This window comes from uncultured Allobosea sp. (genome assembly GCF_945956895.1).
Lineage (GTDB): Bacteria > Pseudomonadota > Alphaproteobacteria > Rhizobiales > Beijerinckiaceae > Allobosea.
Genome location: NZ_CAMFJF010000001.1, coordinates 166,358 through 276,327, shown reverse-complemented (window position 1 = coordinate 276,327; position 109,970 = coordinate 166,358). Strand labels below are relative to the sequence as shown.

Sequence of the window (109,970 nt, the reverse complement as noted above, 5' to 3'; positions counted from 1 at the left end):
CTGATCACGGGCAATCCGATGATGAAGCGGCTGGCGATCGCGGCTCTGGCGCTGTTCGGCTTCGCGGGAGCCGGCCACGCGCAGGGCTTTGGCCAGCGTAGCAGTGCGCCGGGCGATTTCGACTTTTATGTCCTGGCGCTCTCCTGGTCGCCGGGCTTCTGCGAGCTCGACGGCGATCGCACGCGCAATCGCGAGCAGTGCGGCGAAGGCGCCGGCCTGCGCTTCGTCGTGCACGGTCTCTGGCCGCAGAACGAACGCGGCTATCCCAGCGAATGCGGCCCGGCTGGCCGCTCGCCCTCGCGGATCGCGATGGAGCAGGCCGAGGGCCTGTTCCCGAGCGAGGGCCTCGCCCGTTATCAGTGGCGCAAGCACGGCACCTGCACCGGCTCCAGCCCGAGCGACTATTTCCGCGATGTCCGCCGCGCCCGTGAGAAGGTGGTCATCCCGCCGACGCTCGCCAAGGCAGAGCGCGACCAGAGCTGGACTGCGATCGATCTCGAGCGCGCCTTCGCCGCCGCCAACCCCGGCCTGCGCCCGGACATGATGTCGGTCGCCTGCAAGCGCGGCGCGCTGCAGGAAGTGAAGATCTGCTTCACGCGGGATCTGCGCGATTTCCGCTCCTGCCAGCAGGTCGACCGCTCCGGCTGCCGCTCCCGCGAGTTCACGGTCGTCGCGCCGCGCTGAAAGCCGGACACGGCCAGACTTTGCCGCTTCCGGTGAGGAGCGGCTTCCTCTACCAACGGCAGCATGAACTATCGTCATGGCTTCCACGCCGGAAACTTCGCCGATGTGCTGAAGCATGTCGTGCTGACGCGCATCCTGCTGCATCTCAACGCCAAGCCGACGCCCTACCGCATCATCGATACCCATGCCGGCAGCGGCCGCTACGATCTCGATTCGGAAGAGGCGCTGAGAACGCATGAATGGAAGGACGGCGTGGCGCGGATCGACCGCTCACCACTGTCCCCTGCCGTCGAGGCGCTGCTCGCTCCCTATCGTGCCGCCCTGGAAGGCGCCCGCGCGCTCCATGGCGCTGGCGCCTATCCCGGCTCGCCCTGGCTCTGCCGTCATGCGATGCGGCCGGACGACCGGCTGATCGCGGCCGAACTCCATCCGCCAACCTACAGGAAGCTCGCCGAATCGATCGGCCGCGACAAGCGCTGCAAGCCACTCGCCATCGACGGTTGGACGGCGCTCCGCGCCAATGTCCCTCCGAAGGAACGCCGTGGCCTCGTCCTGATCGACCCACCCTTCGAGGAGAAGGACGAGTTCGCCACGCTCGCGGCCCAGTTCATCGCGGCGTACCGCAAGTGGCCGACCGGAATCTATGCGCTCTGGTATCCGATCAAGGGCAGCAGCGGCGTCGTGTCCCTGATGGACGCGGTGCTCGACGCCGGCATCGGCCGGCTGCTGCGTCTGGAGATCGATGTCGACCGGCCGGAAGCTGCCGGCGGGCTCAGCGCCACCGGTCTGCTGATCGTCAACCCGCCCTGGCGTCTGACCGAGGAAGCGGAAACCTTGCTGCCAGCCTTGACTGAACGGCTCGCCCAGGGGCCGCGCCCGCGCTATCACTGCGAGGCGATCCGCCCCGACGGCTGATCGATCGCTCTCCGTTCCGCATCAAGGATACCGCCGATGCTCGTCCTGCGCTCCTCTCCCGCCTCTCCGTTCGGCCGCAAGGTCAAGATGGCGGCCATCGAACTCGGGCTGATGGACAGGATCGAGATCGTCGCCGCCGATACGAACGACCCGTCCGAGGTCCTGCGCCAGCAGAATCCACTCGGCAAGATCCCGACGCTGGTGCTGGAGGACGGCACGACGCTGTTCGATTCTCGCGTGATCGTCGATTATCTCGACCATCTGAGCGGCGGGAAGCTCATTCCGGCCGGAGAAGCACGCTTCACCCAGTTGCGACTGCAGGCGCTGGCCGACGGCATCTGCGACGCCGCCTTGCTCAAGGTCTATGAAGGGCGCTTCCGCCCCGAGGAAGGCCGCAACGCCAACTGGGTCGCGCATCAGGATGGCAAGGTCGCACGCGGCCTGGAAGCGCTCGAAGCCGCGCCGCCCGCCTTCACGGACCGCCCGCGCATCGGCGAGCTCGCCCTTGCCTGCGCCCTCGGCTATCTCGATCTGCGCTTCGCAGGACAATGGCGGGCCGGCCATCCGAAGCTCGTCGCCTGGCTCGATGATTTCGCCGCCCGCGTGCCGGCTTTCGAACAGACCCGCTTCAAGGGCTGATCGAAACACCCCAACCAGGCGCCCCTGACGAAAACGCCGGCGACCTCGGTCGCCGGCGTTTTCGTATCTGCGTTCGCAGAAGTCGTCGCCGTCCAGACCAGAAAAAACCCGGTGGCCGAAGCCACCGGGTCCGTTCTGTCTCCGGAGGGAGAGGATCAGAACTTGTAGCTGAGGCGGGCGCGGACGACCGAGAAGTCGGTGCCGATCTTGGTGCCGGTGTTCAGGATGCGCTTGTCGCCCAGGTCGACGTAGAGGTACTCGACGCCGGCGATGATGTTGTTGGTGAAGGCATACTCAAGACCGCCGCCGAGAGCCCAGCCGCCGGTGTGGCTGTTATCCGACGAGACGGCGAAGACGCCCGGGAACGAGGTCTTCACGTTGCCGTAAGCCCAACCACCGGTGATGTAGGGCATGAACCGGTCGAAGGCGACGCCGACGCGGCCACGAACCGTGCCGAAATAGTCGGTCTTGACGCGCAGGCCAGCGAAGGTGTTGCCGGTGCTGAGGTCAGCACCCTGGATATCGGCTTCGAGACCGACGACGAACTGGCCCATCTGATAGTTGTAGCCAACCTGACCACCGCCGACGAAGCCGTTGAGGTCACCGGTGTTGGTGATGGCGAAGCCACCGTTGGTGTTCACGTTGCCCCAGCCGTAGCCGGCGTTGGCACCGACGTAGAAGCCGGTCCAGGTGAAGGCCGGAACGTAAACCGGAGCCGCGACCGGGCCCTTGCGGGACGGCAGGTCAGCGGCCGAAGCGGCGCCAGCGGCGACGAGACCGAGCGCGGCAACGCTCGCAAGCAGATACTTCTTCATGACAAACTCCTTAGTCGTCGCTATCGCCGGAAAACCCGGCGGTTGATTTCGATGGACCCGTTATAAGACCGGGAGCCGGCTTTGTCTGTTGCATCGGAAGCACATCTGCCTTGCAGACCGCGGCAGAAATGCGGCACGAATGCGATAACTGAACGCAAACAGGTAAAATTGAGTTAACCAAACTGCGGTTAGCCAATACGGTAAATTGAATACTAACAGCATCTCCGCAGCCTACGAACGCAAGAACGCGTGCCCGCCTGAAAACGCCGGAGCTTTCCCAAGGTTCCCGAGCAGATTGCGGCTTTTTTGACCTGCCTTGCCGCTCCGGCGCGACCGTGCTTAAGCCTTGAGGCAAGCAGGAATCCAAGAAGACAGTGCCACCTCTTTCGATTTTCATCATCGCCCAGAATGAGGCGGACCGGATCGGCCGGACCATCGAAGCCGCGCGCGGGCTGAGCGATGACGTCGTGGTCGTCGATTCCGGTTCGACCGACGGCACGCAAGCCTTGGCCGAATCGCTCGGTGCCCGCGTCATTTTCAATGCCTGGCCGGGCTATGGCCAGCAGAAGCGCTTCGCCGAGGAGCAATGCCGCCATGACTGGCTGCTCAACCTCGATGCCGACGAAGTGATTCCGCCCGATCTTGCCGCGGAAATCGCCGCGCTTTTCTCCGCCTGCGCCCCCGCGAAGGACGCCTACAGGGTGAGAATCGCCGAGATCTTTCCCGGCGAAGGCGCACCACATCGATTTGCCTACGCGCTCGCGCCCGTGCGGCTCTATCGCAAGAGCAAGGGCCGCTATTCGCCCTCCCCGGTGCATGATCGTGTCGATCTAGCTCCCGATGCCAGCGTCGGCCGCCTGCGTGGAACAGTACATCACTTCTCTGTGCGTTCGCTCGGAGAACAGATGGACAAGCTCAATGCCTATAGCGACGCGCAGGCCGATGATCTCGACGCTCGCGGTGGCACGCTCTCGGTCTTTCGGCTGGTCGCCGAGTTTCCCGCCAATTTTATCAAGGCTTATATCGGGCGTCGCCACGCGCTGCGTGGCATCTATGGCTTCATGACCGCGATGAACTACGCCTTCTACCGTTATCTGCGGGTCGCCAAGCATTGGGAACGCCGCCTGCAACGGCGCGCCTCGTCCCAGGCCGCCACGCCTCCCGCGAATCGCGATGGCCGCAATGACTGAGGTCGCGCTGGTCACGGGCGGCGCCAGGCGAATCGGCCGCGCCATCGTCGAGAAGCTCGCGGATGCCGGCTATGCGGTCGCGATCCATCACGGCGGCAGCCGCGAAGACGCCGAGGCCTTATCCAGGAAACTCGAAGCAGCCGGCGCCAGGGCCTGTCTGCTCGGCGCCGACCTCGTCGACCCGGCCGAGGTGGCGACCCTGATTCCGGCAGCGGAGGAAGCGCTCGGCCCGGTCACGCTTCTGGTCAACAATGCGGCAAGCTTCGTTGCCGACGACGTCCGCTCGCTCGACATCGCCACCTGGAACCGTCAGTTCTCGATCAACCTGCGCGCGCCGTCCCAACTGATCGGCATCATGGCCGAACGGCTCCCCGCCGATGCGAAAGGCGCCGTCGTCAACATAGTCGACCAGCGCGTGTGGAAGCTGACGCCGCAATATTACTCCTACACCCTGACCAAGGCGGCCCTGCTCACGGCGACCCGAACGCTGGCGCAGGCGCTGGCCCCGCGCATCCGCGTCAACGCCGTCGGCCCCGGCCCGACCTTTCCCAACAGTTATGACGGCGTGGACCGGTTGGAGCAGGAAGCCGCAGGGACCCTGCTCGGGCACAGGGTCGTGCCGGAAGAAATTGCCGAAGCGGTACTCTACCTTGCTCGCGCCAACTCCGTGACCGGCCAGATGATCGCCGTCGATGCCGGCCAGCATCTCGGCTGGCGCACGCCCGACATCATCGGCTGATCGTCAGACGGCGCCTTCTGCGCGATAGGGCCCACGGCCGCTGGCAAGCGCCGAATCCAGCAGGTCAAGCCGATCCTGCCCCCAGAACACCTCACCATCGAGCACATAGCTCGGTGCCCCGAAGACGCCGGCCTTTACGGCCTCGCCGAGCGCCTCCTCATATCGGAGCCTGACCGAAGAACCTTCGGCCGCATCGAGCAGCGCCGCCCCGTCGAAGCCCGCCCGCGCCGCACAAGCCAGCAATGCCTCGGGCCGACTCATGTCCTCGTCGCGCGCCCACAAGCCGGCCATCACGTCACTGATGAAGGCGAAGGGATCGCCGCCCCGGGCGAGGATCGCGATCGTCATCCGATCGGCCAGCGACGGATCGAAGGGAAAATGCTTCGGCTGCAGCACGAGCGGCAGGCCGCGCGCCGCCCGCCAGCGCTGGAGATCGAGCAGCCGATAGCGCTGCCTCACCGGATGGCGCTTCGGCAGCGGCAAGCCGCCCGTCTCGTCGAAGACGGACCGCAACGGCATCGGCCGGTAGTCGATCCCGCAGCCGTGGCGGCGGGCGATCTCGTGAAAGGCCGCATTGCCGAGATAGGTCCAGGGCGAATGCAGTGAGAAGTAATAGGTGATCGAGCGGGACAAGGCTTCCTCGCGGTGTTTTCCGGCAGGGCGAGCATCGCCGCCACCGAAGCCATCGCGCAAGATCGCGGCCCTGCATCGTACACAGCCCGGCTCCGCAAGGAGCCGGGGCTTTCATGGAACCGGGGACGACTGGTTCAGGCCGCCTTGTTCTTCACCGCCCCGATGATCGCGGTCAGGATCGCGCCGCCGGCACCGCCCGCGATCAGGTTGGTCAGGATGCCGCCGACGCTGAGATTGCCGCCCTGCGCCGCCGCGCTGATCGCCGGCAGCAGGATCGGGATCAGTTGCCCGAGCACGCCGCCGCCGACGAGACCGGAGATCGTGTTGCCTATCGTACCGAGATCGAAGCTCGGGCTGGCCTTGCCGGCCGCATTGCCGCCGATCGCCCCGGCGATCAGGTTCATCAGGATCTGTTCCATCTCGGCTCCCGCATCTCAATGCATCGCCTGAGGACGAGCGCCCGCGAGGAAGCGATGCATTCCCCCGGCAAACGGGACGATGCATCGGCAGGGGCAGTGCGACAAGCCGCCGCACCACTCCATCAACCGCTATTCGTTCAGTCGAGCACGATCGCCGCGATCAGGCGGCCGTAATCGGGCTCGCCGCGATGCGTGGTGCGCCGATAGCTGAAGAAGCGCTTTTCGTCGCCATAAGTGCACAGGCCCATGTCGACGAAGCGGCCGATTCCCGCCTCCTGCGCCTTGAGCCCGATAAAGGCCGGCAGGTCGAACATCGCGCGTGCCGGGCGCTCGGAGGGGACGAAGAAGCGCGAATAGGTCCGGTTCTCGGCCTTGAAGCGCTCGATGAATTCCGGCCCGACCTCATAGGCCTTGGCGCTGATCGTCGGGCCGAGCACCGCGGTGATGCGTTCCCGGCGAGCGCCGAGCTTCTCCATCGCCGTCACCGTCGCGCCGACGATGCCGGTGAAGGCGCCCTTCCAGCCGGAATGGGCGGCGCCGATCACGCGCGCCTCGCCATCAGCGAAGAGAATCGGTCCGCAATCGGCGGTGGAGACGCCGAGCGCGACATGCGAGGCGGTGGTGACCATCGCGTCGGCCTTGGGCCGCTCGCCCGGCCAGGGACCGGTCACGACTTCCACATCGGCGGAATGGACCTGATAGAGGCTGATCAGCTTCTCGGGATCGACGGAGAGATGGCGCGCCATCCGGGCCCGGTTCTCGGTGATCGCCGCTGGATCGTCGGAGGAGCCGAGCCCGCCGTTCAGCGAAGCGTAGATGCCGGTCGAGACGCCGCCCTCGCGGGTGAAGAAGGCGTGACGGATGCCGGCTTCTCCGGCGAGTTCGCGGGCGGTAATGAACATGGGCGTCGTCCGGCTGGAGCATTTTCGAGCGAAGTGGACACCGGTTCGCGTAAAGAAAATGCGATGAAATAATAGTGGCACAAGGCCGCGAACGGCTCCGCTCGCGTTCAGCCCTGATCTGGCAGCCGATGAAGGTCAAATCCGGGCAGGGGCGGCAGGCTCCGCTGCGATAGCGCGATAACCTTGAACAAATCCCCCATGCCGGTCTCGCCCGTTGCGATCAAGCGGTCGAAGGCGGCGGAAATCGCGGCGCGCTGATCTGGCTTCGCCTTGAGGGACAAGGCCTGCGCCCGCTGCGGCAGCCCCAGCGCCAGCAGGAAATCCCGCTGTGTCGCCGGCCCGTACACAGCCGCGCCCGCCTTGAGCGCCGCCTCGCCCATCCTTTCGAAATCGACATGGACGGTCAGGTCCGCCTCGCCGGGCTCAGCCAGCGGCGCGACGAAGTCATGCCGCTTCATCGCCTGCAGCGTGTCGCCAAAGCCCGAACGCACCGATCCGTAATCGATGAACAGCGCCGCCCCGCCCGCCGAAGAAATGTGGCCGGCGAGTTGCGCGACGATGTCGAGGGCGATCGATGGCTGCTCGAACACATGGCCGACAGGCGCGACGATCTTCAGCTCGTTCTCGCCCGCAGCGGACAAACCGAAGGCGAGATCGCCGTTGTCGCCAAGCCCGACCAATCGCTCACGCCAGCCCTCCGGCGTCATCACGAACTGGTCGAGCGGCAGGGCGTCGAGGAACTCGTTGGCGATTGCGATCACAGGGCCGTCGAGCGCACCCGCGACGGTGTCATGCCAGACTGGCTCGAAACCCTTCAGCGCCGCCGCCTGCCGCGCACGCAGCACCGGGCTAGTCTCGACGAGATGCACCGAAAGGGCGTGCTGGAATCCCGGCACGATCCGCGTCGCCCTGAGCATGTCGGCCATCAGCGTGCCGCGCCCCGGCCCAAGCTCGACAAGCCGGAAACGCGCCGGCGCCCCCATCGCCTGCCAGGCATGGGCCGCCCAGAGCCCGATCAGTTCGCCGAACATCTGGCTGATCTCGGGCGCCGTGGTGAAATCGCCCTCGGCCCCCAGGGGATCGCGCGTCATGTAGTAGCCATGGCGGGGATGGCCGAGCGCCAGCGCCATGTAGCGGCCGATCCCGATCGGGCCTTCCAGCCGGATCAGATCGATGATCTCGGCCTTGAGCTTGGTCACACCCGCGCCCCGCCGGGCATCCCGCGCCGGCTGCGCAGCACCAGCCAGAGACCGGCGAAGAACACCGGCAGCGAGAGCAGCATGCCCATGGTGATGCCGCCCGAGAGCGCGTCGACCGATGTGCCGAACAGAAAGCCGAGCTGCGGATCAGGCTCGCGGAAGAATTCGCAAACCGTGCGGGCGACCGCATAGCCCATGCCGAAGACGCCCGCGACAAGGCCCGGTCGCCGGAAGCCGCCGAAACGGACCAGCAGGTTCACCAGCACGAAGAGCAGGAGCCCCTCAGTGAAGGCCTCGTAGAGCTGGCTCGGATGGCGCGGCAGCGGCCCGCCATTCGGGAACACCATGGCATAGGGGAAGTCGGGCGCCGGCCGGCCCCAGAGCTCGCCATTGATGAAATTGGCGATGCGCCCGAGCATGAGCCCGATCGGCACCACCGCGGCAGCGAGATCGAACACCGACAGCGCCGGCAGCTTCAGCCGCCTCGCGAAGAGCCACAGGCCCAGCGTCGCGCCGATCAGCCCGCCATGAAACGACATGCCGCCCTGCCAGATCGCCAGGATATCCTGGGGCCGCGCCAGATAGCGCGGCAGGTCGTAGAACAGCACGAAGCCGATCCGCCCGCCCAGCACGACGCCGAAGGCGACGAAGAGCAGCATGTCGTCGAGCTCGGCCGGCTGCGGCCGCGGCCGACCGCCCCACAGCTTGTCGGAGGCGACGAGGCGGCGTGCATACCACCAGCCGCCGAGCAGCCCGACGACATAGGCCAGCCCGTACCATTTGATCGCCAAGGGCCCGAGCTGCACCGCAACAGGGTCGATCATCGGGAAGGGAATGGCGAATACGGGCATGGGAATTTCCGATGGCGGGCGCATGGTGATGGCCGCGCGCCCGCTCAATGGTCAAGAAAAAAGGCTGGCGCGTGGCGCGTCGGGCTCAGAGCCTGACGATCAGCTTGCCGAAATTCTTGCCCTCCAGCAGGCCGATGAAGGCCTCCGGCGCGTTCTCCAGCCCCGCGACGATGTCCTCCTTGTACCTGACCGCGCCTTCCGCGATCCAGCGCGCCATCTCCTCCCGGAACGTCGGTCCCTGAACGGCCGCGAATTCGCGCTGGATGAAGCCGCGGATCGTCAGGCTCTTCGACAGCACCTGCCGCATCATGCCCGGCAGCCGGTCCGGCCCCGGAAACTCGCCACTGGCATTGTATTGCGCGACGAGCCCGCAGACCGGGATGCGCGCGAAGGTGTTGAGCAGCGGGAAGACCGCATCCCAGACATGGCCGCCGACATTCTCGAAATAGACGTCGATGCCATCCGGGCAGGCGGCGGAGAGCTTGGCCGCCATATCGGGATCGCGATGGTCGATCACCGCGTCGAAGCCGAAGGCGTCGCGCACAAAAGCGCATTTCTCGGGGCCGCCGGCAATGCCCACGGCCCGTGCGCCCTGGATTCGTGCGATCTGGCCCACGGCCGAACCGACTGGTCCGCTCGCCGCCGCGACCACGACCGTCTCGCCCGGCTTGGGCTGGCCGATAGTGAGCAGACCGGCATAGGCGGTGAAGCCGGGCATGCCGAGCACGCCGAGCGCCGTGGTGACGGGCGCGCTTTTCGGGTCGAGCTTCCGCAACTGTGCGGCATTCGCCACCGCGTGCGACTGCCAGCCCGAATGGGAGAGGACGATATCGCCCGGCTTGAAGGCCGGATCGCGGCTCTCGATAACCTCGCCGACGGTCCCGCCCTCCATGGGCTGCCCGATCTCGGTCGCGGCCGCATAGGATTTCGCCGCGCTCATCCGCCCGCGCATATAGGGATCGAGCGAGAGATAGAGGATCTTGAGCAGCACTTGCCCCTCGGCGGGCGCCGGGATGGCGGCGTGCTCCAGCCGGAAATTCTGCGGGCTCGGGCGCCCTTCCGGACGGGAGGCGAGAACGATGCGAACGCTGTCGGACTGGGACATGGGTTTCGATCCTCGGGTGATGAGTGGCGCGGGCCTATGCCTTTCATATTGGCGTGGCCTGGCGAGGACGGCAGTCCCCTCGCTCTGCATTTGAAGGCAGAGCCCGCGCACCGGCGACATGGCGGAGCTTTTTGGACAGCGGCGCTCAGCTCCGATCGCGCCGCTCACGCAGCCGTTCGAAAGCCGAAGGCCGCGAGCGATCCCGCCACGCGGAGATGACAGCGTCGGCATTGGCCTCCCGGTCCTGCATCGCATCGATCTCGATATCGTAAAGGCAATAGGAATGAATGCGGTGGAAGTCGCGTCGGGCATCGCCGATCGGCCTGTCGCCACGCTCGCGCTCGCGCCGCTCGAGCTCTTCCAGCGCGCAATGGACGCCGACGAAGAACACGTCATGGCCGGCAAGCGTATCGGCGAGCCGGAGCAGCCAGGCCTCACTTTCCATGATGTGTTCGACAATGAGGTCGTTGCCAGCCTCGACATAGGCGAGCAGCGAGCGTTCGAAGCCGAGGAAGAAGGCTTCCCGCATGGCTCGCCAGTCGAACTTGCCGCTCCTGATCCGCGCCGTGGGAAGCACGCCGGAATCGCGGAGATGGTCGATCGAGATGTGCCAGAACGGCGGATTGATCCGCGCCTGGATCGCGCGAGCCAACGCGGATTTGCCGCTGCTCGACGCACCGTTGAGCAGGATGATGCAGCCTGATGTCGGAAACAGCCTGTTCATCGAACGCGTGCTCCCGTCTCCGAACGCGCGCCAACCCGGCCGAAACGCCGACAGGCGGCCCGTGGTGATGGCCGCCTGTCCGAAGCATCGTCAATAGGGAAATGTCAGAGCGATTTTGCCGCAACCCGTCGTGGACGCTTTGCCGGCGGGGCAGTGCTGGCGGCAGCCTCCTTGGCAGCAGCCTCCTCGGCATCTCGGGCGAGACGCAGGGCCCGCAGCTTTTCGGTCTTGAGCCGGGCCGCGCTCGCTTCGTCCTCGACCGCCTGCCACGCGACAAGGGCTTCCTGCCGACGTTGCTCGGTCTTCTCGAACGCCGCCTGCGCTCGCGCCTTGATCTCGTCCAGCTTCATGTTGCGGCTCGACATCGGAAACTCCTACTTAACAGGCGCGGGATCGACCGTCGTCGATCAGACGGCGGCCGGACGTGGCGCACCGGCTCCTGCTCCGGGGCGGCCCCTTCCAACAGGCACCTTGCGCTTCGGAGCCGGCAGCAAACCCTCGCGCTGCGCCTGCTTGCGGGCAGCTTTCTTGGCGCGCCGGACCGCCTCGGCCTTCTCCCGGGCACGGCGCTCAGACGGCTTCTCGAATTCGCGGCGCTGCTTCATCTCGCGAAACACGCCTTCGCGCTGCAGCTTCTTCTTCAGGACGCGCAGCGCCTGCTCGACATTGTTGTCCCGGACGAGAACTTGCATGGTTATCCTTTCCAGAAAGCACAAAGGGCCGGGCTTGTTGGTCCCGACCCTTCACTCACCGCTTGGTGCGAAACTTCGTGTCGTGGCGCCGGTACATCCGTGGTCGCCTCAAAGCGTCGTCGTTCCGCTCCGGAACGGTTACTCAGCCCGCAGGTTGTCGGCCGAGCTCTTGCCGGACCGCTTATCCTGAACGATCTCGTAGGAAATCTTCTGGCCATCGCGCAGATCGCGCAGACCGGCGCGCTCGACAGCGCTGATATGGACGAAAACGTCCTGCCCGCCATCGTCAGGCTGAATGAAACCGAAACCCTTGGTGGCGTTGAACCACTTGACAGAACCAGAAGCCATATGAGCCTCCCGCAAACATGCTTATCCAAGCCCCATGGAAAACATGCGGCGGCGAATTCGATCAGAGGAAGAAAATCATCAGCATGTCGCGCTCAAAGGGCGCGAATGGCCAAGTCATCAGGCCTAAATCGAATTTAACAGATAGGCGCTCATCGGCCTGATGTCAAATCGAAAACAGAAAGACGATTTCAGGAAAACGAAAATGAGCGGCGCCAAAGACAAAAAACAACCTCGAAAAACCATCGTGGCTTCTTCTCGAAATCGCCCTCACCGAGAAGCACACGGCTGTTGATTCAGCGTTGAATCGCCGCCGCTCCTGACATGACGAAGCCGTTCCGGCATCCTACATGCAGACCATGAGTCGCGAACGCCAGGACGATCTTCCGCAGGACGAGTTCGAGGACGAGGAGGACGCCCTCCCCGCCGAACCGACGCTCGATCTCGGCGAGACGGCGCCCGGCGCGCTCAAGGCCGGCATCGAAATCATCCAGCAATTCGCCAAGCACCTGCCGAACAAGCCGGGCGTCTACCGGATGTTCGATCGCGCCGGCGAGGTGCTCTATGTCGGCAAGGCCAAGAGCCTGAAGAACCGCGTGACCTCCTATGCGCGCGGCATGGCGCATACCAACGCCGTCGCCCGGATGATCGCCGAGACGGCGAACATGGAGTTCGTCACCACGGGTACCGAGACCGAGGCGCTGCTGCTCGAGTCGAACCTGATCAAGCAGCTCCGGCCGCGCTACAACGTGCTGCTGCGCGACGACAAGTCGTTCCCCTACATCCTGCTGACCGGCGACCATGACGCGCCGGCGATCCTGAAGCATCGCGGCTCACGCCATCGCAAGGGCGATTATTTCGGCCCCTTCGCCTCGGTCTGGGCAGTGACGCGCACCATCGACGCGTTGCAGAAGGCCTTCCTGATCCGCACCTGCTCGGATTCTTTCTACGAGAACCGCACGCGCCCCTGCCTGCTCTTCCAGATCAAGCGCTGCTCCGGCCCCTGCACGGGCGAGGTCTCGATCCCCGAATACCAGGCGCTCGCCGGCCAGGCTCGCGACTTCCTCTCCGGCCGCTCCTCGGCGGTGAAGCAACTGCTGTCCGCCCGGATGCAGGAAGCGGCGGAGGAGCTCGAATTCGAGAAGGCGGCGCGCTACCGCGACCGGCTCGCCGCGCTCTCGGCCGTGCAGGCGGGGCAGGACATCAATACGCAAGGCGTTGAGGAAGCCGACGTCTTCGCCATCGACGAGCAGGCCGGGCATTTCTGCGTCGAGATCTTCTTCTTCCGCAACCACCAGAACTGGGGCAACCGCGCCCTCTTCCCAAGGGCCGACCGTTCGCTGACGCCGGCCGAAGTGCTCGCCTCCGTCGTCGCCCAGTTCTACGACGACAAGCCGCCGCCGCGCCTCGTATTGCTCTCGCACCCGGTCGAGGAGATCGAACTGATCGGCCAGGCGCTTTCGGCCCGCGCCGGGCGCAAGGTCGAGGTCGCCCATCCCAAGCGCGGCGAACGCGCCGACCTGATGGCCCATGCCGTCAAGAACGCCCGCGAAGCGCTCTCGCGCAAGCTCGCCGAGAATGCCGGGCAGCAATCGCTGCTCGCCGCGCTCGGCGCCGCCTTCGGCATGGAGACCGCCCCACGCCGGGTCGAGGTCTACGACAACTCCCACATCATGGGCACGAACGCCGTCGGCGGCATGATCGTCGCCGGGCCGGAAGGCTTCGTGAAGAACCAGTACCGCACCTTCAACATCTCGACCGACACCATCGCCGGCGACGATTTCGGCATGATGCGCGAGGTGCTGACGCGCCGTTTCGCGAAGCTTGCGAAGGAGGAAGGCATTTTCCTCGCCCCTCATCCCGAGGAGGCCGTCGACGCGGCCACCTCGAAGGATGCTCCGGAGGGCAACGTAGCCTCGACGATCATCCTTCAAGACGCGCCTGACGGCACTCCCCAGAACGAAGCCCCGCAGAAGAAGCCGCGCAAGGCAGCGAAGCCCCGCAAGGACGAGGACGGCTTCCCGTCCCGTCCGGATCTCGTCATCGTCGACGGCGGCAAGGGCCAGTTCACCGCCGCGCTCAAGATCATGAAGGAACTCGGCGCGGCCGATATCCCGCTCGTCGCCATCGCCAAAGGGGAAGACCGCAATGCCATGCGCGAGACCTTCCACATGGAGGGCCGCGAGCCCTTCAAGCTGCAGCCGCGCGACCCGGCCCTCTATTTCATCCAGCGCCTGCGCGACGAGGCTCATCGCTTCGCCATCGGCACCCACCGCGCCAAGCGCAAGCGCGAGACGATGAAGAACCCGCTCGACGAGATCCCCGGCATCGGGCCGTCACGCAAGCGGGCGCTTCTCCTGCATTTCGGGACGGTGAAGGCGATCCAGCGCGCCAAGCTCGACGATCTCATGCGGACCCCCGGCGTCAATGCGGCAACGGCGAAGGCCGTACATGATTTCTTTCACGATGCTTGAAAGTTCTGCCACATTCACGCTGTTGCGTGTTGACGCTGCGACGGCCGGCTTGCTTTGGTGCATCTCGTGACGATTCTTCCTGACGCCATCAGGCGGCGCGGCCCCTGGTCGCTGCCCAACCTCCTCACCTACGGGCGGATCCTGGCGATCCCGGCCCTGGTGGCGATTCTGTTCTGGCCCCGCGACGATTGGATGCGCTGGATCGCGCTGGCGATCTACACGCTCGCCGCCATCACCGATTATCTCGACGGCTACATCGCCCGCGCCTGGAGCCAGCAATCCGCGATCGGCCGCATGCTCGACCCGATCGCCGACAAATTGCTTGTCGCCGCCCTGCTGCTGATGCTGGTCTATACCGGCCAGATCCAGGGCTGGACGCTCTGGGCCGCGATCGTGATCCTCTGCCGCGAGATCCTGGTCTCGGGCCTGCGTGAATTCCTCGCCGACCTCAAGGTCAGCGTCCCCGTCAGCAGGGTCGCCAAATGGAAGACGACGGCGCAGCTCTTCGCGCTCGGCTTCCTCATCGCCGGCCCGGCAGGCGACAAGGTCCTGCCCGGCAACACCATGATCGGCATCGTGCTGCTCTGGGCGGCCGCGGGCCTGACGATCTATACCGGCTGGGACTATTTCAACGCCGGCATCCGCTACCTCGTCGAAGAGGACGAGCGCACGCCATGAGCACCGCGACAGCCACGGCAGCCACAGGCACGCGGCCCGTCCGCATCGTCTATTTCGCCTGGGTGCGCGAGCGCGTCGGTCTGCCCGAGGAAACGCTCGACATCCCCGCCGACCTCGGCACGGTTGCCGATCTCGTGCGCTGGCTGAAAGCGCGCGGCGAAGGCTACGAGGCCGCCTTCGTCGATGAGACAATCGTGCGGGCAGCGCTCGACCATGTCCATGCCAAACCGCAGGCCCCGCTGGGCCAGGCCCGCGAGATCGCCTTCTTCCCGCCGATGACGGGCGGCTGAGGCCGTGATCTCTCCCCTCGTCCGCATCCAGCGGGAAGACTTTGCGCTTCAGGACGAGATCGACGCGCTCTCGGTCGGCCGCGCCGATATCGGCGCCATCGTCTCCTTCACGGGGCTGTGCCGCGACGAAGCTGGCACGCTCGCCGCGCTGGAGCTCGAGCACTACCCCGGCATGGCCGAGGCCGAGATCGCCCGCGTCGCGGCTGAAGCCGCCAACCGCTGGCCATTGCTCGGCCTCGTCGCGATCCATCGTTTCGGACTGGTCAAGCCGGGCGAGCAGATCGTGCTGGTTCTGGCGGCCTCCTCCCATCGCCGCGCCGCCTTCGAGGCCGCCGATTTCATGATGGATTACCTCAAGACCCGTGCCCCGTTCTGGAAGCGCGAGCACCGCGCCGACGGCACGTTCGGCGGCTGGGTCGAAGCCAAGGCGGATGACGACGATGCGACGAAACGCTGGGAACAGGCTCCCTGACAGCCTGAGGGGAGCGGCTCTCGTCGCCGGCCTCGCCACGATCCCGGCGCTTGCCTTGGCAGCGGCGCCGGAGCCGAAGACCTTTCGCGACTGGATGGCCGGCTGCGACAACGTCAAGACCTGCACGGCCCTGTCGCTGCCGGCGGAAACGGCCGATCCGATCGCCTATCTGCGCCTCGAACGTCCCGCCGGCCCCGCAGGGACGGCCAGCCTCGTGCTCAGGCTGCGCGGTGAGTGGAAGACACCGCCTCGGACGGTTCAAATCAAGCTCGACGGCGCCGACTTCCCAGCGAACGGCAAGCCGCTTCCCGTCACCGCCGATGCCGACCTCGCCAAGCTGACCTTCTCGCCCGATGACATGGCAGCCTTGATCGAGGCCGCGCGCAAGGCGACGAAGCTGACCGTCACCGCGCCCGGCTTGACCGGCAGCATCTCGCTCGCCGGCTCGGTTGCGGCGATGCTCTGGATCGACGAGCAGCAGGGCCGGCTTGGCACCACCTCGGCGCTGGTTCGCAAAGGCACGAGCACGGCGGTGCCAGCCGCCCCGGCCCTTCCGGTGATCGCGGCGGTCCCGGCGCCGCCCATGCTCGACATGAAGGCGGGCAAGCAGCAGGCGGCGAGCCTGCGTGCCGAACTGAAGAAGAAGGATCCCGATTCCTGCGAGGACGATACCGCTCTCGTCGAACAAGATGAGGCCTGGGCTCTCGGGAACAAGCGAGTATTGGTCGCGCTTGCCTGCTCGCGCGGCGCCTACAACCTGTCGTCGTCGTTCTTCATCATGCCTGAGAACGAGCCCGCCAAGGCCGCGCCCCTCAGTTTCGCCGATGGCGGCAACGACTTGACCAATGCGAGCTTCGATCCGCGCACCGGCCACATCGCCTTCTTCGACAAGGGGCGCGGCATCGGCGATTGCGGCGCGGCCGGCGGCTATGCCTGGACCGGCAATGCCTTCGTCCAAACCGAGTTCAGCATGATGGGCGAATGCCGCGGCATCTCGCCCGAGGACTGGATCACGCTGTATCGCAGCAAGGGGAAGTAGGTTCCTTCTCCCCTTGCGGGAGAAGGTGGCAGCGCGTCAGCGCTGACGGATGAGGGGTCTCGCAACGCTTCCGGTGAGGCTGGCGCGCCCCCTCACCCCAACCCTCTCCCGCAAGGGGAGAGGGAGAAGCGTGGTTTACGCAGCCTTCGACTGCGCGCGCACCGCCGCCGAATAGTCTTCCATGATCACCTTGCCCATGTTGCCGGTGATGAAGTTGTAGGGGCCGATCTCCGAGACCAGCGTCACTTCGGCGGCGGAGCCGGTGATAAAGCACTCGTTGAAGCCTTCGAGCTCTTCCGGTCGGATGCGGCGCTCCACCACCTCGAAGCCGCGCTGGCGACACAGATCGATCACCGACTGGCGGGTCAGGCCGTTCAGGAAGCGATCGGCCAGCGGGGTATGGATGACGCCGTCCTTGATGAAGAAGATGTTGGCGCCGGTGCATTCGGCGACATTGCCCTCGTAGTCGAGCATCATCGCGTCGGCATAGCCGGCGCGCTCGGCCTTATGCTTCGACAGCGAGCAGATCATGTAGAGGCCCGCAGCCTTGGCATGGACCGGCGCGCAGGCTGGATCGGGCCGGCGATAATCGGCGACGTCGAGGCGGATGCCCTTCAGCTTCGCCGCCATGTCGAACATGCTCGGCCATTCCCACACGGCGATCGCGGTGTGGATGGTGTTGTTGATGCCGGACACCGCCATCATTTCCGAGCCACGCCAGGCGACCGGGCGCAGATAGGCGTCCTTCAGGCCGTTCTCCTTGAGGCAGAGATATTTGGCGGCATCGAGCTCGGCGACCGAATAGGGGATCGTGAAATCCATGATCTCGGCCGACTTGTGGAAGCGCTGCGAATGCTCGGTGCTCTTGTAGATCACGCCGTCATAGGAGCGCTCGCCCTCGAAGATGCACGAGCCATAATGGAGCCCATGGGTCAGTACGTGAATCTTCGCGTCCTTCCACGGCACGAGCTTGCCGTCGAACCAGATGACGCCGTCGCGCTGGTCGAAAGGAATGACTGACATGGACCTTCTCCTGGGGGCTTGTTTCCGAAACTCCGGCACAGCCGTTTCCGGAACGCAAGCTCAAGTCTAAAGCTGCGCTGCAGCGGCACGTTTTGAAATAATCGTTCGCTCAGCGCCCTTGACCGGTAATCTTCCGTCTGAGATATGTCAATAAGGCTGACCCAAATTTTTGGAAGTGCGTTTTGGCCCCATCCTCCTCCGACGCTGACGACCTGCCGCTCAGGCCCTCCTCCGAGGCGGTGCCGCATGACCTGATCGAACTTCTCTTCTTCGCCTATCGCGACTTCGTCGGCGACCCCGACCGCATCCTCGCCGATTACGGATTCGGCCGCGCCCATCACCGCGTGCTGCACTTCGTCCAGCGCCGCCCGGGCCTGACCATCGCCGAATTGCTCGACATCCTCCAGATCACCAAGCAGAGCCTGAATCGCGTGCTCAAGGAGCTGGTCGAGAAGGGCTACATCGAGCAGCGCACCGGCCGGCAGGACAAGCGCCAGCGCCATCTCCACACCACGGCCTCCGGCCAGGACCTGGCGCTGCGCCTCGTCCGCCTCCAGGCGAAGCGCATCAACCGCGCGCTCGAAGGTGCGACGCCGGAAACCGCCGCCATCGCCGCGCGCTATCTCGCCGCTCTGATCGATCCGGCCGAGCGGCCGAAGGTGGAACGCCTTCTCGACAAGCCTTAGGCTCTCTTAGCGGCGACCGGCCCCGCGGGTTATGCTATGGGAGCCCAGCACCGCGAGCGCGCCGGCCTGAGACCGGCGCAGGAGAAAGGCGCGAGATGATCGCAACCGAGACCCTGGCGAAGCCGGCCCGCAAGCCCCTGCCCGACGAGGCCCCGCATGTCCTCGTCGTCGACGATGACCGGCGCCTGCGCGAACTGCTGGGGCGCTTCCTCGGTGACAATGGCTACCGGGTTACGACGGCTGCCAACGCGGCTGAGGCCGATACGCGGCTGGGCAATCTCGTCTTCGACGCGATCGTGCTCGACGTGATGATGCCCGGCGAGAACGGCTTCGACTTCGCGCGGCGCTTTCGCGGCGGCTCCGCCGTGCCGATCCTGATGCTGACCGCCCGCGCCGACGGCAAGGACCGCATCAACGGCCTCGAGATCGGCGTCGACGACTATCTCTCGAAGCCGTTCGAGCCGCGCGAATTGCTGCTCAGGCTCGGCAACATCCTGAAGCGCACGCTGGTCGTCGAGGCCGCGCAGTCCGGCACGCGCCCCGACTTCGTCCGCTTCGGGCCCTTCATCTACGGGCTGGCGCGCGGCGAATTGCGCAAGGGCGAAGAGACGATCCGCCTGACCGAGCGCGAGCGCGAGATCCTGACTGCATTGGCAGAGCGCGCCGGCGAGGTCGTACCGCGCGAGGAACTGGCCGCGCAGGGTTCTGCTGCCAATGACCGCACAGTCGACGTCCAGATGAACCGCCTGCGCCGCAAGGTCGAGCGCGACCAGACCGATCCGCTCTATCTCCAGACGGTGCGCGGCGTCGGCTACAGGCTGGTGACGGACCGGACGTGACACCGCTGCAACCCGGCAGGAACGGCCCATCGGCGCTGCGCCTGGCCAGGCGCGCGCTGGCCCGTGTCTTCGCCGGGTTGGAGCAGGCGCTCGAAAGCCTCGGCAAGGCCGTGCGGCCGACCTTCAAGCGCATCGGCCGGCCCTTGCAGATCGTTGCGCGCTACATGCCCAAGGGGCTCTATCCCCGCGCCCTCGTCATCGTCATCGCGCCGGTCGTGCTGCTGCAATCGGTCATCGCCTATGTCTTCATGGAGCGGCACTGGCAGACGGTGACGCAGCGCCTCTCCTCGGCCGTCTCGGCCGACATCGCCATGCTGATCGATGTCTATGAGAGCTATCCGCAGGACGCCGACACCGCGACGCTGTCGCGCATCGCCGCCGAACGGCTCGGCATGGACCTCGACATCATCCCTGATTCCGACCTGCCGGCGCCGGGACCGCGCCCATTCTTCTCGCTGCTCGACAACGCGCTCTCGACCGAGCTCAGCCAGCAGGTCGCCCGGCCCTTCTGGCTCGACACGGTCGGCCGCTCCAGCCTGATCGAGATCCGCATCAAGCTGGGCAAGGACGTGATGCGCATCCTGACAAGGCGCAACGCGGCCTATGCCTCGAACAGCCACATCTTCCTGCTCTGGATGATCGGCACGTCGCTGATCCTGCTGACCATCGCGGTGCTGTTCCTGCGCAACCAGATCCGCCCGATCCTGAAGCTCGCCGATGCGGCGGAAGCCTTCGGCAAAGGCCGCGACGCCGATTTCCGGCCGCGCGGCGCCCGCGAAGTCCGCCGCGCCGGCAATGCCTTCATCGAGATGAAGCGGCGCGTCGAGCGCTCGATCGGCGAGCGCACGACGATGCTGAACGGCGTCAGCCACGACCTGCGCACCATTCTCACCCGCTTCAAGCTCTCGCTCGCCCTGATGGAGCGCTCCTGGGAGATCGAGGCGCTGGAAAAGGATGTCGACGAGATGAGCCGCATGCTCGAGGATTATCTCGCCTTCGCCCGCGGCGATGCCGGCGAGACCGCGGTCGAGACCGATATCCGCTCGCTCCTCGAGGAGCTGAAATCCGATGCCGAGCGGCAGGGCCATCAGACCGAACTGACGGTGATCGGCGATCCGCTCGTCGTGATCCGCCCCGACGCCTTCCGCCGCCTGCTCACCAATCTCGTCTCCAATGCCGCCCGCTATGGCGACCGCATCGCGATCCGCGCGACCCATGACGCGCGCTACCTGATCGTGATGGTCGACGATGACGGCCCCGGCATCCCGCCGGACCAGCGCGAGGACGTCTTCCGTCCCTTCTTCCGGCTCGACGAGGCCCGCAATGTCGATGGCGGCGGCACCGGCCTCGGCCTCGCCATCGCCCGCGACATCGCCCGCGCCCATGGCGGCGACATCATGCTCGGCGACTCGCCGCTTGGCGGCCTGCGCGCGACGGTGCGGTTGCCGGTCTAGGGGCGGCCTCCACCGGTTCCGATCGGCGCGAGTTCGGGCAACCGCGCCACCGCATGGTCGATGAAGGCGCGCACGCGGGGCGGTGGCTGCCGGCCACCCGGCACCACGAGCTGCACCGGCAGCGGTGCCGGCTCGAATTCCGGAAGCAGGCGCAGCAGCGTACCGGCTGCCAGATCATCCGCAGCCTGATAGGACAGCACCCGCGCCAGCCCACGGCCGGCCCGCGCCGCTATCAGCACCGATTCCACCTCGTTGACGATCAGGCGCGGCGTCAGCACGACGGCGCTGCCTGAACGCGGCCCGCCGAAGCGCCAGGTCAGCGTCTGGTTGGCGGCGACGCTCGCGATCGTCTCATGCGCAGCGATATCGGCCGGACGCCTGAGCGGCGGGCAGCCTGCGAGATAGGATGGCGCAGCGACCAGGATGCGCCGGACTTCCCCGACCTTGCGCATCAGCAGGCCGGAATTCGGCAACGGCCCGATCCGGACGGCGAGTTGCAGATCCTCCTCGATCAGGTCGAGATTGCGATCCGCCAGCACGAGCTCGACCTGCACCTGCGGATAGCGATCGAGGAATTCGTTGACCAGCGGCGTGACATGCCGCCGGCCGAAGGAGAGCGGCGCCGTGATGCGCAACAGGCCGCTGACCGGCTCGGCCGCGGCGACGCCCAGCGCCGCCTCGTAGTCGGTAAGCAGGCGCCGGGCTGACGTAGCGAGCTCCCGGCCGGCATCGTTCGGCGTCAGGCGCCGCGTCGTCCGCGCGATCAATTGCGTCCCGACCCGCTCCTCCAGCCCGGCGAGCGCCCGTGTCACGGCCGGGCGCGACTTGCGCAGACGCCGTGCCGCGCCTGCGAGGCTGCCGGCGTCGACGATTGCGACGAAGATCGCAAGCTCCTCGATCCGGTCCATCGCATCGTTCCATAAATTGAAATTCTGAGTTCAACCGATAGCAGATTTCGGCATCTCAGCGAAACGATCATCGTGCTCCGCAAAATCAGGAGAACCACGATGCCATCGCCAGAGATCATCCTCCACGGAACGCCCCTCTCGGGCCACGCCCACCGCGTCGAACTGCTGCTGCGCGCACTCGGCCTGCCCTATCGCATAGAGCCGGCGCCGGCCGATGTCCGGCAGGGCGCCGCCTTCCGCAAGCTCAACCCGCTCGGCCAGATTCCGGTGCTCCAGGACGGCGACCTCACTCTCGCCGACAGCAACGCGATCATGGTCTATCTGGTCCGGCGCTATGCCCCCGACAGCAATTGGCTGCCGCTAGCCCCCGTTGGCGCAGCCCATGTCCAGCGCTGGCTCTCGATCGCCGCCGGCGAGGTCATGCACGGCCCCTCCATCGCCCGCCTCGTCACCCAGTTCGGCCTGAACGACGACAAGGCTCGCGCCAAGCGGATCGCCGCCCGGCTTTTGACTTTCATGGAAGAGCATCTGGCCGCGCGCGACTACCTTGCCGCGGCCCAACCGACGATCGCCGATCTCGCCTGCTACTCCTATGTCGCGCATGCGCCGGAAGGCGGCATCTCGTTGAAGCCTTATCCGGCCGTGCGCCGCTGGATCGCTCGCATCGAGGCCTTGCCCTTCTTCAAGCCGATCCCGCCTTCGCCCCTGCCGCCGGAGCTCGACGACGATGCTGCCTGACGGTCCCTTCCACCCCGGCGAGCTGGCCGCTCAGGCACTGGCCGGCGTCGCCTCGCGCGGCGCTGGTATCCGTCCGTTCATGCCGGAGCAGCACCGCATCTTCTTCAGCCAATTGCCCTGGCTTTTCGCCGGCGTGCTCGACCGCGACGGCTGGCCGCTAGCGACGGCTCTGGCCGCCGCGCCCGGCTTCGTCACGAGCCCGAGCCCGACCGCGTTGTCAGTCGCGGCCTTGCCGTCCAGCGCTGATCCGGCCTTCGAATCTTTCCGGCCGGATAGCCCCATCGGCCTGCTCGGGCTCGAATGCGAGACCCGCCGCCGCAACCGCGCCAATGGCCGAATCGAGAGCCTTGACGCCGATGGTTTCACGGTTTCGGTGGCGCAGAGCTTCGGAAATTGCGCGAAGTACGTTCAGGTTCGCGACCGACTTCGGGACGGCGACGAACCAGAAGCAACGCCCGACAGCCTGTCTGGCCTGGATTCTGCGGCACGGGCGCTGATCACTCAGGCCGACACGCTATTCATCGCCAGCGCGGCCGCCCTTGAGACCGAAACCGGCGGCGTCGACATCTCGCATCGCGGCGGCAGGCCGGGCTTCATCCGCATCGAGGGCGACACGCTCACGATCCCGGACTTCGCCGGCAACAACTACTTCAACACCTTCGGAAACCTGCTGCAGGAGCCGCGGGCCGGACTGATCTTCGTCGATTTCGAGACGGGCAGCGTGCTGCAATTGCAGGGCAAGGCCGAGATCGTCTGGCGGGGGCCGGAGCTGGCGCAGCTCGATGGCGCCCAGCGCCTCTGGCGCTTTCATGTGGAGCGAGGCTGGCGCCGGGCTCATGCCCTGCCCTTGCGCTGGTCGGCGCCCGAATTCGCACCGACCACCTTGCAGACCGGCCTGTGGCCGGTTGCAGCCTGAACTGCCCGGCTAGAGCATTTTCGAGCGAAGTGGATACCGGTTCGCGTGAAGAAAATGTGGTAGAACAAAGGCCTAGAGCAGCTCCGCGATTCAAAGAATTGCGGAACTGCTCTAGAAGAGCCTGCCGCCGTCGGGCACGGCCTGCCCCGGCCCGATCAGCACGACCTCGCCCTCGGCGTCGGGAATGCCGAGCGTCAGCACCTCCGACATGAACCTGCCGATCTGGCGCGGCGGGAAGTTCACCACCGCGAGGACCTGCCGGCCGGGGAGATCCTCCGGCCGGTAGTGCTTCGTGATCTGCGCCGAGGACTTCTTGCGGCCGATCGTGCCACCGAAATCGATGACGAGCTTGATCGAGGGCTTGCGCGCCTCCGGATAGGGCTCGGCCTCGACGATCGTGCCGACACGGATGTCGACCTTCAGGAAATCGTCGAAGCCGATCTGGGCGGCAGGCTCGGAAGGCGCGCTCAAAACTCCGCCCACCCGTCGTCGCGCGCATCGGACTTCGACGCGGTGGCGACAGTGCCGTTGGAGGCCTTGGCGCGCGGAACCGCCGGGCGCGGTGCCGAGTCGACGGCTGCCCGCATCGTCTGCGAGATCGCCTTGAGCCGGGCGACGTCGCCACCGAGCTGGAAGCGCGCGACCAGCGCGGAGAGCCGGTCCGCTTCCTGCGACAGGGAGTGCGCGGCGGCGGTCGACTGCTCGGCCATCGCGGCGTTCTGCTGGGTCGCCTGATCCATCTCGCCGACGGCGGAATTGACCTCCTGGAGACCCGAGGCCTGTTCCTGAGCCGCGCCGGCGATCTCGGCGACCAGCGCGGTGACGCGGGTGATCTCGGAGGCCATGCGCTGGAGCGCGCCACCGGTCTGCCCGACCAGCGTGACACCCTTCTCGACCTCAATGCTCGAAGCGTCGATCAGGGTCTTGATCTCCTTGGCGGCGGAAGCGGAACGCTGCGCCAGCGCCCGCACTTCCGAGGCCACGACCGCGAAGCCCTTGCCGGCATCGCCTGCGCGTGCCGCCTCGACCGAGGCGTTGAGCGCGAGCAGGTTGGTCTGGAAGGCGATCTCGTCGATCACGCCGACGATCTGCGAGATTTCCAGGGCCGATTTCTCGATGCCGCCCATTGCCGTCACCGCATCGCGGACGATGCTGGTCGACTGCTCGGCCTCGGACTTGACCTGCTCCGTCGCCTGATTGGCGAGGCGCGCGCTCTCGGCGGTCTGACGGACCGTGGCGGTGAGCTCGTCGAGCGCCGTCGCAGTCTCCTCGACGGAGGAAGCCTGCTGCTCGGTGCGGCTGGCGAGGTCGTCGGCCGCCTGGCTGATTTCGGTCGAGCCAGCCTTCATGCTCTCGGTATTGGTCGCGATCTGGTGCATCGCGTCTTCCAGCTTGGCGATGGCGCCGTTGAAGTCGTCCTTGAGCTTGACGTACTCGGCGGTGAAGCTGTCCTCGATCCGATAGGTCAGGTCGCCGTCAGAGAGGCGCTCCAGGCCCTGGCCGAGCGCATGGACCACATCGGCCTGCACGCGGGCATGCTCGGCCCGGTCAGCCTCGTTGCGGCGGCGCTCGCCATCGGCGGCATGGCGATGGCCGGCGGCCTCCTCTTCCATGCGGATCTTGTCGGCCTCCATGGCCTCCTTGGCGAGAGCGGCATCGCGGAAGACGACGAGCGTGCGCGCCATCGCGCCGATCTCGTCGGACCGCTCCTGATGCGCGATCGGGGCGTCGAGCTGGCCTGCCGCCAGCCCTTCCATCGAGCCACGCACCGAATGCAGCATGCCGGAAGCGCGGCGGCTCAGCACGATCACGAGACCGAGCATGATGAGGCCGAGCGGCACCAACACCTTGGCGACGCCGCCGACCATGCCCGTGAAGGCGGCATCGACGTCCTGCATATGCAGGCCGGAGCCGACCAGCCACTGCCATTCCGGAATGCCGATGACATAGGAGATCTTGAGCGAGGGCTCCTTGTCGCCGGCCTTGAGCCAACCGTAGTCGACGAAGCTCTGGGTCTTCGCCTTCACCAGCGCGATCATCTCCTGGACGAAGAGCTTGCCGTCCGCGTCCTTGAGCGGGCGCATGTCGGTCGACTGGATCTTCTTGTTCGCGTGCAGGACGCTGATGCCGTCATAATTGACGAGGAAATAATAGTTCCCATCGTCGAAGCGAGCGCTGCCGATGGCCTCGATCGCCATCCGCTTGGCGTCCGCTTCCTTGAGCTCACCGCTCTGGACCCGCGCCTGATAGCTCTTGACCGTCGTCGCCGCAGCCTCGACGGCATGCTTCATCTCCGCCCGTTTGAGCGCGATCATCTCGTTGCGGGCGGCGTTCAGCGTGTAGCCAACGCTGCCGGCGGCGATCAACACGGCCAAGGCGCCGATCAGACCGAAGGAACGGCTGATCGAGAGGGTCGCAAGCTTTCTGATGAACGACATTCGCGTATCCTGCGCGATGGGGAATCCTCCCTCATTCGCCCGGGATTGACTAAGGCGCGCTTAACACTGGCCCAGTTTCGCCATATTCCGCGAGATGCACAGTTCGGCCAGCACTCAGATCGCCGGCGCATAATCCTCACTGTCCTCGCCGCGATCGGACGCCCGTTCGCGCCGGCGCGCCTTCAGCGGCCGCCCGGAGCAGATCGCGCGCGCCAGCCCGCGGAACGGCGCCGTCAGCCGGTGGACATCCTCGACACGGGCCATGATGCACCCGGCCGTCTTCAATTCGCGGTCGAGCCGCGCCATGGTCTTCGACAGCTCGGGCTCGTCATCGTCGAGCCAAGCCTCGGAGACACGGGCCATCAGCAGCACCGCGCCCTGCGCGCGCAAAGCCCCAAGCGCATCCTCGGTCGGGATGCCGGCCGAAGCCAGCATGTAGCGCCAGGAATTGACGGCCCCGCGATTGAGCGCCGCCAGCGCCAGCGGATCGCGGCGGATGACCGGCGCGATCTTGCGCAGCCCCGCCTTGTAGGGCGCCATCGCATCGAGCCGGCGCATGACGAGGTCGAACAGGCGCTCCTTGACGGGTTCGCCGGTGAGGTCATCCGAGGAGCCGGCCAGCACGGCGTCATCGACGATGCGGGTCACCCCGCCCAGCATCGCGAGCTTGGAGGGGAACAGCCCGCGCAACTGCGAGAGCGTCAGCCCGGCCGCGGTCGCGATATCCGGCAGCTCGATCTGGTCCCAAGGTCGCTCGGCCGCGAGCGTCATCAGCGCATCGACGGCGCGCTTGCGCGGGTCGACCGGCTTGGCCGCCGGCGCCTCGGGCGAGGTGGAAACGGGTTTGCGGGCCATGGGGACAGCTCCTCTCGCTTCGCGTCGAGAGGAGGTTAGGCCGCTATCGTGGCGGGCGGAAGGCTGCCTGCAGCATTTTCAAGCGAAGTGGAAACCGGTTCGCGTGAAGAAAATGCGCCATGCAAGAATCTGAAATCGTTAAGCTTTCAACGAAAACGGCGCGATTTCAGCCCGAAAGCTCGCCGGCGCGACGTTTCGCTGCAGCCACGGCCTTGCGCATCAATGGCTTCATGCCGTCCTCGGCCATCAGTACCTCGAGCGCGGCGGCGGTGGTCCCGCCGGGCGAGGTCACGTTCTGGCGCAGCGTTCCCGGAGGCAGCGGCGACTGGAACAGCAATTCGCCCGCGCCCTCCACCGTCGCCCGCGCCAGCCGCTCGGCGACATCGGCAGGCAGCCCGGCATCCTTGCCCGCCGCCGCCAGGCACTCGACCAGGTGGAAGACATAGGCCGGGCCCGAACCGGACACGGCGGTGACCGCATCGATCAGCCCCTCGTCGTCGAGCCATTCGACCTTGCCGATGCTGCCGAGCAGCGCGTCGGCGGTGGCGCGCTGGGCCGCGCTCACACCTTTGCCGGGAGCAGCCGCGGTAGCGCCGCGCTGCACGGCGGCCGGCAGGTTCGGCATGGCCCGGATGACCGCGTTGGCATTGGGCAGCCGCGCACCGAGATCACCCAGCGTTTTGCCGGCGAGGATCGAGATCAGTAACGTCCTGGGATGGATGAAGGCCTGCACGGCGGGCGCCGCCGTATCGAGCATCTGCGGCTTGGTCGCGAGCACGACGACTTCTGCGGCAGGGATGTCCTTGGCGGCGGGATTGACCCGCATGCCCTTTTCCTGGGCGAGCGCGACCATCTCGTCCGAGGGCTTGGGATCGATCAGGCTGATTCCCTTGGGATCGATGCCGATGCGCAGCCAGCCTTCCAGCATCGCGCCGCCCATCTTGCCAGCGCCGATGAGCACGAGCGATTGCGGAAGGGAGTTCGACATGACGGCCTCTCAAGGCTTGGCGTTTCGCGGGCCACTGCCCGGACGATCAGGGCCGAGAGCCTTCCCGTCCCGCAGCCGTCCGGTCAAGCCCGCCCACAGGGAATCGGCGGTTCAGGCTTCGCCGACCGTCTCCAGGATGGCGCCTTCCATGCCTTCCTTCGCGGTCTTGCCGGCCCAGACGACGAACTGGAAGGCCTGATAGTAGCGCTCGCAGGCCTCGACCGCCGCCTTCACCAGCGCCGCCGCCTGCTCGTCGGTCGGCTCGGCGCCGCCGGAGAGCAGCAGGGCGTGGCGGTACATCACCACGCTCTCGCTGCTCCAGAGGTCGAAATGGCCGAGCCAGAGCTGTTCGTTGACGAGGCTGACGAGCTGCAGCACCTCGCTGCGCCGCCGCTCCGGCACCTTGAGGTCGAAGGCGCAGGCGATATGCAGCGCCTCCACCTCGGCAAGCCAGGTGATCGCGACATGATATTCCGACCAGCCGCCGGTGACGGAGACCGAGAGCTCGTCCTCGCTGTCGCGATCGAAGGACCAGTCGTTGAGAGCGGCAAGGCGTTCAAACAGGTCGAGCGGGTTGGAAGGCCGATCCAGCTCGGCATCCATATCGAGGTCTATCATGCCCTAAGGTCCACCTTCCGGATGCTGACGCATCCGGCGCGTTCGAGAACGGGAACACGGCGACTGGAAAGCCGAAGGAACGCAACACACCTCCGGAGCCCCTCTCACGGAGATGCTCCCATCCGGCGCGGCAGGACGAATCCGCCCGACGAATCAATTCTTTCCACCGACGATAGCGCAGGCGCTGTGACGCTCCCAACACGGCGCCAAGCTCCGCGGATTCGGCCGGCGGGCTCAATCCCCCCGAAGGGCTGTCCACAGCACATGGCTGTGGACATGACCTAGGAGCAACCGAGGAGAGCTTTCAGCACAACCCCGGCTCGCTCTCAGGCCTTGCCGAGCTTCTCTTCCAGCGCCTTCAGCCGCGCGGCGAGCTTGTCGTTCTCCTCGCGGGCGATCAGCGCCATCTCGCGCACCGCCTCGAATTCCTCGCGGGTGACGACGTCGAGATCGCGCAGCAGGCGTTCGATCTGCGTCTTCACCACCGTCTCGACCTCGCGCCGCACGCCCTGCGCCGCGCCGGCGGCATCGGTGGCGAGGCGGGCGATGTCGTCGAGGATGCGGTTGCCGGGGTTCACCATGGCTCTCTCCCTTGAGGGCGAAACTCTCTGACGACAGCCTATAGGCAGCCCGAGCGGGGCCCGCAATTGCGACCGGATGTCGGGCTTGCCCGGCGATGGCCGGCGCGCTCACATGCGCGACCGCCCGGAGGAGACGCGCCATGGCCCTGCATTTCACGCCCGCCGAATTCGCCCGCCGCCGCGAAGCCCTGCTGGCCGCGATGCAGAAAGACCGTCTCGATGCGCTCTTCCTGTTCCAGCAGGAATCGATGTTCTGGCTGACGGGCTACGACACTTTCGGTTTCTGCTTCTTCCAGTGCCTCGTGGTCAAAGCCGATGGAACCATGGCGCTGCTGACCCGCTCCGCCGATCTCCGGCAGGCGCAGCAGACCTCGAATCTCAGCGACATCCGCATCTGGAAGGACGGCCGCGACGCCGATCCCACAGTCGACCTGCTGGCCCTCGCCCGCGATCTCGGGCTTGCCGGCAAGCGCATCGGCGTGGAGTTCGAATCCTACGGTCTCGTCGCCTCGAATGACCGCAAGCTCGAAGCCCGCTTCGCCGGGCAGGCCGAATTCGTCGACGCCTCGCCGATCGTCACTCGCCTGCGCGCTGTGAAATCGGCGGAGGAGATCACCTATGTCCGGCGCGCCGCCGTTCTGGCAGATGCGGCCGACAGCGCTGCGCTCGTTGCGATCCGGGCCGGCGCCGACGAGGGCGAGATCCTCGCCGCCCAGCACAATGCGATCTTCGCGGGCGGCGGCGACTATCCCGCCAACGAGTTCATCATCGGCTCCGGCCGCGACGCCCTGCTCTGCCGCTACAAGTCCGGCCGCCGCCGGCTCGATGCCAACGACCAGATCACCCTCGAATTCGCCGGCACCGACCGGCACTACCATGTCGCCGCGATGCGCACGGTCGTCGTCGGCGAGCCGCGCCCGCTTCACCGCCCCTACCACGCCGCCGCTCGCGACGCGCTGCTCGCCTGCGAGGCGGAACTCAAGCCCGGCCGCACCGCCGGCGATGTCTTCGCCGCTCATGCCCGCGTCTTCGACGAGCACGGCCTCGCGCAGCACCGACTCAATGCCTGCGGCTATTCGCTGGGTGCCAAGTTCACGCCGTCCTGGATGGATTGGCCGATGTTCTACGAGGCGAATGACTGGCCGATCGTGCCGGGCATGGTGATGTTCGCCCATATGATCCTGATGGATTCCGCCAGCGAGACCGCGATGTGCCTGGGCCGGACCTATCTCGTCGGAGAAGGTGGCGCCGAGGCGCTGAATCTGCCCGATCTGGACCTCGTCATCCGTTAAGCCTAGAACAGCGGCGCAGGGAATCTCGAAGCAGTCCACAGCCCAAAGGGCGGGAGGCGTCATGATCAACCGTTTTAGCGGCCTCGTTCTGGGGCCGGTTTTGGCGCTTGCTGTCGCCGGTTGCCAGGAAACCACCCAGACCGCGGCCCGTCCGCGCGTCGATGCGCCCGGCGTCCCGGTCTCGGTGCAGAGCATCTCCGGCGCGCCGGAAAACGTCACCACCAGCTTCGCCGGCCTGCTCGGCGAGGCTGCGGCCGAGCGCAAGATGGAGATCGTCCCCGGCAACAAGCCGGCGCGTTTCCGCGTCAAGGGCTATCTCACGGCCCAGCCGACCGAGGACGGCCAGACCTCGCTCGCCTTCGTCTGGGACGTCTACGATTCGACCAAGCAGCGCGCCCAGCGCGTGCAGGGCGAGAGCATCGGCAAGCGCAGCGGCGGCTCTGACCCCTGGGCCGGCATCGACCGGACGATCGTCGCAAAGGCTGCCTCGGATTCGATGGACGCGATCGCCGGCTTCCTCGTCACCGCGCCGGGCGTCGAGACGCTCACCGTCGACGAGAAGCCCGCGAAGCCTGCCAAGGCCGGCACCAGCATCGCCGCGACGGACGAGAAGAAGAAGAAGAGCTGACACGAGCGGCGCAGCGACGCTGCGTCAGTGGTTTCCGGGTCACGGCGCAGCGCCCTGCGCTTTTTACCGGTCGATATTGCACTGCAGCGGTCGACTCCTTCCGACCGCGCTGTTAAGAGCCGTTCGAATTGAGCCGGCAATGCCGGCCCTCCCTGCTCAGCCTTAATGCAACGGTGCGCTACGGCATGGCCTCCCATTTTAAAGTCGTCGCCGGCAACTCCAATCGTCCGCTGGCCGAGGCGATCTGCAATCATCTCAGCATCCCGCTCGCCAAGGCCTCCGTCCGGCGCTTCGCCGACATGGAGGTCTTCGTCGAGATCCAGGAGAACGTGCGCGGCCAGGATGTCTTCGTCATCCAGTCGACCTCGTTCCCGACCAACGACCACCTGATGGAACTGCTGATCATCACCGATGCGCTGCGCCGCTCCTCGGCCAGGCGCATCACGGCGGTGATCCCCTATTTCGGCTATGCCCGTCAGGACCGGCGCGCCTCGGGCCGTACCCCGATCTCGGCCAAGCTCGTCTCCAACCTGATCACCCATGCCGGCGTCGACCGTGTGCTGACGCTCGATCTCCACGCCGGCCAGATCCAGGGCTTCTTCGACATCCCGACCGACAACCTGTTCGGCGCCCCGCTGATGGCGCGCGACATCAAGGACCGGCTGGAGTGGAAGAACGCCATGGTCGTCTCGCCGGACGTCGGCGGCGTGGTTCGTGCGCGTGCGCTCGCCAAGCGCATCGACGCACCGCTCGCCATCGTCGACAAGCGCCGTGACCGCCCGGGCGAGTCCGAGGTCATGAACATCATCGGCTCGGTCGAGGGGCGCTCCTGCATCCTGATCGACGACATCGTCGATTCCGGCGGCACGCTGGTGAACGCGGCCGACGCCCTGCTCGCGCAGGGTGCCAAGGAGGTCTTCGCCTATATCACCCACGGCGTGCTCTCCGGCGGCGCGGTCGCGCGTATCGCCTCATCCAAGCTCAAGGAACTGGTCATCACCGACTCGATCATGCCGACCGAGGCCGTGAAGGTCGCCCGCAATATCCGCGTCATCTCCATCGCCGGCCTGATGGGCGAGGCCATCGAGCGCACCGCGAGCGAGACCAGCGTGTCGAGCCTGTTCGACTGAGCATGCGCGCTCTCCGTCATTGCGAGCGCAGCGAAGCAATCCAGAAAGACTGGGCTGAACCGTTCGACCCGGTCCCCGTGGATTGCTTCGTCGCTACGCTCCTTGCAATGACGGCGACACAGCGATGACCTCCCGCGCCCTCGTCCTGTTCTCCGGCGGCCAGGACTCCACCACGGCCCTGGCCTGGGCGCTCGACCGCTTCGAGACGGTCGAGACGATCGGCTTCGACTACGGCCAGCGCCATCGCATCGAGATGGAATGCCGCGAGACGATCCGCGCCAAGCTGCCGGCGCTCTCGGCCCGCTATGCCAAGCGGCTTGGTCCCGATCATGTCGTCGATCTCAAGGCGCTCGGCGCGATCTCCGAGACGGCCTTGACCCGCGAGACCGAGATCGCCTTTGCCGAGACCGGCCTGCCCACGACCTTCGTGCCCGGCCGCAACCTGATCTTCCTGACCTTTGCCGCGGCCCTCGCCTATCGCCGCGACCTCAAGCACATCGTGCTCGGCGTCTGCGAGACCGACTATTCCGGTTATCCGGATTGCCGCGACGACACGATCAAGGCGATGCAGGTCGCGCTTGGCCTCGGGCTCGACCGCCGGCTCGTGCTGCATACGCCTCTGATGTGGCGCGACAAGGCGCAGACCTTCGCGCTCGCTCGCGCGATCGGCGGTGAGCCCCTGCTCAACCTTGTGATCGAGGACAGCCACAGCTGCTATCTCGGCGACAGGACGACCCGGCATGACTGGGGTTACGGCTGCGGCCATTGCCCGGCATGCGATTTGCGAGCAAAAGGCTTCGCGGCCTATCTCGCAGCCCCCGATGACACTGGACTTATTCCATGACCCGTGACCGCCAGCGCCTGACGGAAGGCGTTATCGCCCTCGTCCTGTTCGGCCTGACCATTCCCGCCGCCAACTGGATGATCGGCAATGCCGGCGCGGTCTGCGTGCCGAATGGTCCCTGCCTCGTCCCGGTCTGGCCGGGCATCATGGCGCCGAGCGGCGTCCTGATGGTCGGGCTTGCCCTCGTACTCCGCGACATCGTCCAGCGCCGCCTCGGCCCGCTCGCCGGCCTCGGCGCCATCGCGGCGGGCGCGCTGATCTCGGCGATGCTAGCGCCGCCGGCCATCGTGCTGGCCTCGGTTGCCGCCTTCTTGCTGTCGGAGCTTGCCGATTTCGCGGTCTACACGCCGCTCCAGCGCCGGCGCTTCGTCACGGCCGTCTTCGCGTCCAGCGTCATCGGCCTCGTCGTCGACAGCCTCGTCTTCCTGTATCTCGCCTTCGGCAGCCTCGACTTCCTCGCCGGCCAGATCATCGGCAAGGCCTGGATGGTGCTGCTCGCGCTGCCGCTGATGCATCTGCTGCGGCGCCGCGACGAGCGGCTGGGCCTTGTTGCGGCCTGAATCCGGGCACCACAACCCCACGCAAACTTTGAAGCGGCTCCTCAACCTGAACTTAAGGCATCCCCGATAGGAAGCCGGTTCTTCGACGAACCCGGCCGGACATGTCGTGACCAGACCTTCGGGCCGCCTACAGGCTCTCCAGAACGATATTCTTGAAGATATCGCGCGCGGTGAGCCGCTGGCCGCGTGTATGGAGCGCCTGTGCCATCGCGCCGAGGCGATCTCGCCTGGCGTCATCTGCTCGGTCGTGACCGTCGACGACCAGCAACGCCTCCAGCCCCTCGCATCTCCGAGCCTGCCGGCCCATTATGTCAGCTGTATCAAAGACTTGCCTGCCGGCCCCCAAGTGGGCTCCTGCGGAACCGCTGTCCATCGCGGCGCACCGGTCGAGGTTACGGATATCGCCACCGACCCGCTTTGGGAGCCCTATGCCAGCCTCGTCCTGCCGCTCGGGCTGCGTGCCTGCTGGTCGACACCGATCAAGGCGCGCGACGGGCGCGTCGTCGGCGCCTTCGCCTTCTATTTCACCAGACCGCGCCGCGCCCGGGCACTCGAACGCCAGATCGTCACGACCTGCGTCCATCTCTGCGCCATCGCCATCGAGCATGACGAGGTCCGCGCCCGCAATCACCGGCTCGCCTATTTCGACACGCTGACCGGCCTGCCGAACCGCAGCCAGTTCAACGGCGCCATCGCCGAGATGAGCGCCGCCGGCCGCCGCTACGGGCTGATGCTGATCGATATCGACCATCTCAAGCTGGTCAACGACACGCTCGGTCACGCGGCCGGAGACGCCTTGATCGCCCAGGTCGGAGAGCGGCTGGACGCAGCGCTGACGGGCTGCCTGACCTGCCGGATCGGCGGCGACGAATTCGCCGTTCTCATCCCCGATTGCGAGGGGCCGGTTCGCATGCGCGCCCTCGCCTCGGCGGCCCTGGGGGCGATGGCACAGCCGCTCGATCATGACGGGCACAGCCTGCAACCCGGCATCACCATCGGCGGAGCCCTCGCCGGAGCGGACGGGCCGGACAGCGTCACGCTCCGACAGAACGCCGATCTCGCGCTCTACCACGCCAAGGAAACCCGACGCGGCCGCTATATCCGCTTCCGCAGGAAATTGCGCAGCGCCATGATGCAGCGCATCAGCGTTCGTCGTGATGTCAACGACGCGCTCGGCGACGAACGCATCATCCCCTATTATCAGCCGATCATCCGGCTCGACACGACCGAGGTCGTCGGCCTGGAGGCCCTGGCCCGGATGCGCCTCGACGACGGCCGCATCGTCAGCGCCGGCGAATTCCAGGACGCGCTCCGTGACCCGAAGATTGCCCATCGCACCACCACCCAGATGCTGACGGCGGTCGCCGCCGACATGGCCGAGTGGCGTGCGGGCGGCCTGAACTTCCAGCATGTCGCGATCAACGTCACCTCGGCCGATTTCCAGAAGGGCGATCTGGTCCAGCGCGCCGCCCGCATCCTGGAGAAGGCCGCAGTGCCGATGCAGCATCTCGTGGTCGAGGTTACCGAGCAGGTTTTCATGGGCGGCCGCAAGGACGGCGTCGCGCGCACCATGGAAGCGCTGCGCGCCTGCGGCTCGCCGGTCGCACTCGACGATTTCGGCACCGGCTTCGCCTCGCTGACCCATCTGCTCGATTTCCCGATCGACATCATCAAGATCGACCGCTCCTTCGTCGGCTCGATCGATAGCGGCACGCGCAGCGAGATCATCATCGAGGCGCTGCTGACGATGACCAGCCGCCTCGGCATGAAGATCGTCGCGGAGGGCATCGAGACGCAGGAACAGGCCGAGCGCCTCGCCGAAATGGGCTGCCGCCACGGCCAGGGCTATCTGTATTCCCCGCCGGTCCCCGCTTCGGTGATCCGCGAATGGCTGCGGTGCTTCGCCCGGCCGGCGCATGCGACCGTTCCAGGCCTCGTCGCGAACGCGGCCTGAGCCGGGCTTGAGATCGCGGCCGTTTTCGCCTATGAGCACCCTCGCGCTCGGCTGACACCCTTGGAGGCTCTGAGCGCGCCATCCGATGGCCGCCCTGAGGCGGCCTTGTCATTTTACAAGTCAAGGACATCCAACATGACCGCCGTGAAGCAAATCGAGGCTTCGGCGCGCGCACAGGTCGGCAAGGGGGCCGCCCGTGCTGTTCGCCGCCAGGGCCAGACGCCTGCCGTGATCTATGGTGGGGGCGCCGCTCCCGAAGCCATCGCGCTCGACGCCAACAAGACCCGCCAGCTGATTTTCGGCGGCCACTTCCTGACCACGATCTTCGAGATCAGCGTCGCCGGTAAGAAGCAGCGCGTCATTCCGCGCGATTACCAGCTCGACCCGGTCAAGGATTTCCCGATCCATGTCGACTTCCTGCGCGTCGCCAAGGGCCAGACCGTCACGGTCCAGGTCCCGGTTCACGTCGTCGGTCAGGAGAAGAGCCCCGGCGTCAAGGCCGGCGGCCTGGTCCAGATCGTCGAGCATGCCCTCGAAGTCACCGTCGAGCCGGACAGCATTCCGGAGTCCATCGACGTGTCGGTCGCCGGCCTGAACGTCGGCGCCTCGATCCATGCCGATGCGATCAAGCTCCCGGCCGGGGCCAAGCTCACCATCGGCGCCGAGGCCACGATCGTCACGATCTCCGCGCCGACCGTCGAGGCCGAGCCGGCCGCCGACGCGGCTGCCGAGACCGAAGCCAAGGCCTGATGAAACGGCGCCTGTGGGCGCCGCTTCCATCCGGAACGATCACGCGACGGCCGGGTCCCCCCCCGGCCGTTTTGCTATGGCATCGGACCGAAACCTGGTTTCTGGACGAAGCCGATGCTGAACTGACAAGCCTGCCGGAGTCCCGCCATGCTGATCTTCGCCGGCCTCGGCAATCCCGGCGCGCGCTATGCCCGCAACCGGCACAATATCGGCTTCATGGCCGTGGACGAGATCGCGCGCCTGCACCGCGCTTCGCCCTGGCGCTCCCGTTTCCAGGCCGAGGCCTGCGAGGCGACGATCGGCGGCGAAAAGGTCATCCTGCTCAAGCCGCAGACTTATATGAACGAGTCGGGCCGCGCGATCGGCGAGGCCGCGCGCTTCTTCAAGATCGCGCCCGCCGATGTCGTCGTCTTCCATGACGAACTCGACCTCGCGCCCGCCAAGCTGCGCGTGAAGCTCGGCGGCGGCAACGCCGGCCATAACGGCCTGCGCTCGACCACCGCGGCGATCGGCAACGACTATCGCCGCGTGCGGATGGGCATCGGCCATCCCGGCGACAAGGCCCTGGTCCACGCCTATGTGCTCAACGATTTCGGCAAGGCCGAGCAGCCCTGGGTCGAGGATCTCTGCACCGCCTGTGCCGACCACGCAGCCCTTCTCGCAGCCCATGACGACACCGGCTTCCAGAACAAGGTCCATCTCTTCATGGACGCGCGCGGCCACGCCGCCGTGAAGCGGCTTGGGGAGAAGAGCGAAGGCTGAGGCCTGCTCTTCCGGGGTGGCGACGAAACGCATCGTCATCCCGGGCGACCAACGGGAGACCCGGGATCCATGCCTGAGCCTTCATCGGAAACGCTCAGGCATGGATCCCGAATCAGCGCCGCCAAAGGCGGCTTGTCCGGGATGACGGCCCAATCTCAACCCTTCACCTCAGAGCGGCAGCTTCGCCCCCGCCTTCGCCACCGTCACCCGGCTCGTGCTGTAGCTGCCATCCGCCTGACGGTTCGCCGTCATCGCGACCTGCGCGCCGGGCTTCAGTTCGCTCGCTTCGGCCGGCGCGGCCATCAGGATCGTCGCCTCCGGCGTGATCGCGACCTTCTGCTCGCCGCCGGGATAGTTCAGCACCAGATTGGCGCCATCGACCCGCGAGACCGTCTCGGCCACCGTCGCATTGGTCATGGTCGCATCCGGCAGCACGCCCCAGGGCCGATGCCCCTCGCCGGTACCGCGCATCGACTCGGGGAAGATCACCACCTGCACGGCCAACAGCGTTCCATCCGGTTGCGGCTTCGCCCCGACGCCGATGAAGCTGCCCTTGGCGATATCGGAGCCTTTCGCGGCCACCATGCCGCCGACCGAGAAGCCCGGCGCAAGCGCGACCTTGATGTCCCTCCCGTCCGCAGCCTTGAGCTCCAGCGACATGCCCTGCATCCGTTCGACGGTGCCGCGCAGCCGCGTCCCCGGTGCCTGGGCCGCGGCAATGCCGCCGACAAGGGCGAAGACCGGGAGGGCGAGAGCGAGACGAAAACGCTTCATGACGAGGCTCCGAATGACACGGCAACGGGGTCGGGCCGATCCAGCACCCGCATCCACCCCGCCGCCATGCACGTTCGCGTGAGGGACGTAGCCGCCATAAGGCCCGCGGCACTTGTCTTTATCGCGCAGGCCCCCCAATAAGGCCGCAACTTTCAAAGCTTCACGCCCAATCGCGGTTTCTCCGCCACGGGCAACGGAACAGGCGATCATGGGTTTCAAATGCGGAATCGTCGGCCTGCCGAATGTCGGCAAGTCGACCCTCTTCAACGCGCTGACGCAGACGGCCGCGGCGCAGGCTGCGAACTACCCGTTCTGCACGATCGAGCCGAATGTCGGTGACGTCGCGGTGCCCGACGCGCGGCTTGAGAAGCTCGCCGCCATCGCCGGCTCCAAGGAGATCATCCCGACGCGGCTGACCTTCGTCGACATCGCCGGTCTGGTGCGCGGCGCCTCGCGCGGCGAAGGGCTGGGCAACCAGTTCCTCGCCAATATCCGCGAATGCGACGCCATCGCCCATGTCGTGCGCTGCTTCGAGGATGGCGACATCACCCATGTCGAGGGCAAGGTCTCGCCGGTCGACGATATCGAGACGATCGAGACCGAATTGATGCTCGCCGATCTCGACAGCCTCGAGAAGCGCGTGCTGCCGCTGGAGAAGAAGGCCAAGTCCGGCGACAAGGAGGCCAAGGAAGCGGTCGACCTGATGAACCGCTGCCTCACCCTGCTGCGCGACGGCAAGCCCGCCCGCCTCGTCCAGCTTTCGCCTGAGGAGCGCCGCCCGTTCGAGCTGCTCGGCCTGCTTTCGTCAAAGCCCGTGCTCTATGTCTGCAATGTCGAGGAAGCCAGCGCCGACAAGGGCAACAGCTTCTCCGAACTGGTGAAGAAGCGCGCCGCCGAGGAAGGCGCTGTCGCGGTCGTCGTCTCCGCCAAGATCGAGAGCGAGATCGCCGTCCTGCCAGCCGGGGAGCAGACCGAGTATCTGGAGGCCGTCGGCCTCGACGAACCCGGCCTGAACCGCGTGATCCGCGCCGGCTACGCCCTGCTCCATCTCGTCACCTATTTCACGGTCGGCCCGAAGGAGGCCCGCGCCTGGACGATCGAGAAGGGCACCAAGGGGCCGCAGGCCGCCGGCGTGATCCATACCGATTTCGAGAAGGGCTATATCCGCGCCGAGACCATCGCCTTTGACGACTACGTCACCCACAAGGGCGAGGCTGGCGCGCGCGAAGCCGGCAAGTTCCGGCTCGAAGGCAAGGAATATGTCGTAGCCGACGGCGACGTCCTGCATTTCCGCTTCGCCAACTGAAGAGCTTGCCGGCGATGTCGTATTTCGAGGATTTCGTTCCAGGCGAGAGCGCACGTTCGCGCAGTCTGGCGGTCTTGCAGGACGACATCGTCGCCTTCGCCTCGCGCTATGACGCGCAGGATTTCCATGTCGATCCGGAGGCCGCCAGGACGAGCTTCGTCGGCCGCCTGATCGGCTCGGGCTGGCATAGCTGCTCGCTGCTGATGCGCCTGCTGGCGGAGGATTTCCTGCTCGACGCCGCCAGCATGGGCGCGCCGGGCATCGACGAGGTGAAGTGGCTGCGCCCACTTCTCCCCGGCGACAGCGTCAGCGCCCGCCGCACCGTACTGGAAAGCAAGGCGTCGCGTTCGCGCCCGGAAATGGGCCTCGTGCGCTTCCGGCTCGAACTCCTGAACCAGCGCGACGAGCCGATCCTCGAGCAGACCAACTGGATCATGTTCGGCCGCAAGGGCTCCGGCATCGGCAAGCACCCGACCGGTCCCTGGCTCGACCATGCGCCGATCTACGAACGCCCGGCGATTGAGAGCCCATTGGAGAACCCGGCCGAGCCGCCCGGCCCGCCGCGCTTCTTCGAGGAGCTTTCGGTCGGCGACAGCCACGAGCTCGGCAGCTTCGTCTTCACGCCAGAGGAAATCGTCGCTTTCGCCCGCAGCTTCGATCCACAGCCCTTCCACATGGACGAGGCGGCAGCGCGTAACAGCTCCTTCGGCCGGCTCGCGGCGTCCGGCTGGCACACGGCCGCCGTCTGGATGGCCTGCATGGTCCAGCATCGCCAGCGCCAGCTCGCGGCCGCACCGGATCGCCCGGCGCGACTCGGCCCCTCCCCCGGGTTCAAGAACCTGCGCTGGACGAAGCCGGTGTTCGCCGGGGACCGGATCACCTATCGCTCCGAGGTGATGGACAAGCGCGAGAGCGCCTCGCGGCCGCAATGGGGCCTGTTCTTCCACCGCAACACCGGCACGAACCAGCACGGCGAAGAGGTCTTCAGCTTCGACGGTTGCGTCTTCGTCGAGCGGAAGCCGAGCTGAATTCAGCCCGCCCTCAGGCCGGCCCCCGTGGACAAATGCGCGGTCTCGATCCGATCGCGGCCATTGCGCTTCGCGGCATAGAGCGCGGCGTCGGCATGGGCATAGAGCGCATCGCCGTCGAGCGGCCCATGGCCGCAGCACAGCCCGACCGAAACCGTTGCCGCCTGCAATTGCGCATCGACCGCCCGCCAGGGTGCCTGCATCAGCGCCTGCCGGATCGCCTCCGCCACGGCCATCGCTTCCTCGGGCGTCGCGTCCGCGATCAGCACGCCGAATTCCTCCCCACCGAGCCGCGCGACAAGGCGTGCCGAGCCTGTCGGCGGGCCGTCGATGATCTGCGCCACCAGACGCAGGCAGGTATCGCCGGCGACATGGCCGAACTGGTCGTTGATCGCCTTGAAATGATCGACATCGACGATCAGCAGCGCCAGAGATTGCGGGCGGGCCGCCTCGCTGGCGAGGCATTCGATGAAGCGGCGGCGGTTGGCAAGCCCGGTCAACCCGTCCGTCTGCGCGAGCTTGACGAGCTCGGCATTGGCCTCGCGCAAGGCACCCTGCGCGGCGAGAAGCGCCGCTTGCTGGCGCTTCGCCGCCGTGGTGTCGGCATGGATGAAGCAGCTCAAGCCTTCCAGCGTGTGCCGGGCAACGACGCGCCGCCAGCGCTGGCCCGGCAATTCGATCTCGAAGGGCGCGCCATCGTAGCGCAGGCCGTTGAGGATGCTGGCGCGCAGGCCCGCGACGGCCGAGACGCCGCGCCAGCAATCGGCGACGATCTCGTCGAACTTCAAGCCGACGACCAGCCTATCTGCGGGAATGTCGTAGAGTTCCCGGAAGGCGGCGTTGGCCGCGATGATCCGGTCTTCGCCGTCAAGGAGCATGGCGCCGTCGGGAATGAAGCGCAGCGCCTCGAAAGCCGGCAGCATGGCCTCCGCCACCGCGCCGGCACGGCGTGGCGTCTCCAGCATCTGCCACATCCGCACCCGGCCACCGCAGGGCGCCAGCAGGGAGGTCGCGCGCAGCCGCCGCCCGTTATGGAGGAACTCGAAGGCCTGCGTCTGATTCTCGTGGCGCGCCAAGCCTTCGGCGACATAGCGGTCGATGTCGGGCATCTCCTCGGGCGCGAGCCGCAGCGTGTAGAAGCGCCGGAGATTGTCGACATAGGGCTCGCCCGGATAGATCAGCCCGTCATCTTCCGGGAAGAAATGCAGGAACGTACGGTTCCAGCCGACGGCACGATGCTCCGCATCGTACTCGCAGACGCCGACCGACAGCACATCGAATGACTCGTGCAGGTAGCGCGAAACGATCATGCGCCACCCTATGGCGGCAGTGTTTAACGTTGCGTAAGATGATCGAGGCCAGATCAACCGACCTTGCCATAGCCCGCGAATCTGGCGCCGACGCGCTCCATCTCGGCCGCATCGAGGATGACCGGCTCGATCCCTGCCGCCAGGATGTCGAGATACTGCCCCGCGAGGTTCTCGACCTCGGCGACGATGGTATGAGCGCCGGCGAGCGTCTGGCCGAGCGCGATCACGCCATGGTTGGCGAGCAGCACCGCCTTGCGCCCCTCCAGCGCCTTCACGGCGTTCTCGGCAAGCTCGGGCGTCCCGAAGGTGGCATAATCGGCGCAGCGCACATCGGCCCCTCCACAGAGCGCGATCATGTAATGGAAGGCCGGAATGCCGCGCCGCGTGCAGGAGAGCGCCGTGGCGCGCGGCGAATGGGTATGCACGATCGCCTGCGCATCCGGCCTCGCCCGATAGATTGCGACATGGAAGGGCCATTCAGAGGACGGCCTGCGGCTACCGCCGAGCACCGTGCCGTCGAGCCCGAGATGGATCAAGTCTTCCGGCTTCGTCTGCGCATAGGGCAGGCCCGAGGGCGTGATCAGGAGGCCGTCCCCGAAGCGAGCCGAGACATTGCCGGATTTCGACGGGCAGAAGCCCGCCCGATCGATCGCCTGCGCGACCGCGACGATCTCCTGCCGCAACTCCTGTTCGGTCATGTCCTGTCCCTGTTCGCCAGATCGGGGAAGAGCTGCGCGAGCCCGGTGGCGCTGGCCGCGCAGACCCCGCGCTCGGTGATAAGTCCCGTCACGAGCCGCGCCGGCGTCACGTCGAAGGCCGGGTTGGCCGCGCCGCTGCCCGGAGCGACGATGCGGACCGAGCGTACCTCACCGTCATCGGCAAGGCCCGAGAGATGCGTCACTTCGCGCGCCGCCCGCTCCTCGATCGGGATTTCGGCAAGGCCGTCGCGGATGGTCCAGTCGATCGTCGGCGAAGGCAGCGCCACATAGAACGGCACGCCGTTATCATGCGCCGCGAGCGCCTTGAGGTAGGTCCCGATCTTGTTGGCGACATCGCCCCCCGACGTGGTCCGGTCGGTGCCGACGATCACCATGTCGACCTGCCCGTGTTGCATCAGGTGGCCGCCGGCATTGTCGGCGATCACGGTATGCGGCACGCCATGGCCGCCAAGTTCATAGGCCGTCAGCGCCGCGCCCTGATTGCGCGGCCTTGTCTCGTCGACCCAGACATGGACGGGGATGCCGGCATCATGGGCGAGGTAGATCGGCGCCAGCGCCGTTCCCCAATCCACGGTGGCGATCCAGCCCGCATTGCAGTGGGTGAGGATGTTGACCGGCGCGCCGGCAGGCTTTCGCGCCGCGATCCCGGCGATCAGCGGCAAGCCGTGCTCGCCGATGGAACGGCACAGGGCGACATCCTCGTCGCAGATCGCCGCCGCCTCGGTATAAGCTGCCTCGGGACGCTTCTCCTGCGGAAGGCTCGCCAGGGCTCGGCGCATCCGCGCCAGCGCCCAGTGCAGATTGACGGCGGTCGGCCGCGTCGCCCCCAGCAGTGCGTGGGCTGCCTCCAGCGCTGTATCGGAGCCATCCGCCCGCATCGCCAGGGCCATGCCATAGGCCGCCGTGGCACCGATCAACGGCGCGCCGCGCACGACCATGCTGCGGATGGCATCGGCCGCCTGCTCGGCCGAGCCGAGCGCCACGGTCTCGAAGCGGAAAGGCAGGCGCGTCTGGTCGATCACGACGACGCGCCAGCCATCCTGCGCGAGCCAGATCGTCCGATAATGCTGGCCGTTGATCTTCATCCGCCGCTCAGTCGCCCGCGAAGGAAACCAGGGTGCGCACCGGCACACCGAGCCGCCGGATCTTGTCGGCACCGCCGAGCTCCGGCAGATCAACGATGAAGCAGGCCGCCACGACCTCGGCCCCCAAGCCCGCGAGCAGGTTGACCGCAGCCTCGGCCGTGCCGCCGGTCGCGATCAGATCGTCGACCAGCAGGACGCGCTCACCCGGCTGCACAGCGTCGCGATGGATCTCGATCTCGTCCGTGCCGTATTCGAGCGCATAGGTCGCGCGCAGCGTCTCCAGCGGCAGCTTGCCCTTCTTGCGGACCGGAATGAACCCGGCCGAAAGCTGATGCGCCACCGCCCCGCCCAGAATGAAGCCGCGTGCCTCGATGCCCGCGATCTTGGCGATCTTCAGGCCCGCGAAAGGCTGCACGAGTTCGTCCACCGCGCGACGGAAAGCCCGCGCATCGCCAAGCAGCGTGGTGATGTCGCGGAAGACGATACCGGGCCGGGGGTAATCCGGGATCGCGCGGATGCTGTCGGCGAGGTTCATGGGCACCGTCTCATGCGGATTGACGGACGCCTTGGTCGGACGCCGGGCCGGCTTCGTCAAGGGCGCCGACATCACGCCACCTTGAGCACGCGCCCGGCGACGGCATCGAGCTTCGCGAGCAGGGCCGGATCGCGGAAGGCCGGCGCCGTCACGATGGCGTTGTCGAGAGCGTTGTGGGAGCCGGCCGGGCACGGCTCGCGCTCGGCCGGGAAATCGGCGGCGAGCCGCGCCACGAGGCGCCGCGCCTTGTCGGCATTCTCGTGCAGCACGGCGATGACCGAGGCGACATCGACTGCGCCATGCAATTCATGCCAGCAATCGTAATCCGTCACCATCGCGACGGTCGCATAGGTGATCTCGGCCTCGCGGGCGAGCTTGGCCTCCGGCATCGCGGTCATGCCGATCAGGTCGTAGCCGAGGCCGCGATAGGTCATGGATTCCGCATAGGTCGAGAATTGCGGGCCTTCCATCGTGACCAGAGTGCCGCCGCGCACAAAAGCCAGATCCTCGGCTTGCGCCGCCGCGGCGATCCGCGCCTGCAGGGCAGGCCCGACCGGCTGTGCGACCGAGACATGGGCGACGCAGCCCTTGCCGAAGAAGGAATTCTCGCGCCGGCTCGTCCGGTCGACGAACTGATCGACCAGCACGAACAGGCCGGGATAGAGCTCGGCCTTGTAGGATCCGCAAGCCGAGAGCGAGACGAGATCGGTCACCCCCGCCCGCTTCAGCACGTCGATATTGGCGCGATAGTTGATCTCGGAAGGCGGGATCGAATGACCACGCCCGTGCCGAGGCAGGAAGACGATCTTCGTCTGACCCATCCGGCCGATGCGCAAGCTGTCGGAAGGCTCGCCCCAAGGGCTGTCGATGCGCTCCTCGCGCAGGTCGGTCAGGCCCGGCAGATCGTAGATTCCCGATCCGCCGATGATTCCGAGGACGGCTTCGCTCATGGTCGATTCCCTGTTTCGGCGCGGAAGGGACCATCTTTCGGTGACGGTCGCAATACGATGTGGGCAGGATGCCGTCATGCTCGGGCTTGACCCGAGCATCTCGTGCCGAAGAGGGCTCCAATTTCTCTTTCCCGAGTTGCTCGGGTCTGCGCTTCGCTTCGCCCGAGAATGACGGCCCGACAAGGAAAAGGGCCCATAACGAAAAAGGCCCCGTCGCCGGGGCCTTTTCCTGAAACGATTTCCAGCCGGATCAGTGCGCCGGCGAGCCGTCTGGCATGCGCGACCACACCTTCTTCTTGGTGTAGTAGAGCAGTCCGGCGAAGATCACGAGGAACGCCATCACCTGCAGGCCCAGGCGCTTGCGCTGCTCCAGGTGCGGCTCCGCCATCCAGACCATGAAGGCCGCAACGTCGCGGGCATACTGGTCGACGGTCTCCGGCACCGGCGACTTGCCGTCCGGCCCCTTCGGATACTCGACCTGGCCGTCGGAGATCGGCTTCGGCATCGCGATCAGGTGGCCGGGCATGTACTCGTTAAAGTTCTGCCCGGGCAGCAGGGCCGGGAAGCCGGCCGGCGGCTCCTTGTAGCCGGTCAGCAGGGCATGGATGTAGTCCGGCCCCTGCTCCTGGTACTGCGTGAAGATGTCGACGACGAACATCGGGAAGCCGCGGACATAGGTGCGGGCCTTGGCCAGCACCGAGAAGTCCGGCGGATAGGCGCCGCCCTGGGCCGCGCGGGCCGCCTGCTCGTTCGGGAACGGCGACGGGAAGCGGTCGGCCGGCCGGCCGGGCCGGTCGAACATCTCGCCCTGCTCGTTCGGGCCGTCCTTGATCTGGTAGGTCGCCGCGAGGGCTGCGACCTGGCCCGGCGTGAATTCGGGGCCGCCGGGCTGCGACAGGTTGCGGAAGGCAACGAGGTTCGCGCCATGGCAGCTCGCGCAGACTTCCTTGTAGACCTTGAAGCCGCGCTGCAGCTGGGCCCGGTCGAACTTGCCGAACGGCCCCGAGAACGACCAGCTCAGCGCCGGCGGCTTGGGGCCGCCTTCGGCAGCTTGCGCGGCCGGCTGGAAGAACGCCAGCGAGAGGCCGGCGGCGAGCCCGGTCAGGGCGAGACGAAACGAGGTTCTGCTCATGGTTCCGTCAGCCCTTGACGTTCGGTTCGGCAGCGGTGGCGGTCGCGACGCGGGCCGCCGACCCACCATTGGCGGAAGCGAGCACGGCATCGGCGATCGAGGTCGGCAGCGCCTTCGGGCGTTCGAACAGCCCGACGATGAACAGCGCGACGAAGAAGCCGAAATACAGCACGGTGAGGATGCGCGAGATGGTCACATAGGGCTCGTCAGCCGGCATGGCGCCGAGATAGCCGAGGCCGATGCAGACCAGGACGAACATCCAGAACAGCTGGCGCGCGATCGGCCGGTAGGTCATCGACTTGACCTTGGAGGTGTCGATCCAGGGCAGGAAGGCGAGCACGACGATCGCGCCGCCCATGGCCAGCACGCCACCGAGCTTGTCGGGAATGGCGCGCAGGATCGCGTAGAACGGCAGGAAGTACCATTCCGGGACGATATGCGCAGGCGTCGAGGCCGGGTTGGCCTGGATGTAGTTGTCGGCATGACCCATGAAGTTCGGCTGGTAGAACACGAACCAGGAGAACACGATCATGAACACGACCATGCCGAAGATGTCCTTCACGGTCGCATAGGGCGTGAACGGCACGGTGTCCTTCTGGACGTTCTTCACCTCGACGCCGGTCGGGTTGTTCTGGCCGACGACATGCAGCGCCCAGATATGCAGCACGACGACGCCGAAGATCATGAACGGCAGCAGGTAGTGCAGCGAGAAGAAGCGGTTCAGCGTCGGGTTGTCGACCGAATAGCCGCCCCACAGATAGGTCACGATCGTCTCGCCGACCACAGGCAGGGCCGAGAACAGGTTCGTGATGACGGTCGCGCCCCAGAAGGACATCTGGCCCCAGGGCAGCACGTAGCCCATGAACGCCGTCGCCATCATCAGCAGGAAGATGACCACGCCGAGGATCCAGAGCACCTCGCGCGGCGCCTTGTACGAGCCATAATAAAGCCCGCGGAAGATGTGCACATAGACGGCGACGAAGAACATCGAGGCGCCGTTCGAGTGCAGGTAGCGCAGGAGCCAGCCGTAGTTCACGTCGCGCATGATGTGCTCGACGGAGTTGAACGCCATCGTCGCATGCGGGGTGTAGTGCATCACCAGGATCACGCCGGTGATGATCTGCGCCACCAGCATGAACACGAGGATACCACCGAAGGTCCACAGATAGTTCAGGTTGCGCGGAACCGGGTAGGAGACCGCCGAGTCATGGGCAAGCCGGATGATCGGCAGGCGCGCGTCGAGCCAGCGCTCGATACCGGTCTTCGGGATGTAGGAACTGTGACCACTCATGAAGAATGCCTCAAGGCTGTCTCATCTTGGCAGAAAAGCGTCGAGCGCATTGCTCAGCCGATCCGAATCTTGGTGTCCGCGGTGAAGGCATAGGGCGGCACCGGCAGGTTGAGCGGCGCCGGCCCCTTGCGGATGCGGCCGGAGGAATCGTAGTGCGAGCCGTGGCAGGGGCAGAACCAGCCGTCATATTCGCCCTTGGGCTCGCCCGGTGCGGTGCCCAGCGGGATGCAGCCGAGATGGGTGCAATTGCCGAAGACGACCAGGATCGGCTCGTGGCCGGCCTTGGTGCGCTGCTGGTCGGTCTGCGGGTCGCGCAGGGTCGCGACGTCGACGGCGAGCGCCTCGTCGATTTCCTTCTTCGTGCGATGGCGGACGAAGATCGGCTTGCCGCGCCAGAAGATCTTGATCGCCTGCCCTTCGGCGATGGGCGCAAGGTCGAGATCGACCGGCGCGCCGGCCGCGACCGTCTGTGCATCGGGCGCGAGCTGGCTGATCAGGGGGACGACGACAGCACCGAGGCCGACGGCACCGGCTGCGCCGGTGGCCAGCATCAGGAAATCGCGGCGGGTTGTTCCGGTCGATGTATCGGTCGCGTGCGCCACGATCCAATCCTCTTAAACGTCTTGCGAGCTGTAACAGCTCGAAATTATCGCCTCTCGCCCTCATAGGGGCGCGCCGCTGCCGCCGCAATGCGGCGGTGCGTCACCTTGGGCTCTTTGACATGCAGATTGGACGAAGTCTACTGTCGCGAACGCCCCAGCCATGCATGGCGCACAGTCCACCGGCGAAGACGTCAGACCGCGAGCTTTTCCGGATCGGCGGCGGCGAGGAATCCGCCCGACTGGCGCGCCCAGAGCCTGGCATAGAGCCCGCCCCGCGCGATCAGCTCGTCATGGCTCCCGATATCGGCGATCCGGCCCTGATCGAGCACGATCAATCGGTCGAGCGCCGCAATGGTCGAGAGCCGGTGCGCGATCGCGATCACGGTCTTGCCCTGCATCAGGGCCGCGAGCTGTTGCTGGATCGCCGCCTCGACCTCCGAGTCGAGCGCCGAGGTCGCCTCGTCGAGAATCAGGATCGGCGCGTCCTTGAGCAGCACGCGGGCGATCGCGATGCGCTGGCGCTGGCCGCCCGAAAGCTTCACGCCACGTTCGCCGACACGCGAATCGAAGCCCGTGCGGCCGTCCTGATCGCCAAGGCCGAGGATGAATTCATGCGCCTCGGCCTGCTGCGCCGCGCGCGCGATCTCCGCCTCGCCCGCGCCGATGCGGCCATAGGCGATATTGTCGCCGATCGAACGGTGCAGCAGCGAATTGTCCTGCGTCACCATGCCGATCTGGGCGCGCAGGCTGTCCTGCGTGACATGGGCGATGTCCTGTCCGTCGATCAGGATGCGCCCGCCTTCGAGCGGATAGAGCCGGAGCAGCAGGTTCACCAGGGTCGACTTTCCGGCGCCCGACGGACCGACGAGCCCGACCCGCTCGCCCGGCCGGATCTGGAGATCGAGCCCTTCGAACAGCCCCTGCCCCCGGCCGTAATTGAAGCGTATCTTCTCGAAGCTGATCGCGCCCTTGTCGACGACGAGCGGGCGGGCGTCGGCCGCGTCCGGCAGGTCGTGCGGCTTGGCGATCGTCTCCATGCTCTCCTGCACCGAGCCGATATTCTCGAAGATGCCGCGCACGAGATGGATCAGCCAGCCCGACATCTGCACCAGCCGGAGCACGAGACCGATGGCGGCCGCGACCGCGCCCGGCGTCATCTCGCCCTGGCTCCAGAGCAGCAGCGCGAGCCATGCGGTCGCCACCACGAGCAGGCTGTTCATCGTCTGCAGGATGACGCTGACGCCGGTGATCAGGCGCGACAGGTTGAGGAAAGAGGCGTTCCACCGCGTCAACGAGTCGCGGACGGCGGAGCGCTCGGCATCGGCCCGCGCGAACAGCTTCACGGTCAGGATGTTGGTGTAGGAATCGACGATGCGCCCGGTCGTGCTCGAGCGCCCGAACGAGTTCGCCTCCGAACGCTGCTTCGCCCGCGGCACGAAATAGATCAGCAGTGCGACATAGGCCGAAAGCCAGACGATCACCGGCAGCGCCAGCCACAGGCTCGTCTTGCCGAAGAAGCCGATCGCCACCGTGGCGAAGACCAGCGCATACCAGAGGTCGTCGATGACCTCGATCGTCGCACCGCGAATCGACTGCCCGGCCTGGATCACGCGGGCGGAAAGGCGTCCTGCAAAATCGTTCTGAAAGTAACCCAGCGCATGGCCGAGCGTGTAGACATGGTTGCGCCAGCGGATCTGGTTGGTGATCTGCGGCACCACCACCTGGTCGACGATGGCGTGGTTGGCGAAATAGATCAGCGGCCGGACAACGACGAGCAGGAAGGCCGCGCCCGCCAAGAGCCAGCCATGATCGCGGAAGATCGTTTGCGGCGACTGCGTCGAGAGCAGGTCGACGAACCAGCCGACCATCAGGTACATCGCCGCCTCGATGCCGCTGAAGCCGAGGCCCGTGATCATGATCAGGGCCATCCAGCCCTTCACGCCCTTGATGTGATGCCACATGAAGGGCCAGACGCCACGCGGCGGCGTCTCCTGCTCGTCGAACGGAGCGAAGACGTCGATGCGGCTTTCGAGCCAGCGGAAGAGCGGAGCGAACATGTCAGCTCTCCCTGGAGCGATATCGCGACGGTTTCGAGGCATATGGTCCCCGCCTGCACGAATGACCAGCCTGCTTGACGCATGTCCGAGCGTCACCGCATGACGGGAGCCATGCTTCGCCTCGCCCTCTTCCAGCCGGACATCCCGCAGAACGCCGGCACGATGATCCGCATGGCCGCCTGCCTCGGCATCGCCGTCGACATCGTGGAACCGGCTGCCTTCGACGTCTCGGACCGGCATTTCCGCCGCTCGGGCATGGACTATCTCGAACGCGCCGCCGTCCGGCGCCATGATTCCTTCGCCGCTTTCGACGGCTGGCGCAGGGCCCAGGGCCGTCGCCTCGTCCTGGCCGAGACCGATGGCGCGACACCCCTGCCCGATTTCGCCTTCCAGGCCAGCGACATCGTCCTGGTCGGGCGCGAGTCGGCCGGCGTGACGGCCGAGGTCCGTGCCGCCGCCGAGGCCAGCCTGCACATTCCCATGCGATCGGGATTGCGTTCGCTCAATGTCGCGCTGGCGGCAGCGATGGTAATAGGCGAGGCCTTACGACAGACTGGCGGCTTTCCGGACCGCAATGGAACAGAAGCAGAAGATGGTCACCCCGAAGCCCGATGAATTCTCTCCCGCCGATCCGGCCGTCGTCGAAGCGCTCAAGCCGCGCGCCGCCGCCTGGTTCGAGAGCCTGCGCGATCGCATCTGCGCCGCCTTCGAGGCGATCGAGGACGAGGCTGCCGGCCCCTTCCCGCCCGAAACGGACAAGCCCGGTCGCTTCGTCCGCACGCCCTGGCAGCGCACCAACCATGATGGCGCGCCCGGCGGCGGTGGTGTCATGTCGATCATGAAGGGCCGCGTCTTCGAGAAGGTCGGCGTCCACGTCTCCACGGTGCATGGCAGCTTCCACCCCGATTTCGCCGGGCAGATTCCCGGCGCGGCGCAGGATCCGCGCTTCCATGCCACCGGCATCTCGCTGATCGCCCATCCCTGGAACCCGCATGCGCCGACCGTGCACATGAACACGCGGCTCGTCGTCACCACCAAGCCGTGGTTCGGCGGCGGCGCCGATCTGACGCCGGTACTCGACGCGCGGCGCAACCAGGAAGACCCGGACACGCGCGACTTCCACGCCGCGATGCGCCGTCCCTGCGACAATTTCCCGGCCATCGCGGACTATCCGCGCTTCAAGAGCTGGTGCGACGAGTATTTCTTCCTGAAGCACCGCAACGAGCCGCGCGGCATCGGCGGCATCTTCTACGACTATATCTGGACCGGCGATGTCGAGGCCGATTTCGCTTTCACCCGCGCCGTCGGCGAGGCTTTCCTCGACATCTACCCCAACATCCTGTGCCGCAATATCGGCAAGCCCTGGAGCGAGACCGAACGCCACGAACAGCAGGTCCGTCGCGGCCGCTATGTCGAGTTCAACCTGCTCTACGACCGCGGCACGATCTTCGGGCTGAAGACCGGCGGCAATGTCGATTCGATCCTGTCCTCGATGCCGCCGACGGTGCGCTGGCCTTGAGGCTGCCCGCGCTGTCCGCGCCGGGAATATGTTGAGATTTATTGGAACCGCGACGTCATCCCGGCCTTGAGCCGGGATCCATCGGCGAGCTCCGGGGCTTTACGATGGATCCCGGATCGGCGCTGCTGCGCAGCTTGTCCGGGATGACGCTCTGGTTCCATCAGGAATCAACACGCCCTAGGGAAGAGCGGCTACAGCCATCCGCACAAACTCTATCTGCTCGCCCATGCCGGAGACACAACCGGCCTCGATCCAGCTCTGCCGGGCCGCCGCAAGCGCCTGCCCGACGCGTGGACCGGGCGGGACACCGAGCCCGATGACGTCCTTGCCCGTCGGTTCGAAGCGCGGCGTCCGGCCGAGTTCGCTGATGAGGCGCTGAACCTTGTCCTTGCCTTCGCCTGCCGCCGTGGCGTTCAGCAGGGCGAGTGCCGCAGCCGTCGCATCGTTCCCGGCATCATGGGCGACAAGGCGCAAGGCCGCGATATCAGGCAGCCCCGCCCGGCCGCCCAGCTTCTCCAATGCCGAGGCGATCCGGGCGGTCCGGTCGAATTCTTCGTTGGAAAGACGCAGCCGCTCACGCAGGCGCAGCGCATCCTCCCCAACCGAAACCGCCAGCGCCGCCAGCCGGAACACCGCATGGACGCCCTCGCCGTGGTCTTCCGCAACCAGCGCGAAACGCGAGAGATGCGGCACGCCGCCGATCACCGGCATCAGCAGGCCGGCTCCGGCCATCGCCTGCAAGGTCGGGCTGACACGGGGGGCGACCAGAAGCTTGAGCAACTCCGCACGGACCCGCTCGCGCGACAAACCGGCGAGCCCCTCGCGGCCGGCGATGCAGGCGCGCAGGCCTTCGGCATCGGGCTCGCCGGCACCGTAACGGGCATGGAAGCGAAAGAAGCGCAGGATGCGCAGATAGTCCTCGCGGATCCGGGCCGCGGCATCGCCGATGAAGCGCACCCGGCGTTGGGCGAGATCGTCGAGCCCGCCGCAATAGTCACGCAGCGTGCCGTCGCGCCCAAGGCCGAGCGCATTGATGGTGAAGTCGCGCCGCAGCGCATCCGCCACGAAATCCCGGCCGAACACGACCTTGGCGCGGCGTCCGTCCGTCTCGACATCGCGCCTGAGCGTCGTGACCTCGAAGCTCGTGCCCTCCGCGACCAGCGTGACCGTGCCGTGCTCGATGCCGGTCGGCACCGCCTTGAAGCCGGCCGCCTTGCCGCGCCGGATCGTCTCCTGCGGCAAAGCGGTGGTGGCGAGGTCGACATCGCTCGCCGGCTCGCCGAGCAGGAGATTGCGCACCGCACCCCCGACGACGCGCGTTTCCTCGCCGTTCCCGTCAAGCGCCGACAGCAGCCGCGCCAGCGCCGGCTGGGCCAGGAAGCATGCGATCTCGCCGGCGCGTTCCCCAGTCATTTGAAGCGGCCGGGCACCAGAACCCCGTTCTCCATATGCGGCGGTTCGTAGGCGCCCTCGCTGCGCGGCGCGATGAAGCCGCCATAGATCAGCACGGCGATCGCCAGCAGGAAGCCCGCGACCGCAAGGCGGAAGACATGCGGGCTCCAATGCTCGACATCGAAAGGATTGCGCCTGTTGATGACGAGATAGGCTGCGAAGACGCAGAAGGGCAAGACGAAGAGCAGAACCTCTTCGATGATCGCGCGCAGCATCGGCTTCGTCGTTCCCCGGCGCGGCATCCGCGCAAAAAGTCTTATCCGGCAAGCCGCTCGTAGAGATTGCGGATCATGCCGGCGGTCGCTCCCCAGATATAGCGACCCTCGAACGGCATCGCATAGTAGGTGCGGAAATGCCCCTTCCACTCACGCCCCTCGCGCTTGTGGTTGGCGGGATCGAGCAGGAAGGAGAGCGGCGTCTCGAAGGCCTCATCGACCTCGTTATGGTTGATCGTCAGCGAGAAGGGCGGCTCGATCAGCGCCACCACCGGCACGATGCGATAGCCGGTGCCGGTCAGATAGGCGTCGAGGAAGCCGAGCGTGCGGATATGCGACCGCGGCAGGCCGATCTCCTCCTCGGTCTCGCGCAGCGCCGTGACGATCGGCGAGCCGTCGACGGCATCGACCCGGCCGCCGGGAAAGGCGACCTGCGCCGAGTGATTGCGCAAGGCCGCCGCACGCTGCGTCAGCAGCACGGTCGGCCCCGCCGGGCGCGGCACGATGCCGATCAGCACAGCTGCCGGCACGGCGCGCTTCTCGTCAGGGATCGGCACCGACGAAGGCTGATTCTCATGATCGCCGCGCGGCCGGCTGATCACGTCGCCCAACGCCGGCGGTTCTGCTCGAAGACGCGCGCGCGCCAGGGCTGCGAAGCCCTCGGCACTGAGGTTGAGGGCAGACTCGATTGTCTTCAGCACTAGATGCCCTCGATCTCGCTCGCCGGCAAAGCCGGATAGAACTGCTCTGCAGCTGCAATCCCGAACATCGCCTCGCCGTCAACCTCCCGCACCTCGCCGAGCGCCAGCAGGTCGTAGGTCAGCGCGCGCGTCAGCCGGGCCCAGAGCCCGCGCCGGATATGGATATAGGGTGTCAGTCCGTCCTGCGCAGCCCGCCTGAAACGCAGGCCATGCTCCGGCCCGAGGCAGACGAGATCGTCGACCTGCGTGCGGAACGCGATCGTCCGGCCATCACCCTCGCCATCGACCTGCATTTCGACCGCCTGGAACGGCGCGTCATCGACGGTGATTCCCACTTTCTCGACCGGGGTCACGAGAAAGTAATCGTCGCCCTCGCGTTTCAGCACCGAGGAGAACAGCTTCACCAGCGCCGGCCGGCCGATCGGCGTGCCCATGTAGTACCAGGTCCCGTCGGCGGCGATGCGCATATCGAGATCGCCGCAGAAGGGCGGATTCCAGCGTTCGACGGGTGGCAATCCGCGCGCCTTGCCGCTGCCGAGCGAGGCCATCAACCGCTCCATCGCCTGGCCCGGCTCCGTCATCGAATCCTCCCTGGCCACCGGCTGCGGCATCGTGCCTGCATCGCGTTTCCGCCTTGAACTCCACATAATCGTGAAGCCGAGATGATGTGTACCATTCCATTCGGCGCTTGAGCCGCCGTGATGGCCCGTCCACACTGAACGGCCGAACGCATCGACGGTTCGCATGGCGGCGCAACGGCCAGCGACAGTGAAGGAGACCGACATGGCGGCGCAAGCCCGGGCAAACGAGAGCACTTCGCCGATCGACCTCGACACAGGCATCGTCGAGGCGGCCGAAGCCGCGCTCAGTGCCATCGGCGCCGCGCGCAAGGAGATCGGCCAGGTCATCTTCGGCCAGCAGAAGGTCGTCGATCTCTCGTTGGTGACACTGCTCTCGGGCGGCCATGGCCTGCTCGTCGGCGTCCCCGGCCTCGCCAAGACCAAGCTCGTCGAGGCGATGGGCACCGTATTGGGGCTCGCGGCCCGGCGCGTCCAGTTCACGCCGGACCTGATGCCCTCCGACATCCTCGGCTCCGAGGTCCTCGACGAATCGAGCGACGGCAAGCGCCATTTCCGCTTCATCAAGGGCCCGGTCTTCGCCCAGTTGCTGATGGCGGACGAGATCAACCGCGCCTCACCGCGCACCCAGTCGGCCCTGCTCCAGGCGATGCAGGAGCACCACGTCACGGTGGCGGGCGAGCGCTACGACCTGCCGGCGCCCTTCCATGTGCTGGCGACGCAGAACCCGATCGAGCAGGAAGGCACCTATCCCCTGCCCGAGGCGCAGCTCGACCGCTTCCTGCTCGAGATCGATGTCGGCTATCCCGACCGCGAGGCCGAGCGGCGCATCCTGCTGGAGACCACCGGCGCCACCGAATACAAGCCCTCGCAGGCGATGACCGCGGAGACGCTGATGTCGATCCAGCGACTCGTCCGCCGCCTGCCGGTTGGCGACGCCGTTGTCGACGCGATCCTCGATCTCGTCCGCTCGGCACGCCCCGGCGAGGGCGATGCCTCGGTCACCGACAAGCTCTCCTGGGGCCCCGGTCCCCGCGCCAGCCAGTCGCTGACGCTGGCGGCGCGCGCGCGCGCCCTGGTCGAGGGCCGGCTCGCTCCTTCGGTCGACGATGTCGCGGCGCTCGCCATTCCCGTTCTGAAGCACCGCGTCGCCCTGACCTTTGCCGCCCGCGCCGATGGCGAGACGGTCGAGGGGTTGATCGGCAAGCTCGTGGAACGGCTGGGATAGGCCGATGTTGCGCACGCGCGTCCTGGGTCCGGGCGAAAGGCGGCCGTCGCGGCCGGTCCTTACGGAATCGCTCGACCTCGCCGCGCGCCTGCCGCGCCTGATTCTGGAGGCGCGCCGCGTCTCCGCCAGCATTCACGGCATCCATGGCCGGCGCCGCTCCGGCCCAGGCGAAACCTTCTGGCAATACCGCCCGCTGGTCGCCGGCGAATCCGCCTCGCGCATCGACTGGCGCCGTTCGGCCCGCGACGGCCATCTCTTCGTCCGCGAGCGCGAATGGGAAGCCTCGCATTCGATCTGGCTCTGGATCGACCGCTCGCCCTCGATGGGCTTCGCCTCCTCGCTCGCCATGGCCTCGAAGCTCGACCGCGCATTGGTCGCTGGCTTCGCGCTGGCCGAGACGATGGTCGAGGGCGGCGAGCGTGTCGGCCATCTCGGGTTGACGCGGGCGCTGGCCTCGCGCCGCATTGTCGAGGTCCTGGCGCAGGCCATTCTCGCGGACGAGCGCAACGCCGCCTCCGACCTGCCGCCGGAAGCGCCGTTGCCCCGGCTGGCGGAGGCGGTCATCATCACCGACGGTCTCTCCCCCGCCTCGGCGCTGACCCAGCGGATCGCCACGCTGGCATCGTCGGGCGCGCGGGGCCATGTCCTGCTCATCGCCGATCCGATCGAGGAAACCTTCCCCTTCACCGGACAGGCCGAACTCTTCGATCTGGAGGACGGGCTGACCCTGCGTGTCGGCGATGCCGGCGCCTGGGGCGATGAATACCGTCAGCGCCTTGCCGCCCATCGCGAAGCCATCACCGAAGCCAGCCGCAAGGCCGGCTGGACCTTGACGCTGCATCGCACCGACCGGCCGGCGAGCGAAGCGGTGCTGCGCATCGCGAGCCTCGTCGCGGCCTCGCGCAGCGCCTCGGGCTTCTGAGGGGGATCGCCGATGCTCAGCGCCCTGCCCTTCAGCTTCTCCGCCCCGCTCGCTCTCGCCGCGCTCGCTTTGTTGCCCGCCCTCTGGCTGATCCTGCGCGTGACGCCGCCGCGCCCGCGCCGGATCGACTTCCCGCCGCTGAAGATCATGGCGGACCTGATCTCCAAGCGCGAGACACCGGCCCACACACCCTGGTGGCTGCTCGCCTTGCGCATGGCTATCGCCGCGCTCGCGATCCTCGCCGTCGCCGGCCCGGTCTGGAATCCCGTGCGCGACGCCGCGCCCTCGCGCGGCCCCGTCCTGCTTCTGATCGATAACGGCTTCGGCGCCGCGACCGACTGGTCCGAACGCGTCTCGGTTGCCGAATCACGCATCGCCGCCGCGACCCGCGAGGGCCGCCCGGTCGCCGTGGTCGGCCTCGCGGAGGCCCCCACCGCGATCGCGCTGGCCGAGCCGCGCATCGCGCTCGACCGTCTGCGCGCGCTCCCGCTCCAGCCGCATGCGCCGGACCGTTCCGCCCATCTCCAGCGCATCGAAGCCTTCCTGCAAGGCTCGCCCGCCACCGAGATCGTCTGGGTCGCCGACGGCCTCGGCATCTCCGACGACGGTGGTTTCCTCGCGCGCTTGAAGCAGGATGCCGAGGCCCGCCGCCTCGCTGTTCATGCAGCTCCGCCCGCGCAGCTTGCCCTCTCTGCGCCCGAGAACCTCGCCGGCGCCCTCACCGTCAAGGTGCTGCGCCCCACAGCCAGCGCGCCCGCGACCGGACAGGTCCGCGCGCTCGATCTCAAGGGCTTGCCGCTCGGCAACACCCCCTTCATCTTCGAGGGCAATAATCTGGAGACGACCGCCCGACTGACCTTGCCGATCGAGGTGCGCAACGCCGTCTCGCGACTCGAGATCGTCGGCGAGCGCAGCGCCGGTGCCGTGGCGCTGCTCGACGACCGGGCCAAGCGCCGCCGCATCGGCCTCGTCTCCGGCGCCACCGCCGACACCGCGCAGCCGCTACTCTCGCCGACCTACTATCTCTCCCGCGCCCTCCAGCCCTTCGCCGAAATCCGCGAGCCGCGGCAGGGCTCGACCGACCCGATCGGCGAATTGCTGGCACAGAATCTCTCGGTGCTGGTCCTCGCCGATATCGGCGCGCTCGATCGCGAGACGGCCGAGAAGGTCACGAGCTTCGTCGAGCGCGGCGGCGTGCTGCTGCGCTTTGCCGGCGCCCGCCTCGCCGCCGCCTCCGACGACCTGACGCCGGTGCGCCTGCGCCGCGGCGGCCGCACGCTCGGCGGCGGCCTGTCCTGGGAGACACCGCGCAAGCTTGCGCCCTTCACCCGCGAGAGCCCCTTCTTCGGCCTGACGATCAGCGACGATATCCGCGTCAGCCGCCAGATCCTGGCCGAGCCGGAGCCGAATCTGTCGCGCAAGACCTGGGCGGCATTGGAGGACGGCACGCCCGTCGTCACCGGCGAGCGGCGCGGCGACGGCCTGATCGCGATGGTCCATGTCACCGCCGATACCACCTGGTCGAACCTTCCGCTCTCGGGCCTCTTCGTCGATATGCTCCGCAAGATCGTCAATCTCGCCGGCAACGGCCCCGCCGCTGTCGAAAGCCAGAGCGACGACAAGCGCGTAGAGACCCTGTCGCCGGCCCGCGTGCTCGACGGCATCGGCCAGTTCCGCTCGGCGCCTGCGACCGCCCAGCCGGTGGCGCGCAACTATGCCGGCCGCGCGACGCTCGCCCATCCGCCCGGCCTCTACGGCCCGACCGACGGCTCGCTCGCGGTCAACGCGCTGACGCCGATCGACACGCTCGCGGCGCTCGACCTCGCCAGCCTCGGCGTCGCCGTGCTGCCGATCGACGAGCCGGTGGCGCGCGACATCCGCCCGCCGCTGCTCGTGCTTGCCCTGCTCCTGCTCGTCGCCGATACGCTGGCGACGCTCTGGCTCGGCGGACGTCTCAACCTTGCCCGCCTGCGCAAGGTTGCCGCGCCGGCCGCGGTCCTGCTCGCGCTTGGCGCCTCCTTCGGCCTCGCGCCCGATACGGCCCGCGCCCAGCAGCCCGCGCCCAACGCGCAGGCCGATACCCGCCCGCCGATCCCGCGCGCCCTGCTCGCCAATGGTGCGATGACGCGGCTCGCTTATGTCGTGACCGGCGACAAGCCGGTCGACGACATGTCCAAGGCCGGACTCACCGGCCTCAACACCGTGCTCGGCGCCCGTACCGCGCTGGAGCCGGGCGAGCCGGTCGGCGTCAGCGTCGAGCGCGACGAGCTCGCCTTCTTCCCGGTGCTGTACTGGCCAATCGTCGCCGGCCGCCCGCTCCCGTCGGCCGAGACGCTGCGCAAGCTCGAAGCCTATATGAAGGGCGGCGGCCTTGTAATCTTCGACACCCGCGACGCGATGAGTGCGCGGCCCGGCGGCGGCACCACGCCCGAGGGCGACCAGCTCAAGCGCATGCTGCAGACGCTCGACATTCCCGAGCTGGAGCCGCTGCCGCGCGACCACGTCCTGACCAAGACCTTCTACATCCTCGACGAGCTGGTCGGCCGCTACGACACCGGCACGACCTGGGTCGAGACCCTGCCGCCGGCCGATAGCGACGGGCGCCGCCCGGCCCGCGCCGGCGACAATGTCTCGCCCATAGTCATTACCGCCAACGACCTCGCGGCCGCCTGGGCGATCGACCGGCGCGGCGAGGGACTGGTGCCGCTTTCCGGCGGCGATCCGCGCCAGCGCGAGATGGCGCTGCGTGGCGGCATCAATCTCGTGATGTATGCGCTCACCGGCAACTACAAGGCCGATCAGGTCCATGTCCCGGCCTTGTTGGAAAGGTTGGGGCAGTGAGAAAATCCACCCATCCCACAGCCCTCATCCTGAGGAGCCGTTCCCCAGGGAACGGCGTCTCGAAGGATGTTTCAGGAGGCTCCGGAACCAGCTGGACCATCCTTCGAGACGCGCCTGCGGCGCTCCTCAGGATGAGGGCTGAAAACAGGACAAGGGGAGGAGCCCGCTGATGTGGAGCGTTTCCCTTGCCCCGCTGGTGCCCCTGCCGTTCCTGATCGGGCTTGCCGTGCTCGCGGCTTTGGCTGCCGGCGCGGCGATCGTGCTCGCCGGACGTAGCGCCATCCTGCGCGCGCTCGCGCTCGTCGTGCTGACGGCGGCGCTGGCCGATCCCTCGCTCGTCTTCGAGGATCGCGAGCCGGTCAAGGACGTCGTCTCCGTCGTGGTCGACCGCTCGGCCTCGAACCGCCTCGCCGACCGCGCGGCCCAGACCGATGCCGCCGTCGCCGAGATCGAGCGGCAATTGCGCGGCATCCCCAATGTCGAGCCGCGGATCGTCGAGCTGCGCGATGCACAAGGGACCAATGACGGCACCCGCCTGTTCGAGGCCCTGTCGTCGAGCCTCGCCGACGTGCCCTCCGAGCGCGTCGCCGGCGCGATCGCGATCACCGACGGCCTCGCCCATGACGCGCCTGTTAATGCCGAGACGCTCGGCCTGCGCGCCCCGCTGCATGTCCTGACCACCGGCCGCAATGCCGAGATCGACCGGCGCATCGTGCTGGTCGATTCGCCGCGCTTCGGCATCGTCGGCAAGGACCAGATCATTCGCTTGCGCGTCGTCGACAAGGGCGGCCCCGGTCGCGCCGGCCTGACCATCCGGCGCGACGGCGAGATCGTCGCGCGCCGCGAGGTCGCGACGGGCCAGACCGTGCAGGTCCCGGTCCGCATCGACCGGGGCGGGCCGAACGTGGTCGAGATCGAGGCTCAAGCCATCGACAACGAATTGACGCTGGCCAATAATCGCACCGTCATCACCATCGAAGGCGTGCGCGACAAGCTCCGCGTGCTGCTGGTCTCGGGCGAGCCGCATCCGGGCGAGCGCACCTGGCGCAACCTGCTCAAGGCCGACGCCAATGTCGATCTCGTGCATTTCACCATCCTGCGCCCGCCGGAGAAGCAGGACGGCACGCCGATCAACGAGCTCTCGCTGATCGCCTTCCCGACGCGCGAGCTGTTCCAGGTCAAGATCAAGGAATTCGACCTGATCATCTTCGACCGCTACGCCAACCAGTCGATCCTGCCGCTGCTCTATTTCGAGAATATCGTGCGCTATGTCCGCGACGGCGGGGCGCTGCTCGTCGCCGCTGGCCCCGAATATGCGGGCTCGCAAACGCTGGCGCGCACGCCGCTCGGCCAGATCCTGCCCGCCCTGCCCGACGGCAGCGTCATTGACGAGGCTTATCGCGCCCAGGTCAGCGAACCCGGCAGGCGCCACCCCGTCACCCGCGACCTGCCGGGCTCGGAGGTCTCGCCGCCACGCTGGGGCGAATGGCTGCGCATGGTCGGCGCCCAGGCACGGGCCGGCGGCGCGCCGGTCATGACCGGTCCGGGCGACCGGCCGCTGCTGATGCTGGCGCGCGAGCAGAAGGGCCGCGTCGCGCTCTTCCTCTCCGACCATGCCTGGCTCTGGGCGCGGGGCTTCCGCGACGGCGGCCCCTATCTCGACCTGCTGCGCCGCCTCAGCCACTGGCTGATGAAGGAGCCCGAGCTTGAGGAGGAGGCTCTGCGCGCGACCGTCCGCGGCGCGACTGTCGAGGTCGAGCGCCAGACGCTGCGCGACAATCCCTCGCCCGTCACCATCACCGGGCCGGACGGCCAGTCGCGCACGATCACGCTGGAGCCCGGGCGCCCCGGCCTGTACACCGCCCGCATCCCGACCAGCGATCTCGGCCTTTACCGCCTGACCTCCGATAACCTCACCGCCTTCGCCAGCGTCGGGCCGGAGAACCCGCGCGAACTGATGGAAGTGGTCAGCGATCCCGGCGCGCTCCAGCAACTGGCGCAGGCGACCGGCGGCTCCTCGCGTCGCATCGGCCGCGAAAGCGGCTCGGCCGTCAATGTGCCGCGCATCGTGCCGGTGCGCTCGGGCAGCCAGTTCGCCGGCAATGACTGGATCGGCCTGAGGATCAGCGATTCCGGCATCGTGCGCGGCGTGCGCATCTCGCCGCTCTTCATCGGGCTGATCGGCTTGGCCGCGCTGTTCGGCGCCCTCGTCGCCGGCTGGCTAGGGGAGAGCGGCAGGCGCATCAAGCGAGAGGCGTAGCTCTTGCCCTTCTCCCCTTGCGGGAGAAGGTGGCCCGAAGGGCCGGATGGGGCATCACTCTGTCCCGCGTCGTCATTGCGAGCACAGCGAAGCAATCCAGGGGGCAGGGTGGGACGTTTCACCAAGTCCCCTGGATTGCTTCCTCGCTTTGCTCCTCGCAATGACGGAAATCGTCGCGAGACCCTCACCCTAGCCCTCTCCCGCAAGGGGAGAGGGCTAGGGTGGAGCCCTTCAGCCCACCCGCGCCGACATGACCGCCCCGCTGCGCTGCTTGAGCACCCCCTCGACCAGCTCCAGCGCGAGGAAACGCGCCGGATCGGCCGGCCCCGGTAGCACAAGCTGGCCGGGCGGCAGGACCTTGAAGCCGAAGCGGGCGTAATAAGGCGCATCGCCGATCAGCATGATCAGGTCGTGGCCGGCCTCGCGAGCGGCATCGATCGAGCGGTTCATCAACGCAGCGCCGATGCCCCGGCCCTCGAAGGCGGGATCGACGGTCAGCGGACCGAGCATCAGCGCCTTGTGCCCGTCGGCGAACACCGCCGTCACCTTCACCGAACCGACGAGGAAGGTGCCGACATGGGCGGCGAAGGAGAGCGCGTGCTCGGGCGGCACGCCCTCGCGCAGGCGAAAGGCGGTGCGGGCGAAACGGCCGGGGCCGAAGGCGCGCTCGTGCAGGCGCTCGATCGCGGCGGCGTCCACGGGGAGTTCGTGGCGGATGGTCAAAGGCAGGGATGTCATGATGATCGACGCTGGACGGGAGGCGGGTCGGCGAAGCGAAGGCAGGCGCGTGCGGGCGCACTACCGGGAGGGCGCATTCAGCGCGCCGGTCGTCGCAGGTCTCGCAGGCTCAGCCGGATCATCATGAAAGCGCCTCTACAGCATCGGACTGGAAAGGGAAATCCACTTTCTCCGAAAAATCCGATGCGACGGCACATGGTTTCCAGGCAGCCATCGTTTAGCCTCGCTCCGATCCCGTAGACACTTGCCGCGCGTACCGGTTTGGCCTCAACTCCAGCTCCAGGCGGGGCAATAAGCCACGGAAGCCGAAGGCGATCTCGCCCTCGGGACGGAGGAAACCGATGTCCGGATCGAAGCCGCTCACCGCCGCCGCCCTGCTTCTGGCAACGACCTCCCTGCCCGTTCATGCCCAGCAGCCGGCCCCATCCAGGGAGCCGGTTCGGGACGAATTCTTCTGGCTGGGCGAGATCAACAAGGCGAGCACGGTCATCAACGCCGAGCAAGGCCTGCTCGACCGGGCGCTGGCGCCAAAGCTGGCGCAGGGCATCGCCCGGGTCATCGAGGCGGGCAGCCAGCCCGGCGCCAGGCGGCCCTCATCGGTCATCACTTTCGAACCCTTGATGATCAAGGAGGCCGGGGTCGAGGTCACGCTGATCCATGCCGGCCGCTCCAGCCAGGACATGCACGCGACCTATCGCGCCGCGATCATGCGCGAGCGGCTCCTGACTTTGGCCGAGCGCCTCAACCAGGCGACACGGACGATGGTCGAGCTCGCCGCGACCAACCGCGATACCGTTGTTCCCAATTACACCAACGGCGTTGCCGCCCAGCCCAACAGCTATGGCCATTACCTGCTTGGCCTCGCCGCCGGGCTCGATCGCGATGCCCAGCGCATCCGCGAGACCTATGCCCGCGTCGACCGCTCGCCGATGGGCACGACCGTGCTCAACGGCACGAGCTGGCCGCTCGATCGCCAGCGGATGGCGGATTATCTCGGCTTCGCCGCTCTCGTCGACAATGCCTATGACGCCTCGCAGGTCGCCGCGGCCGACCTGCCCGTCGAGGTCGGCGGCATCGTCACGGGCATCGCGCTCCATGTCGGCGGTTTCATCGAGGACGTGATGACGCAATATGCGCAGGCGCGGCCCTGGATCCTGCTGCGCGAGGGTGGCGGCACGAGCGGTGGCGGCAACACCTATGTCTCCAGCGCCATGCCGCAGAAGCGCAATCCGGGCCTGCTGAACGGCACCCGCGAGGATGCCTCGACTACGCTCTCGCTGGCCATGGGGCCGGTCTTCAGGGCCCATAACATTCCGCCCGGCATGCCCGACGCCAAGGACGCCAGGACCAACAGCGCCATGACCGACAGCGCGGTCAAGGCCCTGCAGGGGCTCGACCGTATCCTGAAGGCGCTCGCCATCGACCCGGAACGCGCCCTCGAGGAGCTCAACAGCGACTGGACCGCGTCGCAGGAACTCGCCGACGTGTTGATGCGCAAATACAAGCTGCCCTTCCGCGCCGGCCACCATTTCGCGTCGGAGGTGGTCGACTACGCGAAGCTCAACAACATCAGGCCGACCGAGTTCCCCTATACTCAGGCGCAGGCGATCTATCGCAAGGCGGCAGCCGAGATGGGGCTGGCCGCCACCGAATTGCCGATGAGCGAGGCCGAGTTCCGCGCGACGCTCGACCCCGTCGCGATCGTCAGGAATCGCGCCACGTCAGGCGGCCCGCAGTCGGCGGAGATGGACCGGATGCTAACGGAGGCGAAGCAGCGCCTCGATCGGCAGGATGCCTGGATCAAGGATAGGCGCGCGAAGATCGCAGCAGGCTTGGCGAAGCTTGACGCCGATTTCGTCGCGCTGGCGAAAAGCGCGAACTGAGAGGCCGGGCAGCCGCCCTCACCACTCCGTAGCCGGCGGCTCTCCGGAGACGATCTCCGCCAGCCGCCGCCGTGTCGCGGGCGTCGTGCCCTCCGGCAGGTTGTCGAGCGGGAAGAAGCCGGCCTCCGCGATCTCGCGGTCCGGCTGCTTGACGGACTCGACCCGGAACGCACGCAGGACATAGACCGCGACATGGTCGCGCCGCGAGATCCGGCGGTTGAAGAAGAGCCCGTGCAGGGCGGGCCGCTCGGTCGGGACGATGCCCGCCTCCTCCGATAATTCGCGCTCCAGCGACAATTCCGCCGTCTCGCCGACCTCGACCCCGCCACCGGGAAAGTGCCAGCCGGGCACATAGGTATGGCGGATCAGGAAGACCTCGCCGCGATCGTTCAGGACGACGGCACGCACGCCGAAGGTCATGCCTCGCGCGAAGCGGAAATAGATGTGCAGCAGCCGCGTCAGCAGGCGCTGCGCCGGCGAGCGCGGCTTCTCCGGATCGGCGGCGGCTGGCTGGGGCGTCGCTGATTGCATCCGATCGATTCTCAAGGGCGGGTTAATTGTCTATGCAAAAACCGCATGACGGACCGTCAAGCTGGTCAGTTGTTCCGCCACAAACGCGCCCCAAATGAGGCAGATATCGCCGCCCAACCACAGGACACTAGGACCATGCTGCTCTCTTTCATCATCGCTCGCTTCAAGGCCAAGCCGGCCTATGTCTGGAAGCCCGCCGTCACGCTGACCGATTCCCGCATCGTGTCGGAACTGACCGGCGCCGCCAACTGAGGTCTTCCGACCTTTCCGCAGTCCAGGCGCGCCACCGGCGCGCTTGACTGACGGCCTTCTGCGGGGGCAAGCGCTTGAGCGTGTTCAAGCTCGCGCATCTGTCCGACCCGCATCTCGGCCCGCTCGCCGGGTTTTCGCTGCATCAGCTCATCGGCAAGCGCGCGACCGGTTACGTCAACTGGCGTCGCAAGCGGCGGCATGCCCATGACATGGATATCCTGGCAAGCATCGTCGCCGATATCCGCGCGCATGAGCCCGACCATGTCGCCTGCACCGGCGATGTCGCGCATATCGGCCTGCCCGACGAATTCAAGACAGCCATCGCCTTCCTCGACACGCTCGGCCCCCGCGAGAATGTCAGCTTCGTGCCGGGCAATCACGACACCTATGCCCGCTCGTCCTTGAAGCCGCTCGCGGGACTGCTGGCCCCCTGGACGGCCGATGACGAGGGCAAGGCGGGCTATCCCTGGTATCGCCGCCGCGGCCCCGTCGCCCTGATCGGCGTCAATAGCGGCGTGCCCACCTTGCCGCTGATGGCGACCGGCCGCGTCGGCGGCGATCAGATCGCCCGGACCGAGGCGCTTCTGGATCGCGCCCGCGACGAGGGCCTGATCCGCGTCGTGCTGATCCATCACCCGCCCTATGTCGGCGGGGCCAAGCGCGGCCGCGAGCTGGTCGATGCCGCCGCCTTCGAGGCGATGCTGAAGCGCAAGGGCGCCGACCTCGTCCTCCACGGCCATAATCACAGCTTCTCGCTGGCCTGGCGGCCCGGCCCCGAACGGGACGTGCCGATCGTCGGCGTGCCCTCGGCCTCGATCGGCCCGCGCGGCCATGGCGAGCTCGGCACCTGGCATCTCTTCCGCATCGCAGGCGATGCGCGGGAGCCGCAGATCACCCTGGAGCAGCGCGGCTTCGAGCCCGACGGCACGGTTGTGCGCCGCCAGGAGATCCCTTTGCTGGGAGAATTGGTCTGATTCAGCCGCCCTACTGAAGCGTCTGAGGATTCGTCAGTGCGAGCCGTATGGCGTGCCGTTCGAGAACCGGAGCGGAGCGGACTTTCGTCCGTGAGCACCGGAAGCGCAGAACGGCGCGTCAGACGGCCGCGATGGCGGATCGGCAGATGCTTCAGACGCAGCGGCCGCCGTCGACCGCCAGCACCGAGCCCGTCACCATGTCGGCCTCGTCCGAGCACAGGAACAGCGCGGCATTGGCGATGTCCTGCGGCGTCGAGAACCGACCCCACGGGATCGAGGCCGTGAACTGCGCGCGGCGCTCCGGCGTGTCCTCGCCCATGAAGGTGGCGAGCAGCGGCGTCTCGCCGGCGACAGGCGCGATCGCGTTGACGCGGATCTTGTCCGGCGCAAGCTCGACCGCCATCGACTGCGAGATCAGGTTGGCCGCGCCCTTCGAGCCGTTATACCAGGTCAGGCCGGGACGCGGCCGCAGGCCCGCCGTCGAGCCGATGTTCAGGATGACGCCGCCGCCATGCTCGCGGAAATGCGGCACGGTCGCGCGCGCCATCAGGTAGATCGATTTCACGTTCACCGCGAAGATCCGGTCGAACTCCTCCTCGGTCACCTCGGTCATCGGCTTGTTGCGATGGGTGGTACCGGCATTGTTCACGACGATGTCGAGCCGCCCGACCTTGGCGAGAATCTTCTGAACCGCCTTGTCGACGCTCTTGGCCTTGCCGACATCGCAGGTCACGGCGAAGGCCTTGCGGCCGATCGCCTTGGCGGCCTCCTTGGCCTTGTCGCCATTGATGTCCAGCACCGCGACGCGCGCGCCCTCGCGCACGAAGGTCTCGGCGATGCCGAAGCCGAACCCTTGCGCCGCGCCGGTCACCAGCGCCGTCTTGCCCTTCAGTCTCATGGTCGTTCCTCGTGGTCTTGATGTCGCGATGTTTGAAACGATTGAGCGCGGCCGTAAATGCGCTTTTGCGCGCGGGCAGGTGCGGAAATGGGATGGCCAAGCCGTCCTTCTCGGGCGAAGCGAAGCGCAGACCCGAGAATCTCATGACCAGAAAGCGCTGGTTTCCGAGATGCTCGGGTCAAGCCCGAGCATCTCGGCGTGAGATCACGCCCCAATTTCTTCGCGCAGCATCTCCAGCTCCAGCCAGCGCTCCTCGGCCTCGCCGATCTCACGCGCGACCTCTTCCAGCCGCGTCGTCGCCTTGGCGAAGAGCTTCGGATCGCGCGTGTAGAGATCGCCCGCCACGGCGGTATTGAGCTTCGCGGCCTCGGCCTGCAGCGCCTCGATCTTCTTCGGCAGTGTCTCCAGCGCGTGCTTCTCGTTGAAGGAGAGCTTGCGCTTTGAAGCGGATGCGGCCGGCGCCGCAGCAGCAGCCTTGGACGCAGCGGGCGCCGCCTTCTCGACGGGCCGCGCCTTGGCCCCGACACCCCGGCCGCGCTGCGCCAGCATGTCGGAATAGCCGCCGGCAAATTCGGTCCAGACGCCATCGCCGTCCGAGATCAGCACGGAAGAGACGACGCGATCGATGAAGTCGCGATCATGGCTGACCAGCAACACCGTGCCCTGGTAGTCGGCGAGCAGTTCCTGCAGCAGGTCGAGCGTCTCGAGGTCGAGATCGTTGGTCGGCTCGTCCAGCACCAGCAGGTTGGAGGGCTTGGCCAGCGCACGCGCCAGCATCAGCCGCCCGCGCTCGCCGCCCGAAAGCGCGCCGACCGGCGTGCCACGCTGGATCGGCTGGAACAGGAAGTCCTTCATATAGGAGATGACATGGCGCGGCTGGCCGCCGACCATGACCTGGTCCGAGCCGCCGCCGGTCAGGGCGTCGCCGAGCGGCGTTTCCGGATCGAGGCTTTCGCGGCGCTGGTCGAGCGTCACCATCTCCAATGCCGTGCCGAGCTTCACCTTGCCGGAATCGGGCACAAGCGCTCCGGTCAGCAGGTTGATCAGCGTGGTCTTGCCAGCGCCGTTCGGCCCCACGATGCCGATCCGGTCGCCACGCGCGACGCGCAGCGACAGGTTCTTGACGATGGTGTTGTCGCCATAGGCCTTGGCGACGTCGATCGCCTCGATCACGAGTTTGCCGGAAGCCTGCGCCTCGCTCGCCTCCAGCCGGACATTGCCTTGCGCCGCGCGGGCCGTGCGACGCTGGTCGCGCAATGCATGCAGCTCGCCGAGCCGGCGCTGGTTGCGGGTGCGCCGGGCGCTGACGCCATAGCGCAGCCAGTCCTCCTCGCGGGCGATCTTGCGATCGAGCTTGTGGCGGTCGAGCTCCTCCTGCGCCAGAACCTCGTCGCGCCAGGCTTCGAACTCGCCGAACCCCCGCTCGGCCCGCCGGGTCACGCCGCGGTCGAGCCAGATCGTCGCGCGCGAGAGCGAGGTCAGGAAGCGCCGGTCGTGGCTGATCAGCACCATGGCCGAGCGCAACGACTTCAATTCCTGCTCCAGCCATTCGATGACGGGCAGGTCGAGATGGTTGGTCGGCTCGTCCAGCAGCAGGATATCGGGCTCCGGCGCCAGAACCCGCGCGAGCGCGGCGCGACGGCCCTCACCACCCGACATCGAGGCCGGGTTCTCCTGCCCAGTCAGGCCGAGCTCGGTCAGCAGGTATTGTGCGCGATAGGCGTCGTCGCCCGGGCCCAAGCCAGCCTCGACATAGGCGAGCGCAGTGTCGAAGCCTGTGAAATCCGGCTCCTGCGGCAGGTAGCGGATGGTCGCACCCGGCTGGACGAAGCGCTCGGCCTGATCCGGTTCGACGATCCCCGCCGCGATCTTGAGCAGCGTCGACTTGCCCGAGCCGTTGCGGCCGACGAGGCAGACGCGCTCGCCGGCCGAAACCGCGATCTCTGCGGCTTCGAGCAAGGGCTGTCCGCCAAAGGTGAGCGCGACGTCGCGCAAATGCAGCAAAGGGGCCATGATCCGTCCTGTGTTCGGCCTGCGGGATAGACCGCCGCCGTCGCGCTGTCACGCCCGCATGCCATGGCACGACCCTTGCCAGCTCTTCCCAGCCCCTTATCGTGATCGGGATCGAGGCCTGATGAGTCCAAGAGCGATGCCCAGCGAACGCCCGATCGGGATCGGCCATAATGGCGGCCCGCCGCTGAAGGAGCGCAAGCGTCGCTCCGGCACCGGCTCGGGCCAGATCGGCCGCTATTTCGACTGGCGCTTCGCCCATCGCAAGGCCTGGAAGAAGCCGCGCGAGGTGGCGCTGAGACGCCAGGAAAAAGCCGGGGCGCTCGGCCTGACCTATGAGGAGTACTCTCTGGAGGTCATGGAGCGCGGCTATTTCCCGCAGCCCGAGCATGTCGAGACGATCAAGTCGAAGCGCGCCCAGCGCCGCAAGGATGGAGGCGTGGTCGGCCAGTCGCTCAAGGGCATGAAACTGAGCTGACAGACACCGCGCGGCTGACGACGCGCACTGCCCTTCCCGTCATGGTCGGGCTTGTCCCGACCATCCACGTCTTCGCTGGTCGAAGACCGTGTTCAAGACGCAGATGCTCGCCACAAGGGCGAGCATGACGCAGGTTCACCCCCCGATCCAGCGCCGGACCACACGTGTCGCGGGCTTCTCGAAGAAGCGATAGAGCAGCAGCGCCGCGATCACGGAACCGGCGAGCGCGAACCCGACATACAGCATCGGCGCGTGCAGCCCGATCCGCAGCAAGACCTCGCGCATCCCCCGGATCACGAAAGGATGCACGAGGTAGAGCGCATAGGAGGCATCGCCGACCGCGGCCAGAGCCTTGACTGGCGGCAGCGGCACGATGCCTTCGCGTCCGCAGCCGGCAGCGAGCATCAGCAGCGCGGCGGCGCTGCCGCGCCACAACACGCTGCTCCAGGCGCCATCCGCGCCCGGAATCTGGGCAGCAGCGACCAATAAGGCGGCACCCGCCGCAGCGACAGCTATCCGCAGCGCCCCGTGCAACCGCAGGCCCTTCTGCCTGAGGACGGCGATCCCCATCCCCGCCGCGAATTCGAGCACGATCGGCTGGCCCCAGAAACCGAAGGGCAGCCCCAACGGCCCCTTCAGGCTTTCGACCCCGACCAACAGCGCCAGCACGAACGCGATCGCCGGCAAAGTCCAGCGTCGCGGCAGCATCAGGCCGACTGCGAACAGGACGTAGAACAACATCTCGTAGTTCAGCGTCCAGCCCAATGAATAGACCGGCTGGACCATCCCTTGTGTCGAGACCACTGGCCAGAACAGGTAGGAGCCGAGAATCTGCTGGAAATTCGGCGCACCGGAGTTGAGCGCAGCCGGAACGGCGAGCCCGACCAGCAGGAACAGCGTCGTCATCGCCCAGTAGAGCGGCACGATCCGCGCCAGCCGGCGCTTCAGGAACAGGCGCGAAGCGTCGTCACGCCCGAACAGGTCCTGCGAGGCATGGACCATGATGAATCCGGAAACGACGAAGAAGATGTCGACGCCCGCCATCCACGGCAGCAGGTCGCTGCGGGCAAAGCTCAAGCCCGCGCGATCCGCCACGATGGCCGCATCCGGCTGGACATGGTGGATCGCGACCATGAAGGCCGCAAGCGCGCGCAGGACCTGGATCGAATGAATGGGCTGCACGCGAACCTGTGCGACGTGGTGAGAAGGCCGCTCAGCCAAACCACAGCCGCTTGGGATCGTCGAGCCCGAAGCGATGGAGATTGGCGGCGATCGCCGCCAGCCCCTGTTCGGCCGCATCCGTCGCGGTGATGACATGCAGGGCGAAACGCTCGGTCAGGTCCTGCATCGGCGGCTTGTCGGCGAAGGCCGCGCGAATCGCCGCCTTGTCCGCGAGCGGCAGGAGATGCGGCGCGATGCCCCCGGCAATGAAGACGCCGCCCGTCGCCTTGAAGACGAGCGCGAGATCGCCTGCGACACGCGCCAGCAGGCGCCAGAAGCAGACGACGGCCATCAGCGCCGCCGGATCGCCGTCATGCGCAAGGCGGGAGACATCGGCCGCGCTGACCTCGGCCTCCAGCATGCCGGAGGTCCGGGCGACCGCCTTGTGCAAACGCACGAGCCCGTCGCCGCTCAGGAGATGCTCGACCGTCAGGCGCGGGATGCCCTCGCTCAGCGCCGGCCAGAGCCGCTGCTCGGCCTGGTCCTCCGGACCGATGCCGATATGGCCGGCTTCCGTCGGGATGAGCACGCCGCGCTCAGCCCGCATCAGGAGCCCCGCCGCCCCAAAGCCGGTGCCGGGCCCGAGCACGAGCTTCACGCCGTCAGGCTCGGGCTCACCTTCGACCAATGTCATGAGATCGCCCGGCGCCAGCACCGCGAGCGAGGCCGAGAGCGCCTCGAAATCATTGATCATCAGGCCTTGGGTGAGGCCGAGCGCGCCCGCGATCCGCGGCCCGTCGAGACGCCAGACGGCATTGGTCAGTTGCGCCTGCCGCCCTTCGAGCGGGCCTGCAACGGCGAGCATCGCCGAACGCGGCTTCTCCGGCACGTCCGCGAGCACGGCGGCAAAGGCCGCTTCGGCCGTCGGATAGCTGCCCGTGCCGATCCGCGCCAACGGCTTGTGCGCACATTCCGGATCGTTCACCAGCGACAGGCGACAATTGGTGCCGCCGATATCGGCGACCAGAACCGGATAGGAGATCGAGGGCGGGCGCATCAGAGCGGCTTTCGCCAGGGCGCGAACCAGCCGAGCCCTTCGAGGGTTCCGGCCTCGGGCCGGTATTCGCAGCCGACGAAGCCGTCATAGCCGAGGCCGTCGAGCTCGGTGAACAGCGTCGGATAATCCGGCCGGGACGCATCCGGCTCATGCCGGCCGTTGGCGCAGGCGATCTGGACATGGCCGACGAGCGGATAAAGCGCCTTGAGCTTGGCCGAGACGTCACCGTGGATCAGTTCGCAATGATACATGTCGAATTGCAGTCGGACATTCGGCCGACCGGATTCGCGAACATAGGCCGCCGCCTGGTCGAAATCGTTGAGGAAATAGCCGGGCATATCCTTGCCGTTGATCGGCTCCAGCAGGAGGTCGATGCCCTGCTCGCCGAGCTTGTCGGCGGCATAGGCGAGCGAAGCCCGATAGGTCTTCTGCGCGACGGGATCGTTGGGATCGGCGAGCCCCGCCATCATGTGCAGGCGCTTGACCCCGGTCTCGTGGACATAGGACAGCGCAGTGTCGACCGAGGCCCGGAACTCGTCCTCGCGGCCCGCCAGCGAAGCGATGCCGCGCTCGCCCCTGGCGAAATCGCCGGGCGGCAGATTGTAGAGCGCCTGGGTGAGGTTGCCCCCTGCCAAGGCAAGCCCGACCTGCTCGGGCGCATGCTCATAGGGGAACAGGAATTCGACGGCCTCGAACCCCGCCTCGGCGGCCGCCCTGAAGCGGTCGAGGAATTCCCATTCGGTGAACATCATCGACAGGTTGGCGGCGAAACGCGGCATTGGGAATCTCTGCAGGCTGGGCACGATCGATCGCGGCAGGCTAAACCGATGCGCCCGCCGCGTCATGGCCAAACGCGGCAGGGAGGCAATGCGTTCCGCCACGGCTACGTTTCGCGTCATGCTCGGGCTTGACCCGAGCATCTCGGAAACCAACGCCCTTCCTGATCATGAGATTCTCGGGTCAAGCCCGAGAATGACGCCCCCTATGGCTTCGGCGGTGGGTTCGGGTCGCTGGAGAAGCGCCGGAACACCATGTCGGGCGAGGAGGTGTTGTGACGCGAATGCGTCGTGCGCCCCATCCAGATATCGGTCGCCCTGCCGCCGGGATAGGACATCAGCGCCTCCTCGCGCCAGCCCTTGGCGCCGGGCTCGCGCAGCGCGATGCGGGCGACGTCGTTGTTGAACTCGGTGACATACATCGAGCGCAGCGCCAGGAAGCCCTTGCCCCCGGTCACCGGCTTGTCGAGCACGGCATCGAGCACCATCCGGTTCTCGTCGACGCTGTCGAGCTTGAGGCTGCCGGACGAGCCGTCCTTGAAGTTCAGCTTGAAGGTCAGCGTCTTCGGGTCGAACGCGATCTCCTTGATGTTCACCACCGGGCGCCCCTCCTGCTCGATCGGCCCGAACAGGAAGGAGGAACCATAGGAGGAGAAGCCGAGATGCTCTGGCGGCAATGGCCGGGCGCGCCAGTTGCCGTCCTGCGGATAGACGACGAGCACCTCATGGGACTTGTCCTTGCCGAGCTTCCAGAGCTGGACGAGATGCAGCCCCTTCTCGACCCGGTCGCCGACCCGGAAGGTTGCCTCGGCCGGGCGCCAGAAGCTCGGGAAGGTGTAGCCGACCAGCCAGTAATCGATCGATTCGTAGAAGGTGACGCGGCGTGGCGGCGTCGGCGGCGCGAAGGACGGATCGCCCTTCATGTCGCAATTCGTCCAGTCGGCATCCCAGTTGTCGCGCACGAGCCCGGCGACATAGGCCGGGTGCGCTGCCTCGATCTGGAAGCGCCGTACCTCGGGCGAGACCGCCTTGATCGTGACGTTGTCCTTCTCGGCGCAGAGCACCGGCTCGGATTCGTTCTTCACCTCGACGGCAACCTCGCCTGCTGCCCGCGCAACCGTCTGCGCGGCGAGGAGAGCGATGGAAACCGCGAGCAGGCGAAGAAAGCGATTCATGGCGATCCTTGATGGGCGTTTCGGGAACAGCCTGATCGCAGCCAGATGAACGCCAGCTGACCAGGCCGGGGCTGGAACGGGGTCAGTCAGCGGCAGCCGCGACGAGACTCGCTTGAGGTGCTCCGGCAACGGTCGAAAAGCAGCATCGTTCCAATGGAGGGAAGGCATCGCGCGAGAGAGGGCAAAATCACGCGCCGTGACCGTCATTGCGAGCGCAGCGAAGCAATCCAGGGGGCGTCGGGCTCTGCCGCCCCCTGGATTGCTTCGTCGCTGACGCTCCTCGCAATGACGGTATGGCTCTCGTGAAAAGTCTCCCGCGTCCTCAAGCCGTCAGAATGGCGTAGACATCGCCCGAATTGGCCTCATGCGGCAGGCTGCGCAGGTAGTCGCCCATCGCCTCGGCACTTGCGGGTTCGCCGAGTTCGAGCCTCTGGCTCTCGCCGATCGCGACATTGAAGCGATAAGGGCCGAGCGTCTCCAGCAGGGCGAGGCAGGCCTCGGCGACCTCGCGCTGGATCGTGGTGAACTCGAAGGAGATTACCGGCACGGCCTTGGTCAGCCCCGCCAGCACATGCGCCTCGAAGCCTTCGACATCGATCTTGAGCAGCTTCGGCAGGCCGTAGCGCATGATCAAACGGTCGAGTGTCGTGCAGGGCACGGTGATCTCATGGTCCCAGACCTGCCCTTCCCAGCCACGGGCGCCGGAAGCGGCGCCGATGAAGGCGGCCGAGGCGGTCGAGACGGTCGGGTTCCGGCTATTGATCCGGAGCGCGATCGAGCCCTCGTGGTTCCCGCAGGCCGCCTCGACCAATGCCACCAGCGGGTCGCGCCGGTGGATCAGGCGGATGACGCGGGCCGGGCCGGGCTGCGGCTCGAGCGCGACCACGCGCGCGCCCAGCCGCCGGAAGGAGGAAATCCGGTCGCCGACATGGGCGCCGATATCGAAGGCGAGATCGCCGGGCGAAAGGAAAGCCCCATAGAGCCTGTCCATCGCCGCATGGCGCTGCTTGTCGCCATGGTAGACGCGCAGGGAGCGCGACAGCGCCTTCACCGTTCCCTTGGGGTAGGTGACGGCGTTCATGCTGCCTCCGCGTCGCGGATCGCGGCGAGCACGGGCGGCAGGTCGAAATCCTCGGGGATGCCGCAGAGCCCGCGCCGCGCCAGCCAGGCGCCGCAAGCCGGCGCCGCCGTCAGCATGGCGAAGGGGATCGCCAGCACATAGCCCGCGGTCAAGGGCAGCGACCAGACCAGCACCGCCGGCGCCATCACGCCCAAAGTGGCAAAGAGATAAGCCCCGAACAACAGATGCGGCCACAGCCCGGCGAAGGCCGTCGCGAAGGACAGGGCATGGGCATCGCGCGCCTGCCCGTTCCAGCCGATCCTCGCCTGCCCGAAGGCGAGCCCGATCATGAACAGCGTCGTCCGGAAGCTCGAAACCGCGCCTTGCAGGAAGGAGAAGACAAGTTCGATCGCCGCCGAGACGAGGAACCGCGCCTTGCCTCCATAGCGTTCGACGCCGCCTTGCGTCAGCAGGATGTCGGCAAAGCCGGCGAGCTTCGGCGAGAGATACATCGCCAGGAACAGCAGATAGAGCCCGGCGGCGAGCACGACCGGGTGGTCCGCGATCGCCCGGTCCTCGAACACCTTGAGCGGCAGCAGCGCGATCATCAGCGTCCAGGCTGGCAGGCCGAGGAACATCAGAATCGCCCAGACCAGCTGGAAGCGGCTCATCGGCTTGAGGCCGGGGAGATCGAGCAGCCCAAGATATTGCAGGTTGCCGAGGCACCAGCGCAGGTCGCGCTTGGCGAAATCGAGCATGGTCGGCGGGTTCTCTTCCCAGCTTCCGCCCTCGACCGGCAGCACGCGCACCTCGTAGCCGGCACGCCGCATCAAGGTCGCCTCGACCTGGTCATGGCTCATCACCGCTCCACCGAGCGGCGGACCGCCCGGCAGCACCGGCAGATGGCAGTGCTCGCGGAACGGCGCGATCCGCACCAGCGCGTTATGCCCCCAAAACGGTCCGCAATCGCCGCCCCACCAGGCCGAGCCCATGGTGTAGGGCCGCATGCCGTGGCGCATGCCGAACTGGAAGATGCGGGCGAAGGCCGAACGGCTGGGCATGCCAACCACGAGACTTTGCAGGATTCCGAGCTTCGGATGTGCCTGCATCATTCGGGCCATCCCGAGGATCGTCTCGCCCGCCATGACGCTGTCGGCATCGAGCGGCAGCATCAATTCGTAGCGCTCGCCCCAATGCTCGCAGAAATCGCGGAGATTGCCGGCCTTGAACCCGGCATTGTCGTCGCGGCGGCGATAGGTCAGCCGCGCCGGCTCGCCGATCTCGCGCGCCAGGGCCTCGGCCAAGTTCTCCTCGGCGGCCGCAACCACCGGATCATTGGTATCCGACAGCACGAAATAGTCGAACCAGACGCCCTCGCCGGTCGCATCGAGGCTGTCCTTGACGACCTTGAGCCGACGGAAGGCCCGTGCCGGGTCCTCGTTGCGCAAGGTCATCAGCACGGCCGTGCGCATGGTCAGCGGCGTCGCCTGCTCGCCCGCCCCGGCAAAGGGTGCGACCTCGGCAAGCCCATCCGCCTTGCCATGCAGGAGCCAGAACCCGATGGCGGCATTCCAGAAACCGAGCACGGTCCAGGGCGCCCCGAACAGGAACGCGACGAAGATCGCGACATCGGCAACGCTCCAGCCGCCCGCACTCAACACGCGAGCGAGCCCGGCGAGCAGCAGGGCGAGCGTCACGAGGTTCAGGGCAAGGACGAGGAACCGCCTGCGGCGCAGCACCGCTTCCGCCTGCAGCCCGGCCGGGGTCAAGCCGCTCGGGCCTGCCTCTTGCGTCGCCCGCCGGAACGTGGTCGGAGCGGGACGCTGGTTCATGGCGGTCTCTGTCATGGTAGGCAGACAGGCTCGGGCGGGACGGGATCGGACGCGAATGGCGCGGGAGCTAAAGCCTGCAACACAGATTGACGCAAGGACCAAGGCTCTTGCGCTTTGGTATACAGCGCCCCGTGAATGCAACCTGAATGAAGTCACCCTGCCCACCCTCGGGCCGGACGATTGCCTGCTCACGACGCTCTGGAGCGGCGTCAGCCGCGGCACCGAGCGCCTGGTCTGCGAGGGCCGCGTTCCTGCTTCGGAGCATGAACGCATGCGGGCGCCCTTTCAGGAGGGCGCTTTCCCCTTCCCCGTCAAATACGGCTACTGCGCCGTCGGCCGGGTCGATGCCGGCCCGCAGGATCTGTTCGGCCGCATTGCCTTCTGCCTGCACCCGCATCAGGACCGCTTCGTTGCGCCACGCAGCCGCCTTGTCCCGGTGCCGGACACAGTGCCGGCCCGGCGCGCTATCCTTGCCGCGAATATGGAGACCGCGCTCAACGCCCATTGGGACGCCGGCTCCGGCCCCGCTGACAGGATCGTGATCGTCGGCGGCGGCGTTCTCGGCCTGCTCGTCGCCTGGCTGGCGGCCCGGCTGCCGGGAGCCGAGGTCACTCTCGTCGATGTCGAGCCAAGTCGCGCTGCGCTCGCCGCCAAGCTGGGCTTCCGCTTCGCCCTGCCCGATGCCGCTCCGCGCGACGCCGACATCGTCTTCCACGCCAGCGCTACGGCGGCGGGCCTCGCCACTGCGATCGCTTCCGCCGGCACCGAGGCACGGATCGTCGAACTGAGCTGGTACGGCGAAGGCGCCGTTCCCGCCGCGCTCGGCGGCGCCTTCCATGCGCGCCGTCTGCAGCTCATCTCCTCGCAGGTCGGCCTGGTCTCGGCTTCGCGGCGCGCACGCTGGGACTATGCCCGCCGGGCGCAGGCCGCGATGGCACTGCTCGCCGACGACCGGCTCGATTCGCTGATCACCAACGAGATCGCCTTCCGCGACTTGGCCCAACGCCTGCCCGGCCTGCTCGCTCCGGGCGCCTCTGGCCTGACCGCCGCGATTTGCTATGAAACGCAGCCCTGACCGGGCCGCACTGCCAACCCATCCCCGGGAGATCGCATGTTTTCCGTCGAAGTCCGCGACCGCATCATGATCGGCCACTCGCTGCCCGATCCCTTCTTCGGTCCGGCGCAGAACATGCACGGCGCCACCTTCGTGGTCGATGTCGCCTTCTTCCGCGAGACGCTGAACAAGCAGAACGTCGTCGTCGATATCGGCGCCGCGCTCGACACGCTCGCCGAGACGCTGAAGCCGCTGAAATACCAGAATCTCGACGCCCTCCCGCAATTCGCGGGCGTTCTGACCACCACCGAATTCCTCTGCAAGCACATCTTCGATGCCATGGCGGCCGCGGCGAAATCGGGCGTGCTCGGTGCCGACGGCGCAGGGCTGAGCAGGATTCGCGTGACCCTGCACGAGACCGACCTTGCCCGCGCCAGCTACGAGGGCGCGCTCGCGTGAGCGGCATCGTCTTCGCCATCCCCGGCGATATCGACGCGCCCACCGGCGGCTACGGCTACGACCGGCGCCTCCTGCGCGAATGGGGCGAGGCCGGCATCGCGGCCCGGCACCTCGCCCTGCCCGGCTCCTTCCCCTTCCCGACCAAAGCCGATCTCGTGGCGACGGAACGGCTGCTCGCAGCGACCGCCCCCGATGACGTCCTGCTCGTCGACGGCCTCGCCTATGGCGCCTTCCCGGAAGCGCTCGCGGCACGCTTCGCGGATCGAAGCGTCGCGCTGGTACATCACCCGCTGGCGCTGGAGACGGGGCATAGCCCGGAGGCGGCCGAGGCGCTGCGACGAAGTGAAACTTCGGCGCTTCGCCACGCGCACGCCATCGCGGTGACCAGCCCCGCGACCAAGCTGACTCTGGAAGCCGAATTCGGCGCCCCGGCCGACAAGATCGCCGTCGCTATCCCCGGCACCGACCCGGCACCGCGTGCAAAGGGTTCCGAACGTGGCGAGACATTGCAATTGCTCGCAGTCGGTTCGCTCATCCCCCGCAAGGGCTATGGCGTCCTTGTCGAGGCGCTGGCCGCCATCGCCGACCGCCCCTGGACCCTGGCCATCGCCGGCTCGCCCGATCATGCTCCGGCAACGGCTGCGGAATTGCAGGACGTTATCGCTCGCGCAGGGTTGGCGGATCGCATTGTGCTGACTGGAGGCGTCGGGACCGACAGGCTCGCCCAGCTCTATGACGAAGCGGATCTTTTCGTGATGTCATCGCTCTACGAGGGTTACGGCATGGTGCTGACCGAGGCGCTGGCGCGCGGCCTGCCGATCGTCACCACGCTGAGCGGCGCCGGGGCCGAGGCCCTGCCCGATGCCGCCTCCCTCAAGGTGCCCCCCCGCGACGCGGCGGCACTTGCCAAGGCGCTAGCGAGACTGATTGATGCGCCGGCAGAGCGTCGGCAGCGTGCCGATGCCGCGTGGGCCGCAGCCGGCAATCTGCCGCGCTGGAGCGAGACCGCGCGCATCGTCGCACAGGCCTGCCTGCGCGACGGCGGCCGAAAGGTGGGGTGATGGCTGGTTTCTCTCCGGAATGGCTTGCCTTGCGCGAGCCGGCGGACCATGCGGCGCGCAACCCGCAGGTTCTCGCCGCCGTCGGCGGCCATTTTGCCGACAAGGCCTCGCTCTCGGTGCTCGATCTCGGCTGCGGCGCCGGCTCCAACCTGCGTGCCACCTACGCTGCCCTGCCCGACCGCCAGCACTGGACGCTCGTGGACCACGACGCCGCGCTTCTCGCCTTCGCCCGGGAGCGTCTCGCGAACTGGGCCGACGAATCGCGCGAGCAGGGCGAGGAGCTCGTGCTCGCCAAGGACGGCAAGACGATCACCGTCGATACCCGGAAGATCGATCTGAACAAGGATCTCGAATGGGTGCTGGGCTGGCAGCCCGATCTCGTCACCGCCGCGGCGCTTTTCGATCTCGCCTCGAAGCGCTGGATCGAGCGCTTCGTTGCCGCGCTGGCCAGCCAGCACCTGCCGCTCTACGCCGTCTTGACCCATGACGGTCGCGAAACCTGGCAGCCCGAGCACCCGGCCGATGCCGGCATCCATGCCGCCTTCACCGACCACCAGCATCGCGACAAGGGCTTTGGCCCGGCAGCCGGTCCGGACGCATGCGAGATCATGACGGAGGCCTTCCGCAAGTCGGGCTTCGCGGTTTCGAGTGGCGACAGCAATTGGCTGCTCGATGCGAAGCACCGGCCCTTGCAGGAAGCCTTGGCGGAAGGCATCGCCACGGCGGTCGGCGAGACCGGTCGCCTCGATCCGAAGGCGATCGCGGACTGGCTTGCGGCGCGGCGCGAAGCCCGGTCGGCCATGATCGGCCATCAGGATCTCTGGGCCCGGCCGATCTGATAATGGGGCGCTCGGCCTTGCCGTCATTGCGAGCGCAGCGAAGCAATCCAGGGGGACTGGGTCGAACCGTTCAACCCAGTCCCCCTGGATTGCTTCGCCGCTTCGCTTCTCGCAATGACGTCGGTTTTTCTATTTCACCCAGGGCAGCATCCGCCGCATCACGCCATCCTTGATGATCAGGTAGTGATGCAGCGCGGCGCCAATATGAGCCAGCGCTAGCCCCCCCGTCGCCAGCGCAAGCTTGCCATGGATGGCGAGCACGCGCTTGGCCGCCTCCTCGTTGGGCTTCGCCAGCGCCGGCAGGTCGAACAGGTCGAAGATCGTCAACGCCGGAAACAGCGAAACCCCGATCCAGCCGAGCAGCGGCACGACGATGAGCAGGCCGTAAAGCAGCCAATGCACCAGATGCGAGGCCACCTTCTCCCACCAGGCCAATGTCGGCTCGTCCGGCGGCGTGCCATGCAGCAGGCGATAGGCTAGTCGGCCGACCATCAGCCAGAGCAGCAGGAAGCCGAGGAGCTTGTGCGCGCTGTAGAGCCCGTTCGTCAGCCCATCCCAGATATCCAGCACATTGCCGCGATAGCTCATGGTGAGCCCGACCGGGATCATCGTGAAGACCGCGGCAACCGTGATCCAGTGCAGCGTCCGGGCAACTGGGCTGTAGCCGCGGGCTGCCCGCATCTCGCCTTGCATCGGAAAGCCTCCTCTCGTGCCGCCGGAACGATATTCATCTCACGTTCAAGCGTTTGCGCCCATAGGACGGCGATACGCTCCGGAAGTTCCCGTTTTTGCTTGCCGAGGGACGCCATCTGACGTGGTTTTGATCGTGGAACCCGCACTGTCCCGGCCACGTTGCTGGCAGAGTGCACTGCAAGGCCCTATATCGATACCCGATGGCGCCCTGGATGCCCCTCGGCCGGTCGACGGCCCAATCTGACGGACTTTTCGATGCCTGAGTCGCGTACGCTCTTCGGCCCATCCCTCCAGACGAATCTTGTGAAGGTCGAGCGGGCGATTGCCGAGTTTCGCGCCGGCCGCCCCGTTCTGCTACGCGCTGGCGAGAAGCTGGGGCTGATCCTTTCCGCCGAGCTCGCCGACGAAGAACTCGCCCGCCGCTTCGACAGGTTGGCGCAGGGCCGCGGCCATCTCGTGCTGAGCGCCGCACGCCTGCGCCGCCTCGGCGCCAAGGGTCGCCTGGAGACCGGCATCTTCGCATTGCCGACCATCGATACCGGCCGCATCGAGACGCTCGCGCTCAAGATCGACGGTCGCATGGATGCGCCGATTGCCCCGGCATCCGCTCTCGACGAGGCCGCGCTGGAACTGGCCCGCCTGTCGCTCGTGCTGCCAGCCGTGATCCTCGTGCCGGTGAGCACCGAGGCCATCGCCGGCGAGCCGCTCGTCGAGGTCGGGATCGCCGCTGTCAACGGCTACCGCGCCGAGCAGGCCGCGACGCTGAAGATCGTCGGCCGCGCGCCGGTGCCGCTCGAAGGCGCGCCCGACACCGAATTCGTCGTCTTCCGCGGCGGCGAGGGCCTGCGCGATCAGGTCGCGATCATCGTCGGCAAGCCTGACCTTTCGTCGGCCGTGCCGGTGCGTCTGCACTCGGCCTGCCTGACCGGAGACCTGTTTGGCTCGCTGAAATGCGATTGCGGCGACCAGCTTCGCGAGACCGTGCAGTGGATGGCCGAGAACGAGGGCGGCATCCTGCTCTATCTCGACCAGGAAGGCCGCGGCAACGGCATCTCCAACAAGATGCGCGCCTACAAGCTGCAGAGCCAGGGCTGGGACACCTATGACGCCGACGAGGTTCTCGGCTTCGATCTCGACCAGCGCCATTTCGACTTCGCCGCGACCATGCTGAAGCAGCTCGGCGTTTCCAGCGTGGTGGCCCTGACCAACAATCCGCAGAAGATCGGCGCGATCGAGGCCGCCGGGCTGGAAGTCGCCGCGACCCAGCGCGTGCTCGGGCGCCCGAACGCGCATAACGTCCGCTATCTCGCCTCGAAGCGCGACCGCGCCGGCCATTTCATCGACATGGACGCGCTGATGGCGCGCGCCGCGCCGACGGATTGAGCCCGCTCCCGCTTGCGACCAGGCCAGGCTGATGCCCGCGCCCGACAACATCACGCCCGACAGCCCCGGACGCTGGCCGCTCGCCAGCGTCTGCGCCATCGTGTTCATCGCCTGGCTGGCTCTCTCCTGGCCCTGGCTCTCGGGCACCCTCACCATTCCCTGGGACGCCAAGGCGCATTTCCATCCGCAGCTCCAGTTCCTCGCCGATAGCTGGCACAAGGGCCTCTCGCCGTTCTGGACGCCCTATGTCTTTTCCGGCTCGCCGCAGGTCGCCGATCCGCAATCTCTGATCTTCTCGCCCTCCTTCGCGCTGATCGCCGCACTGAACCCGGCTCCGGACTTCCGCTGGAGCGACGGCGCCCTGCTTGGCACCTTGCTGCTCGGAGCGCTCTCGATCGTGCTGATCTTCCGCGATCGCGGCTGGCATCCGGCCGGCGCCGTGGTCGCGGCGCTCTCCTTCGCCTTCGGAGCGGCGGCCGCCTGGCGCATCCAGCATGTCGGGCAGGTGCTGAGCCTCGGCTATTTCGCGATCACGCTCTTCCTGCTCTCGCGGGCGCTGGAGCGCGGCTCGGTCGGCTATGGCTTCGCTGCCGGCATCGTCTCCGGCTTCATGGTGCTGGGGCGTGATCAGGTCGCGCTCATTGCCGTCTATGTATTGGCCGGGCTCACCATCGCCGCCATCCTGATGGCCCAGAGCCCGTGGCGCGCGATCCGTACGAGCCTGCCGCCACTCATCGCCGGCACGCTCGGCGCCGTCCTTGTCGCGACGATCCCGATCCTGCTGACCGCCTTCATCGCGCAGGAATCGAACCGCCCCGTCATCGACTTCGTCGGGGCCGGCAAGGGCTCGCTCCATCCGGCTGCGCTATTGACCGGGCTCTTCGCCAATCTCTACGGCGCGGCCGGCCCGCTCGCCGATTTCTGGGGTGCACCGAGCCCGGCTTGGGAGGCGCGCTTCGGGCCTCTCGGCCTCTTCCTCGCCCGCAACATGAGCCAGCTCTATCTCGGCCTGCTGCCGATGGGGCTCATCCTCACGGTGGGCCTCGTTCGCGGCGCGCTCTGGCGGCGCGAGATCGTCCCGCTCACCGTCGCGACGATCATCGTGTTGCTCTTCGCGCTAGGCCGCTACACGCCGGCCTTCCGCCTGTTGTTCGAACTCCCTGGCATCAGTTTCTACCGTCGCCCAGCCGATGCGCTCTTCATTCTCGGCGCCCTGTTCGCCCTGCTCGGCGGCTACCTGACCCATCTCGTCATGACCGGCGCGGCACCGAAGGCCCGGCCCTGGCAAGTCGCCCTCGAGGTGCTGATCTTCGCAGGTGCGCTTGCCCTTGCGCTCTGGCTCGCCTGGACGGTCGGGCGCATCCCGGTCGCGACGCTGCCGCTCGTGATCGCGGCGCTCTGCGCCATGCTCTCGCTCGGCGGCCTCATCGCCGCCCGCGGGCTAGCAGGACGAGGCTCGGCCCTTGCCGCGACCATGGTCCTGGCCGCGACGCTGACCATCGACCTCGCGGTCAATAACGGCCCCAGCGAGTCCACCGCCCTGCCCGCACAAACCTATGACGTCCTGCGCAAAGACAGCAGCAACGACACCATTGCGCTGCTGAAGCGCGAGACCGCCCGCACCATGGCTCCCGACCGGCGCGACCGCATCGAGCTCGCGGCCATCGGTTTCCACTGGCCGAACGCCAGCCTCGTCCACGATCTCGACAATACGCTGGGCTACAATCCGCTGCGGCTCGGCCTCTACAGCAAGGCGACCGGCGCCGGCGACCATGTCGCCCTGCCCGACCAACGCACCTTCTCGCCCCTGATGCCGGGTTATCGCTCCCTGCTCGCCGACATGCTCGGCCTGCGCTTCATCGCGACCGGCGTGCCCGTCGAGCAGATCGACAAGCGCCTGAAGCCCGGAGACCTCAAGCAGATCGCCCGCACCAATGATGCCTTCGTCTACGAGAACCCGCGCGCGCTGCCGCGCGTGCTGCTGGTCACGGACGCCCGAAAGGCTGATTTCGACGCGATCCTCACGACCGGCGCATGGCCTGAGGGCTTCGACCCACGCCGCACCGTGCTGCTCGACCGCGATCCTCCGCCCCTGCCGACCGGCCCGCTCGGGCGAGACAGCGTCGCGATCCGCGACTACGGCACCACGACCGTGACGCTCGCAGCCGAGACGGCGCGCGGCGGCTACCTCGTGCTCAACGATGTCTGGCACCATTGGTGGCAGGTCGAGATCGACGGGCAGCCGGCCGAACTGCTGCGCGCCAATGTCCTGTTCCGCGCCGTCGTCGTGCCGCCCGGCAAATCGACCGTGCGCTTCGTCTTCCGCCCGCTGCAGGGGCTCTGGCACGACATCGCCGCGCATCTGCGCCCCCCGGCCGGACGACCGGGGTAAAGCCTCACGATACTGCCCTCAGGCCAGCGCGCCCATTGCCGCGATCGGCTGGACGGGGAGACCGTCGAGCACCTTGGCGAGGCCTGCGGAAGCGACCTCCCCGCCCCGCATCGTCTCGTCGCGATGGATGCCACCGGCGATGAACAGGCTGTCGAATCCCATCAGCCGCGCCCCGGCGAGGTCGGTGCGGACGGCATCGCCGATCACCAGCACCTTGTGGGGCTCGACCGAACGGCCGCCACGGGCATCGGCAGCCGCCGCCAGCGCGAGATCATAGGCCGGGCGATAGGGCTTTCCGGCCCAGGCGACGGAGCCGCCGAGCTGCTCGTAGATCGTCGCCAGCGCGCCGGCGCAGGGCAGCAGGTCCTCGCCGACATGCACGACGAGATCGGGATTACCGCAGATGAAGGGCAAGCCGCGCCGGGCGAAGCGCTCCAGCAGCGGCCGGTACTGCTCAGGCGTCTCGGTGCGGTAGTCGTTGAGCTCGGTCGCGACGACGATATCGGCCCGCTCCTCATCGACGAGCTCGACATCGAGCCCGTCGAACACGGCGCGATCGCTCTGCCAGCCGATATGATAGGCGCGCTTGTGATGGCTCTGCGCGATCAGCGCGCGCGTCACGTCGCCGGAGGTGACGAGCCGGTCCCAGGCCTCGCGCGGCACGCGCTTGGCGTCGAGCAAACCGGCAACCTGCTGCGACGGCCCCGGCGCGTTCGAGAGCAGCGCCACCGTGCCGCCGCGCTCGCGATAAACCATCAGCGCCTCGCAAGCCGGCTCCAGCGCCCAGAGTCCGTCATGGACGACGCCCCAGACATCGCTGATCAGCACATCGTAGCGGGCGAGGAGATCGCCCGCCCGCTTCAGAACCGGAACACTCATCAGGAACGCGCCTCCGCGGCAATGCGCGCCTCGACATCGGCGCGGCGCGGCAGCGGCGCCACCGCGCCATAGCCCAGCGTCGACAGGGCCGCCGCGACATTGGCATAGGCGCCGGCGGCGAAGGCATCGCCCGTGCGCAGATACTCGGCGAGGAAGGCTCCGTCATAGCAATCGCCCGCGCCGGTCGCGTCGATCGCATCGACCTTGATCGGCCGGAAACGCTCACGCCGCACCGGCGTCGCCACCAGCGAGCCCTCATGGCCGAGTGTCAGCGCAACCACGCGCGCGCCGAGGCCGAGATAGAAATCGACGATGGCGTCAGGGTTGTTGAGGCCCGTGAGCTGCGTGGCGTCGTCGAGCCCCGGCAGGATGATGTCGGCCATGGCGCAGGCGGCATGGATGATCGCCTTGGCGCGGGTCAGCGGCCAGAGCTTGAGGCGCAGGTTGGTGTCATAGGCGGTGAGCACGCCGGCCTTGCGCGCGGTATCGAACGCGTCGAACACCGCGTCGCAGGCGCTGGCCGAGATCGCCTGGCTGATGCCGGAGGCCTGGATGATCCGGGCCGAGCGGATCAGGTCGCGCGGCAGGTCGCGGGGACCGTAGAGGCTCGCGGCGGAACCGGCGCGCAGATAGGAGAAGACATGGCCGGAGGGGCCGTGATCGACGAAATAGAGGCCCGTCGGCGCGCTCGGATGGGTCGCGACATGCGTATCGTCGACACCCTCGCGCTTCCACAGTCCGCGGATCGAATGGCCGGCGCTGTCGTCGCCGAGCGCCCCGAGATAACCGACCGACATGCCCTGGCGCACAGCGGCAACCGCGCAGTTCGAGGTATCACCGCCATGCCCGAACAGGAAGGCGCCGCTCTCGGCGCGGGTCGCGTTGAACTCGCCGAGCGGTTCGCCCAGGCAAAGAAGATCGAAGCGGCTGTCGGTCACGTTTCAAACCATTCAGATGGCATGGAATGCCGGGAAGTCCTGCCTTCCTAGAGCATCGAATGGCAAAGTGAAATCCGCGAGAGAGCAGACAGGATGCATTTCGGAAAAGCGCGGGTCATCCCGGACGGAGCGCAGCGAAGATGCGGGATCCATGCCTGAACCTTCGCCGGAAGCGCTCTGGAATGAATCCCGGGTCAAGCCCGGGATGACGCCGTGTTTCAGTGGAAAATCGGAAAACGCCGGTGGCCGCCAACCGCTGGCCGCGCCTATTCCGCTGCCTCGCGCTTCGGCGCTGCGCTCATGAGCCGATCCGCCAGCTTGACGATCTCCTGGCGCAGGGCCGCGTCGTGGGCTCCCGCGCTCCCGACCCTGCGCAGGGCCGAAATCTCGTCCATCAACTCGGCCCGGTCGGTTCGGGCCTGGGTCAACGCACCCTGGAGCGTCTGAAGCTCGGCTCGCAGCATCTCGACCTGGCTCTCGCGTTCGTTCTGAGCGTCCTGCAAGGTTGCGACCTCCTCCCGGTTTCGCCGCTCGACCGCCTCATGGTCATCCTTCGCGGCGGCCAGCGCCAAATCCAGTGCTCCACGGATATCCCTGGTCGCAGCATGTTCGGCCTGCTCCTGCCGAAGTTGCGTTTCGAGCTGCTGCGCCGCGACACCCACCGCGCTGGCACGGGCATCGGCAGCCGCAAGACCAGCCTCGGCCTGCACCGCCCGCGCGTCGAAGGCATCGGCCCGCACCCGCTCGCCATCACGCTCGCCGGTCATCGCGCGCAGCGCCGCCTCGCTCTGGGCGAGGCGTTTCTCGGTCACGGCGAGCTTGTCGGCAAGCTCGTCGCCCTTGGCCTGCAACACCATGATGCGGGTGCCGGCTTCGACCTGCGTGACGCGCAGCTTCTCGGCCGCATTGCGGCTCTCCGCCAGTTCCCGCTCGCGTTCCGCCAGCAGAGCCTCGATCCGCCCGACAGTCTCGCGCTCCCGCGCCAATTCGTCATTGCGCGTGTTCAAGTCTGCGCCCGTGCCGCTCAGGGCCGCGCGCGTCTCCTCGAGGCTGCGCTCCAGGCTAGCGAGATCCGCCACCCGCTTTTCCAGCGTCGCAGCGGTTTCAGCATGACCGGTTCGTTCGCTTGCGAGCACGGCTTGCGTATCGGCAAGCTCGGCGCGGGTCTGCGCCAGATCGTCCTCAAGTCCGCCGATCCGGGTGTCGCGCTCGCCAAGTTCGCGTTCCAGCCGCCCGATCGTCATGTCGCGCCGGCCGAGTTCCTGCATCGCGCCGGCCTTCGCGGCGAAGCCGCGCTCGGCGTCCTGCTCGGCCGAGCGCATGCGCAAGGCGAGCTCGGCGCGCAGATGGTCGCGATCGGCGGCGATTTCGGCAAGCGACAGCGGGAATGCAGCCTCGGCCCGCTTGCGCGCCAGCCTGTCGGCCCGCCGCGTCAACGCCGGCACGGCCGCCAAAGCCATGAGGGCGGCGCAGAGGAAGCCGAGCGCGAACAGCATGGCGGCTTCGATCAAGTCTCAGGACTCCCGACTATGGGCTGAGGTCGAATCTGCCATGACGGCGGCGTCATGGCCAGAGAGGGTAGCCCGGCAACCGAGCGCCACCTATCCGGCCACAGCCCCTGGCTCGACGGTCAGAACGGGTTCCAGGTCGCCTGCGGCGTGAACTTGAGATAGCCGAGATTGACGCCGAGCCGCCAACCGACGCCGGTGCGGATCGGCACGATCATGATGCCTTCCGCCGTCAGCGCAGTGAAGCCGAAGCCGCCGATGAAATAGGCCGATCCATCCACGCCGGCGAAACGCTGGTAGAGCGCGTCGACCACCGGCAGGTTGTAGACCAGCATCATCGTGCGTGCGCCCTCGCCGCCGAAGTCGAACCCGATCGACGGCCCCTGCCAGAACACCCGGCGGTCGCCGGCATTGCGCGTATAGAGCTGGCCCTCGCCGTAGCGCAGGCCACCGACGAAGGCACCGGAAGCTTCCTGACCGAGAACATAGCCGTTCGGCTCGCCCCAGCGGCGCACCGCCTCCTCGATCGTCAGCGCAAGGCCGCGCGACACGTTGCCGAAGAACTTGTGTCCGGAGCCGACGAGCTCGTTCTGGCTGAACGACTGCTGGTTCTGGTAATTCTGGGCAAGCGCGGAAAGCGGCACCCCGCTCAAGCTCGCGCCAGCCACGGCGAGACCGCCCGTGATCAGGTTGCGGCGGGTCTGGGTCATCAGCGACATCTCCAGGCAGGGCGCCAGACAAGGCAGAGCGCCGGGGCGGTTCGATCGTCCGTCCGCTCGGCACCTGCGGCGGCTGCACGGCAGCCGTCCCGGGATGGATGCGGCACGGACCGGGGGGCGGGCCGATCCTGGGCCATCCGCCGCCCGACCGAACGTCGAAGCGCGACGTTCGGCGAATGCGAATCAATTCGGTAACGAATTTGATACGCCGCAAATCTATCCAAGGCGTGAAGATTCCGGAGAGCCGTTCGGCCCGGGATGGGACCTGCCAGAGGATTTGATGCGATGAAGGCCGCAACAAGGCAGCGCTGGATCTCGCTCGCCGCTGGCTTCGTCTCGCTTCTCGCAATCGCCCCATTAGCTCTGGCCGGCACCCCGCAGGCGGCACCTGACGCGGCAGCCGCATCTCCATTCTCGACGCTGCCCTCCGGCCTGCCGGACCTGCCTTCACTTGGCGAAGTGATGCAGCGGGACCTGCGCACGGGCCTCGCCATCAATGGATTCGACCCGGTCTCCTATCGGCTGGGCCCGCAGCCTCTGGCGGGGCGCGTCGAATACGAGCTCATCCAGGACCGGTTCGCCTGGCGCTTCGCCTCGCAGGCCAATCTGGAAGCCTTCCGCGATGCGCCGGAAATCTACACACCCGCCTTCGGCGGCTTCGACCCGACCGGTGTCGCCAATGGCGTTGCCGTCGACAGCGACCCCAGCCAGTTCGCGGTGGTCGGATCGCGTCTGTTCCTGTTCCGCTCCGCCGACAACCGCCAGCGCTTCCTGCAGGATACGGGATTGCTGGCGCAGGCCGAAAGCCGCTGGAACACCGTCCAGCGCCTTATCGCCCACTGAAAGGGCGGAAGCTCAGCCGCCGCAATCTCCGGCGATGGCCTGGCGTGCCAGTGCTTCGCTCGACGCCGCCACGAACGGCGGGTTGCGGAATTGACGCTCGCTGCGGCCGTAGTCGGGCAAGGTGCCGTCCAGCGTCAACACGATCCCGCCCGCCGCCGAAAGGATGGCGTCGCCCGCCGCGATATCCCATTCCATCGTCTGGCCGCAGCGAACATGGATATCGGCCTCGCCCGAAGCGATCATCCCGAACTTCACCGCCGATGACATGGGGATGCCCTTGCTGCAGCACATCGAAGCCGCGATGTCGTCGCTGCGGCCGTCGCCATGGAAGCGGCTGACCAGCGCGACCGGCCCCTCGCCCGGGACAGTGCGCACGCTCGTGCGCCTGGCCTCGCCCAGAAGGATGCCGTCAGGGCCGAAATCCTGCACATAGGCGTGCGCGCCGGAGAACCAGAGCCGCCCCAGCGCCGGGGCTGCGATGGCCCCCGCGATCGGCCGCCCATCGCGTACGACGGCGATCGCGACGCAATAGCTGTCGCCGCCGGCGAGGAATTCGCGCGTGCCGTCGAGTGGATCGAGCAGGATGAAGATGGCGCCGGGCGCCGCGTTCTGCGCCGTCTCCTCGCTGACGATCGGAAAGCCGGGCAGCAAACGCGCCAGCGCCGCCTTGGCGGCGTGGTCGGCCGCAAGATCGGCGGAGCAGACCGGCGAACCGTCGCTCTTCAGCCGGACATCGCGCGCCGCCCGCTTGGCCAGCAGGACGGCAGCACTCAACCCAGCGGCTTCCGCAAGCTTGCGCCCCAGCCCGTCGCGATCACGCAGGCGGGGATCGTCATGGCCGATCATCGCGGCCCATCCTTCTCATAACCGCCCTCATATGGCGATTAACCACATGAAAACCAAGATAGCAGCATATCAAGCGATAACGGCGCCCCAATCCGGCGCCTCCCCGTTTCCAGGACCTCGCCCCCATGACCGACATCTCGCTCGAGCCGCTCGATCTGGCTGCGCTTCTGTGCAGCCGCGTCTGTCATGACGTGATCAGCCCGGTCGGCGCGATTGTCAACGCTCTTGAAGTTCTGGAGGAAGACGATCCCTCGATGCGCGACTTCGCGCTGGAACTGATCAAGAAGAGCGCGCGGGCCGCCTCCGCCCGCCTGCAATTCGCACGCCTCGCCTTTGGCGCGGCGGGTTCAGCGGGCGCAATGATCGATCTCGGCGATGCCGGCAATGTCGCCAACGGCTTCCTCAACGACGAGAAGCTCTCGCTCGACTGGGAGGCGCCGCGCGCGTTGCTGCCGAAGAACCAGGTCAAGCTGCTGCTCAACCTGCTGGTGCTGGCGACGCAGGCCGTGCCGCGCGGCGGCAAGCTCGTCTCGCGCGCCACCGTCGAGGGCGAGCAGGGCACCTTCGAGATCACCGCGACCGGCTCGCATGCCCGCATCCCGGCCCATGTCGAAGAGCTCCTGGCCGGCCGTTCGGAGACCGGCACGATCGACGCCCATGCCGTCCAGCCACTCTATGCCGGCATGGTCGCCCGCGCCGCCGAAATGGGCATCACCTTCGCCATCGAGGGCGACACGGTGACGATCAAGGCCGCCAAGGCGGCCTGAACGAAGCCGGCTTGAACGGTCGTTACCGGTCGAGGCACGATCTCAACCGATCATAAACCGTTCTCCTGCTTTAGTTCCTGCAGCGTTCCGCGTTGAGTGAAGTTCCTGCATGGACGAGCTGCTGCAAGAGTTCCTGACGGAGACCGGCGAGAATCTCGACACGGTCGATCGGGAACTCGTCCGCTTTGAGCAGGCCCCCAACGACCGTGACATCCTGCGGAACATTTTTCGGCTGGTCCACACGGTCAAGGGCACCTGCGGCTTCATCGGCCTGCCCCGGCTGGAAGCGCTGACTCATGCCGCCGAGTCGGTGATCGGGCAGTTCCGCGACGGCGCCACCGTCAAGCCCACCGCGGTGACCGCGATCCTCGAGACCATCGACCGGATCAAGGACATCCTCGCCGAGCTCGCGGAGAAGGGCCAAGAACCCGAGGGCAACGACGAGACGCTGATCGGCGAGCTTCTGGCCCTGGCCGATCGCGCCAAGGGGGAGCTCAAGCAGCAGCCTCCGGCGGACATTTCGCTCGACCCGGTTGCCGCCTACCTCGCCCGCCACGGCCAGACAGCGCCCGAGACGAGCGTCGAGGACATCGTCTTCCGCAGCGCACCGGGTCCGCAGCGCGGGCGCAACGGCCGGATCGAAGGCGCGGAAGCCCCCGCACCGGTCGAGGATACGCACAGCCCTGCACGCAGCAGCGCTCCGGCCACACTGCGCGTCAATGTCGATACGATCGAGCATCTGATGACGATGGTCTCGGAGCTCGTCCTGACCCGCAACCAGCTCCTCGAGGTCGCCAGGCGCCAGGAGGATGCCGGGCTCAAGGCCCCGCTCCAGCGCCTGTCGCTCATCACCGCCGAATTGCAGGACGGCGTGATGAAGACGCGCATGCAGCCGATCGGCAATGCCTGGTCGAAGCTGCCGCGTATCGTGCGCGACCTCAGCGCCGAACTGGGCAAGCGCATCGAGCTGGTGACGGAAGGCGCCGAGACCGAGCTCGACCGCCAGATCCTCGACCTGATCAAGGACCCGCTGATCCATATGGTCCGCAACTGCGCCGACCATGCGATCGAATTGCCGGCGGATCGCCGCGAGGCGGGCAAGCCCGAGCACGGCACAATCCGGCTCGCCGCCTATCACGAGGGCGGCTCGGTCACCATTTCGATCGCCGATGACGGACGCGGCCTCGACATCGAGCGCATCCGCGGCAAGGCCATCGCCAATGGGCTCGCCAGCGAGGCGGAGCTCGAACGGTTGAGCGACGGCCAGATCGGCCGCTTCATCTTCCATCCCGGCTTCTCCACCGCCGACAGCGTGACCGCGGTCTCGGGCCGCGGCGTCGGCATGGATGTCGTCAAGGCGAATGTCGATTCGATCGGCGGCACCGTCGATGTCGCCAGTCGCCCGGGCCTGGGCACCACCATCACCATCAAGATCCCGCTCACGCTCGCCATCATCTCCGCATTGATCGTGGTCGCCGGTGAGGATCGCTACGCCATCCCCCAGATCGCGGTGCGCGAGCTGGTCCGGGCCAAGGCCGGCGACGACAACCGCATCGAGGAGATCAACGGCGCCCCGGTCCTGCGGCTGCGCGGGCGCCTGCTGCCGATCGTGTCGCTGCCGGGCCTGATGGCCTCCGCCGGCACGCAGCATGCCGGGCGCGCGGATGGCGAAGGCTTCATCGTCGTCACCCAGATCGGCGAGCGGCAATTCGGTATCCTCGTCGACAGCGTCTTCCACACCGAGGAAATCGTGGTGAAGCCGATGTCGAGCAAGCTGCGCCACATCCCGCTCTTCTCGGGCAACACGATCCTGGGGGACGGCACCGTCGTGCTCATCGTCGATCCCAACGGCGTCGCGCGCCTGGTCGGGGCGGCGATCTCCGACGATGTCGAGGAGGAGCCACGCGAGGCGGCTGCCCAGGTGCATCGCGGCGAGCGCACGACGATGCTCGTCTTCCGGGCCGGTACCGGCAGCCTCCAGGCCTTGCCGCTCTCCCTCGTGACACGGCTGGAGGAGATCGAGGCCGGCGAGTTCCAGCGCAGCGGCAGCCGCACGCTGCTGCATTACCGCGGGCGCCTCGTTCCGGTGACGCCGGTGGCGGATACGCAATTGCGCGACCAGGGCATCCAGCCGCTGGTCATCGTCTCGAACGGCGATCTCACCGCCGCGCTCGCCGTCGAGGCGATCGTCGACATCGTCGAGGACACGTTCGAGCTGGAGATGGCAGCGGCGGAGGAGCGCGGCATCATCGGCTCCGCCATGATCCGCGGCCGCGCCACCGACGTGCTCGACCTCGCCCACTACCTGCCGCTGAACGAGCCCGGCTGGTTCGGTGTCGCGCGCGGCGCCGAACTCCCCGGCCGGATCCTGTTGGTCGAGCCTTCCGACTTCCTGCGCGACATGCTGAGCCCGGTCCTCAAGGCCTCGGGCCGGATCATCGCGACATTGTCGGATTTCAAGGAAGCCGGACTCGCCTCGGCCGGCGAGTCGATCATGCTCGCACTGCTCGATCTCGACCGCGACAGCGAGGCCGCCTTCGCCTTTGCCGCACTGCTGCGCGAGCGGGCCAAGGGCGAGCGCCTGCGCATCCTCGGCCTCACCACCTGCGCTACGCCCGACCTGCACATGCGCGCGGTTCAGGCCGGCCTCGACGACGTCGTCGCGAAATTCGACCGCCGTGCCCTGCTGAGCGAACTCAACACGGCCGGCGCCGACCTGAGGCATGCGGCATGATGGCGAACGAACCCCACATCCCCGAGCCTGCGGCAACCGGCTTCGGCGACTCGCTGGACTATGTGACGATCCGTGTCGGCGAGCAGCTCCTCGGCCTGCCGATCAGCCGTGTTCAGGACGTCTTCATCGCCAACCGCATCACCATCGTGCCACGCGCGCCCGACGAGATCGTCGGGCTGATCAACCTGCGCGGCCGCATCGTCACCGCGGTCTGCCTGCGCAAGCGGCTGGGGCGCCCGGTCGAGCTCAAGCTCGACAGCCAGGGCCGCCACGAGCTCACGGCGATCGGCATCGACCACGATGGCGAGGCCTATGCGCTCATCGTCGACGCCGTCGGTGAGGTCATCAGGCTCGACCGCTCGACCCTCGAACCGCTCCCGGTTCATCTCGATCGCGTCTGGGCGGCATTGGCGACCGGCATTCATCGCCTCGCCGACGAACTTCTCGTGGTTCTCGACCTCGATGCCGTTCTCGATCTCGACCTTCGCAGCGCAGCCTGATGGCGGCGCCCCAGTTCTGGAGCCAAAAGTCATGAAATACTGTCTCGTCGTCGACGACTCAGCGGTGATCCGCAAGGTGGCCCGCCGCATTCTCGAAGGGTTGCAGTTCCGTATCGCCGAAGCCGAGGACGGCGCGCGCGCCATCGACGCCTGCAAGGGCGAAATGCCGGACGCCGTCCTGCTCGACTGGAACATGCCGATCATGGACGGCTACGAGTTCCTGCGCACGTTGCGCCAGATGCCGGGCGGCAAGCGCCCCAAGGTGGTCTTCTGCACCACCGAGAACGACATCGCCCATATCGCGCGGGCCATGCATGCCGGGGCGGACGAGTACATCATGAAGCCCTTCGACAAGGAGATCGTGGCTTCGAAATTCCATCAGGTCGGATTACTCTGAGCCGGAACGCCTGCGATGCGCTCGCGCATCCGGCTCTTCCTGCCTGACATGTCTTCGTCGATACCGCCGGCTCAGTGAGAAACATCCCCATGTTGTCTCCGCGCGCGAATTCTGCAGCCCCCGCATCGCGGCACAAGACCGTGGTGATCGTCGACGATTCCGTCGTCGTGCGCGGGCTCTTCGCGCGCTGGCTGGGCGAGGCCGGCAATTTCCATGTCGTCGCGGTCGCTGGCGACGGCGAAACCGCGGTCGCCCATGCCACCCGCTTCAAGCCCGACGTGATGGTGCTCGACCTCGACATGCCCGGCGTCGACGGCGCAGCCGCCCTGCCCCAGATCCTCAGGGAAAGCCCTCATACCGGCGTCCTGCTCGCGGCGACGCTGAACGAGCGCAACACCCGCATCGCGCTGGAATGCATGACCCGAGGCGCGATGGACGTGGTCTCCAAGCCGGACAGCCGCAGCGGCATGACGCTCTCGCTCGATTTCCGCAGCGAATTCCTGCTCAAGCTCGGCAACATCGTCCAGACGCCGGTCAAGCCCGGCTCGCTGCCGCCAGAGACCGACACCGACCTGCCCCATGCCGGGCCGGTCAACCTGCGCCCGCTCGTCTCGGTGATGCCGCGCTATCTCGTGATCGGCGCCTCGACCGGCGGCCCCCGCGCCGTCGCCAAGGTGCTGTTCGACATCGGCGAGGGTCTCAATGACCTGACGACGGTCGTCGTCCAGCATATGCCGCCGCTCTTCACCGCCTCCTTCGCCGAGCAGGTTTCCAGCCATATCGGCGTCCCCGCCCGCGAGCCCTTCGACGGCGAGCGCCTGATGCGCGGCACCGTCTATATCGCGCCGGGCGGGCGCCATCTCGGCATCGACCGCCGGCTCGGCCATATCGTCGCGCGCATCGGCGACGAACCGCCCGTCAATTTCTGCCGGCCGGCTGTCGACGTGCTCTTCAGCGACGCGGCCCGCCATCTCGGCCCGGCCGCACTCGGTCTCGTCCTCACCGGCATGGGCAGCGACGGCACGGATGGCGCTGGCGCCCTGCGCAAGGCCGGCGCCGCCGTCATCGCCCAGGACGAGCCGAGCAGCACGATCTGGGGCATGCCCGGCTCGGTCGTCCGCGCCCGCCATGCCAGCAAGGTGATCGCGCTCGACGAGATCGGCGCCTCGATCCGCTGCCTCGTCCGCGGAGTGCAGCCGGTATGACCGAAGCCGATTTCGCCTTCCTGCGCCTCCTGCTGCAGCAGCGCTCCGGCCTGTCGCTGACGGCGGACAAGCGCTACCTCGCCGAGAGCCGTCTCGGCATCCTCTGCCGTCGGCGGAGCGTCGTCGATATCGAGGCGCTCGTCCGCCAGCTCAGGCTCGGTCGCGATCCCGACCTCGAAAGCGCGGTGGTCGACGCCATGACCACCAATGAGACGCTGTTCTTCCGCGATCAGACGCCGTTCAACCTGTTCCGGGACGTCATCCTGCCCGCGCGCCTCGCCGCCAACGCCGCCACCCGCTCGCTGCGCATCTGGTGCGCGGCCGTCTCCAGCGGCCAGGAAGCCTATTCGCTGGCCATGCTGATCGACGAGCTCGGCGACCGTCTTGCCGGCTGGAAGATCGAGATTCTCGGAACCGACATCTCCGCCGAGATTCTGGAAAAGGCCCGCACCGGCATCTACAGCCAGTTCGAGATCCAGCGCGGCCTGCCCATTCAGATGCTGCTCAAGCATTTCCAGCAGGTCGGCGACAAATGGCAGGTCTCGCAGCGCATCCGCTCGATGGTCGAGTTCAGGCAGCATAACCTGCTGGAGCGCAACGACCCGTTCGGCCGGTTCGACGTGATCTTCTGCCGCAACGTCCTGATCTATTTCGACGTGCCGACCAAGATGAAGGTGCTGGAGCTGCTGGCGCCGCGGCTGGTGCCGGACGGTGCCTTCCTGCTCGGCGCCGCGGAGACCGTGCTGGGGCTGGCGACGAAGCTCGTTTGCGACCCGCAGCATCGCGGCCTCTATCGGCACGCGTCGATGGCGGCGGCCCTCGCCACCTCCGCTGCGCCGGGCCTCCGGCCGCGCCCCGCCATTGCCGCCGGGATGCGCGGCTGATGCAGCCGATTTCTTGACGGAACAGCCCCGTCATTGCGAGCGCGGCGAAGCAATCCAGGGGGACTGGGTTCGAGCATTCAGCCCAGTCCCCCTGGATTGCTTCGTCGCTTCGCTCCTCGCAATGACGACGGGCGGCGTAGACCGCCTGCAATCCTCGCTCGTGGCCCCGCGCGACGGGCACCGCGCAAACAAAAACCCCGCCTCTCGGCGGGGTCCCCGTCGACCTGTCGTGTACATCCGACGATCAGGTCAAGAACTGGTATGCCGCCGCTTCATGACCGCCCGATGACGGGCAGGCGACGGAAATGCGTCAGGCCGGAATGCGCTCGTCGACATCGGACGGCTCGCGCAGGACGTAGCCGCGGCCCCAGACGGTCTCGATGTAGTTCTTGCCGTCCGACGCGTTGGCGAGCTTCTTGCGCAGCTTGCAGATGAAGACGTCGATGATCTTGAGCTCGGGCTCGTCCATGCCGCCATAGAGATGGTTGAGGAACATCTCCTTGGTGAGCGTCGTGCCCTTGCGGAGCGAGAGCAGCTCCAGCATCTGGTATTCCTTGCCGGTCAGGTGCACGCGGGCGGCATCGACCTCGACCGTCTTGGTGTCGAGATTGACGACCAGATCGCCGGTGGTGATGACCGACTGGGCGTGGCCCTTCGAGCGGCGCACGATCGCATGGATGCGGGCGACCAGCTCGTCCTTGTGGAACGGCTTGGTGAGATAGTCGTCGGCGCCGAAGCCCAGACCCTTCACCTTGTCCTCGATGCCGGCGAGGCCGGAGAGGATCAGGATCGGCGTCTTGACCTTCGCGACGCGAAGTGAGCGCAGAACCTCGTAACCCGACATGTCGGGGAGGTTCAGGTCGAGCAGGATGATATCGTAGTCGTAGAGCTTGCCGAGATCGACGCCCTCTTCGCCGAGATCCGTCGTATAGACGTTGAAGCTCTCCGATTTGAGCATGAGCTCGATGCTTTGAGCGGTCGCGCTATCGTCCTCGATCAGCAGAACCCGCATGTCCACGTCCCCAATTTCGCCCGCAGGGCAGGTTTGACCGTTGCTTGCGCCCGGACCACTCGGCCCTGGACGACGACGCACTTGCCCAATGAAACGCCACGCGACACGCTACGAGGAAACTGGTTAACAAACCGTGATTCCCGAGCGCAAGCGCTTCCTCAGAGAAAGTGAACGATCCTTGTCGAGGTGAGTCGAATTTGACACGGATCGCTGAACTTCTCGGCCGCGAAAGCGCCTTTCGCGGAGGGTTGCTTCGGGAAACAGGGCGATAATGGCCCTGCGACACGCGGCAGCCTCGATCTGCAGTCTTAACCACAGAGCTTAACAGCTGGTAAATGAGCGCAATTTGTTAGGAACCCTTACCAAATCATCCACAGGACGACGGGCGGCGGCTCTGGCCTTCCGCCAGCCCTGCCGACAAAGCTGAATCACCCCTATGAATGCGCCCTCCCACGGTCACGACCGCCTCTCTGCGCTGGCAAACGCCATCGAGCATATCGAAGGCGTTACCATCTATGGCCGCGTCATCGGCGTGCGCGGCCTGCTCGTCGAGGTCGCCGGGCCGATCGGCGCGATGAGCCTGGGCGGACGCGTCGGCATCGAGATCGCGCCCGGCACCCGCGTGCCCTGCGAGGTCGTCGGCTTTTCCGGCGACAAGGCGCTGGTCATGCCCTTCGGCGGGCTCGACGGCGTGCGCCGCGGCTGCCCCGTCCATGTCGACCGCGCGCAGCCGGGTTTGAGGCCGACGCCCGCCTGGCTCGGCCGGGTCGTCGATGCGCTCGGTCGCCCGGTCGATGGCGGCCCGCCCCTGCCGCAGGGCGACACGCTCTTCGCCTACCGCAACGATCCCCCGAACGCCCATGCCCGACGCCGCGTCGGCCGGCCGCTCGACCTCGGCGTGCGGGCGCTCAACACCTTCCTGACCTGCTGCATCGGCCAGCGCATGGGCATCTTCGCCGGCTCCGGCGTCGGCAAATCCGTGCTGCTCTCGATGCTCGCCCGCTATGCGCAGGCCGACGTCAACATCATCGGTCTCGTCGGCGAGCGCGGCCGCGAGGTGCAGGAGTTCCTTCAGGAGGATCTCGGGCCGCAGGGCCTCGCCCGCTCGATCGTCGTCGTCGCGACCTCGGACGAGCCGGCCCTGATGCGCAAGCAGGCGGCGCTGACCACGCTGACGCTCGCCGAATATTTCCGCGACCGCGGCCTGCAGGTGATGTGCCTGATGGATTCGGTGACGCGCTTTGCGATGGCGATGCGCGAGATCGGGCTGGCCGCCGGCGAGCCGCCGACCACCAAGGGCTATACCCCGACCGTCTTCGCCGAATTGCCGCGACTGCTCGAACGTGCCGGCCCCGGCACCGGCGATGGCGCGATCACCGGCCTCTTCACCGTGCTGGTCGACGGCGGCGACCATGACGAGCCCGTCGCCGACGCGGTCCGCGGCATTCTCGACGGCCATATCGTCATGGAGCGCTCCATCGCCGAGCGCGGGCGCTATCCGGCGGTCAACATCCTGAAATCGGTCTCGCGCACCATGCCCCGCTCCTGCGATCCGGCCTATTATCCGGTCGTGCAGAAGGCCCGCTCGACGCTTGCGACCTATGCCGACATGGAGGAGCTGATCCGGCTCGGCGCCTATCGCCAGGGCGCCTCCGCCGAGGTCGACGAGGCGATCCGCCTGCATCCCGCGCTCGAAGCCTTCCTCAAGCAGGCCAAGGACGACGCGACCCCGCTCCATGAATGCTACGCGCGTCTGGCCACCATCATGAGCGGCACGGTCTAAAGCGTTTTCCCATCTGACTGAACCGTCATTGCGAGGAGCGAAGCGACGAAGCAATCCAGGGGCGGCAGCGCTCTACGCCCCCTGGATTGCTTCGCTGCGCTCGCAATGACGGGCTGTGTTTCAGTCAGATCGAAAAACGCTCTAATGATCACCGAAGCCTCCCGCCACAGGATATCCGCCCGATGATCGCCGCGCTGCTGACGGGCCTCGTCGCCCTGATCCATGTCTATATCGTCATTCTGGAGATGGTCTGGTGGGACACCCCGCGCGGCCACAAGGCCTTTGGCCTGACGCCGGAATTCGCCGCGCGCTCGAAGGTGCTCGCCGCCAATCAGGGGCTCTATAACGGCTTCCTCGTCGCCGGCCTCGTCTGGGGGCTCTGGCTCGGCGCGGAAGGCTTCGCGATCAAGCTGTTCTTCCTGGCCTGCGTCCTCACCGCCGGACTGTTCGGAGCGGCGACCGCCAGCCGCAAGATCCTCTATATCCAGGCCCTGCCCGCCGCGCTCGCCATCGCAGCGCTTCTGGCCCGTATCTGAGCGGGCCTCAGCCCCGCGCCACCAGCCTCACCAGCGCGAACATCGCGGCGAAGCCGACGGCCTGAATCGCCGCCGAGATCACCAGCGTCGGGCTGGCGCCGAGCCGCTCGACCATCACCGCGAAAAGCAGAGGCGCGGCGGCGAAAGTCATGTTCTGCGGCACGGTGAGCTTACCGAGCATCGTCGCGAAACCGTTGCGGCCGAACAGGGCGAGCGGCAATGTCGCCCGCGCGATCGAGATCACGCCGAGCGCCGCGCTGAACAGCACGATGAAGATCGCCGCGGCCGTGATCGTCATCGGCACCAGCGGCAAGGCGAGACACAGGACCGGCCCCAACAACAGGCCGAACAACGCCACCTTCTCCGCTGGCAATCGCTCACCCAGTGTCGCGTCGATGGCCCGGGCGGCCAGCGTCGCGGGACCGCTCAACGCCGCAACCCAGACAGCCTCACCCTGCGTCAACCCCGCCTCCTGGAACAGGGTGATCAGATGCAGCGGCAGCCCCCAGGAGACGAGTCCGCTGGCGGAGAAGGCGAGCGCCACCAGCCAGAATGCCGCCCGGCGCGAATGCGCGGCCACACTGCCGTGCTCCCCAGCCAAGGCCGTGCCTAGAGCGCTTGCCAGCTTGGCCTCCGGCGTCGGCGCATGCCGATAGCGCGGGATCGACGCATAGATCGGCAGCACGATGACAAGCTGCATCGCCGCGAAGATGACGAGCGTCATGCGCCAGCCGAAGGCATTCATCAGCGTCGCAGTCAAAGGCCAGAATACACTGGAAGCGAGCCCCGTGACCAGCATCATCAGCCCGATCACACGCCGCGTCCTGTCGCCCATCAACTGAGAAATCGTGACGTTGCCGGTATTGGCGAGCGACATCGCATGGCCGAGCCCGATCACGAACCAGCTCGCGAGATAGCTCACGGGTCCCTGCGCCAGCGACAGCACGGCAAGCCCGAACGCGCAGATCACCGCACCGATGCACATCGACCGTCGTGTGCCCTCGCGGTCGAGCACGCGCCCGATCGCAGGCGCGACCAGCGCTCCGGTGATCAGCAGGATGGTGATGCCGCCGAAGACGATCTCGGCATTGAGGCCGATCTCGCGATCGAGCGCGCCGACCAGAACCGAGGGCGAATAGAAGGTCGAGCCCCAGCCGATGATGCGGGTCAGCGCAAGGCCTAGCAGCAGGGGGCCGTGCCCGCCGAAACGAGAAGAGGCAGCCAAGACAGGATATCCGCGGAGCAGGAGGCCGGACGGCCAAGCATCCAACGTCACTAGATCATCCCGACAACCGGCGGCAGCAACCGGGACGCCACCTGATCATGCGTAAAAGACAGCCCGTCCCGGTAAGGAAAGGTCAACCTCCTTGCGCCATGTTGCTCCTCGTCTCGCGGATGGAGTTCGGGCGCGCGCCGAGGGGTCGGTTGCCGCCGATGCGTAATCAGGAGTTGAAAACGACATGAAGTCGCGAGAGACGCTTCTTCGGCTCAAGCGCTTCCAGGTCGACGAGAAACGTCGCCGGGTAAGCCAGATCGAGATGATGATCGCCGATTTTCATCGGATGGCGAGCGATCTCGATCGCGAGATCCAGGCCGAGGAATCGCGCGCCGGGATCGCGGACCCCGCCCATTTCGCCTATCCGACCTATGCCAAGGCCGCGCTCGGTCGCCGCGACAACCTGCGCCAGTCCGCCGACAACCTGAAGGGCCAGCTCGACGAGGCCAAGGCCGAGTTGCAGGAGGCATTCGAGGACATGAAGAAGGTCGAGATACTCGACGACCGCGAGCGTGCCTCGGAACGCGCGGCGGAAGCCGCCCGCGACCAGGCCACCATGGACGCGATCGGGCTGCGCCCGCGCGCCTGAGACCGCAATCAGTTTCTAGAGGAAAGGGCGGCGTCCTCGGGACGCCGCCCTTTTTCATGCGATGATGGGGTGGTGCTCGACGGAGTCGCGCCGCAGCTTGCCCGTCAGGCGCGGATCATCGTCGACCTCGACCCCACGCTTGAAGACGGTAAACCCCGAACGCTGGTAGAAGGCGAGCGCGGCGGGATGGTCGAGCGTGCAGGTATGCACCCAGAAACGCGAGATCGGCTTGGCCCAGGCGAGCGCGAGCGCCCGGTTCATCAGCCAGCGCCCCGCCCCTTTCCCGACGACGGGCTCATCCAGCCCGAAGAAGGCGAGCTCGCCCTCCCCCGCCAGGCGGAAATCCAGTTCGAGCAGGCCGATATCGCGCCCCCCGAAGCGAACCGCGTAGACTTCGATGGCGGGATCAGCGAACACCGCCTCGAGCTCGGCACGCGGCTTGGTCAGGCGGCTGAACCACATCCAGCGCTCGCCGAGCAGCCGGTAGACGGAGAGATAGCGCTCAATCTCCGAGCGCCCCATCTGTTCGAGCGAGAAACCTTCCGTGCCGGCAGGGTCGTGCCGCACCCGTGGCCGCTCGAACATCTCCAGCGAGGTCACGATGGTCGCGATCTTGCCGGGCGGCAGGTCGGTCGTTCCGGTCAGGGTGATAGTCAGGCTCTGGGTCATGAAAGGCGGTTCGGTGGCTCGGAAGGGAATCGGCCGCGATCATGACATGATCGGGATCGAAAAATCATCGCCCGATGAAACATGCCCGGCGCGACGGCGTCGCGTTCCAGGCTGCCGGCACACCCGGCCATCACGACGGATCGAGGACAAGACCAGATGAATCGCACCGCCATCGCCTTGGCAGCCCTTCTCACCACCGGCCTGCTCGCTGGCACTGCCCAGGCCCAGCAATCCCATGGCAGCCATGCCGGCCACGGCGCTCCCGCAGCGACGCAACCCGGCGAGAGCGCCTCGACCAAGGCCTATCGCGACGCCAACATGAAGATGCACATGGACATGGACATCCCCTATTCCGGCGATGCCGATGCCGATTTCGTCCGCGGCATGATCCCGCACCATCAGGGCGCCATCGACATGGCCCGGATCGTCCTCGCCCAGGGCAAGGACCCGGAAATCCGCAAGCTCGCCGAAAGCGTCATCCGCGACCAGGAGAAGGAGGTCGCGATGATGAAGGACTGGCTGAAGAAGCACGGCAAGTAGCCGTCGCTCCTCTCCTCTGACCTTAGGCGAGGGCACGCAACGTCAGGCGCTTGCCCTCGCCCTTCCCCACTGGCAGAGAGGGGAAAGGTTCGCGCCGCAGCGGTGACGACGTGGGCCAGCCATTGCCCGTCACCAATCTGTCCTGAGCCCCGCGGCCTCCATGAAACGTTATCTCGACTATCTCTGGCCGATCATCGGGCTCGTTGCGGTCGTCTGGTCCGTCGAACTGCTCTGGAGCAAGCTCAAGGCCGAGGCCGGCTCCGACGCCACGATCGAGGCGCTGCTCGCCGATGCCAGCCTCTGGCAGAGCATCAAGATCATCGCCCACCGCATCGGCCACAAGATCGCGGTGATCCCGCCGGAAGCCTTCTTCCATGCCGCGCTCGCGACGCTGGTCGCCTATGCCGCGCTCGCCTGGTACGACCGCATCGCGCTGATCCATCTCGGCAAGGAGAAGGGCATTTCCTGGCCCTATATCTCGCTCTGCTCCTTCGTGACCTATGCGCTCTCGCACAATATCGGCGCCTCGGTCTTCTCCGGCGGCATGGTGCGCTACCGGGCCTATACCGCGAAGGGCCTGACGACGGCGGAAGTCGCCGTGCTCGTCGCGCTCTGCTCCTTCACCTTCGCCTTCGGCACGATCTTCATGATGGGGCTCGTGCTGATCTACGAGCCGCAGATCCTGCATCCGCTGGAGCGGATGTCGAAATGGTTCGCGATCACCGACAACACCGCCCGATGGATCGGCGTCGGCATGCTCGCCTTCGTCGCGCTCTACACGATCGGCTCCTGGCTGCAGTTCAAACCGCTGAAGATCGGCAAGCTCGAGATCATCTACCCGCGGCTGCCCATCGTGTTCAGGCAATATCTGGCCGCCCCACTGGAGCTCGCAGGCGCCGCGGGGATCATCTATTTCGCGCTGCCGGACCAGGGCAATCCCGGCTTCCTGATCGTGCTTGGCGCCTTCCTGCTCTCGTTCTCGGCCGGGCTGCTCAGCCAGGTTCCCGGTGGCGTCGGCGTGATGGAGGCAGTGTTCCTGGCGGTGATGCCGACTGTTCCGGCACCCGCCGTCTTCGCAGCACTGCTGATCTGGCGGCTGTTCTATCTCATCCTGCCGCTGGTCTTCTCGCTGCCGATCGTGCTGGCCTTCGAGCGGGCACAGCTCAAGCGCAGCACCCGCATCGCTCCGCCGCCGTAGAGGCTGGAGCGGTTCTCAATCTGACTGAAACACAGCCCGTCATTGCGAGCGTAGCGAAGCAATCTAGGGGGACCTGGCGCTCTGCCGCCCCTGGATTGCTTCGTCGCTTCGCTCCTCGCAATGACGATCCAGTCAGGTCGGAAACGCTCTATCGCTTGAGCGCGATGGCCGCCGCGCCGAACATCAGCAGCGCGCCGATCGCTTCCGACCAGCCGAAGGGCTCGCCGAGCGCGGCCACGCCGACCGCGACCGCGATCGCCGGGCTGACGAAGGCATAGAGCCCGGCCCGGAAGGCCCCCCAGTCGCGCAGCAGCCGCATATAGATGGTGAAGCCCATCAGCGAACCGCCGACGATCAGGAAGAGCACCGCCGGCAGCACCGGCCAGCTCGCCAGCGCCCTGACATCGGCAAGACTGACCGGCTCCAGCGTGAGCGAGACGACGGTCAGGCCGATGCCGCCGATCAGCGTCTGCCAGCCGGCCAGCGTCAGCGTCGGCATCGTCCCGGCGATCGGCCGGGAGAGCACGGCACCGACGCAGTAGAACAGCGTGCCGGCCGCCACCGCCGCAAGCCCCGTCATCTCCATCGGATCGCCATGGGCGGCCGAGATTCCGCCCATCGCCCGGGTCGCGAACAGAAAGCCCAGGCCCACGGTTCCGAGCGCGATCGCCAGGAGCTTGCGGCCGTCGATCCGCACGCCCTCGATCGCCCGGCTCGCCAGCAGCGTGTAGATCGGGATCGTCGCGAAATTGACGATCGCCGCAAGCCCGGTCGGCGCGTGCTTCGTGCCCCAGAACAGCAGCGTATAATTGGCGGTATTGAGGAGCAGCGCCGTGCCGATCAACCGGGGCCACGCCCCGTTCGGCACCTTGGGCGCGTCACGCCCGGCCCAGACCAACATCAACAGGCCGGCGAGCGAGAAGCGCACCGCCGCCAGGAAGACCGGGGGCACATGCGTCGACCCGACCTTCACCGGCAGCCAGGTCAGCCCCCAGACGAGGCACATCACGGCGAAGAGGAGAGCGTTGCGCGACATGATGTCCGCTTAGCCGCAGCCTATGGCGCTGACCATTGCGCCGCAGGCATCGGGGGGCCGTGGAAACCGGAGGCGAAAGAACCCAATTGCTCCCTCAAGCCCTCATCCTGAGGAGCAGCCGAAGGCTGCGTCTCGAAGGATGTTCCAGATGGTTCCGGAGCCTCCTGAAGCATCCTTCGAGATGCCATTCCCAACGGAATGGCTCCTCAGGATGAGGGCTCGCGAGGGTCTTCCGAAACGCCTCAGACGCTGCCGACCGTCTTCAGCCGCACGCGCGGATGGATCTCCGCCTGCGAGAGCACCGGCGTCTCGCGGCGGAAGCGTTCGATGATCTGGCGGGCAAAGGGCCGTGCCATGGCCGAGGTGACCAGCGCCGGCATCTCGCCGATGCGCGCCGCATCCTCGAACTTGTCGCGGACGTGATGCACGAATTCCTGCAGGCGCGAGGGCTGCATGGCGAGATGGCGGTCCTCGCCCTGGCCGATGATCGACTCGGCGAAGACGCCTTCCCAGGCCGGCGACAGCGTGATGATCGGCAGCACACCCTGCATGTTCGAGAACTGGGCGCAAATCTGGCGGGCGAGGCGGGCGCGGACATGCTCGGCGATCTCGCGCGGGTTGCGCACGCTCGCCGAGACCTCGGCAACCCCTTCGATGATGGTCGGCAGGTCGCGGATCGAGATGCGCTCGGAGAGCAGGAGCTGCAGCACGCGCTGGATGCCGGTGGTCGAGATCTGGCTCGGCACGATCTCCTTGACGAGATCGGCATGGTCCTTGGGCAATTCGCGCAGCAGCTTCTGCACTTCGGAATGCGAGAGCAGTTCCGGCATGTTCGACTTCAGCACCTCGGTGAGATGCGTCGAGATCACGGTCGCGGCATCGACCACGGTGTAGCCGCGCAACTGCGCCTCGTCCTGCAAGGCAGCGTCGATCCAGGTCGCGGGCAGGCCAAAGGTCGGCTCCAGCACGTTGTGGCCCGGCAGATTTACCGCACCGCCCATCGGGTCCATCGCCATATACTGGCCAGCGTAGACGATGCCCTGGCCGGCATCGATCTCCTTGATCTTGATGAAATAGTGGTTCGCGTCGAGCTGGACGTTGTCGACGATGCGCACCGCCGGCATGACAAAGCCGAGCTCGGCCGCGAGCTGGCGGCGCAAGGCCCGAACCTGGTCGGTCAGCCGGTCCTGGCCGCTCGGCGCATTGACCAGCGGCAGCAGCCCGTAGCCGATCTCGATCTTCAGCTCGTCCATCTTGAGGAGGTCGTTCAGCGTCTCCTCGCGCGGCGTGCCGTCCGCCGCCACCGCGCCGCCGGCCTGCGTCGGATCGGCAGCGCCCGCTTGCGCCTCGCGTGCCTTGGCAGCCTGGCCGAAGCGGCGAGCGAGATAGGCGGCGCCACCCGCGAGCAGCAGGAAGGGCAGCATCGGGATGCCCGGCAGAAGCGCGATCAGCAGCATCACCGCCGCCGACATGCCGAGCGCCTTGGGATAGCCCGAGAGCTGCTTGCCCAGGGCCTTGTCGGCCGCGCCGCGCACGCCCGCCTTCGACACGAGCAGGCCCGCCGCGGTCGAGACGATCAGCGCCGGAACCTGACTGACGAGGCCGTCGCCGACGGTGAGCAGCGTGTAGTTCGTCGCCGCCTGGCCGAAGCTCAGCCCCTGCTGCGCGACGCCGATGACGATGCCACCGAGCACGTTGATGAAGGTGATCAGCAGGCCGGCGATCGCGTCGCCGCGTACGAATTTCGAGGCACCGTCCATCGAGCCGAAGAAGGACGACTCATCCTCCAGCGCCCTGCGGCGGACCTTGGCTGTATCCTGGTCGATCAGGCCGGCCGAGAGGTCGGCGTCGATCGCCATCTGCTTGCCCGGCATGGCGTCGAGGCTGAAGCGGGCAGCGACCTCGGCGATACGCCCCGAGCCCTTGGTGATGACGACGAAGTTCACGATGATCAGGATCGTGAAGACGATGACGCCGATCACGAAATTGCCGCTCATCACGAAGCCGGCGAAAGCCTCGATCACATGGCCCGCCGCCGAAGTGCCCTCATGGCCATGGGCGAGGATCAGGCGCGTCGAGGCGAGGTTCAGCGCCAGCCGGAACATGGTGACGATCAGCAGCACGGTCGGGAAGGCCGAGAATTCCAGCGGCTCCTCGATGAAGAGCGCGGTCATCAGCACGAGCACCGACAGGATGATCGACAACGCCAGCATCAGGTCGAGCAGCACCGCCGGCATCGGGAAGATGAGCACCACCAGGATGCCCATGACGCCGATGGCGAGGAAGAGGTCTGGGCGATTGAGCAGTTTCCCCATCGCCCCGCGATCGGGAATGGCGAAGCCTCTGCCCTGCCCTGCTGTCACATCGGTCATCGACCGTTCCGCCCCACGCCGTTACCTGTCCATGACAGGATGCGCCCCGAAGCAGGGCGCAGCTCGGCAATTCTTGCCGGGCCTATGGTGAACGATTGGTTAAGCCGGGCCTCGGCAACCTGTCCCCGAATGCTCCATCGGAACCTTATCGGCCGGAGGTCCTTGCCACCCAACGCCATACGCGCGGCAGCGTCTTCGGCGGCTATCTGCTGGGCGCGGCACAGATGCTGGCTGCGGCGGCCATTGCCGCGCGCTTCGCGTTTCCGGCCGAACGCAAACCGCTCGAAAGCGTCGCGAGACCGCTCAACGCGGTGGATTGATCGTGAAGCTTTTAATCATAGCGCACGAAAGCGGATCGAATGGAACAAAGCATCATTTAAATGCATTATTCCCTGCCGGCATTCCCTCTCTAAGAATGCCTTGGGAGATGTGGTAACAACAGCCTGGAGGCCGTCGTGGACAGACGTTCATTCCTGATGACACTGGTCGGTGGCTTCGCCGCAGCCGGCATGGGCGGCATCGCCGCCGCCGAAGCGGCCCAGCCCAAGCTGGTTCCGCTGCCGGACGCCAAGCCCGCGAAGGGCGAAGAGGCCGTGACCGCCGAAACGAAGGAGGCGCTCGACAAGACCGACGCCGAATTCAGCCAGTACTATTACTACCGCCGGCCGCGCTATTATGCCCGTCCCCGCTACTACGCGCGCCCGCGCTACTACTACCGCCCGCGCTATTATGCCCGGCCGCGCTACTACTACCGTAGGCGCTACTATTGATCGGCTCTCGGGTCAGGCAGCGCTGATGCGCGTCTGACCCGGCTCGGCCACGGTAATCCCCGCCGAGGTATACTCGCTGAGCTTGTTGCGCAGCGTGCGGATCGAGATTCCCAGAATCTTGGCCGCATGGGTGCGGTTGCCGAGGCAATGATCGAGCGTATCGAGGATCAGCTCGCGCTCGACATCGGCGACGGTGTGCCCCACCAGCGAACGCGTCATCGCCTCCGCCGTCTGGGCCGCACGCGCAGCCGGATCGCGCGAGGGTGCAGGTGCCAGCGCCTCCCCTTCCGGGCTGAGCACCGCCGAGGCCGCGATTTCGGTTCCGCTCGCCAGCAGCACCGCCCGGTGCATCGTGTTCTCAAGTTCGCGGACGTTGCCGCGCCAGGCGCTGGTGAGCAGCAGCTTGCGCGCATCGGCCGCTATCGGACGTGCCGGCAGCCCATTCAGATCCGCATATTTCTTGGCGAAGTGATCTGCCAGCACCAGGATGTCGCCGGGCCGCTCGCGCAGTGCCGGCAGGCGCAGATGCACGACATTGAGCCGGTAGAGCAGGTCCTCGCGGAACGAGCCTTCGCGAACGGCATCCGCCAGGTTGCGGTTCGAGGTCGCGATGATCCGGATATCGACCTTGACCGGCTGCGTGCCGCCGACGCGGTCGATCATGCGCTCCTGCAGCGCGCGCAGCAGCTTGGCCTGCAGGCGGACATCCATCTCCGAGATTTCGTCGAGCAGCAGCGTGCCGCCATTCGCCTCCTCGAACTTGCCGATGCGCCGCGCGATGGCGCCGGTGAAGGCGCCCTTTTCGTGGCCGAACAGCTCGGATTCGAGCAGATTATCAGGAATGGCGGCGCAGTTCACCGCAACGAAGGGACGGTCCTTGCGGCCGGATTTCTGGTGAAGGTGGCGCGCGATCACCTCCTTGCCGGTGCCGCTCTCGCCGGTGACCAGCACAGGCGCCTCCGAGCGCGCGATCTGCGTGGCGAGCTGCACGACGCGCTCCATCGCGGGATCCCGCCAGATCAGGCTGGACTGGTCGGCGGCGACCGCCTCCAGCACCGCGGCGATCAGCTCCGGATCGGGGGGCAGCGGCACATATTCGCGCGCACCGGCCTGGATCGCGGCTACGGCGGCGCGCGCATCGGTCGAGGTGCCGCAGGCAACGATCGGCGTGCGAATGCGCTCGCTCTCCAGCGCCGCGACATAGGATGCGATCGGCTGCACGACGTCGACCATGAGCAGGTCGGCGCCCTTGGCGCGCAGCACCGCGAGCGTCTGGTCGAGGCTTTCGGTATGGGTCACGGCAGCGCCATGCGACATGGCGATCTTGGCCGCTGCGATGATCTGCCCCTTGAGACCGCCGGCGATGATGAGGCGCATGGCTCAGGTCCTTCTGCTTGTCGTGCTGATCAGTAGGCGGGCCGTCACCGGTCCGCCTTGATGATTTCCGTCATGGTCACGCCGAGCCGGTCCTCGACGACGACGACTTCCCCGCGCGCGACCAGCCGCTCGTTGACGAAGATGTCGATGGCCTCCCCGACGCGCCGGTCGAGTTCGAGCACTGCGCCCGGCACGATCTGGAGCAGGTCGCCGACCGCGACCTTCGAGGAGCCGAGCACGGCGGAAACGGTGACCGGCACATCGAAGACCTGCTCGAGGTCCTCGGCCGTCTTCACCGGCACCGAGCCCGAGCGCGCAACGGACATGTCGCCATGGTCGAAGGACAGGTCGGCCTGGTTCAGCGGTGGCAGGTTGAGATCGTTCTCCTGGCTCATGGCGCAGACCTTTATGATTGGCCGTGGCCGAACACGCGCGCGACCGCCTGTTCGACCAGAGCCGTGAGTTGCTGGCTGTCGAGGACGAAGCCGCCCTCCGCCCATTCGATGCGCCCGTCGCCGGGCGTGATGTCAGGCTGCCCGAGCACGATCAGCTTGCCGGTGAAGCCGTGCTCGGCCGCAAGCTTGCGGACCAGCTCCTCAGCGGGCTCGACCA

The 109,970-nt window shown here is 67.1% G+C and carries 111 protein-coding genes (2 of these 111 running past the window's edge); 54 read left to right on the top strand and 57 right to left on the bottom strand.

The window, feature by feature from the left end:
* From Q0Q02_RS01385 to Q0Q02_RS01370, 4 genes are all read left to right on the top strand, one after another.
* Positions 1-4: the final stretch of a hypothetical protein gene (locus Q0Q02_RS01385; RefSeq protein ID WP_293806252.1), read on the top strand. 455 nt of this gene lie to the left of the window's left edge; only the last 4 of its 459 coding nucleotides appear in the window; the start codon falls outside the window, past its left edge; the stop codon is at positions 2-4.
* A 14-nt stretch (positions 5-18) separates the two neighbouring features.
* A complete protein-coding gene (locus Q0Q02_RS01380) occupies positions 19-684 on the top strand; it encodes a ribonuclease T2 (RefSeq protein ID WP_293806251.1) in 666 nt (221 codons plus the stop codon).
* Between the two features lie 63 nt (positions 685-747).
* Entirely contained in the window at positions 748-1,599 is an 852-nt protein-coding gene (locus tag Q0Q02_RS01375; protein ID WP_293806250.1) for a 23S rRNA (adenine(2030)-N(6))-methyltransferase RlmJ, read from the top strand.
* A 36-nt stretch (positions 1,600-1,635) separates the two neighbouring features.
* Positions 1,636-2,238 carry a glutathione S-transferase gene (locus Q0Q02_RS01370; RefSeq protein WP_293806249.1) on the top strand — a complete coding sequence of 201 codons (603 nt, stop codon included), beginning with the start codon at positions 1,636-1,638 and terminating at the stop codon, positions 2,236-2,238.
* 155 nt (positions 2,239-2,393) lie between these two features.
* On the opposite strand, the gene Q0Q02_RS01365 is transcribed toward Q0Q02_RS01370, so the two are convergent.
* Complete coding sequence (locus Q0Q02_RS01365; protein WP_293806248.1) at positions 2,394-3,053, bottom strand: porin family protein; 660 nt, start codon at positions 3,051-3,053, stop codon at positions 2,394-2,396.
* 374 nt (positions 3,054-3,427) lie between these two features.
* Here Q0Q02_RS01365 and Q0Q02_RS01360 point away from each other — a divergent pair, with 374 nt between their 5' ends.
* Both Q0Q02_RS01360 and Q0Q02_RS01355 read left to right on the top strand, forming a co-directional pair.
* Positions 3,428-4,243 (top strand): glycosyltransferase family 2 protein, encoded by an 816-nt coding sequence (locus tag Q0Q02_RS01360; protein ID WP_293806247.1) that lies wholly within the window; start codon positions 3,428-3,430, stop codon positions 4,241-4,243.
* Positions 4,227-4,982, top strand: a complete 756-nt coding sequence (locus Q0Q02_RS01355; RefSeq protein WP_293806246.1) for an SDR family oxidoreductase — start codon at positions 4,227-4,229, stop codon at positions 4,980-4,982. Before Q0Q02_RS01360 ends, Q0Q02_RS01355 begins: the two co-directional genes overlap by 17 nt.
* 3 nt (positions 4,983-4,985) lie before the next feature.
* On the opposite strand, the gene Q0Q02_RS01350 is transcribed toward Q0Q02_RS01355, so the two are convergent.
* The 10 genes from Q0Q02_RS01350 to Q0Q02_RS01305 all read right to left on the bottom strand — a co-directional run bounded on the left by Q0Q02_RS01350 (position 4,986) and on the right by Q0Q02_RS01305 (position 11,855).
* On the bottom strand, positions 4,986-5,615 hold the full coding sequence (locus Q0Q02_RS01350) for a 2-hydroxychromene-2-carboxylate isomerase (RefSeq protein ID WP_293806245.1): 630 nt from the start codon (positions 5,613-5,615) through the stop codon (positions 4,986-4,988).
* A 134-nt stretch (positions 5,616-5,749) separates the two neighbouring features.
* The gene (locus Q0Q02_RS01345; protein ID WP_293806244.1) at positions 5,750-6,034 is read right to left on the bottom strand and encodes a hypothetical protein; all 285 of its coding nucleotides are present in this window, start codon (positions 6,032-6,034) and stop codon (positions 5,750-5,752) included.
* Between the two features lie 137 nt (positions 6,035-6,171).
* Positions 6,172-6,936 (bottom strand): peptidoglycan editing factor PgeF, encoded by a 765-nt coding sequence (pgeF, locus tag Q0Q02_RS01340; RefSeq protein WP_293806243.1) that lies wholly within the window; start codon positions 6,934-6,936, stop codon positions 6,172-6,174.
* A gap of 107 nt (positions 6,937-7,043) precedes the next feature.
* Complete coding sequence (locus tag Q0Q02_RS01335; RefSeq protein ID WP_293806242.1) at positions 7,044-8,135, bottom strand: SAM-dependent methyltransferase; 1,092 nt, start codon at positions 8,133-8,135, stop codon at positions 7,044-7,046.
* A complete protein-coding gene (gene lgt, locus Q0Q02_RS01330) occupies positions 8,132-8,992 on the bottom strand; it encodes a prolipoprotein diacylglyceryl transferase (RefSeq protein ID WP_293806270.1) in 861 nt (286 codons plus the stop codon). The genes Q0Q02_RS01335 and lgt overlap by 4 nt, the downstream gene beginning before the upstream one ends.
* 79 nt (positions 8,993-9,071) lie before the next feature.
* A complete protein-coding gene (locus Q0Q02_RS01325) occupies positions 9,072-10,091 on the bottom strand; it encodes an NADP-dependent oxidoreductase (protein WP_293806241.1) in 1,020 nt (339 codons plus the stop codon).
* Positions 10,092-10,236: 145 nt separating this feature from the next.
* Positions 10,237-10,815, bottom strand: a complete 579-nt coding sequence (locus Q0Q02_RS01320) for a chloramphenicol phosphotransferase (RefSeq protein WP_293806240.1) — start codon at positions 10,813-10,815, stop codon at positions 10,237-10,239.
* A 104-nt stretch (positions 10,816-10,919) separates the two neighbouring features.
* On the bottom strand, positions 10,920-11,165 hold the full coding sequence (locus Q0Q02_RS01315; protein ID WP_293806239.1) for a hypothetical protein: 246 nt from the start codon (positions 11,163-11,165) through the stop codon (positions 10,920-10,922).
* 57 nt (positions 11,166-11,222) lie between these two features.
* Positions 11,223-11,507 (bottom strand): 30S ribosomal protein S21, encoded by a 285-nt coding sequence (gene rpsU / locus Q0Q02_RS01310; protein ID WP_293806238.1) that lies wholly within the window; start codon positions 11,505-11,507, stop codon positions 11,223-11,225.
* Positions 11,508-11,645: 138 nt separating this feature from the next.
* Positions 11,646-11,855 carry a cold-shock protein gene (locus tag Q0Q02_RS01305; protein ID WP_293806237.1) on the bottom strand — a complete coding sequence of 70 codons (210 nt, stop codon included), beginning with the start codon at positions 11,853-11,855 and terminating at the stop codon, positions 11,646-11,648.
* Between the two features lie 356 nt (positions 11,856-12,211).
* Between Q0Q02_RS01305 and uvrC the strand changes: the two genes are divergently transcribed.
* The 5 genes from uvrC (at position 12,212) to Q0Q02_RS01280 (ending at position 16,805) form a co-directional block, all read left to right on the top strand.
* Positions 12,212-14,326 (top strand): excinuclease ABC subunit UvrC, encoded by a 2,115-nt coding sequence (gene uvrC, locus Q0Q02_RS01300; RefSeq protein WP_293806236.1) that lies wholly within the window; start codon positions 12,212-12,214, stop codon positions 14,324-14,326.
* Positions 14,327-14,392: 66 nt separating this feature from the next.
* Positions 14,393-15,004: a CDP-diacylglycerol--glycerol-3-phosphate 3-phosphatidyltransferase gene (gene pgsA / locus Q0Q02_RS01295; protein WP_293806235.1), complete on the top strand. Its 612-nt coding sequence runs from the start codon at positions 14,393-14,395 to the stop codon at positions 15,002-15,004.
* Positions 15,001-15,294 (top strand): molybdopterin converting factor subunit 1, encoded by a 294-nt coding sequence (gene moaD, locus Q0Q02_RS01290; protein WP_293806234.1) that lies wholly within the window; start codon positions 15,001-15,003, stop codon positions 15,292-15,294. The genes pgsA and moaD overlap by 4 nt, the downstream gene beginning before the upstream one ends.
* 4 nt (positions 15,295-15,298) lie before the next feature.
* Positions 15,299-15,766 (top strand): molybdenum cofactor biosynthesis protein MoaE, encoded by a 468-nt coding sequence (locus Q0Q02_RS01285; protein WP_293806233.1) that lies wholly within the window; start codon positions 15,299-15,301, stop codon positions 15,764-15,766.
* A complete protein-coding gene (locus tag Q0Q02_RS01280; protein ID WP_293806232.1) occupies positions 15,735-16,805 on the top strand; it encodes a DUF1176 domain-containing protein in 1,071 nt (356 codons plus the stop codon). Before Q0Q02_RS01285 ends, Q0Q02_RS01280 begins: the two co-directional genes overlap by 32 nt.
* Before the next feature lie 135 nt (positions 16,806-16,940).
* On the opposite strand, the gene Q0Q02_RS01275 is transcribed toward Q0Q02_RS01280, so the two are convergent.
* Entirely contained in the window at positions 16,941-17,828 is an 888-nt protein-coding gene (locus tag Q0Q02_RS01275) for a branched-chain amino acid aminotransferase (RefSeq protein WP_293806231.1), read from the bottom strand.
* A 212-nt stretch (positions 17,829-18,040) separates the two neighbouring features.
* On the opposite strand from Q0Q02_RS01275, the gene Q0Q02_RS01270 reads away from it, so the two are divergent.
* The 3 genes from Q0Q02_RS01270 to Q0Q02_RS01260 all read left to right on the top strand — a co-directional run bounded on the left by Q0Q02_RS01270 (position 18,041) and on the right by Q0Q02_RS01260 (position 20,807).
* Positions 18,041-18,514: a MarR family transcriptional regulator gene (locus tag Q0Q02_RS01270; protein WP_293806269.1), complete on the top strand. Its 474-nt coding sequence runs from the start codon at positions 18,041-18,043 to the stop codon at positions 18,512-18,514.
* A 95-nt stretch (positions 18,515-18,609) separates the two neighbouring features.
* Positions 18,610-19,353: a response regulator transcription factor gene (locus Q0Q02_RS01265; RefSeq protein WP_293806230.1), complete on the top strand. Its 744-nt coding sequence runs from the start codon at positions 18,610-18,612 to the stop codon at positions 19,351-19,353.
* Between the two features lie 110 nt (positions 19,354-19,463).
* A complete protein-coding gene (locus tag Q0Q02_RS01260) occupies positions 19,464-20,807 on the top strand; it encodes an ATP-binding protein (protein WP_293806268.1) in 1,344 nt (447 codons plus the stop codon).
* Here the strand turns inward: Q0Q02_RS01260 and Q0Q02_RS01255 are convergent.
* Positions 20,804-21,715 carry a LysR family transcriptional regulator gene (locus Q0Q02_RS01255; RefSeq protein ID WP_293806229.1) on the bottom strand — a complete coding sequence of 304 codons (912 nt, stop codon included), beginning with the start codon at positions 21,713-21,715 and terminating at the stop codon, positions 20,804-20,806. The two genes, Q0Q02_RS01260 and Q0Q02_RS01255, sit on opposite strands and share 4 nt — an antisense overlap.
* Before the next feature lie 99 nt (positions 21,716-21,814).
* Here Q0Q02_RS01255 and Q0Q02_RS01250 point away from each other — a divergent pair, with 99 nt between their 5' ends.
* Together Q0Q02_RS01250 and Q0Q02_RS01245 are read left to right on the top strand one after the other, a co-directional pair.
* Positions 21,815-22,453 (top strand): glutathione S-transferase, encoded by a 639-nt coding sequence (locus Q0Q02_RS01250; RefSeq protein WP_293806228.1) that lies wholly within the window; start codon positions 21,815-21,817, stop codon positions 22,451-22,453.
* Positions 22,443-23,369: a pyridoxamine 5'-phosphate oxidase family protein gene (locus Q0Q02_RS01245; protein ID WP_293806227.1), complete on the top strand. Its 927-nt coding sequence runs from the start codon at positions 22,443-22,445 to the stop codon at positions 23,367-23,369. Before Q0Q02_RS01250 ends, Q0Q02_RS01245 begins: the two co-directional genes overlap by 11 nt.
* 111 nt (positions 23,370-23,480) lie before the next feature.
* Here the strand turns inward: Q0Q02_RS01245 and Q0Q02_RS01240 are convergent, their stop codons facing one another.
* From Q0Q02_RS01240 to Q0Q02_RS01215, 6 genes are all read right to left on the bottom strand, one after another.
* Entirely contained in the window at positions 23,481-23,840 is a 360-nt protein-coding gene (locus tag Q0Q02_RS01240) for a tRNA-binding protein (protein WP_293806226.1), read from the bottom strand.
* A complete protein-coding gene (locus tag Q0Q02_RS01235) occupies positions 23,837-25,807 on the bottom strand; it encodes a methyl-accepting chemotaxis protein (RefSeq protein ID WP_293806225.1) in 1,971 nt (656 codons plus the stop codon). The genes Q0Q02_RS01240 and Q0Q02_RS01235 overlap by 4 nt, the downstream gene beginning before the upstream one ends.
* 114 nt (positions 25,808-25,921) lie before the next feature.
* Positions 25,922-26,662, bottom strand: a complete 741-nt coding sequence (locus Q0Q02_RS01230; RefSeq protein WP_293806224.1) for a TetR/AcrR family transcriptional regulator — start codon at positions 26,660-26,662, stop codon at positions 25,922-25,924.
* A gap of 166 nt (positions 26,663-26,828) precedes the next feature.
* A complete protein-coding gene (gene proC / locus Q0Q02_RS01225) occupies positions 26,829-27,650 on the bottom strand; it encodes a pyrroline-5-carboxylate reductase (RefSeq protein WP_293806223.1) in 822 nt (273 codons plus the stop codon).
* Between the two features lie 111 nt (positions 27,651-27,761).
* Positions 27,762-28,268 carry a YbjN domain-containing protein gene (locus Q0Q02_RS01220; RefSeq protein ID WP_293806222.1) on the bottom strand — a complete coding sequence of 169 codons (507 nt, stop codon included), beginning with the start codon at positions 28,266-28,268 and terminating at the stop codon, positions 27,762-27,764.
* Positions 28,269-28,594: 326 nt separating this feature from the next.
* The gene (locus tag Q0Q02_RS01215) at positions 28,595-28,849 is read right to left on the bottom strand and encodes an accessory factor UbiK family protein (RefSeq protein ID WP_047577935.1); all 255 of its coding nucleotides are present in this window, start codon (positions 28,847-28,849) and stop codon (positions 28,595-28,597) included.
* Positions 28,850-28,989: 140 nt separating this feature from the next.
* On the opposite strand from Q0Q02_RS01215, the gene Q0Q02_RS01210 reads away from it, so the two are divergent.
* The 8 genes from Q0Q02_RS01210 to pth all read left to right on the top strand — a co-directional run bounded on the left by Q0Q02_RS01210 (position 28,990) and on the right by pth (position 36,769).
* A complete protein-coding gene (locus Q0Q02_RS01210) occupies positions 28,990-30,141 on the top strand; it encodes a Xaa-Pro peptidase family protein (protein WP_293806221.1) in 1,152 nt (383 codons plus the stop codon).
* 61 nt (positions 30,142-30,202) lie between these two features.
* The gene (locus Q0Q02_RS01205; RefSeq protein WP_293806220.1) at positions 30,203-30,769 is read left to right on the top strand and encodes a hypothetical protein; all 567 of its coding nucleotides are present in this window, start codon (positions 30,203-30,205) and stop codon (positions 30,767-30,769) included.
* Positions 30,770-30,954: 185 nt separating this feature from the next.
* The gene (locus Q0Q02_RS01200) at positions 30,955-31,899 is read left to right on the top strand and encodes a ribose-phosphate pyrophosphokinase (protein WP_293806219.1); all 945 of its coding nucleotides are present in this window, start codon (positions 30,955-30,957) and stop codon (positions 31,897-31,899) included.
* 124 nt (positions 31,900-32,023) lie between these two features.
* Entirely contained in the window at positions 32,024-32,743 is a 720-nt protein-coding gene (gene queC / locus Q0Q02_RS01195; protein ID WP_293806218.1) for a 7-cyano-7-deazaguanine synthase QueC, read from the top strand.
* Positions 32,740-33,303 (top strand): VUT family protein, encoded by a 564-nt coding sequence (locus tag Q0Q02_RS01190; protein ID WP_293806217.1) that lies wholly within the window; start codon positions 32,740-32,742, stop codon positions 33,301-33,303. Before queC ends, Q0Q02_RS01190 begins: the two co-directional genes overlap by 4 nt.
* Before the next feature lie 106 nt (positions 33,304-33,409).
* Positions 33,410-35,257 carry an EAL domain-containing protein gene (locus Q0Q02_RS01185; RefSeq protein WP_293806216.1) on the top strand — a complete coding sequence of 616 codons (1,848 nt, stop codon included), beginning with the start codon at positions 33,410-33,412 and terminating at the stop codon, positions 35,255-35,257.
* A gap of 135 nt (positions 35,258-35,392) precedes the next feature.
* A complete protein-coding gene (locus tag Q0Q02_RS01180; protein ID WP_293806215.1) occupies positions 35,393-36,007 on the top strand; it encodes a 50S ribosomal protein L25/general stress protein Ctc in 615 nt (204 codons plus the stop codon).
* A 147-nt stretch (positions 36,008-36,154) separates the two neighbouring features.
* Positions 36,155-36,769 carry an aminoacyl-tRNA hydrolase gene (pth, locus tag Q0Q02_RS01175; protein ID WP_293806214.1) on the top strand — a complete coding sequence of 205 codons (615 nt, stop codon included), beginning with the start codon at positions 36,155-36,157 and terminating at the stop codon, positions 36,767-36,769.
* A gap of 168 nt (positions 36,770-36,937) precedes the next feature.
* Here pth and Q0Q02_RS01170 read toward each other — a convergent pair whose 3' ends face one another.
* Entirely contained in the window at positions 36,938-37,543 is a 606-nt protein-coding gene (locus tag Q0Q02_RS01170; protein WP_293806213.1) for a DUF5666 domain-containing protein, read from the bottom strand.
* Between the two features lie 208 nt (positions 37,544-37,751).
* On the opposite strand from Q0Q02_RS01170, the gene ychF reads away from it, so the two are divergent.
* Both ychF and Q0Q02_RS01160 read left to right on the top strand, forming a co-directional pair.
* Positions 37,752-38,849, top strand: a complete 1,098-nt coding sequence (gene ychF, locus Q0Q02_RS01165) for a redox-regulated ATPase YchF (RefSeq protein ID WP_293806212.1) — start codon at positions 37,752-37,754, stop codon at positions 38,847-38,849.
* A 14-nt stretch (positions 38,850-38,863) separates the two neighbouring features.
* Positions 38,864-39,877 carry a MaoC family dehydratase gene (locus Q0Q02_RS01160; protein ID WP_293806211.1) on the top strand — a complete coding sequence of 338 codons (1,014 nt, stop codon included), beginning with the start codon at positions 38,864-38,866 and terminating at the stop codon, positions 39,875-39,877.
* A 2-nt stretch (positions 39,878-39,879) separates the two neighbouring features.
* On the opposite strand, the gene Q0Q02_RS01155 is transcribed toward Q0Q02_RS01160, so the two are convergent.
* From Q0Q02_RS01155 to Q0Q02_RS01115, 9 genes are all read right to left on the bottom strand, one after another.
* Positions 39,880-41,187 (bottom strand): diguanylate cyclase, encoded by a 1,308-nt coding sequence (locus Q0Q02_RS01155; protein ID WP_293806210.1) that lies wholly within the window; start codon positions 41,185-41,187, stop codon positions 39,880-39,882.
* A gap of 53 nt (positions 41,188-41,240) precedes the next feature.
* On the bottom strand, positions 41,241-41,885 hold the full coding sequence (locus Q0Q02_RS01150) for a class II aldolase/adducin family protein (RefSeq protein WP_293806209.1): 645 nt from the start codon (positions 41,883-41,885) through the stop codon (positions 41,241-41,243).
* Positions 41,882-42,991 carry an S-methyl-5-thioribose-1-phosphate isomerase gene (mtnA, locus tag Q0Q02_RS01145; protein WP_293806208.1) on the bottom strand — a complete coding sequence of 370 codons (1,110 nt, stop codon included), beginning with the start codon at positions 42,989-42,991 and terminating at the stop codon, positions 41,882-41,884. The genes Q0Q02_RS01150 and mtnA overlap by 4 nt, the downstream gene beginning before the upstream one ends.
* Positions 42,992-42,998: 7 nt before the next feature.
* Positions 42,999-43,526, bottom strand: a complete 528-nt coding sequence (locus Q0Q02_RS01140) for an adenine phosphoribosyltransferase (protein ID WP_293806207.1) — start codon at positions 43,524-43,526, stop codon at positions 42,999-43,001.
* Between the two features lie 71 nt (positions 43,527-43,597).
* On the bottom strand, positions 43,598-44,476 hold the full coding sequence (locus tag Q0Q02_RS01135) for an S-methyl-5'-thioadenosine phosphorylase (protein ID WP_293806206.1): 879 nt from the start codon (positions 44,474-44,476) through the stop codon (positions 43,598-43,600).
* Positions 44,477-44,726: 250 nt separating this feature from the next.
* Positions 44,727-45,608, bottom strand: coding sequence for a cytochrome c1 (locus Q0Q02_RS01130; protein ID WP_293806205.1), 882 nt, complete (start codon positions 45,606-45,608; stop codon positions 44,727-44,729).
* Between the two features lie 7 nt (positions 45,609-45,615).
* Positions 45,616-46,899: a cytochrome b/b6 gene (locus Q0Q02_RS01125; protein ID WP_293806204.1), complete on the bottom strand. Its 1,284-nt coding sequence runs from the start codon at positions 46,897-46,899 to the stop codon at positions 45,616-45,618.
* 53 nt (positions 46,900-46,952) lie between these two features.
* Positions 46,953-47,501: a ubiquinol-cytochrome c reductase iron-sulfur subunit gene (petA, locus tag Q0Q02_RS01120; protein ID WP_293806203.1), complete on the bottom strand. Its 549-nt coding sequence runs from the start codon at positions 47,499-47,501 to the stop codon at positions 46,953-46,955.
* A gap of 191 nt (positions 47,502-47,692) precedes the next feature.
* Positions 47,693-49,558, bottom strand: a complete 1,866-nt coding sequence (locus Q0Q02_RS01115; RefSeq protein ID WP_293806202.1) for an ABC transporter ATP-binding protein — start codon at positions 49,556-49,558, stop codon at positions 47,693-47,695.
* A gap of 111 nt (positions 49,559-49,669) precedes the next feature.
* Here Q0Q02_RS01115 and Q0Q02_RS01110 point away from each other — a divergent pair, with 111 nt between their 5' ends.
* Positions 49,670-50,173: a tRNA (cytidine(34)-2'-O)-methyltransferase gene (locus Q0Q02_RS01110; RefSeq protein ID WP_293806201.1), complete on the top strand. Its 504-nt coding sequence runs from the start codon at positions 49,670-49,672 to the stop codon at positions 50,171-50,173.
* Positions 50,151-51,077: an oxygen-dependent coproporphyrinogen oxidase gene (gene hemF / locus Q0Q02_RS01105; RefSeq protein ID WP_293806200.1), complete on the top strand. Its 927-nt coding sequence runs from the start codon at positions 50,151-50,153 to the stop codon at positions 51,075-51,077. Before Q0Q02_RS01110 ends, hemF begins: the two co-directional genes overlap by 23 nt.
* Positions 51,078-51,254: 177 nt before the next feature.
* On the opposite strand, the gene Q0Q02_RS01100 is transcribed toward hemF, so the two are convergent.
* The 4 genes from Q0Q02_RS01100 to Q0Q02_RS01085 form a co-directional block, all read right to left on the bottom strand.
* Complete coding sequence (locus Q0Q02_RS01100) at positions 51,255-52,490, bottom strand: CCA tRNA nucleotidyltransferase (RefSeq protein WP_293806199.1); 1,236 nt, start codon at positions 52,488-52,490, stop codon at positions 51,255-51,257.
* Positions 52,487-52,744 carry a DUF6111 family protein gene (locus Q0Q02_RS01095; RefSeq protein ID WP_293806198.1) on the bottom strand — a complete coding sequence of 86 codons (258 nt, stop codon included), beginning with the start codon at positions 52,742-52,744 and terminating at the stop codon, positions 52,487-52,489. Before Q0Q02_RS01095 ends, Q0Q02_RS01100 begins: the two co-directional genes overlap by 4 nt.
* 41 nt (positions 52,745-52,785) lie before the next feature.
* The gene (locus Q0Q02_RS01090; RefSeq protein WP_367275006.1) at positions 52,786-53,301 is read right to left on the bottom strand and encodes a CoA pyrophosphatase; all 516 of its coding nucleotides are present in this window, start codon (positions 53,299-53,301) and stop codon (positions 52,786-52,788) included.
* Positions 53,302-53,444: 143 nt separating this feature from the next.
* Complete coding sequence (locus tag Q0Q02_RS01085) at positions 53,445-54,026, bottom strand: DUF1285 domain-containing protein (protein ID WP_293806197.1); 582 nt, start codon at positions 54,024-54,026, stop codon at positions 53,445-53,447.
* 202 nt (positions 54,027-54,228) lie between these two features.
* On the opposite strand from Q0Q02_RS01085, the gene Q0Q02_RS01080 reads away from it, so the two are divergent.
* From Q0Q02_RS01080 to Q0Q02_RS01065, 4 genes are all read left to right on the top strand, one after another.
* Positions 54,229-55,251 (top strand): MoxR family ATPase, encoded by a 1,023-nt coding sequence (locus Q0Q02_RS01080; protein WP_293806196.1) that lies wholly within the window; start codon positions 54,229-54,231, stop codon positions 55,249-55,251.
* 4 nt (positions 55,252-55,255) lie between these two features.
* On the top strand, positions 55,256-56,173 hold the full coding sequence (locus Q0Q02_RS01075; protein WP_293806195.1) for a DUF58 domain-containing protein: 918 nt from the start codon (positions 55,256-55,258) through the stop codon (positions 56,171-56,173).
* A 12-nt stretch (positions 56,174-56,185) separates the two neighbouring features.
* Positions 56,186-59,014: a DUF4159 domain-containing protein gene (locus Q0Q02_RS01070; protein WP_293806194.1), complete on the top strand. Its 2,829-nt coding sequence runs from the start codon at positions 56,186-56,188 to the stop codon at positions 59,012-59,014.
* A gap of 169 nt (positions 59,015-59,183) precedes the next feature.
* Positions 59,184-61,274 carry a hypothetical protein gene (locus tag Q0Q02_RS01065; protein WP_293806193.1) on the top strand — a complete coding sequence of 697 codons (2,091 nt, stop codon included), beginning with the start codon at positions 59,184-59,186 and terminating at the stop codon, positions 61,272-61,274.
* 231 nt (positions 61,275-61,505) lie between these two features.
* Here Q0Q02_RS01065 and Q0Q02_RS01060 read toward each other — a convergent pair whose 3' ends face one another.
* Positions 61,506-62,012 carry an N-acetyltransferase gene (locus tag Q0Q02_RS01060; protein ID WP_293806192.1) on the bottom strand — a complete coding sequence of 169 codons (507 nt, stop codon included), beginning with the start codon at positions 62,010-62,012 and terminating at the stop codon, positions 61,506-61,508.
* A 341-nt stretch (positions 62,013-62,353) separates the two neighbouring features.
* Between Q0Q02_RS01060 and Q0Q02_RS01055 the strand changes: the two genes are divergently transcribed.
* The gene (locus Q0Q02_RS01055) at positions 62,354-63,895 is read left to right on the top strand and encodes a lyase family protein (protein ID WP_293806191.1); all 1,542 of its coding nucleotides are present in this window, start codon (positions 62,354-62,356) and stop codon (positions 63,893-63,895) included.
* Positions 63,896-63,913: 18 nt separating this feature from the next.
* On the opposite strand, the gene Q0Q02_RS01050 is transcribed toward Q0Q02_RS01055, so the two are convergent.
* The gene (locus tag Q0Q02_RS01050) at positions 63,914-64,426 is read right to left on the bottom strand and encodes an NUDIX domain-containing protein (RefSeq protein WP_293806190.1); all 513 of its coding nucleotides are present in this window, start codon (positions 64,424-64,426) and stop codon (positions 63,914-63,916) included.
* Between the two features lie 332 nt (positions 64,427-64,758).
* Between Q0Q02_RS01050 and Q0Q02_RS01045 the strand changes: the two genes are divergently transcribed.
* Complete coding sequence (locus Q0Q02_RS01045; RefSeq protein ID WP_367275008.1) at positions 64,759-65,652, top strand: metallophosphoesterase; 894 nt, start codon at positions 64,759-64,761, stop codon at positions 65,650-65,652.
* Positions 65,653-65,803: 151 nt separating this feature from the next.
* On the opposite strand, the gene Q0Q02_RS01040 is transcribed toward Q0Q02_RS01045, so the two are convergent.
* Entirely contained in the window at positions 65,804-66,550 is a 747-nt protein-coding gene (locus Q0Q02_RS01040; RefSeq protein WP_293806188.1) for an SDR family oxidoreductase, read from the bottom strand.
* A 204-nt stretch (positions 66,551-66,754) separates the two neighbouring features.
* The gene (locus Q0Q02_RS01035) at positions 66,755-68,563 is read right to left on the bottom strand and encodes an ATP-binding cassette domain-containing protein (RefSeq protein WP_293806187.1); all 1,809 of its coding nucleotides are present in this window, start codon (positions 68,561-68,563) and stop codon (positions 66,755-66,757) included.
* Positions 68,564-68,699: 136 nt separating this feature from the next.
* Here Q0Q02_RS01035 and Q0Q02_RS01030 point away from each other — a divergent pair, with 136 nt between their 5' ends.
* A complete protein-coding gene (locus Q0Q02_RS01030) occupies positions 68,700-69,038 on the top strand; it encodes a hypothetical protein (protein ID WP_293806186.1) in 339 nt (112 codons plus the stop codon).
* 135 nt (positions 69,039-69,173) lie between these two features.
* Here Q0Q02_RS01030 and Q0Q02_RS01025 read toward each other — a convergent pair whose 3' ends face one another.
* The 6 genes from Q0Q02_RS01025 to mdoH all read right to left on the bottom strand — a co-directional run bounded on the left by Q0Q02_RS01025 (position 69,174) and on the right by mdoH (position 76,099).
* Entirely contained in the window at positions 69,174-70,220 is a 1,047-nt protein-coding gene (locus Q0Q02_RS01025; RefSeq protein ID WP_293806185.1) for an acyltransferase, read from the bottom strand.
* 31 nt (positions 70,221-70,251) lie between these two features.
* On the bottom strand, positions 70,252-71,256 hold the full coding sequence (locus Q0Q02_RS01020) for a glucokinase (protein ID WP_293806184.1): 1,005 nt from the start codon (positions 71,254-71,256) through the stop codon (positions 70,252-70,254).
* Positions 71,256-72,035, bottom strand: a complete 780-nt coding sequence (gene otnI, locus Q0Q02_RS01015) for a 2-oxo-tetronate isomerase (protein ID WP_293806183.1) — start codon at positions 72,033-72,035, stop codon at positions 71,256-71,258. The genes Q0Q02_RS01020 and otnI overlap by 1 nt, the downstream gene beginning before the upstream one ends.
* A 203-nt stretch (positions 72,036-72,238) precedes the next feature.
* Positions 72,239-73,207, bottom strand: coding sequence for a hypothetical protein (locus Q0Q02_RS01010; protein ID WP_293806182.1), 969 nt, complete (start codon positions 73,205-73,207; stop codon positions 72,239-72,241).
* Between the two features lie 322 nt (positions 73,208-73,529).
* Positions 73,530-74,288, bottom strand: a complete 759-nt coding sequence (locus tag Q0Q02_RS01005) for an FkbM family methyltransferase (protein ID WP_293806181.1) — start codon at positions 74,286-74,288, stop codon at positions 73,530-73,532.
* Positions 74,285-76,099, bottom strand: coding sequence for a glucans biosynthesis glucosyltransferase MdoH (gene mdoH, locus Q0Q02_RS01000; RefSeq protein ID WP_293806180.1), 1,815 nt, complete (start codon positions 76,097-76,099; stop codon positions 74,285-74,287). The genes Q0Q02_RS01005 and mdoH overlap by 4 nt, the downstream gene beginning before the upstream one ends.
* Positions 76,100-76,370: 271 nt before the next feature.
* Between mdoH and Q0Q02_RS00995 the strand changes: the two genes are divergently transcribed.
* Genes Q0Q02_RS00995 through Q0Q02_RS00980 form a run of 4 tightly spaced genes read left to right on the top strand, consistent with a single transcriptional unit; the run spans position 76,371 to position 79,512 of the window.
* Positions 76,371-77,174, top strand: a complete 804-nt coding sequence (locus tag Q0Q02_RS00995) for a zinc-binding alcohol dehydrogenase (RefSeq protein WP_367275005.1) — start codon at positions 76,371-76,373, stop codon at positions 77,172-77,174.
* A 36-nt stretch (positions 77,175-77,210) separates the two neighbouring features.
* Complete coding sequence (locus tag Q0Q02_RS00990; protein ID WP_293806178.1) at positions 77,211-77,612, top strand: 6-carboxytetrahydropterin synthase; 402 nt, start codon at positions 77,211-77,213, stop codon at positions 77,610-77,612.
* Positions 77,609-78,673 carry a glycosyltransferase family 4 protein gene (locus Q0Q02_RS00985; RefSeq protein ID WP_293806177.1) on the top strand — a complete coding sequence of 355 codons (1,065 nt, stop codon included), beginning with the start codon at positions 77,609-77,611 and terminating at the stop codon, positions 78,671-78,673. The genes Q0Q02_RS00990 and Q0Q02_RS00985 overlap by 4 nt, the downstream gene beginning before the upstream one ends.
* Complete coding sequence (locus Q0Q02_RS00980; RefSeq protein ID WP_293806176.1) at positions 78,673-79,512, top strand: class I SAM-dependent methyltransferase; 840 nt, start codon at positions 78,673-78,675, stop codon at positions 79,510-79,512. Before Q0Q02_RS00985 ends, Q0Q02_RS00980 begins: the two co-directional genes overlap by 1 nt.
* A gap of 129 nt (positions 79,513-79,641) precedes the next feature.
* On the opposite strand, the gene Q0Q02_RS00975 is transcribed toward Q0Q02_RS00980, so the two are convergent.
* A complete protein-coding gene (locus tag Q0Q02_RS00975) occupies positions 79,642-80,205 on the bottom strand; it encodes a cytochrome b/b6 domain-containing protein (RefSeq protein WP_293806175.1) in 564 nt (187 codons plus the stop codon).
* A 255-nt stretch (positions 80,206-80,460) separates the two neighbouring features.
* Between Q0Q02_RS00975 and ribA the strand changes: the two genes are divergently transcribed.
* Together ribA and Q0Q02_RS00965 are read left to right on the top strand one after the other, a co-directional pair.
* The gene (ribA, locus tag Q0Q02_RS00970) at positions 80,461-81,588 is read left to right on the top strand and encodes a GTP cyclohydrolase II RibA (protein ID WP_293806174.1); all 1,128 of its coding nucleotides are present in this window, start codon (positions 80,461-80,463) and stop codon (positions 81,586-81,588) included.
* 31 nt (positions 81,589-81,619) lie between these two features.
* Positions 81,620-83,980 (top strand): glycosyltransferase family 39 protein, encoded by a 2,361-nt coding sequence (locus tag Q0Q02_RS00965; RefSeq protein WP_293806173.1) that lies wholly within the window; start codon positions 81,620-81,622, stop codon positions 83,978-83,980.
* An 18-nt stretch (positions 83,981-83,998) separates the two neighbouring features.
* Here the strand turns inward: Q0Q02_RS00965 and Q0Q02_RS00960 are convergent, their stop codons facing one another.
* The 4 genes from Q0Q02_RS00960 to Q0Q02_RS00945 form a co-directional block, all read right to left on the bottom strand.
* Positions 83,999-84,859 (bottom strand): TIGR01459 family HAD-type hydrolase, encoded by an 861-nt coding sequence (locus Q0Q02_RS00960; protein ID WP_293806172.1) that lies wholly within the window; start codon positions 84,857-84,859, stop codon positions 83,999-84,001.
* On the bottom strand, positions 84,859-85,797 hold the full coding sequence (locus tag Q0Q02_RS00955) for a sugar kinase (protein WP_293806171.1): 939 nt from the start codon (positions 85,795-85,797) through the stop codon (positions 84,859-84,861). Before Q0Q02_RS00955 ends, Q0Q02_RS00960 begins: the two co-directional genes overlap by 1 nt.
* 266 nt (positions 85,798-86,063) lie before the next feature.
* On the bottom strand, positions 86,064-87,308 hold the full coding sequence (locus Q0Q02_RS00950; RefSeq protein ID WP_293806170.1) for a hypothetical protein: 1,245 nt from the start codon (positions 87,306-87,308) through the stop codon (positions 86,064-86,066).
* Positions 87,309-87,427: 119 nt separating this feature from the next.
* Positions 87,428-88,015 (bottom strand): DUF1134 domain-containing protein, encoded by a 588-nt coding sequence (locus Q0Q02_RS00945; protein WP_293806169.1) that lies wholly within the window; start codon positions 88,013-88,015, stop codon positions 87,428-87,430.
* Between the two features lie 294 nt (positions 88,016-88,309).
* Here Q0Q02_RS00945 and Q0Q02_RS00940 point away from each other — a divergent pair, with 294 nt between their 5' ends.
* On the top strand, positions 88,310-88,867 hold the full coding sequence (locus Q0Q02_RS00940; RefSeq protein WP_293806168.1) for a YHS domain-containing (seleno)protein: 558 nt from the start codon (positions 88,310-88,312) through the stop codon (positions 88,865-88,867).
* A 12-nt stretch (positions 88,868-88,879) separates the two neighbouring features.
* On the opposite strand, the gene Q0Q02_RS00935 is transcribed toward Q0Q02_RS00940, so the two are convergent.
* Positions 88,880-89,713: an inositol monophosphatase family protein gene (locus Q0Q02_RS00935; RefSeq protein ID WP_293806167.1), complete on the bottom strand. Its 834-nt coding sequence runs from the start codon at positions 89,711-89,713 to the stop codon at positions 88,880-88,882.
* Between the two features lie 125 nt (positions 89,714-89,838).
* Here Q0Q02_RS00935 and chpT point away from each other — a divergent pair, with 125 nt between their 5' ends.
* The 6 genes from chpT (at position 89,839) to Q0Q02_RS00905 (ending at position 96,200) form a co-directional block, all read left to right on the top strand.
* A complete protein-coding gene (gene chpT / locus Q0Q02_RS00930) occupies positions 89,839-90,480 on the top strand; it encodes a histidine phosphotransferase ChpT (protein WP_293806166.1) in 642 nt (213 codons plus the stop codon).
* A 109-nt stretch (positions 90,481-90,589) separates the two neighbouring features.
* Positions 90,590-93,214: a chemotaxis protein CheW gene (locus tag Q0Q02_RS00925; protein WP_293806165.1), complete on the top strand. Its 2,625-nt coding sequence runs from the start codon at positions 90,590-90,592 to the stop codon at positions 93,212-93,214.
* A complete protein-coding gene (locus Q0Q02_RS00920) occupies positions 93,211-93,714 on the top strand; it encodes a chemotaxis protein CheW (protein ID WP_293806164.1) in 504 nt (167 codons plus the stop codon). The genes Q0Q02_RS00925 and Q0Q02_RS00920 overlap by 4 nt, the downstream gene beginning before the upstream one ends.
* Before the next feature lie 31 nt (positions 93,715-93,745).
* A complete protein-coding gene (locus Q0Q02_RS00915) occupies positions 93,746-94,111 on the top strand; it encodes a PleD family two-component system response regulator (protein ID WP_038359309.1) in 366 nt (121 codons plus the stop codon).
* A gap of 89 nt (positions 94,112-94,200) precedes the next feature.
* On the top strand, positions 94,201-95,316 hold the full coding sequence (gene cheB, locus Q0Q02_RS00910; protein ID WP_293806163.1) for a chemotaxis-specific protein-glutamate methyltransferase CheB: 1,116 nt from the start codon (positions 94,201-94,203) through the stop codon (positions 95,314-95,316).
* Positions 95,313-96,200, top strand: coding sequence for a protein-glutamate O-methyltransferase CheR (locus Q0Q02_RS00905; RefSeq protein ID WP_293806162.1), 888 nt, complete (start codon positions 95,313-95,315; stop codon positions 96,198-96,200). The genes cheB and Q0Q02_RS00905 overlap by 4 nt, the downstream gene beginning before the upstream one ends.
* Positions 96,201-96,510: 310 nt before the next feature.
* Here the strand turns inward: Q0Q02_RS00905 and ctrA are convergent, their stop codons facing one another.
* Positions 96,511-97,212: a response regulator transcription factor CtrA gene (gene ctrA / locus Q0Q02_RS00900; protein ID WP_056711445.1), complete on the bottom strand. Its 702-nt coding sequence runs from the start codon at positions 97,210-97,212 to the stop codon at positions 96,511-96,513.
* 436 nt (positions 97,213-97,648) lie between these two features.
* Between ctrA and fliI the strand changes: the two genes are divergently transcribed.
* Positions 97,649-98,995: a flagellar protein export ATPase FliI gene (gene fliI / locus Q0Q02_RS00895; protein ID WP_293806161.1), complete on the top strand. Its 1,347-nt coding sequence runs from the start codon at positions 97,649-97,651 to the stop codon at positions 98,993-98,995.
* A 182-nt stretch (positions 98,996-99,177) separates the two neighbouring features.
* A complete protein-coding gene (locus Q0Q02_RS00890; protein WP_293806160.1) occupies positions 99,178-99,531 on the top strand; it encodes a DUF1304 domain-containing protein in 354 nt (117 codons plus the stop codon).
* Between the two features lie 7 nt (positions 99,532-99,538).
* On the opposite strand, the gene Q0Q02_RS00885 is transcribed toward Q0Q02_RS00890, so the two are convergent.
* Entirely contained in the window at positions 99,539-100,756 is a 1,218-nt protein-coding gene (locus Q0Q02_RS00885) for an MFS transporter (RefSeq protein WP_293806159.1), read from the bottom strand.
* 235 nt (positions 100,757-100,991) lie between these two features.
* Between Q0Q02_RS00885 and fliJ the strand changes: the two genes are divergently transcribed.
* Positions 100,992-101,396 carry a flagellar export protein FliJ gene (gene fliJ / locus Q0Q02_RS00880; protein ID WP_293806158.1) on the top strand — a complete coding sequence of 135 codons (405 nt, stop codon included), beginning with the start codon at positions 100,992-100,994 and terminating at the stop codon, positions 101,394-101,396.
* 54 nt (positions 101,397-101,450) lie between these two features.
* Here fliJ and Q0Q02_RS00875 read toward each other — a convergent pair whose 3' ends face one another.
* Complete coding sequence (locus Q0Q02_RS00875) at positions 101,451-102,065, bottom strand: GNAT family N-acetyltransferase (RefSeq protein WP_293806157.1); 615 nt, start codon at positions 102,063-102,065, stop codon at positions 101,451-101,453.
* Positions 102,066-102,221: 156 nt separating this feature from the next.
* Between Q0Q02_RS00875 and Q0Q02_RS00870 the strand changes: the two genes are divergently transcribed.
* Both Q0Q02_RS00870 and Q0Q02_RS00865 read left to right on the top strand, forming a co-directional pair.
* Positions 102,222-102,605: a DUF305 domain-containing protein gene (locus Q0Q02_RS00870; protein WP_293806156.1), complete on the top strand. Its 384-nt coding sequence runs from the start codon at positions 102,222-102,224 to the stop codon at positions 102,603-102,605.
* A gap of 160 nt (positions 102,606-102,765) precedes the next feature.
* Complete coding sequence (locus Q0Q02_RS00865; protein WP_293806155.1) at positions 102,766-103,803, top strand: YbhN family protein; 1,038 nt, start codon at positions 102,766-102,768, stop codon at positions 103,801-103,803.
* 148 nt (positions 103,804-103,951) lie between these two features.
* Here the strand turns inward: Q0Q02_RS00865 and Q0Q02_RS00860 are convergent, their stop codons facing one another.
* Both Q0Q02_RS00860 and flhA read right to left on the bottom strand, forming a co-directional pair.
* Positions 103,952-104,839 (bottom strand): EamA family transporter, encoded by an 888-nt coding sequence (locus Q0Q02_RS00860; RefSeq protein WP_293806154.1) that lies wholly within the window; start codon positions 104,837-104,839, stop codon positions 103,952-103,954.
* A gap of 242 nt (positions 104,840-105,081) precedes the next feature.
* A complete protein-coding gene (flhA, locus tag Q0Q02_RS00855; protein ID WP_293806153.1) occupies positions 105,082-107,211 on the bottom strand; it encodes a flagellar biosynthesis protein FlhA in 2,130 nt (709 codons plus the stop codon).
* Positions 107,212-107,666: 455 nt separating this feature from the next.
* Here flhA and Q0Q02_RS00850 point away from each other — a divergent pair, with 455 nt between their 5' ends.
* Positions 107,667-107,981, top strand: coding sequence for a hypothetical protein (locus tag Q0Q02_RS00850; RefSeq protein ID WP_293806152.1), 315 nt, complete (start codon positions 107,667-107,669; stop codon positions 107,979-107,981).
* 12 nt (positions 107,982-107,993) lie between these two features.
* On the opposite strand, the gene Q0Q02_RS00845 is transcribed toward Q0Q02_RS00850, so the two are convergent.
* From Q0Q02_RS00845 to Q0Q02_RS00835, 3 genes are all read right to left on the bottom strand, one after another.
* Positions 107,994-109,358, bottom strand: coding sequence for a sigma-54 dependent transcriptional regulator (locus Q0Q02_RS00845; RefSeq protein ID WP_293806151.1), 1,365 nt, complete (start codon positions 109,356-109,358; stop codon positions 107,994-107,996).
* A gap of 44 nt (positions 109,359-109,402) precedes the next feature.
* On the bottom strand, positions 109,403-109,684 hold the full coding sequence (gene fliN, locus Q0Q02_RS00840; RefSeq protein ID WP_293806266.1) for a flagellar motor switch protein FliN: 282 nt from the start codon (positions 109,682-109,684) through the stop codon (positions 109,403-109,405).
* A gap of 80 nt (positions 109,685-109,764) precedes the next feature.
* On the bottom strand, positions 109,765-109,970 hold the end of the coding sequence (locus Q0Q02_RS00835; protein WP_293806150.1) for a FliH/SctL family protein. 379 nt of this gene lie beyond the right edge of the window; only the last 206 of its 585 coding nucleotides appear in the window; its start codon lies beyond the right edge, outside the window — the gene reads right to left on this strand; it ends in the stop codon at positions 109,765-109,767.

What these genes read in the sequence shown, in the direction of transcription:
- Q0Q02_RS01035 (WP_293806187.1), bottom strand. Translation starts at nt 68,563, where the DNA reads ATGGCCCCTTTGCTGCATTTGCGCGACGTCGCGCTCACCTTTGGCGGA.
- Q0Q02_RS01050 (WP_293806190.1), bottom strand. Translation starts at nt 64,426, where the DNA reads ATGCAATCAGCGACGCCCCAGCCAGCCGCCGCCGATCCGGAGAAGCCG.
- Q0Q02_RS01305 (WP_293806237.1), bottom strand. Translation starts at nt 11,855, where the DNA reads ATGGCTTCTGGTTCTGTCAAGTGGTTCAACGCCACCAAGGGTTTCGGT.
- Q0Q02_RS01220 (WP_293806222.1), bottom strand. Translation starts at nt 28,268, where the DNA reads ATGATAGACCTCGATATGGATGCCGAGCTGGATCGGCCTTCCAACCCG.
- Q0Q02_RS01325 (WP_293806241.1), bottom strand. Translation starts at nt 10,091, where the DNA reads ATGTCCCAGTCCGACAGCGTTCGCATCGTTCTCGCCTCCCGTCCGGAA.
- Q0Q02_RS00925 (WP_293806165.1), top strand. Translation starts at nt 90,590, where the DNA reads ATGGACGAGCTGCTGCAAGAGTTCCTGACGGAGACCGGCGAGAATCTC.
- hemF (WP_293806200.1), top strand. Translation starts at nt 50,151, where the DNA reads ATGGTCACCCCGAAGCCCGATGAATTCTCTCCCGCCGATCCGGCCGTC.
- proC (WP_293806223.1), bottom strand. Translation starts at nt 27,650, where the DNA reads ATGTCGAACTCCCTTCCGCAATCGCTCGTGCTCATCGGCGCTGGCAAG.
- ribA (WP_293806174.1), top strand. Translation starts at nt 80,461, where the DNA reads ATGCCTGAGTCGCGTACGCTCTTCGGCCCATCCCTCCAGACGAATCTT.
- Q0Q02_RS01275 (WP_293806231.1), bottom strand. Translation starts at nt 17,828, where the DNA reads ATGTCAGTCATTCCTTTCGACCAGCGCGACGGCGTCATCTGGTTCGAC.
- Q0Q02_RS01320 (WP_293806240.1), bottom strand. Translation starts at nt 10,815, where the DNA reads ATGAACAGGCTGTTTCCGACATCAGGCTGCATCATCCTGCTCAACGGT.
- Q0Q02_RS01170 (WP_293806213.1), bottom strand. Translation starts at nt 37,543, where the DNA reads ATGAAGCGTTTTCGTCTCGCTCTCGCCCTCCCGGTCTTCGCCCTTGTC.
- Q0Q02_RS01365 (WP_293806248.1), bottom strand. Translation starts at nt 3,053, where the DNA reads ATGAAGAAGTATCTGCTTGCGAGCGTTGCCGCGCTCGGTCTCGTCGCC.
- Q0Q02_RS01095 (WP_293806198.1), bottom strand. Translation starts at nt 52,744, where the DNA reads ATGCTGCGCGCGATCATCGAAGAGGTTCTGCTCTTCGTCTTGCCCTTC.
- uvrC (WP_293806236.1), top strand. Translation starts at nt 12,212, where the DNA reads ATGAGTCGCGAACGCCAGGACGATCTTCCGCAGGACGAGTTCGAGGAC.
- Q0Q02_RS01125 (WP_293806204.1), bottom strand. Translation starts at nt 46,899, where the DNA reads ATGAGTGGTCACAGTTCCTACATCCCGAAGACCGGTATCGAGCGCTGG.
- Q0Q02_RS00940 (WP_293806168.1), top strand. Translation starts at nt 88,310, where the DNA reads ATGAAGGCCGCAACAAGGCAGCGCTGGATCTCGCTCGCCGCTGGCTTC.
- Q0Q02_RS00965 (WP_293806173.1), top strand. Translation starts at nt 81,620, where the DNA reads ATGCCCGCGCCCGACAACATCACGCCCGACAGCCCCGGACGCTGGCCG.
- Q0Q02_RS01060 (WP_293806192.1), bottom strand. Translation starts at nt 62,012, where the DNA reads ATGACATCCCTGCCTTTGACCATCCGCCACGAACTCCCCGTGGACGCC.
- Q0Q02_RS01020 (WP_293806184.1), bottom strand. Translation starts at nt 71,256, where the DNA reads ATGCGCCCGCCCTCGATCTCCTATCCGGTTCTGGTCGCCGATATCGGC.
- Q0Q02_RS01210 (WP_293806221.1), top strand. Translation starts at nt 28,990, where the DNA reads ATGGCCCTGCATTTCACGCCCGCCGAATTCGCCCGCCGCCGCGAAGCC.
- queC (WP_293806218.1), top strand. Translation starts at nt 32,024, where the DNA reads ATGACCTCCCGCGCCCTCGTCCTGTTCTCCGGCGGCCAGGACTCCACC.
- Q0Q02_RS01075 (WP_293806195.1), top strand. Translation starts at nt 55,256, where the DNA reads ATGTTGCGCACGCGCGTCCTGGGTCCGGGCGAAAGGCGGCCGTCGCGG.
- Q0Q02_RS01155 (WP_293806210.1), bottom strand. Translation starts at nt 41,187, where the DNA reads ATGATCGTTTCGCGCTACCTGCACGAGTCATTCGATGTGCTGTCGGTC.
- chpT (WP_293806166.1), top strand. Translation starts at nt 89,839, where the DNA reads ATGACCGACATCTCGCTCGAGCCGCTCGATCTGGCTGCGCTTCTGTGC.
- mtnA (WP_293806208.1), bottom strand. Translation starts at nt 42,991, where the DNA reads ATGAAGATCAACGGCCAGCATTATCGGACGATCTGGCTCGCGCAGGAT.
- Q0Q02_RS00920 (WP_293806164.1), top strand. Translation starts at nt 93,211, where the DNA reads ATGATGGCGAACGAACCCCACATCCCCGAGCCTGCGGCAACCGGCTTC.
- Q0Q02_RS01200 (WP_293806219.1), top strand. Translation starts at nt 30,955, where the DNA reads ATGGCCTCCCATTTTAAAGTCGTCGCCGGCAACTCCAATCGTCCGCTG.
- Q0Q02_RS01265 (WP_293806230.1), top strand. Translation starts at nt 18,610, where the DNA reads ATGATCGCAACCGAGACCCTGGCGAAGCCGGCCCGCAAGCCCCTGCCC.
- Q0Q02_RS01135 (WP_293806206.1), bottom strand. Translation starts at nt 44,476, where the DNA reads ATGAGCGAAGCCGTCCTCGGAATCATCGGCGGATCGGGAATCTACGAT.
- Q0Q02_RS01380 (WP_293806251.1), top strand. Translation starts at nt 19, where the DNA reads ATGATGAAGCGGCTGGCGATCGCGGCTCTGGCGCTGTTCGGCTTCGCG.
- Q0Q02_RS01150 (WP_293806209.1), bottom strand. Translation starts at nt 41,885, where the DNA reads ATGACCGAACAGGAGTTGCGGCAGGAGATCGTCGCGGTCGCGCAGGCG.
- Q0Q02_RS01245 (WP_293806227.1), top strand. Translation starts at nt 22,443, where the DNA reads ATGCTGCCTGACGGTCCCTTCCACCCCGGCGAGCTGGCCGCTCAGGCA.
- ychF (WP_293806212.1), top strand. Translation starts at nt 37,752, where the DNA reads ATGGGTTTCAAATGCGGAATCGTCGGCCTGCCGAATGTCGGCAAGTCG.
- Q0Q02_RS00905 (WP_293806162.1), top strand. Translation starts at nt 95,313, where the DNA reads ATGACCGAAGCCGATTTCGCCTTCCTGCGCCTCCTGCTGCAGCAGCGC.
- Q0Q02_RS01085 (WP_293806197.1), bottom strand. Translation starts at nt 54,026, where the DNA reads ATGACGGAGCCGGGCCAGGCGATGGAGCGGTTGATGGCCTCGCTCGGC.
- Q0Q02_RS01115 (WP_293806202.1), bottom strand. Translation starts at nt 49,558, where the DNA reads ATGTTCGCTCCGCTCTTCCGCTGGCTCGAAAGCCGCATCGACGTCTTC.
- mdoH (WP_293806180.1), bottom strand. Translation starts at nt 76,099, where the DNA reads ATGAACCAGCGTCCCGCTCCGACCACGTTCCGGCGGGCGACGCAAGAG.
- Q0Q02_RS01070 (WP_293806194.1), top strand. Translation starts at nt 56,186, where the DNA reads ATGCTCAGCGCCCTGCCCTTCAGCTTCTCCGCCCCGCTCGCTCTCGCC.
- Q0Q02_RS00865 (WP_293806155.1), top strand. Translation starts at nt 102,766, where the DNA reads ATGAAACGTTATCTCGACTATCTCTGGCCGATCATCGGGCTCGTTGCG.
- Q0Q02_RS01040 (WP_293806188.1), bottom strand. Translation starts at nt 66,550, where the DNA reads ATGAGACTGAAGGGCAAGACGGCGCTGGTGACCGGCGCGGCGCAAGGG.
- Q0Q02_RS01180 (WP_293806215.1), top strand. Translation starts at nt 35,393, where the DNA reads ATGACCGCCGTGAAGCAAATCGAGGCTTCGGCGCGCGCACAGGTCGGC.
- Q0Q02_RS01370 (WP_293806249.1), top strand. Translation starts at nt 1,636, where the DNA reads ATGCTCGTCCTGCGCTCCTCTCCCGCCTCTCCGTTCGGCCGCAAGGTC.
- fliJ (WP_293806158.1), top strand. Translation starts at nt 100,992, where the DNA reads ATGAAGTCGCGAGAGACGCTTCTTCGGCTCAAGCGCTTCCAGGTCGAC.
- Q0Q02_RS01255 (WP_293806229.1), bottom strand. Translation starts at nt 21,715, where the DNA reads ATGGACCGGATCGAGGAGCTTGCGATCTTCGTCGCAATCGTCGACGCC.
- Q0Q02_RS01110 (WP_293806201.1), top strand. Translation starts at nt 49,670, where the DNA reads ATGCTTCGCCTCGCCCTCTTCCAGCCGGACATCCCGCAGAACGCCGGC.
- Q0Q02_RS01140 (WP_293806207.1), bottom strand. Translation starts at nt 43,526, where the DNA reads ATGAACCTCGCCGACAGCATCCGCGCGATCCCGGATTACCCCCGGCCC.
- Q0Q02_RS01080 (WP_293806196.1), top strand. Translation starts at nt 54,229, where the DNA reads ATGGCGGCGCAAGCCCGGGCAAACGAGAGCACTTCGCCGATCGACCTC.
- Q0Q02_RS01215 (WP_047577935.1), bottom strand. Translation starts at nt 28,849, where the DNA reads ATGGTGAACCCCGGCAACCGCATCCTCGACGACATCGCCCGCCTCGCC.
- pth (WP_293806214.1), top strand. Translation starts at nt 36,155, where the DNA reads ATGCTGATCTTCGCCGGCCTCGGCAATCCCGGCGCGCGCTATGCCCGC.
- moaD (WP_293806234.1), top strand. Translation starts at nt 15,001, where the DNA reads ATGAGCACCGCGACAGCCACGGCAGCCACAGGCACGCGGCCCGTCCGC.
- Q0Q02_RS00860 (WP_293806154.1), bottom strand. Translation starts at nt 104,839, where the DNA reads ATGTCGCGCAACGCTCTCCTCTTCGCCGTGATGTGCCTCGTCTGGGGG.
- Q0Q02_RS01005 (WP_293806181.1), bottom strand. Translation starts at nt 74,288, where the DNA reads ATGAACGCCGTCACCTACCCCAAGGGAACGGTGAAGGCGCTGTCGCGC.
- Q0Q02_RS00875 (WP_293806157.1), bottom strand. Translation starts at nt 102,065, where the DNA reads ATGACCCAGAGCCTGACTATCACCCTGACCGGAACGACCGACCTGCCG.
- fliI (WP_293806161.1), top strand. Translation starts at nt 97,649, where the DNA reads ATGAATGCGCCCTCCCACGGTCACGACCGCCTCTCTGCGCTGGCAAAC.
- Q0Q02_RS01250 (WP_293806228.1), top strand. Translation starts at nt 21,815, where the DNA reads ATGCCATCGCCAGAGATCATCCTCCACGGAACGCCCCTCTCGGGCCAC.
- Q0Q02_RS01280 (WP_293806232.1), top strand. Translation starts at nt 15,735, where the DNA reads ATGCGACGAAACGCTGGGAACAGGCTCCCTGACAGCCTGAGGGGAGCG.
- fliN (WP_293806266.1), bottom strand. Translation starts at nt 109,684, where the DNA reads ATGTCCGTTGCGCGCTCGGGCTCGGTGCCGGTGAAGACGGCCGAGGAC.
- cheB (WP_293806163.1), top strand. Translation starts at nt 94,201, where the DNA reads ATGTTGTCTCCGCGCGCGAATTCTGCAGCCCCCGCATCGCGGCACAAG.
- Q0Q02_RS01375 (WP_293806250.1), top strand. Translation starts at nt 748, where the DNA reads ATGAACTATCGTCATGGCTTCCACGCCGGAAACTTCGCCGATGTGCTG.
- ctrA (WP_056711445.1), bottom strand. Translation starts at nt 97,212, where the DNA reads ATGCGGGTTCTGCTGATCGAGGACGATAGCGCGACCGCTCAAAGCATC.
- Q0Q02_RS01230 (WP_293806224.1), bottom strand. Translation starts at nt 26,662, where the DNA reads ATGGCCCGCAAACCCGTTTCCACCTCGCCCGAGGCGCCGGCGGCCAAG.
- Q0Q02_RS00945 (WP_293806169.1), bottom strand. Translation starts at nt 88,015, where the DNA reads ATGACCCAGACCCGCCGCAACCTGATCACGGGCGGTCTCGCCGTGGCT.
- Q0Q02_RS00915 (WP_038359309.1), top strand. Translation starts at nt 93,746, where the DNA reads ATGAAATACTGTCTCGTCGTCGACGACTCAGCGGTGATCCGCAAGGTG.
- Q0Q02_RS01190 (WP_293806217.1), top strand. Translation starts at nt 32,740, where the DNA reads ATGACCCGTGACCGCCAGCGCCTGACGGAAGGCGTTATCGCCCTCGTC.
- Q0Q02_RS00990 (WP_293806178.1), top strand. Translation starts at nt 77,211, where the DNA reads ATGTTTTCCGTCGAAGTCCGCGACCGCATCATGATCGGCCACTCGCTG.
- Q0Q02_RS01065 (WP_293806193.1), top strand. Translation starts at nt 59,184, where the DNA reads ATGTGGAGCGTTTCCCTTGCCCCGCTGGTGCCCCTGCCGTTCCTGATC.
- Q0Q02_RS01235 (WP_293806225.1), bottom strand. Translation starts at nt 25,807, where the DNA reads ATGTCGTTCATCAGAAAGCTTGCGACCCTCTCGATCAGCCGTTCCTTC.
- Q0Q02_RS01315 (WP_293806239.1), bottom strand. Translation starts at nt 11,165, where the DNA reads ATGAAGCTGGACGAGATCAAGGCGCGAGCGCAGGCGGCGTTCGAGAAG.
- Q0Q02_RS01205 (WP_293806220.1), top strand. Translation starts at nt 30,203, where the DNA reads ATGATCAACCGTTTTAGCGGCCTCGTTCTGGGGCCGGTTTTGGCGCTT.
- Q0Q02_RS00890 (WP_293806160.1), top strand. Translation starts at nt 99,178, where the DNA reads ATGATCGCCGCGCTGCTGACGGGCCTCGTCGCCCTGATCCATGTCTAT.
- Q0Q02_RS01130 (WP_293806205.1), bottom strand. Translation starts at nt 45,608, where the DNA reads ATGAGCAGAACCTCGTTTCGTCTCGCCCTGACCGGGCTCGCCGCCGGC.
- Q0Q02_RS01345 (WP_293806244.1), bottom strand. Translation starts at nt 6,034, where the DNA reads ATGGAACAGATCCTGATGAACCTGATCGCCGGGGCGATCGGCGGCAAT.
- Q0Q02_RS00845 (WP_293806151.1), bottom strand. Translation starts at nt 109,358, where the DNA reads ATGCGCCTCATCATCGCCGGCGGTCTCAAGGGGCAGATCATCGCAGCG.
- otnI (WP_293806183.1), bottom strand. Translation starts at nt 72,035, where the DNA reads ATGCCGCGTTTCGCCGCCAACCTGTCGATGATGTTCACCGAATGGGAA.
- Q0Q02_RS00980 (WP_293806176.1), top strand. Translation starts at nt 78,673, where the DNA reads ATGGCTGGTTTCTCTCCGGAATGGCTTGCCTTGCGCGAGCCGGCGGAC.
- Q0Q02_RS01030 (WP_293806186.1), top strand. Translation starts at nt 68,700, where the DNA reads ATGCCCAGCGAACGCCCGATCGGGATCGGCCATAATGGCGGCCCGCCG.
- flhA (WP_293806153.1), bottom strand. Translation starts at nt 107,211, where the DNA reads ATGACCGATGTGACAGCAGGGCAGGGCAGAGGCTTCGCCATTCCCGAT.
- pgeF (WP_293806243.1), bottom strand. Translation starts at nt 6,936, where the DNA reads ATGTTCATTACCGCCCGCGAACTCGCCGGAGAAGCCGGCATCCGTCAC.
- Q0Q02_RS00975 (WP_293806175.1), bottom strand. Translation starts at nt 80,205, where the DNA reads ATGCAAGGCGAGATGCGGGCAGCCCGCGGCTACAGCCCAGTTGCCCGG.
- Q0Q02_RS01355 (WP_293806246.1), top strand. Translation starts at nt 4,227, where the DNA reads ATGGCCGCAATGACTGAGGTCGCGCTGGTCACGGGCGGCGCCAGGCGA.
- Q0Q02_RS00870 (WP_293806156.1), top strand. Translation starts at nt 102,222, where the DNA reads ATGAATCGCACCGCCATCGCCTTGGCAGCCCTTCTCACCACCGGCCTG.
- Q0Q02_RS00995 (WP_367275005.1), top strand. Translation starts at nt 76,371, where the DNA reads ATGCGGGCGCCCTTTCAGGAGGGCGCTTTCCCCTTCCCCGTCAAATAC.
- Q0Q02_RS01010 (WP_293806182.1), bottom strand. Translation starts at nt 73,207, where the DNA reads ATGAATCGCTTTCTTCGCCTGCTCGCGGTTTCCATCGCTCTCCTCGCC.
- Q0Q02_RS01160 (WP_293806211.1), top strand. Translation starts at nt 38,864, where the DNA reads ATGTCGTATTTCGAGGATTTCGTTCCAGGCGAGAGCGCACGTTCGCGC.
- Q0Q02_RS01055 (WP_293806191.1), top strand. Translation starts at nt 62,354, where the DNA reads ATGTCCGGATCGAAGCCGCTCACCGCCGCCGCCCTGCTTCTGGCAACG.
- Q0Q02_RS01100 (WP_293806199.1), bottom strand. Translation starts at nt 52,490, where the DNA reads ATGACTGGGGAACGCGCCGGCGAGATCGCATGCTTCCTGGCCCAGCCG.
- Q0Q02_RS00960 (WP_293806172.1), bottom strand. Translation starts at nt 84,859, where the DNA reads ATGAGTGTTCCGGTTCTGAAGCGGGCGGGCGATCTCCTCGCCCGCTAC.
- Q0Q02_RS00935 (WP_293806167.1), bottom strand. Translation starts at nt 89,713, where the DNA reads ATGATCGGCCATGACGATCCCCGCCTGCGTGATCGCGACGGGCTGGGG.
- rpsU (WP_293806238.1), bottom strand. Translation starts at nt 11,507, where the DNA reads ATGCAAGTTCTCGTCCGGGACAACAATGTCGAGCAGGCGCTGCGCGTC.